The 115,101-nt window shown below is 60.9% G+C and carries 110 protein-coding genes, 1 tRNA gene and 1 other annotated feature (2 of these 112 cut by a window edge); of the genes, 43 read left to right on the top strand and 68 right to left on the bottom strand.

Annotated features, from left to right (window positions below; translation table 11 throughout):
* Positions 1-139, bottom strand: partial view of an exopolysaccharide biosynthesis protein gene (locus IP76_RS06200; RefSeq protein ID WP_054157286.1) — the 5' portion only. 500 nt of this gene lie to the left of the window's left edge; the window shows 139 of its 639 coding nt (coding positions 1-139); it begins with the start codon at positions 137-139; the stop codon falls past the left edge of the window.
* A gap of 140 nt (positions 140-279) precedes the next feature.
* On the opposite strand from IP76_RS06200, the gene IP76_RS06195 reads away from it, so the two are divergent.
* The gene (locus tag IP76_RS06195) at positions 280-1,221 is read left to right on the top strand and encodes a DMT family transporter (protein ID WP_054157285.1); all 942 of its coding nucleotides are present in this window, start codon (positions 280-282) and stop codon (positions 1,219-1,221) included.
* Here the strand turns inward: IP76_RS06195 and IP76_RS06190 are convergent.
* Positions 1,211-1,873, bottom strand: a complete 663-nt coding sequence (locus tag IP76_RS06190) for a TetR family transcriptional regulator C-terminal domain-containing protein (protein ID WP_054157284.1) — start codon at positions 1,871-1,873, stop codon at positions 1,211-1,213. The two genes, IP76_RS06195 and IP76_RS06190, sit on opposite strands and share 11 nt — an antisense overlap.
* Positions 1,874-2,157: 284 nt before the next feature.
* Between IP76_RS06190 and IP76_RS06185 the strand changes: the two genes are divergently transcribed.
* From IP76_RS06185 to IP76_RS06170, 4 genes are all read left to right on the top strand, one after another.
* A complete protein-coding gene (locus IP76_RS06185; RefSeq protein ID WP_054157283.1) occupies positions 2,158-3,411 on the top strand; it encodes a Zn-dependent hydrolase in 1,254 nt (417 codons plus the stop codon).
* 215 nt (positions 3,412-3,626) lie between these two features.
* Entirely contained in the window at positions 3,627-4,046 is a 420-nt protein-coding gene (locus IP76_RS23435; protein WP_245281398.1) for an endonuclease domain-containing protein, read from the top strand.
* 310 nt (positions 4,047-4,356) lie between these two features.
* Complete coding sequence (gene hydA / locus IP76_RS06175; RefSeq protein WP_054157281.1) at positions 4,357-5,814, top strand: dihydropyrimidinase; 1,458 nt, start codon at positions 4,357-4,359, stop codon at positions 5,812-5,814.
* Positions 5,815-5,816: 2 nt separating this feature from the next.
* Entirely contained in the window at positions 5,817-6,281 is a 465-nt protein-coding gene (locus tag IP76_RS06170) for a hypothetical protein (RefSeq protein WP_156318482.1), read from the top strand.
* A gap of 11 nt (positions 6,282-6,292) precedes the next feature.
* Here the strand turns inward: IP76_RS06170 and IP76_RS06165 are convergent, their stop codons facing one another.
* Positions 6,293-6,706 (bottom strand): cupin domain-containing protein, encoded by a 414-nt coding sequence (locus IP76_RS06165; RefSeq protein WP_054157279.1) that lies wholly within the window; start codon positions 6,704-6,706, stop codon positions 6,293-6,295.
* Between the two features lie 124 nt (positions 6,707-6,830).
* Here IP76_RS06165 and IP76_RS06160 point away from each other — a divergent pair, with 124 nt between their 5' ends.
* From IP76_RS06160 to IP76_RS06115, 10 genes are all read left to right on the top strand, one after another.
* On the top strand, positions 6,831-7,619 hold the full coding sequence (locus IP76_RS06160; RefSeq protein WP_054157278.1) for an ABC transporter ATP-binding protein: 789 nt from the start codon (positions 6,831-6,833) through the stop codon (positions 7,617-7,619).
* Between the two features lie 286 nt (positions 7,620-7,905).
* Entirely contained in the window at positions 7,906-8,289 is a 384-nt protein-coding gene (locus IP76_RS06155; RefSeq protein ID WP_054157414.1) for an endonuclease domain-containing protein, read from the top strand.
* On the top strand, positions 8,286-8,621 hold the full coding sequence (locus IP76_RS06150; RefSeq protein ID WP_054157277.1) for a hypothetical protein: 336 nt from the start codon (positions 8,286-8,288) through the stop codon (positions 8,619-8,621). The genes IP76_RS06155 and IP76_RS06150 overlap by 4 nt, the downstream gene beginning before the upstream one ends.
* A 3-nt stretch (positions 8,622-8,624) precedes the next feature.
* The gene (locus IP76_RS06145) at positions 8,625-9,509 is read left to right on the top strand and encodes an ABC transporter permease (RefSeq protein WP_054157276.1); all 885 of its coding nucleotides are present in this window, start codon (positions 8,625-8,627) and stop codon (positions 9,507-9,509) included.
* Positions 9,506-10,372 (top strand): ABC transporter permease, encoded by an 867-nt coding sequence (locus IP76_RS06140; protein WP_054157275.1) that lies wholly within the window; start codon positions 9,506-9,508, stop codon positions 10,370-10,372. The genes IP76_RS06145 and IP76_RS06140 overlap by 4 nt, the downstream gene beginning before the upstream one ends.
* Before the next feature lie 33 nt (positions 10,373-10,405).
* A complete protein-coding gene (locus IP76_RS06135) occupies positions 10,406-11,395 on the top strand; it encodes an ABC transporter substrate-binding protein (protein WP_054157274.1) in 990 nt (329 codons plus the stop codon).
* Between the two features lie 331 nt (positions 11,396-11,726).
* The gene (locus IP76_RS06130; protein WP_054157273.1) at positions 11,727-12,914 is read left to right on the top strand and encodes an efflux RND transporter periplasmic adaptor subunit; all 1,188 of its coding nucleotides are present in this window, start codon (positions 11,727-11,729) and stop codon (positions 12,912-12,914) included.
* A gap of 15 nt (positions 12,915-12,929) precedes the next feature.
* A complete protein-coding gene (locus tag IP76_RS06125) occupies positions 12,930-16,253 on the top strand; it encodes an efflux RND transporter permease subunit (protein ID WP_054157272.1) in 3,324 nt (1,107 codons plus the stop codon).
* 178 nt (positions 16,254-16,431) lie between these two features.
* On the top strand, positions 16,432-17,094 hold the full coding sequence (locus tag IP76_RS06120) for an outer membrane protein (RefSeq protein WP_054157413.1): 663 nt from the start codon (positions 16,432-16,434) through the stop codon (positions 17,092-17,094).
* A 212-nt stretch (positions 17,095-17,306) separates the two neighbouring features.
* Positions 17,307-18,008 (top strand): Crp/Fnr family transcriptional regulator, encoded by a 702-nt coding sequence (locus IP76_RS06115; RefSeq protein WP_054157412.1) that lies wholly within the window; start codon positions 17,307-17,309, stop codon positions 18,006-18,008.
* Between the two features lie 35 nt (positions 18,009-18,043).
* Here the strand turns inward: IP76_RS06115 and ureG are convergent, their stop codons facing one another.
* The 18 genes from ureG to urtA all read right to left on the bottom strand — a co-directional run bounded on the left by ureG (position 18,044) and on the right by urtA (position 33,352).
* Positions 18,044-18,655 carry an urease accessory protein UreG gene (gene ureG, locus IP76_RS06110; RefSeq protein ID WP_054157271.1) on the bottom strand — a complete coding sequence of 204 codons (612 nt, stop codon included), beginning with the start codon at positions 18,653-18,655 and terminating at the stop codon, positions 18,044-18,046.
* Positions 18,656-18,689: 34 nt separating this feature from the next.
* Positions 18,690-19,388: an urease accessory protein UreF gene (locus tag IP76_RS06105; protein ID WP_245281397.1), complete on the bottom strand. Its 699-nt coding sequence runs from the start codon at positions 19,386-19,388 to the stop codon at positions 18,690-18,692.
* Complete coding sequence (gene ureE / locus IP76_RS06100) at positions 19,369-19,836, bottom strand: urease accessory protein UreE (protein ID WP_054157270.1); 468 nt, start codon at positions 19,834-19,836, stop codon at positions 19,369-19,371. Before ureE ends, IP76_RS06105 begins: the two co-directional genes overlap by 20 nt.
* 78 nt (positions 19,837-19,914) lie before the next feature.
* Positions 19,915-20,757, bottom strand: coding sequence for a GGDEF domain-containing protein (locus IP76_RS06095; protein ID WP_245281396.1), 843 nt, complete (start codon positions 20,755-20,757; stop codon positions 19,915-19,917).
* A gap of 219 nt (positions 20,758-20,976) precedes the next feature.
* Positions 20,977-21,627 (bottom strand): TIGR02117 family protein, encoded by a 651-nt coding sequence (locus IP76_RS06090; RefSeq protein WP_054157268.1) that lies wholly within the window; start codon positions 21,625-21,627, stop codon positions 20,977-20,979.
* Positions 21,628-21,653: 26 nt separating this feature from the next.
* A complete protein-coding gene (ureC, locus tag IP76_RS06085; protein ID WP_054157267.1) occupies positions 21,654-23,366 on the bottom strand; it encodes an urease subunit alpha in 1,713 nt (570 codons plus the stop codon).
* A 4-nt stretch (positions 23,367-23,370) separates the two neighbouring features.
* On the bottom strand, positions 23,371-24,021 hold the full coding sequence (locus tag IP76_RS06080; RefSeq protein WP_054157266.1) for a hypothetical protein: 651 nt from the start codon (positions 24,019-24,021) through the stop codon (positions 23,371-23,373).
* An 8-nt stretch (positions 24,022-24,029) separates the two neighbouring features.
* Positions 24,030-24,464 carry a lysozyme inhibitor LprI family protein gene (locus IP76_RS06075; RefSeq protein ID WP_054157265.1) on the bottom strand — a complete coding sequence of 145 codons (435 nt, stop codon included), beginning with the start codon at positions 24,462-24,464 and terminating at the stop codon, positions 24,030-24,032.
* A gap of 19 nt (positions 24,465-24,483) precedes the next feature.
* Positions 24,484-24,789 carry an urease subunit beta gene (locus IP76_RS06070; protein ID WP_054157264.1) on the bottom strand — a complete coding sequence of 102 codons (306 nt, stop codon included), beginning with the start codon at positions 24,787-24,789 and terminating at the stop codon, positions 24,484-24,486.
* A gap of 16 nt (positions 24,790-24,805) precedes the next feature.
* Positions 24,806-25,060 carry a DUF1272 domain-containing protein gene (locus IP76_RS06065; RefSeq protein WP_054157263.1) on the bottom strand — a complete coding sequence of 85 codons (255 nt, stop codon included), beginning with the start codon at positions 25,058-25,060 and terminating at the stop codon, positions 24,806-24,808.
* A 10-nt stretch (positions 25,061-25,070) separates the two neighbouring features.
* Complete coding sequence (locus IP76_RS06060; protein WP_054157262.1) at positions 25,071-25,373, bottom strand: urease subunit gamma; 303 nt, start codon at positions 25,371-25,373, stop codon at positions 25,071-25,073.
* 22 nt (positions 25,374-25,395) lie between these two features.
* Positions 25,396-26,214, bottom strand: coding sequence for an urease accessory protein UreD (locus IP76_RS06055; RefSeq protein ID WP_054157261.1), 819 nt, complete (start codon positions 26,212-26,214; stop codon positions 25,396-25,398).
* On the bottom strand, positions 26,157-27,290 hold the full coding sequence (locus IP76_RS06050) for a PHB depolymerase family esterase (RefSeq protein ID WP_054157410.1): 1,134 nt from the start codon (positions 27,288-27,290) through the stop codon (positions 26,157-26,159). Before IP76_RS06050 ends, IP76_RS06055 begins: the two co-directional genes overlap by 58 nt.
* Positions 27,291-27,390: 100 nt before the next feature.
* Positions 27,391-28,086 (bottom strand): urea ABC transporter ATP-binding subunit UrtE, encoded by a 696-nt coding sequence (gene urtE, locus IP76_RS06045; protein WP_054157260.1) that lies wholly within the window; start codon positions 28,084-28,086, stop codon positions 27,391-27,393.
* A 253-nt stretch (positions 28,087-28,339) separates the two neighbouring features.
* Positions 28,340-29,095 (bottom strand): urea ABC transporter ATP-binding protein UrtD, encoded by a 756-nt coding sequence (gene urtD / locus IP76_RS06040; RefSeq protein ID WP_054157259.1) that lies wholly within the window; start codon positions 29,093-29,095, stop codon positions 28,340-28,342.
* A gap of 4 nt (positions 29,096-29,099) precedes the next feature.
* Positions 29,100-30,266: an urea ABC transporter permease subunit UrtC gene (gene urtC / locus IP76_RS06035; RefSeq protein ID WP_054157258.1), complete on the bottom strand. Its 1,167-nt coding sequence runs from the start codon at positions 30,264-30,266 to the stop codon at positions 29,100-29,102.
* Entirely contained in the window at positions 30,263-31,867 is a 1,605-nt protein-coding gene (gene urtB, locus IP76_RS06030; protein WP_054157257.1) for an urea ABC transporter permease subunit UrtB, read from the bottom strand. The genes urtC and urtB overlap by 4 nt, the downstream gene beginning before the upstream one ends.
* A 195-nt stretch (positions 31,868-32,062) precedes the next feature.
* Positions 32,063-33,352: an urea ABC transporter substrate-binding protein gene (gene urtA, locus IP76_RS06025; RefSeq protein ID WP_054157256.1), complete on the bottom strand. Its 1,290-nt coding sequence runs from the start codon at positions 33,350-33,352 to the stop codon at positions 32,063-32,065.
* 225 nt (positions 33,353-33,577) lie between these two features.
* On the opposite strand from urtA, the gene IP76_RS06020 reads away from it, so the two are divergent.
* Positions 33,578-34,144: a biliverdin-producing heme oxygenase gene (locus IP76_RS06020; RefSeq protein WP_054157255.1), complete on the top strand. Its 567-nt coding sequence runs from the start codon at positions 33,578-33,580 to the stop codon at positions 34,142-34,144.
* Complete coding sequence (locus IP76_RS06015; protein ID WP_054157254.1) at positions 34,122-36,665, top strand: HWE histidine kinase domain-containing protein; 2,544 nt, start codon at positions 34,122-34,124, stop codon at positions 36,663-36,665. Before IP76_RS06020 ends, IP76_RS06015 begins: the two co-directional genes overlap by 23 nt.
* 23 nt (positions 36,666-36,688) lie before the next feature.
* Here IP76_RS06015 and IP76_RS06010 read toward each other — a convergent pair whose 3' ends face one another.
* Positions 36,689-38,227 (bottom strand): winged helix-turn-helix domain-containing protein, encoded by a 1,539-nt coding sequence (locus tag IP76_RS06010; RefSeq protein WP_054157253.1) that lies wholly within the window; start codon positions 38,225-38,227, stop codon positions 36,689-36,691.
* A gap of 152 nt (positions 38,228-38,379) precedes the next feature.
* Between IP76_RS06010 and IP76_RS22740 the strand changes: the two genes are divergently transcribed.
* The 4 genes from IP76_RS22740 (at position 38,380) to IP76_RS05990 (ending at position 44,016) form a co-directional block, all read left to right on the top strand.
* A complete protein-coding gene (locus IP76_RS22740) occupies positions 38,380-39,144 on the top strand; it encodes a DUF1194 domain-containing protein (protein ID WP_082352421.1) in 765 nt (254 codons plus the stop codon).
* A gap of 236 nt (positions 39,145-39,380) precedes the next feature.
* Positions 39,381-39,476: a hypothetical protein gene (locus tag IP76_RS23675; RefSeq protein WP_368845744.1), complete on the top strand. Its 96-nt coding sequence runs from the start codon at positions 39,381-39,383 to the stop codon at positions 39,474-39,476.
* Positions 39,477-39,713: 237 nt separating this feature from the next.
* Positions 39,714-43,097: an ATP-binding protein gene (locus IP76_RS05995; protein WP_054157250.1), complete on the top strand. Its 3,384-nt coding sequence runs from the start codon at positions 39,714-39,716 to the stop codon at positions 43,095-43,097.
* Complete coding sequence (locus IP76_RS05990; RefSeq protein WP_054157249.1) at positions 43,090-44,016, top strand: response regulator; 927 nt, start codon at positions 43,090-43,092, stop codon at positions 44,014-44,016. Before IP76_RS05995 ends, IP76_RS05990 begins: the two co-directional genes overlap by 8 nt.
* Before the next feature lie 207 nt (positions 44,017-44,223).
* On the opposite strand, the gene IP76_RS05985 is transcribed toward IP76_RS05990, so the two are convergent.
* The 13 genes from IP76_RS05985 to IP76_RS05925 all read right to left on the bottom strand — a co-directional run bounded on the left by IP76_RS05985 (position 44,224) and on the right by IP76_RS05925 (position 60,365).
* Positions 44,224-45,342: a branched-chain amino acid ABC transporter substrate-binding protein gene (locus tag IP76_RS05985; protein WP_054157248.1), complete on the bottom strand. Its 1,119-nt coding sequence runs from the start codon at positions 45,340-45,342 to the stop codon at positions 44,224-44,226.
* A gap of 185 nt (positions 45,343-45,527) precedes the next feature.
* Positions 45,528-45,881 carry a DUF6867 family protein gene (locus IP76_RS05980; protein WP_054157247.1) on the bottom strand — a complete coding sequence of 118 codons (354 nt, stop codon included), beginning with the start codon at positions 45,879-45,881 and terminating at the stop codon, positions 45,528-45,530.
* 18 nt (positions 45,882-45,899) lie between these two features.
* Complete coding sequence (locus tag IP76_RS05975; RefSeq protein ID WP_054157246.1) at positions 45,900-46,628, bottom strand: ABC transporter ATP-binding protein; 729 nt, start codon at positions 46,626-46,628, stop codon at positions 45,900-45,902.
* Positions 46,628-47,479 carry an ABC transporter ATP-binding protein gene (locus IP76_RS05970; RefSeq protein WP_197278309.1) on the bottom strand — a complete coding sequence of 284 codons (852 nt, stop codon included), beginning with the start codon at positions 47,477-47,479 and terminating at the stop codon, positions 46,628-46,630. The genes IP76_RS05975 and IP76_RS05970 overlap by 1 nt, the downstream gene beginning before the upstream one ends.
* Before the next feature lie 20 nt (positions 47,480-47,499).
* Positions 47,500-48,894 carry a high-affinity branched-chain amino acid ABC transporter permease LivM gene (gene livM / locus IP76_RS05965; protein WP_054157244.1) on the bottom strand — a complete coding sequence of 465 codons (1,395 nt, stop codon included), beginning with the start codon at positions 48,892-48,894 and terminating at the stop codon, positions 47,500-47,502.
* A 4-nt stretch (positions 48,895-48,898) separates the two neighbouring features.
* Positions 48,899-49,801 carry a branched-chain amino acid ABC transporter permease gene (locus tag IP76_RS05960; protein WP_054157243.1) on the bottom strand — a complete coding sequence of 301 codons (903 nt, stop codon included), beginning with the start codon at positions 49,799-49,801 and terminating at the stop codon, positions 48,899-48,901.
* A gap of 277 nt (positions 49,802-50,078) precedes the next feature.
* The gene (locus IP76_RS05955; RefSeq protein WP_054157242.1) at positions 50,079-52,505 is read right to left on the bottom strand and encodes an FAD-dependent oxidoreductase; all 2,427 of its coding nucleotides are present in this window, start codon (positions 52,503-52,505) and stop codon (positions 50,079-50,081) included.
* A 169-nt stretch (positions 52,506-52,674) separates the two neighbouring features.
* Positions 52,675-53,790, bottom strand: a complete 1,116-nt coding sequence (locus tag IP76_RS05950) for a metallophosphoesterase (protein WP_054157241.1) — start codon at positions 53,788-53,790, stop codon at positions 52,675-52,677.
* Positions 53,791-53,955: 165 nt separating this feature from the next.
* Complete coding sequence (locus tag IP76_RS05945) at positions 53,956-55,218, bottom strand: hypothetical protein (RefSeq protein ID WP_054157240.1); 1,263 nt, start codon at positions 55,216-55,218, stop codon at positions 53,956-53,958.
* A gap of 86 nt (positions 55,219-55,304) precedes the next feature.
* Positions 55,305-55,856 (bottom strand): sarcosine oxidase subunit gamma, encoded by a 552-nt coding sequence (locus tag IP76_RS05940; RefSeq protein WP_054157239.1) that lies wholly within the window; start codon positions 55,854-55,856, stop codon positions 55,305-55,307.
* A 10-nt stretch (positions 55,857-55,866) separates the two neighbouring features.
* The gene (locus IP76_RS05935; protein WP_054157238.1) at positions 55,867-58,824 is read right to left on the bottom strand and encodes a sarcosine oxidase subunit alpha family protein; all 2,958 of its coding nucleotides are present in this window, start codon (positions 58,822-58,824) and stop codon (positions 55,867-55,869) included.
* Entirely contained in the window at positions 58,821-59,102 is a 282-nt protein-coding gene (locus IP76_RS05930; protein ID WP_054157237.1) for a sarcosine oxidase subunit delta, read from the bottom strand. The genes IP76_RS05935 and IP76_RS05930 overlap by 4 nt, the downstream gene beginning before the upstream one ends.
* A gap of 9 nt (positions 59,103-59,111) precedes the next feature.
* The gene (locus IP76_RS05925; protein ID WP_054157236.1) at positions 59,112-60,365 is read right to left on the bottom strand and encodes a sarcosine oxidase subunit beta family protein; all 1,254 of its coding nucleotides are present in this window, start codon (positions 60,363-60,365) and stop codon (positions 59,112-59,114) included.
* Positions 60,366-60,600: 235 nt separating this feature from the next.
* Between IP76_RS05925 and cysQ the strand changes: the two genes are divergently transcribed.
* Both cysQ and IP76_RS05915 read left to right on the top strand, forming a co-directional pair.
* Positions 60,601-61,401, top strand: coding sequence for a 3'(2'),5'-bisphosphate nucleotidase CysQ (cysQ, locus tag IP76_RS05920; protein ID WP_054157409.1), 801 nt, complete (start codon positions 60,601-60,603; stop codon positions 61,399-61,401).
* Between the two features lie 112 nt (positions 61,402-61,513).
* The gene (locus IP76_RS05915) at positions 61,514-62,542 is read left to right on the top strand and encodes a DUF2793 domain-containing protein (RefSeq protein WP_054157235.1); all 1,029 of its coding nucleotides are present in this window, start codon (positions 61,514-61,516) and stop codon (positions 62,540-62,542) included.
* Between the two features lie 42 nt (positions 62,543-62,584).
* Here IP76_RS05915 and IP76_RS05910 read toward each other — a convergent pair whose 3' ends face one another.
* On the bottom strand, positions 62,585-63,328 hold the full coding sequence (locus IP76_RS05910) for a LuxR family transcriptional regulator (protein WP_054157234.1): 744 nt from the start codon (positions 63,326-63,328) through the stop codon (positions 62,585-62,587).
* Positions 63,329-63,737: 409 nt separating this feature from the next.
* On the opposite strand from IP76_RS05910, the gene IP76_RS05905 reads away from it, so the two are divergent.
* Positions 63,738-64,013 (top strand): DUF1153 domain-containing protein, encoded by a 276-nt coding sequence (locus IP76_RS05905; protein WP_006725852.1) that lies wholly within the window; start codon positions 63,738-63,740, stop codon positions 64,011-64,013.
* Between the two features lie 128 nt (positions 64,014-64,141).
* On the opposite strand, the gene IP76_RS05900 is transcribed toward IP76_RS05905, so the two are convergent.
* Positions 64,142-64,591 carry a paraquat-inducible protein A gene (locus tag IP76_RS05900; protein WP_082352420.1) on the bottom strand — a complete coding sequence of 150 codons (450 nt, stop codon included), beginning with the start codon at positions 64,589-64,591 and terminating at the stop codon, positions 64,142-64,144.
* A 122-nt stretch (positions 64,592-64,713) separates the two neighbouring features.
* Between IP76_RS05900 and IP76_RS05895 the strand changes: the two genes are divergently transcribed.
* Entirely contained in the window at positions 64,714-65,001 is a 288-nt protein-coding gene (locus tag IP76_RS05895; protein ID WP_054157233.1) for a GNAT family N-acetyltransferase, read from the top strand.
* Between the two features lie 97 nt (positions 65,002-65,098).
* On the opposite strand, the gene IP76_RS05890 is transcribed toward IP76_RS05895, so the two are convergent.
* Positions 65,099-65,449, bottom strand: coding sequence for a flagellar export protein FliJ (locus IP76_RS05890; RefSeq protein WP_054157232.1), 351 nt, complete (start codon positions 65,447-65,449; stop codon positions 65,099-65,101).
* A gap of 436 nt (positions 65,450-65,885) precedes the next feature.
* Between IP76_RS05890 and ctrA the strand changes: the two genes are divergently transcribed.
* On the top strand, positions 65,886-66,587 hold the full coding sequence (gene ctrA / locus IP76_RS05885; RefSeq protein ID WP_054157231.1) for a response regulator transcription factor CtrA: 702 nt from the start codon (positions 65,886-65,888) through the stop codon (positions 66,585-66,587).
* Between the two features lie 166 nt (positions 66,588-66,753).
* On the opposite strand, the gene IP76_RS05880 is transcribed toward ctrA, so the two are convergent.
* A complete protein-coding gene (locus IP76_RS05880; RefSeq protein ID WP_054157230.1) occupies positions 66,754-67,116 on the bottom strand; it encodes a PleD family two-component system response regulator in 363 nt (120 codons plus the stop codon).
* Positions 67,117-67,232: 116 nt separating this feature from the next.
* Complete coding sequence (gene chpT / locus IP76_RS05875) at positions 67,233-67,874, bottom strand: histidine phosphotransferase ChpT (RefSeq protein ID WP_054157229.1); 642 nt, start codon at positions 67,872-67,874, stop codon at positions 67,233-67,235.
* A 229-nt stretch (positions 67,875-68,103) separates the two neighbouring features.
* Between chpT and IP76_RS05870 the strand changes: the two genes are divergently transcribed.
* Entirely contained in the window at positions 68,104-68,652 is a 549-nt protein-coding gene (locus tag IP76_RS05870; protein ID WP_054157407.1) for a DUF1134 domain-containing protein, read from the top strand.
* A gap of 209 nt (positions 68,653-68,861) precedes the next feature.
* Entirely contained in the window at positions 68,862-69,998 is a 1,137-nt protein-coding gene (locus IP76_RS05865) for a hypothetical protein (RefSeq protein WP_054157228.1), read from the top strand.
* Between the two features lie 71 nt (positions 69,999-70,069).
* Here the strand turns inward: IP76_RS05865 and IP76_RS05860 are convergent, their stop codons facing one another.
* Together IP76_RS05860 and IP76_RS05855 are read right to left on the bottom strand one after the other, a co-directional pair.
* The gene (locus tag IP76_RS05860) at positions 70,070-70,918 is read right to left on the bottom strand and encodes an RNA methyltransferase (RefSeq protein ID WP_054157227.1); all 849 of its coding nucleotides are present in this window, start codon (positions 70,916-70,918) and stop codon (positions 70,070-70,072) included.
* Positions 70,919-70,922: 4 nt separating this feature from the next.
* Entirely contained in the window at positions 70,923-71,315 is a 393-nt protein-coding gene (locus IP76_RS05855) for a hypothetical protein (RefSeq protein WP_054157406.1), read from the bottom strand.
* A gap of 175 nt (positions 71,316-71,490) precedes the next feature.
* On the opposite strand from IP76_RS05855, the gene IP76_RS05850 reads away from it, so the two are divergent.
* Entirely contained in the window at positions 71,491-72,519 is a 1,029-nt protein-coding gene (locus tag IP76_RS05850) for an RluA family pseudouridine synthase (RefSeq protein ID WP_054157405.1), read from the top strand.
* Positions 72,520-72,534: 15 nt separating this feature from the next.
* Here the strand turns inward: IP76_RS05850 and IP76_RS05845 are convergent, their stop codons facing one another.
* Positions 72,535-73,410, bottom strand: a complete 876-nt coding sequence (locus IP76_RS05845) for a DMT family transporter (RefSeq protein ID WP_197278308.1) — start codon at positions 73,408-73,410, stop codon at positions 72,535-72,537.
* A 257-nt stretch (positions 73,411-73,667) separates the two neighbouring features.
* Here IP76_RS05845 and rpoH point away from each other — a divergent pair, with 257 nt between their 5' ends.
* Positions 73,668-74,570 carry an RNA polymerase sigma factor RpoH gene (rpoH, locus tag IP76_RS05840; RefSeq protein WP_054157225.1) on the top strand — a complete coding sequence of 301 codons (903 nt, stop codon included), beginning with the start codon at positions 73,668-73,670 and terminating at the stop codon, positions 74,568-74,570.
* Positions 74,571-74,636: 66 nt separating this feature from the next.
* Here the strand turns inward: rpoH and IP76_RS05835 are convergent, their stop codons facing one another.
* The 4 genes from IP76_RS05835 to IP76_RS05820 all read right to left on the bottom strand — a co-directional run bounded on the left by IP76_RS05835 (position 74,637) and on the right by IP76_RS05820 (position 80,089).
* Complete coding sequence (locus tag IP76_RS05835) at positions 74,637-75,431, bottom strand: hypothetical protein (RefSeq protein ID WP_054157224.1); 795 nt, start codon at positions 75,429-75,431, stop codon at positions 74,637-74,639.
* A complete protein-coding gene (locus IP76_RS05830) occupies positions 75,428-76,360 on the bottom strand; it encodes an ABC transporter ATP-binding protein (protein WP_245281395.1) in 933 nt (310 codons plus the stop codon). The genes IP76_RS05835 and IP76_RS05830 overlap by 4 nt, the downstream gene beginning before the upstream one ends.
* Positions 76,361-76,502: 142 nt before the next feature.
* Complete coding sequence (locus IP76_RS05825) at positions 76,503-78,728, bottom strand: hypothetical protein (protein WP_054157223.1); 2,226 nt, start codon at positions 78,726-78,728, stop codon at positions 76,503-76,505.
* Positions 78,729-78,790: 62 nt separating this feature from the next.
* Complete coding sequence (locus IP76_RS05820; RefSeq protein ID WP_054157222.1) at positions 78,791-80,089, bottom strand: adenylosuccinate synthase; 1,299 nt, start codon at positions 80,087-80,089, stop codon at positions 78,791-78,793.
* A 213-nt stretch (positions 80,090-80,302) separates the two neighbouring features.
* Here IP76_RS05820 and IP76_RS05815 point away from each other — a divergent pair, with 213 nt between their 5' ends.
* Positions 80,303-81,211, top strand: coding sequence for a DMT family transporter (locus IP76_RS05815; protein ID WP_156318497.1), 909 nt, complete (start codon positions 80,303-80,305; stop codon positions 81,209-81,211).
* A gap of 23 nt (positions 81,212-81,234) precedes the next feature.
* Here IP76_RS05815 and IP76_RS05810 read toward each other — a convergent pair whose 3' ends face one another.
* The 5 genes from IP76_RS05810 to ung all read right to left on the bottom strand — a co-directional run bounded on the left by IP76_RS05810 (position 81,235) and on the right by ung (position 85,542).
* Positions 81,235-81,990: a metallophosphoesterase family protein gene (locus IP76_RS05810; RefSeq protein ID WP_054157220.1), complete on the bottom strand. Its 756-nt coding sequence runs from the start codon at positions 81,988-81,990 to the stop codon at positions 81,235-81,237.
* A gap of 151 nt (positions 81,991-82,141) precedes the next feature.
* Positions 82,142-82,510 carry a hypothetical protein gene (locus IP76_RS23075; protein ID WP_054157219.1) on the bottom strand — a complete coding sequence of 123 codons (369 nt, stop codon included), beginning with the start codon at positions 82,508-82,510 and terminating at the stop codon, positions 82,142-82,144.
* A 75-nt stretch (positions 82,511-82,585) separates the two neighbouring features.
* Positions 82,586-82,984 (bottom strand): DUF1236 domain-containing protein, encoded by a 399-nt coding sequence (locus IP76_RS05800; protein ID WP_054157403.1) that lies wholly within the window; start codon positions 82,982-82,984, stop codon positions 82,586-82,588.
* 308 nt (positions 82,985-83,292) lie between these two features.
* On the bottom strand, positions 83,293-84,735 hold the full coding sequence (locus IP76_RS05795) for an aldehyde dehydrogenase family protein (RefSeq protein ID WP_054157218.1): 1,443 nt from the start codon (positions 84,733-84,735) through the stop codon (positions 83,293-83,295).
* Between the two features lie 108 nt (positions 84,736-84,843).
* Positions 84,844-85,542, bottom strand: a complete 699-nt coding sequence (gene ung, locus IP76_RS05790; protein ID WP_054157217.1) for a uracil-DNA glycosylase — start codon at positions 85,540-85,542, stop codon at positions 84,844-84,846.
* A gap of 92 nt (positions 85,543-85,634) precedes the next feature.
* Between ung and IP76_RS05785 the strand changes: the two genes are divergently transcribed.
* Genes IP76_RS05785 through IP76_RS05775 form a run of 3 tightly spaced genes read left to right on the top strand, consistent with a single transcriptional unit; the run spans position 85,635 to position 87,843 of the window.
* The gene (locus tag IP76_RS05785) at positions 85,635-85,994 is read left to right on the top strand and encodes a hypothetical protein (RefSeq protein ID WP_156318480.1); all 360 of its coding nucleotides are present in this window, start codon (positions 85,635-85,637) and stop codon (positions 85,992-85,994) included.
* Positions 85,991-86,590, top strand: coding sequence for a DedA family protein (locus IP76_RS05780; protein ID WP_054157215.1), 600 nt, complete (start codon positions 85,991-85,993; stop codon positions 86,588-86,590). Before IP76_RS05785 ends, IP76_RS05780 begins: the two co-directional genes overlap by 4 nt.
* Positions 86,591-86,649: 59 nt before the next feature.
* Positions 86,650-87,843, top strand: coding sequence for a ceramide glucosyltransferase (locus IP76_RS05775; protein ID WP_054157214.1), 1,194 nt, complete (start codon positions 86,650-86,652; stop codon positions 87,841-87,843).
* A 74-nt stretch (positions 87,844-87,917) separates the two neighbouring features.
* Here IP76_RS05775 and IP76_RS05770 read toward each other — a convergent pair whose 3' ends face one another.
* The 3 genes from IP76_RS05770 to IP76_RS05760 form a co-directional block, all read right to left on the bottom strand.
* Positions 87,918-89,489, bottom strand: coding sequence for a GMC family oxidoreductase (locus IP76_RS05770; protein WP_054157213.1), 1,572 nt, complete (start codon positions 89,487-89,489; stop codon positions 87,918-87,920).
* A 101-nt stretch (positions 89,490-89,590) separates the two neighbouring features.
* Positions 89,591-90,121 (bottom strand): twin-arginine translocation pathway signal, encoded by a 531-nt coding sequence (locus tag IP76_RS05765; RefSeq protein ID WP_054157212.1) that lies wholly within the window; start codon positions 90,119-90,121, stop codon positions 89,591-89,593.
* Positions 90,122-90,247: 126 nt separating this feature from the next.
* Complete coding sequence (locus tag IP76_RS05760) at positions 90,248-90,643, bottom strand: VOC family protein (protein WP_054157211.1); 396 nt, start codon at positions 90,641-90,643, stop codon at positions 90,248-90,250.
* A gap of 219 nt (positions 90,644-90,862) precedes the next feature.
* Between IP76_RS05760 and IP76_RS05755 the strand changes: the two genes are divergently transcribed.
* Positions 90,863-91,171, top strand: a complete 309-nt coding sequence (locus tag IP76_RS05755) for a ribbon-helix-helix domain-containing protein (protein ID WP_054157210.1) — start codon at positions 90,863-90,865, stop codon at positions 91,169-91,171.
* A 100-nt stretch (positions 91,172-91,271) separates the two neighbouring features.
* On the opposite strand, the gene IP76_RS05750 is transcribed toward IP76_RS05755, so the two are convergent.
* A complete protein-coding gene (locus tag IP76_RS05750; RefSeq protein ID WP_054157209.1) occupies positions 91,272-92,603 on the bottom strand; it encodes a dicarboxylate/amino acid:cation symporter in 1,332 nt (443 codons plus the stop codon).
* A gap of 246 nt (positions 92,604-92,849) precedes the next feature.
* Between IP76_RS05750 and IP76_RS05745 the strand changes: the two genes are divergently transcribed.
* Positions 92,850-94,718 (top strand): ATP-binding protein, encoded by a 1,869-nt coding sequence (locus tag IP76_RS05745; RefSeq protein ID WP_054157208.1) that lies wholly within the window; start codon positions 92,850-92,852, stop codon positions 94,716-94,718.
* Positions 94,715-96,067 carry a sigma-54 dependent transcriptional regulator gene (locus IP76_RS05740; RefSeq protein ID WP_054157207.1) on the top strand — a complete coding sequence of 451 codons (1,353 nt, stop codon included), beginning with the start codon at positions 94,715-94,717 and terminating at the stop codon, positions 96,065-96,067. The genes IP76_RS05745 and IP76_RS05740 overlap by 4 nt, the downstream gene beginning before the upstream one ends.
* 48 nt (positions 96,068-96,115) lie before the next feature.
* On the opposite strand, the gene IP76_RS05735 is transcribed toward IP76_RS05740, so the two are convergent.
* Positions 96,116-97,108 carry an Ldh family oxidoreductase gene (locus IP76_RS05735; RefSeq protein WP_054157206.1) on the bottom strand — a complete coding sequence of 331 codons (993 nt, stop codon included), beginning with the start codon at positions 97,106-97,108 and terminating at the stop codon, positions 96,116-96,118.
* Between the two features lie 45 nt (positions 97,109-97,153).
* Complete coding sequence (locus tag IP76_RS05730) at positions 97,154-97,924, bottom strand: HpcH/HpaI aldolase/citrate lyase family protein (RefSeq protein ID WP_054157205.1); 771 nt, start codon at positions 97,922-97,924, stop codon at positions 97,154-97,156.
* A 182-nt stretch (positions 97,925-98,106) separates the two neighbouring features.
* Between IP76_RS05730 and IP76_RS05725 the strand changes: the two genes are divergently transcribed.
* On the top strand, positions 98,107-98,775 hold the full coding sequence (locus IP76_RS05725; protein WP_054157204.1) for a hypothetical protein: 669 nt from the start codon (positions 98,107-98,109) through the stop codon (positions 98,773-98,775).
* 328 nt (positions 98,776-99,103) lie between these two features.
* Here IP76_RS05725 and dgcA read toward each other — a convergent pair whose 3' ends face one another.
* The gene (dgcA, locus tag IP76_RS05720; protein ID WP_054157203.1) at positions 99,104-100,087 is read right to left on the bottom strand and encodes an N-acetyl-D-Glu racemase DgcA; all 984 of its coding nucleotides are present in this window, start codon (positions 100,085-100,087) and stop codon (positions 99,104-99,106) included.
* A 185-nt stretch (positions 100,088-100,272) separates the two neighbouring features.
* On the opposite strand from dgcA, the gene mnmA reads away from it, so the two are divergent.
* Both mnmA and IP76_RS05710 read left to right on the top strand, forming a co-directional pair.
* Positions 100,273-101,469, top strand: coding sequence for a tRNA 2-thiouridine(34) synthase MnmA (gene mnmA / locus IP76_RS05715; RefSeq protein ID WP_054157202.1), 1,197 nt, complete (start codon positions 100,273-100,275; stop codon positions 101,467-101,469).
* 161 nt (positions 101,470-101,630) lie between these two features.
* A tRNA-Met gene (locus IP76_RS05710) sits at positions 101,631-101,707 on the top strand.
* Between the two features lie 110 nt (positions 101,708-101,817).
* Here the strand turns inward: IP76_RS05710 and IP76_RS05705 are convergent.
* Positions 101,818-103,046, bottom strand: a protein-coding gene (locus IP76_RS05705) for an IS3 family transposase (RefSeq protein WP_156318479.1) whose coding sequence is annotated in 2 segments (ribosomal slippage) — positions 101,818-102,752 and positions 102,752-103,046 — 1,230 coding nt in all. Because the reading frame shifts where the segments join, the coding sequence is not laid out codon by codon here.
* Positions 102,649-102,765, bottom strand: a sequence feature (AL1L pseudoknot). Its footprint overlaps the gene before it by 117 nt.
* Before the next feature lie 279 nt (positions 103,047-103,325).
* A complete protein-coding gene (locus IP76_RS05695) occupies positions 103,326-104,108 on the bottom strand; it encodes an FkbM family methyltransferase (protein WP_054157199.1) in 783 nt (260 codons plus the stop codon).
* Between the two features lie 267 nt (positions 104,109-104,375).
* On the opposite strand from IP76_RS05695, the gene IP76_RS05690 reads away from it, so the two are divergent.
* Positions 104,376-105,044, top strand: coding sequence for a CatB-related O-acetyltransferase (locus IP76_RS05690; RefSeq protein ID WP_054157198.1), 669 nt, complete (start codon positions 104,376-104,378; stop codon positions 105,042-105,044).
* Positions 105,045-105,320: 276 nt separating this feature from the next.
* On the opposite strand, the gene IP76_RS05685 is transcribed toward IP76_RS05690, so the two are convergent.
* Both IP76_RS05685 and IP76_RS05680 read right to left on the bottom strand, forming a co-directional pair.
* Entirely contained in the window at positions 105,321-105,962 is a 642-nt protein-coding gene (locus IP76_RS05685; protein ID WP_054157197.1) for a ThuA domain-containing protein, read from the bottom strand.
* 26 nt (positions 105,963-105,988) lie between these two features.
* Positions 105,989-107,089 (bottom strand): Gfo/Idh/MocA family protein, encoded by a 1,101-nt coding sequence (locus tag IP76_RS05680; RefSeq protein WP_054157196.1) that lies wholly within the window; start codon positions 107,087-107,089, stop codon positions 105,989-105,991.
* Between the two features lie 260 nt (positions 107,090-107,349).
* Between IP76_RS05680 and IP76_RS05675 the strand changes: the two genes are divergently transcribed.
* Complete coding sequence (locus IP76_RS05675) at positions 107,350-107,934, top strand: transglycosylase SLT domain-containing protein (RefSeq protein WP_054157195.1); 585 nt, start codon at positions 107,350-107,352, stop codon at positions 107,932-107,934.
* A 101-nt stretch (positions 107,935-108,035) separates the two neighbouring features.
* Here the strand turns inward: IP76_RS05675 and IP76_RS05670 are convergent, their stop codons facing one another.
* The 5 genes from IP76_RS05670 to IP76_RS05650 form a co-directional block, all read right to left on the bottom strand.
* Positions 108,036-109,055 (bottom strand): TIM44-like domain-containing protein, encoded by a 1,020-nt coding sequence (locus IP76_RS05670; RefSeq protein ID WP_054157194.1) that lies wholly within the window; start codon positions 109,053-109,055, stop codon positions 108,036-108,038.
* Positions 109,056-109,305: 250 nt separating this feature from the next.
* Positions 109,306-110,310 (bottom strand): cytochrome d ubiquinol oxidase subunit II, encoded by a 1,005-nt coding sequence (gene cydB / locus IP76_RS05665; RefSeq protein WP_054157402.1) that lies wholly within the window; start codon positions 110,308-110,310, stop codon positions 109,306-109,308.
* Positions 110,300-111,712, bottom strand: coding sequence for a cytochrome ubiquinol oxidase subunit I (locus IP76_RS05660; RefSeq protein ID WP_054157193.1), 1,413 nt, complete (start codon positions 111,710-111,712; stop codon positions 110,300-110,302). Before IP76_RS05660 ends, cydB begins: the two co-directional genes overlap by 11 nt.
* Positions 111,713-111,934: 222 nt before the next feature.
* Positions 111,935-113,530: a phosphoglycerate dehydrogenase gene (gene serA, locus IP76_RS05655; RefSeq protein ID WP_054157192.1), complete on the bottom strand. Its 1,596-nt coding sequence runs from the start codon at positions 113,528-113,530 to the stop codon at positions 111,935-111,937.
* Positions 113,531-113,617: 87 nt separating this feature from the next.
* On the bottom strand, positions 113,618-114,796 hold the full coding sequence (locus IP76_RS05650) for a phosphoserine transaminase (RefSeq protein WP_054157191.1): 1,179 nt from the start codon (positions 114,794-114,796) through the stop codon (positions 113,618-113,620).
* A gap of 253 nt (positions 114,797-115,049) precedes the next feature.
* Between IP76_RS05650 and IP76_RS05645 the strand changes: the two genes are divergently transcribed.
* Positions 115,050-115,101 carry the start of a transporter gene (locus tag IP76_RS05645; protein WP_054157190.1) on the top strand. Its footprint extends 941 nt past the window's final position, so the window shows 52 of its 993 coding nt (coding positions 1-52); it begins with the start codon at positions 115,050-115,052; the stop codon falls past the right edge of the window.

The raw sequence follows: 115,101 nt of genomic DNA, 5'->3' as shown, positions 1-115,101 counted from the left end.
GCAGCAGCAGGCCACTTTCGCCCATGCGCTCCAGGATCTGCCGCAAGGTCACGTGATCGTCTCCCATCGAATCGATGGCGTCCTGGAGCACAGCACTGGTGCTCTTCTCGGTGTCATTGAAGCCGATCATCGTTGTCATCAAGCCCGCTTTCGATTAACTGCCGGAGTGTCGTCGACACACTACCATCGTCGCGACCCGTCGCAGATGAATGAGAATGCAGGCCCGGTCAAGTCAAAGCCTCGGCGCAAACCCGCCTCCGGAAGCCTGCGGGAAAGTCCATGACAGAACACCGCCCCTCGCCCGCCCCGTCCGCCAATCGCCACAGCCAGCATGCCACCGGACGGGAAAAGCTTCTCGCCCATGCCGCCATGCTTCTGTTTGCGGCGCTGATTGCGGGCTCCTTCTCCTTCGGCGGCATGGCGGCGCGGCACCTGGACGCCGGACCGCTGACACTCTGGCGCTATCTCATGACCATGGCCGTCATGGGCGTACTCTCCTTCGGCATCCTGCGCGTGCCCTTCAGTCGGCCAAGGCGCATCTGGCGTTATGCCCTGCTCGGCGGACTGATCGCAATCTACATGCTGACCATGTTTGCGGCGCTGAAGTTCACCAGCCCCGTACAGACGGGTGCAGTTTTCACACTGATGCCGCTGATCAGCGCCGGCTTCGCCCTGATCTTCATCGGCCAGCGCACGCGTCCCGACGTTCTCGTCGCACTCGTCATTGCCGCATCCGGGGCGATCTGGGTGATTTTCCGTGCCGATCTGGACGCCATCCTGTCCTTTGATGTCGGACGCGGCGAGTTGATCTTCTTCATCGGCGTCATCTGCCACGGCGCCTATGTGCCGCTGATCCGCAAGTATAATCAGGGCGAAAACCCAGTCGCCTTCGGTTTCTGGATTATCGTCTTCACCATCCCGTGGCTGCTGCCCACTGGCGCCGTGCCACTTGCGACCACGGATTTTGCCAGCCTGCCGGCAAGCGTCTGGGCAACCATCGCCTATCTCTCGGTGATCACCACGGCGCTCACCTTCATGCTGCTGCAATATGCCTCGATGCGCCTGCCTGCCCCGAAAGTGCTCGGTTACGGCTACCTGACGCCGACCTTCATCATCCTGCTCGAAGGCCTGCTTGGCCATGGCTGGGCAAGCCCCGCCGTCTTTCTGGGCGCCCTCGTGACAGCCGCCGGCCTTTTGGTCATGGGCCTGCTCAGGGACTGACTGCGGACCCGGCAGGTCGCAAGATCAGGCCACTGACGAACAGCCCCTCGAGGAAAACCGCCGCGGCCTCGAAACGGTCAGCACCGTCGCGCTGGGGCCCGAGCACGGCCTTCACCTGCACGTCGAAGTCCGCATAGTGCTGAGTCGTCGACCAGATCGAGAAGATCATGTGATGCGGATCGCAGTCCCGCACTTTGCCTGCCGAAATCCAGACCCGGATGACCTCAGCCTTCTCGTCGACCAGTTCCTTCAGCGGGCCTTCCAGCACCGCCATGATATGCGGCGCGCCCTGCAGGATCTCATTGGCGAAGAGCCGGCTTTCACGCGGAAAGTCCCGCGCCATTTCGAGTTTGCGGCGAATATAGGAGCGGATCTCTTCTTCCGGATCCCCCTCGGCGTCGAAGGCCTGCAGCGGTTCGAGCCAGTTCTCCAGCACCCGGTCGATCAGCGCCCGATGCATCGCCTCCTTGGTGCGGAAATAGTAAAGGAGATTGGGTTTGGACATGCCGGCGACCTCGGCGATCTGATCGATCGTCGATCCGTGAAAGCCACGCTGGGAAAAGACTTCAAGCGCCGCCTCAAGGATCTGCTCCTCTTTCTCTTCCTGGATGCGGGTTCGCCTCTGAGTCTGCGCCGCTCTTGGTATTGCCATGTCTCGGCTCTCTCCCTAAGCCATTGAAGTCTATCGCAAATAACGCCGCACAATTTATGGGCATTTGCCCGGTTTTTTGTCGCGGATTTTTGCCTTTTACGTCTTGAGTGTGCCGTTGGAAGCTGTAATGTTTTACCAGTCGGTCAAATTATTGGATAGATGCCAAATAAAGGCAACTACCGATCGGCAGCGGAAAAAAGCAACAAGCAACCGCTGACGTTGACCCGGGGAACGGGAAGCCAGTCACAGAGGATCTGGCTTCCAAAACAGGTGAGGATTTCGAAATGACGGCTCAACCCGGCACGAACCTGCGCGTGAACGGCGATCGGCTGTGGGACATGCTGATGGACATGGCGAAGATTGGCCCCGGCATTGCCGGCGGCAACAATCGCCAGACCCTGACGGACGAGGATGCCGAAGGCCGTCGCCTCTTCCAGCGCTGGTGCGAGGATGCAGGCCTGACCATGGGTGTCGACACCATGGGCAACATGTTCATGACCCGCGCCGGCACCGATCCCGATGCCCTGCCCGTCTATATCGGCAGCCATCTCGACACCCAGCCCACCGGCGGCAAGTATGACGGGGTGCTCGGCGTGCTCGCCGGCCTCGAAGTTGTCAGGTCGATGAACGATCTCAACATCAAGACCAAACACCCCATTGTCGTCACCAATTGGACCAACGAGGAAGGCGCACGCTTTGCGCCTGCCATGCTCGCCTCCGGCGTCTTCGCCGGCGTGCTGACCCAGGATTACGCCTATGCCCGCAAGGACATGGAAGGCAAGAGTTTCGGCGAGGAACTGAAGCGCATCGGCTGGGTGGGTGACGAAAAGGTCGGCGACCGCAAGATGCACGCCTATTTCGAATATCACATCGAGCAGGGGCCGATCCTTGAGGCCGAAGAGAAGCAGATCGGAGTGGTCACCCACTGTCAGGGCCTGTGGTGGCTGGAATTCACACTGACCGGCAAGGAAGCCCATACCGGCTCCACCCCGATGAACCACCGCGTCAATGCCGGCCTTGCCATGGCCCGTATCATGGAAATGGTTCAAGCCGTCGCCATGGACAACCAGCCGGGCTGCGTCGGCGGCGTCGGCCAGGTGAAGTTCTCGCCCAATTCCCGCAACGTCCTACCCGGCACGGTGATCTTCACCGTCGACATTCGCTCGCCGGAACAGGCCAAGCTCGACGGCATGCGCGCCCGCATCGAAAAGGAAGCCGGCGAAATCTGTGCAGCCCTCGGTGTCGGCTGTTCGATCGAGGCCGTCGGCCATTTCGATCCGGTCACTTTCGACCCGACGCTCGTCGCCTCCGTCCGCAAGGCGGCGGAAGACCTCGGCTACAGCCACATGAACATCATCTCCGGCGCCGGCCATGATGCCTGCTGGACAGCCAAGGTCGCACCCTCGACCATGATCATGTGCCCCTGCGTCGGCGGCCTCAGCCACAACGAAGCGGAGGAGATTTCCAAGGAATGGGCCAGCGCCGGTTGCGACGTGCTGCTGAGGGCAGTTCTGGAGACGGCGGAGATTGTCGGGTGACACGCTCGCTCCGCGCCCCCTCATCCGGCGCTACGCGCCACCTTCTCCCCGCTGGGGAGAAGAGGGAGCTCGACGCGACCGCACAGCACAAGGTTGACATCACCATTTGCCGAACCGCAGCATTCGCTGGATGGAGCACACGACGTCAGCGTGACCTCTTCTCCCCAGCGGGGAGAAGGTGGCGCGTAGCGCCGGATGAGGGGGGCCGGACGGCCATGACACACCCACACGATCCGACAAAACGGCTGCCCGGAAAAACGGTCCAGGCCCGCAGCCTGCGCACCAACGACACCGACGCCGAATATCGTCTGTGGGGCGACATCCGCAATCGCCAACTGAACGGCTTCAAGTTCAGCCGCCAGATCCCGCTGGGTCCCTACATCGTTGATTTTCTTTGCCGCGAACAGCGGCTTGTGGTCGAGCTCGATGGCAGCCAGCATGTGGAGAGCGCGCATGATGACCGTAGAACCGAATGGCTCAATCAACAGGCTTATTCGGTCCTGCGGTTCTGGAACGCCGAGGTCCTGCAGGAGCGCAGCGCCGTCCTCGACACGATTCTGGCCGTTCTTCAGGGCCAGATCGTCGAGCGTTGCGACGCGATCCGGTTTTCGCCAGCAATTCGAGAGGGCCTGTAACCGCCATGCTGATACGGCTTTCGCTCCGCGCCCCCTCATCCGGCGCTACGCGCCACCTTCTCCCCGCTGGGGAGAAGAGGGAGCGCGCCGCGACCGCGCCGTACCACAGGAAGAACTCTGGTTGCAGCAACGTAGCAGCAGGGAATCGGGGCGCACAACGCGGGCGTCACCTCTTCTCCCCGGCGGGGAGAAGGTGGCGCGCAGCGCCGGATGAGGGGGCGCCGCGGGCGAACGCAGCGCACTACATGGCGAGCCATAGTGCGCGGATCGGGACACAAACCATCAAGAACAAGGCACGGGGAGAGAGCAAATGACCACCACAGTCATCAAGGGCGGAACCATCGTCACCGCCGATCTGACCTACAAGGCTGACGTCAAGATCGAGGGCGGTGTGATCGTCGAGATCGGGCCCAACCTCTCCGGCGACACCGTGCTGGATGCGGCGGGCTGTTATGTCATGCCGGGCGGTATCGATCCGCATGTGCATCTCGAAATGCCCTTCATGGGCACCTATTCCGCCGACGACTTTGAAAGCGGCACACGCGCCGGCCTCTCCGGCGGCACGACCATGGTGGTCGATTTCTGCCTGCCCAGCCCCGACCAGTCGCTACTCGAAGCCCTGCAGATGTGGGACAACAAGACCTCGCGCGCCACGGCCGACTACTCCTTCCACATGGCGATCACCGGCTGGAACGAACGCGTCTTTGACGAGATGAAAACGGTCGTCCAGGATCGCGGCATCAACACCTTCAAGCACTTCATGGCCTACAAGGGCGCCCTGATGGTGAACGACGACGAGATGTTCGCCTCCTTCCAGCGCTGCGCCGAACTCGGCGCGCTGCCAATGGTGCATGCCGAAAACGGCGACGTCGTTGCCTCGATGACGGCCAAGCTGCTGGCCGAAGGCAATAACGGTCCGGAAGGCCATGCCTATTCCAGACCCCCGGAAGTCGAGGGCGAGGCCACAAACCGCGCGATCATGCTGGCCGACATGGCAGGCGTTCCGCTTTATGTCGTGCACACTTCCTGCGAACAGGCGCATGAAGCCATCCGCCGCGCCCGCCAGAAGGGCATGCGCGTCTATGGCGAGCCGCTGATCCAGCACCTGACGCTCGACGAGAGCGAATATTTCAACAAGGACTGGGACCATGCCGCCCGCCGCGTCATGTCGCCCCCCTTCCGCAACAAGCAGCACCAGGACTCGCTCTGGGCGGGGCTGCAGTCGGGCTCGCTCTCGGTCGTCGCCACCGACCACTGCGCCTTCACCAGCGAACAGAAGCGTTTTGGCGTCGGCAACTTCGCCAAGATCCCGAACGGCACCGGCGGACTTGAAGACCGGATGCCGATGCTCTGGACCTATGGTGTCGCGACCGGTCGCCTGACGATGAACGAGTTCGTTGCGGTGACCTCGACCAACATCGCCAAGATCCTCAACATCTACCCCAAGAAGGGCGCAGTCCTCGTCGGCGCCGATGCTGACCTCGTGGTCTGGGATCCCAAGCGCTCCAAGACCATCTCCGCCAAGACCCAGCAGTCGTCGATCGACTACAATGTCTTCGAGGGCAAGGAAGTCACCGGTCTGCCGCGTTACACGCTCACCCGCGGATACGTCGCGATCGAAGAAAACGCGGTCAAGACCCGCGAGGGTCACGGCAAGTTTGTGAAGCGCGAGCCCTTCCCGGCCGTCTCCAAGGCGCTGTCGACCTGGAAGGAACTGGTCGCCCCGCGCAAGGTGGAACGCTCGGGCATTCCGGCGACGGGAGTATAAGCGTGAGACTGGCAAAGGCGACAGCACTGTTGAAGATAGCCCGCTTCGGCGTGGGCTATGCAGCTGCCGTGTTTGCCGGTGTCATGGGCATCTGGGCGACCATGGAGATCTCGGATGCCCTGACCTATGGTCGCTTGCCGCTGTTTATCCTGGTCTTCCCGGAGTCCATCCTGACGACACTGCGATTGACGCTGGATGTCCTGCCGGCAACTCTTCTGCTTGCGGCACCGTTTACTCTGCTTGCAACCTGGATCCTGGTCCGACAGCACTGGAACCGCTGGTGGCATTTCGCAATCGCTGGCGCCGCCTGTCCCCTCACCGGCATCGTCCTGCTGCAATTGGCAACATGGGGGCGCTTCTTCCACCACAACGAGGCCGCAATCGCGCTGTTGCTGATGCCGACGGGCATGATCTCCGCCCTCGTCTATTGGCTGATCGCCTTTCGCTCAAGCGAGGTGGCCGCCTGATGCGCTCGATATTAGACCGCGACCAACCCATCCAGCTCCGGCAGCAAGACCACGCTTTCCTGTTCGTTCGGATCGGTGCGGGCAATAATCGCCGAACACGGCGCGTTCGACAGATTGGCCGGCAGATGCGGCACGCCCGCCGGAATGTACATCATCTCGCCGGCATGCAGGATGACGTGATGCTCCAGCCTGTCGCCGTACCACGTATGCGCCTGGCCCGAGAGGCAGTAGATAGCCGTCTCATGGTTTTCATGCAGATGGGCCTTGGCCTCTGCGCCGGGCGGCATGGTCAGAAGATGCATGCAAATGCCCTTCGCCCCGACTGTTTCGGCAGAAATGCCCTGGAAGTAGCTCAGCCCCTGCTTGCCATCATAGGCATGCCCCGGCTTGACGATGTGGCAGGTGGGCTTCGATGATGCATCCATGGTCTGATCCTCATCCGTGTGGCGGCAAACGCGCCTTTCCCGGTCCGCTGCTCCCGAGCGGCCGTATGTCAAGAGAGTGCAAGAGGCAAACTGTCTTTGCAACTAACCCGATTGGTCCTAACGCATGAATGCACCCTACTCCGTCGTCTCGGCCAGGGACTTGAGCCTCACCTTCGAGACAGGTGATGGCCCAGTCCATGCCCTGTCCAACGTGAACCTCGAGGTGAAGAAAGGCGACTTCGTCTCCTTCATCGGCCCCTCCGGCTGCGGCAAGACCACCTTTCTGCGCGTCATCGCAGATCTTGAGAAGCACACGGGCGGCGAGATCACCGTGAACGGCATGACGCCGGAAGAGGCGCGAAAGGCGCGCTCCTATGGCTATGTCTTCCAGGCGGCGGCTCTTTATCCCTGGCGCACGATCGAAAACAACATCGCGCTTCCGCTCGAAATTATGGGTTACAGCGCGGCGGAAAAGAAGAGGCGGATCGAGCAGACTCTGGAGCTGGTCAACCTCTCGGGCTTTGCCAAGAAATATCCCTGGCAACTCTCCGGCGGCATGCAGCAACGCGCCTCGATCGCCCGCGCGCTCGCCTTCGACGCCGACCTGCTGCTGATGGACGAACCTTTCGGCGCGCTCGACGAAATCGTCCGCGACCACCTGAACTCAGAACTGCTGAAGCTCTGGGCCCGCACCAACAAGACCATCTGCTTCGTCACCCATTCGATCCCCGAAGCCGTCTATCTCTCGACCAAGATCGTTGTCATGAGCCCTAGGCCTGGCCGGGTGACGGATATCATCGAGTCGACACTGCCGAAGGAGCGCCCGCTCGACATTCGCGAAACGCCGGAGTTTCTCGAGATTGCGCACCGGGTCCGTGAGGGTCTGAAGGCGGGGCATTCATATGAGGAATAGTGGTTCGTTGAAGGAAAAGACCCCTCCCCAACCCCTCCCCACAAGGGTGAGGGGCTTTGGTGCCAGCAGCGTCTCACTCCCCCAGCCAACGGCCAGGTGCGATTTGGCAACCCCATCGGTGGTACGCGCAATCGAGCATGAGCCGACAGCGCTACACCAGACACACGAACGCCGGCAGCGGAGGATCTCCTTGAACACGAGGGCGGCGGGAAAGCCCCTCCCCCTTGTGGGGAGGGGTTGGGGAGGGGAAATTGCTCGCTCCATGATCGATGGAAGGCACAACCAAATGCCGCATTCCAACATCGACCCGAAGACGCGCAAACGCGCCCGAACTCTGCGCAGCGAACTCACGAAGGCGGAACGCGAAATGTGGGATATACTCCGCGACTTCCGTCCGCGGGGCGCGCGCTTCCGCCGGGAAACGCCGATTGGCCCTTACATCGCTGATTTTGCCTGGCTCGCAGCGAGCATCGTCGTTGAAGTCGATGGCGACAGCCATGAAACCGATGCTGGACGCAAGCACGATATCCGTCGGGACGCCTTCATGACGTCACAGGGCTTCAAGGTGCTTCGCTTCGACAACGATTTGGTGATCGATAATCCTGATCATGTTTTCCTGACGATCGAAGCCTCCATCGCCCAGCTTCTGAAGGAGGCATCCACCCCATGAACCCCACCTTTCTCCTCTGGCTGGGTGCAGCCATGGCGACCTTCCTTGGTGCCGCAACTGTCTCCCGCGCTTATGTCGACAATGGCAAGCTCTGGGTGCTCGCAGCCTCGCTCGCCCTCTACTGCCTCGGCAATCTGATGATGGTGAAGCTGATGCGCGAAGGTGGGCTTGGCCTGGCGATCTCGGCCTCCGCTATCGCCCAACTGCTCCTGATCAACGTCATCGCCTTTTTCCTTTTCGGCGAAAGGCTGAGCTCGATCCAGATGGCTGGTGTGGCGCTCGGTGTGGTCTCCATGGCTCTCATGCTCTATCCGGCAAAGGGAGGCGTCTGAGCCATGAATCAGCCCTCTGTCTTCCGCGACCGAATTCTCCCCGTACTGACCGTCATCCTGGCGATCCTGGTCATCTGGCACGTCTTCGTCGTCTATCTGAATGCGCCCTTCGTCCGCGATCAGGCCGCACGCGCCAATGAAGACATCACCTTCTCTCAGGTGGTCGAACGCACGTTCGCCCAGGAACGCCCGATCCTGCCCGCACCGCACCAGATCGTCGTAGAGCTATGGGACACCACGATCAACAAGGCCGTCACCTCCAAGCGCAGCCTTGTCTACCATGCCTGGATCACGCTCTCCGCAACGCTTATGGGCTTTGGCATGGGCACGGTCCTTGGCGTGGTGCTCGCCATCGCGATTGTCCATAATCGCGCCATGGACAAGTCGCTGATGCCATGGGTGATCGCCTCCCAGACGATCCCGATCCTTGCCATTGCGCCTATGATCATCGTGGTCTTGAATTCGATCGGCATCTCCGGATTGATGCCCAAGGCACTGATTTCGACTTATCTATCGTTCTTCCCGATCGTCGTCGGCATGGTGAAGGGCCTGCGCAGCCCTGACATCCTGCTGCTCGACCTGATGCACACCTACAATGCCAGCCCGTCCCAGACATTCTGGAAACTGCGCTGGCCGGCATCGATGCCCTATCTCTTCACCTCGCTGAAGGTGGCAATCGCGATCTCGCTCGTCGGCGCAATCGTCGGTGAACTGCCGACCGGGGCCGTCGCCGGTCTCGGCGCCCGCCTGCTCTCGGGCTCCTACTACGGCCAGACCATCCAGATCTGGGCCGCCCTCTTCATGGCGGCAGGCCTCGCCGCTCTCCTCGTGACCATCGTGGGCATGGCGCACACACGGGTCCTCGCACGCATGGGGGTGAAGCCATGACCGGTTACCTCGTCTTCGCCTTTGTCTTCTGGCTTGGTGCCTGGGCTCTCAACGAATGGCTTGTCCGCCGTCGTCCGAAGGATCCATCCACCCGCCGCGCCATCGGCATCGCAGTCCCCCTGATCTTCGGCGTAACCCTGCTGGTGATCTGGGAATGCATGGTGCGCGGCTTCCAGATCCCCTCGATCCTCTTGCCCGCCCCGTCGATGATCTGGGCCCGCATCCTGTCCTCCACCCATGTCCTCTGGGCGGATTTCCAGCAGACCTTCCTCAAGTCGGTGATTACAGGTTATGTGGCCGGCTGCGGTCTGGGCTTCATCGCCGCCATCCTCATTGACCGCTCACCCTTTCTGCAAAAAGGCCTGCTGCCGATCGGCAATTTTGTCTCCGCCCTACCTGTCGTGGGCGTGGCTCCGATCATGGTCATGTGGTTCGGCTTCGACTGGCAGTCCAAAGTGGCCGTGGTCGTCATCATGACCTTCTTCCCCATGCTGGTGAACACGGTGCAGGGACTGGCCGCTGCAAGCCACATGGAACGCGACCTGATGCACACCTATGCCGCCTCCTGGTGGCAGACGCTGGTCCGCTTGCGGCTGCCCGCCGCATGGCCTTTCATCTTCAATGCGCTGAAGATCAACTCCACGCTCGCGCTCATCGGTGCGATCGTGGCAGAGTTCTTCGGCACCCCGATTGTCGGCATGGGCTTCCGCATTTCAACCGAAGTGGGGCGCTCGAATGTCGACATGGTCTGGGCCGAGATTGCGGTTGCCGCACTCGCCGGCTCGGTCTTCTACGGCTTGGTGGCACTGGCAGAACGCCGGGTCACCTTCTGGCATCCGTCCGTCCGTGGTGGACGGGCGTAAACGCAAGACCATAACAAAAAAGAGGGAACTGACATGACTATCAAAATCGCATCCCTGTTGCTCGCTGCTGCTGTATCGCTGACTGCGATGCAGGCTGCCGCCGCCGAAAAGGTGACGCTGCAGCTGAAATGGGTAACCCAGGCCCAGTTCGCCGGCTATTACGTCGCCAAGGACAAGGGCTTTTACGAAGAAGAAGGCCTCGACGTCGAAATCAAGCCGGGCGGCCCTGACATTGCACCGCCGCAGGTGCTCGCCGGCGGTGGCGCTGACGTGATCGTCGACTGGATGCCGTCGGCCCTCGCCACCCGCGAAAAGGGCGTGCCACTCGTCAACATCGCCCAGCCCTTCAAGTCGTCTGGCATGATGCTGACCTGCCTCAAGGAAACCGGCATCACCAAGCCTGAGGATTTCAAGGGCAAGACCCTCGGCGTCTGGTTCTTCGGCAATGAATATCCGTTCCTCTCCTGGATGGCGACGCTCGGCATCAAGACCGATGGTTCGGAAGGCGGCGTGACGGTCCTGAAGCAGGGCTTCAACGTCGATCCGCTCCTCCAGAAGCAGGCCGCCTGCATCTCGACCATGACCTACAACGAATACTGGCAGGTCATCGACGCCGGCATCAAGGCGGAAGATCTGGTCACCTTCAAATATGAAGATGAAGGCGTGGCCACCCTCGAAGACGGCCTCTACGTCCTGGAAGACAAGCTCAAGGACGCAGCCTTCAAGGACAAGATGGTCAAGTTCGTCCGCGCGTCGATGAAGGGCTGGAAATATGCCGAACAGAATTCGGATGAAGCCGCCGACATCGTGCTCGAAAATGATGCCTCCGGCGCCCAGACCGAAGCCCATCAGAAGCGTATGATGAGCGAAGTCGCCAAGCTGACCGCCGGCTCAAACGGCGCACTCGACAAGGCCGACTACGAGCGCACAGTGAAGACGCTGCTTGGCGGTGGTTCCGATCCTGTGATCACTAAGGAGCCGACTGGCGCCTTCACGACAGAGATCACCGACGCCGCTCTCTGAAGAACATTAGAAACAAAAAACAGAAGCGCGGAGGTTTCCTCCGCGCTTTTTATTTGCAACACCTTCAATTTCGAGGGGTAAGACTGGCAATCTGGCAACAGTTTGCCGCAGTGCACTTTGTTTTTGGTCAATGCGCCGATGAATCCGGAGCCAGGGCCCTTGCAAGCCATTTTATTATCCCCCACCTCTAGCCACGCAACTTCCAGCACATGCGCAGAGGGCGTCGCGAGACGAAGCATGACGGGCAAAACAGGCGCCGGGCACGGTGAGCCAAAGCGCCTCCAGTTGCGTAGTGTTGATGACGTACGAACAGTCGATCGGGGAACAATACATGCCTGGCTTTCATCGCAACAAAACCATGCTCCTGGCAGCAGCCGTAGCGCTCGCCGCAACGACAGCCCTGGCGCAGGATGCAGCAAAGCCGGTGGCCGAACCGCGACTTCCGACCATCGTCGTCACCCCAGCCAAAACCAGAACCATCGTCGACCGAATTCTCGCAACCGGCACCATCCGCCCGGTCGAGGAAGTCTATGTCCAGCCGCTCGTGGACGGGCTTCAGGTGAAGTCACTGGAAGCCGATGTCGGCGATACGGTTGCCGCTGACGCCGTCATGGCGCGTCTTAACGACGATACCCTTCTTCTGCAGCGCAGCCAGCTCGTGGCAAACCTTGCCAAGGCGGAAGCCGCATTGGCCCAGTATGAAGCACAGGTAACCGAAGCCGAGGCAGGACAGAACGAGGCGAAACGCCAGTTCGACCGCTCCACCCGCCTTGCCGAGGCGGGCACGGTCTCCACCGCCCAGCGTGAGCAGGCCGAAAGCGCGCTTGCAAGTGCCGATGCGCGGCTGATCACCGCCCGCCAGGCCATTGCGGTGGCCCAGTCAGACATCAAGGTCGTCGAGAGCCAGATTGCCGATGTCGATCTGCGCCTCGCCCGCACCGAAATCAAATCGCCGGTATCCGGCACGGTTTCGGCCCGCAGCGCCCGCATTGGCGCCATCGGTTCCGGTGCAGGAACACCGCTTTTCACGATCATTCGTGACGGACAGATCGAATTGGTGGCGGATGTACCGGAAGGCGCTATACTGCGTCTCAAGGAAGGCCAGAAAGCCACGATTACAGTCGCCGGCAGCAGCACCACGCTCTCCGGTTCCATCCGTCTGGTTTCCCCGGTGATTGACGCCGAGACCCGCCTGGGCTCGGTCCACATTGCCATCGATGACGATAAAGCGGCACGCGCCGGCATGTTCGGCAGCGCGTCGATCACGATCTCTGAGGAGGAAGCCATCGCCCTGCCGCTTTCGGCGGTGACGAGCGAAGGCAACAGCTCCACCGTGCGCCTGGTCGACAAGGATGTCGTCAAGGTGGTCACGATCGAAATGGGCATTCAGGACGGTGCCTATGTGCAGGTGACAAAAGGCCTGGAAGACGGCGCCCTCGTGGTGGCCAAGGCCGGTGTCTTCGTGCGCGACGGTGACAAGATCAATCCGGTGGAAGACACCGGCAGCGTGTCGAACTGAGGAAAGACAAGCGCCATGAATTTCTCCGCATGGTCCATTCGCAATCCGATTGCGCCGATCCTGGCCTTTTTCCTGCTGCTCGTGATGGGCATCCAGTCGTTCAACGCGCTGCCGATCACCCGATTCCCCAATATCGATGTTCCGCTCGTGGCGGTCACGGTTGGCCAGAGCGGCGCCTCCCCGGCGGAACTGGAAAGCCAGGTCACCAAGGAAGTCGAAGACGCGGTCGCCTCGATCACCGGCGTCGATGAAATCAACTCGACGGTCACGGATGGCCAGTCCCAGACCGTCATCATGTTCCGCATGGAAGTGCCGACCGAACAGGCGGTGCAGGACGTCAAGGACGCGATCGACCAGATCCGCGGCGATCTTCCGGCCTCTGTCGAAGAGCCGATCGTCACGAAGATCGATGTCGAGGGTCAGGCCATCCAGAGCTTTGCTGTCTCCGCGCCCAACATGAACCTGGCCGAACTGTCCTGGTTCGTCGATGACACGATCAAGCGCGCGCTTCAGGGCCAGCCGGGGATTGGCCGAGTCGACCGATACGGCGGCTCGGACCGCGAAGTCCGGGTCGAGCTCGACCCGAACCGCCTCGACGCGCTGGGCGTCACCGCCTCCGATATTTCGAGCCAGCTGAAGGGCACCAATGTCGATCTCGGTTCAGGCCGCGGCCAGGTGGCCGGAGCCGAACAGTCGATCCGCACACTCGGTGACAACAGAGACGTCACGGACCTTGCCAATACCTCGATTGCGCTGAATGGTGGACGCTTCGTCAAGCTCTCCGACCTCGGCACTGTCGTCGACACCTATGAGGAGCCGAAGTCTTTCGCCCGCCACGACGGCAAGCCGGTTGTCTCCTTCGCGGTCTTCCGCGCCAAGGGGGCAAGCGAAGTGACGGTGGCCGAAACCGTTGCCACCTCTTTGGAAGAAGTGCGCGCGGCCAATCCCGACGTCGATATCGAGATGATCGACGACTCCGTCTACTTTACCTACGGCAATTACGAAGCGGCCATGCACACGCTGATCGAAGGCGCTTTGCTGGCCGTCGTCGTGGTTTTCCTCTTCCTGCGCAACTGGCGCGCCACGCTGATCTCGGCGGTTGCCCTGCCGCTCTCGGCCATCCCGACCTTCCTCGTCATGGACCTGATGGGCTTCTCGCTCAATCTGGTCAGCTTCCTTGCGCTGACGCTGGCAACAGGCATCCTCGTCGATGACGCGATCGTCGAGGTGGAAAACATTGCCCGCCACATCAAGATGGGCAAGACGCCTTACCGCGCCGCCATCGAGGCCGCCGACGAAATCGGCCTTGCCGTCATTGCAACGACCTTCACCATCATCGCGGTCTTTGTACCGGTGTCGTTCATGCCCGGCATTCCGGGTCAGTACTTCATCCAGTTCGGGCTCACGGTTGCCTTCTCCGTCTTCTTCTCCCTTCTGGTCGCTCGCCTCATCACCCCGATGATGGCCGCCTACCTGATGCGCGCCGAAGACGCGATGGACGACCATCACGACAATGACAGCCTTTTCCTCAAGGGCTATACGCGGATCGTGCGCTTCACCACGCGCCGCTGGTATTCCCGTATCGGGACGATGGTTGCGGCTATCGCTTTCCTCATCGGTTCGCTTGCGCTCCTCGCGCAGGTTCCCGGCAGCTTCCTGCCGCCGGAAGATGCCGGTCGTATCGTGCTGTCCGTCGAGCTGCCGCCCAATGCCACACTGGCGGAGACCCAACGCAAAACCGATGAAATCTATGCCGCGATTTCGGATGTGCCCGATGTCGCCAGCATCTTTATTCTCGGCGGCGCATCTCCCAAGGGTGATCTCGAGCTTCGTCGCGCCAGCGTAACGATGAACCTCGACCGCATTGAGCACTCGCTGACCAAGACCCTGATCAACAAGGGGCTCGGCGGCATCCCGCTGATCGGCCAGTATCTGCCGAAGATGCCGGAAAACGGCCGTACACGGCCGCAATGGGATATCGAAGAGGAAGTCTTCGCCAAGCTGGCGCCAATCGCCGATATCCGCGTTCTGAAACTGAATGACCGCGGCGAACGCGACATTTCCTTCAACTTCCTCTCGGCAAACGAGGCGGAGCTGAACACGGCTGTCGGCATGCTGGAAGCCAAGCTCAGAACCGTACCGGAACTGGCCAATGTCAGCTCGGAGGGCGCCCTGCCCCGGCCCGAACTGCAGATCCGGCCGCGCGCTGATGAAGCTGCTCGTCTTGGCATCACTGCACAGCAGATCGCCCAGACGATCCGTGTCGCCACCATCGGCGATGTCGACGCGGCCCTGCCGAAAATCTCGCTCGACAATCGCCAGATCCCGATCCGGGTTCAGGCCTCGCTTGATCTGCGCCGTGACTTTGCCGCCCTCGGGGCGCTGAAAATCCGGACAGCAAGCGGCGCAACCGTGCCTTTGTCGAGCGTGGCCGAGATCAGCTATTCGGAAGGTGTGTCGTCGATCAAGCGCAACGACCGCAACCGTGTTGTCACCATCGGTGCCGGTCTGCCACAAGGCGTCGCACTCGATACGGCGACCAGCGCATTCCGCGCGGCTGTCGCTGAGGTCGATATGCCCGCAAGCGTTCGCCTCGCCGAAAGCGGTGACGCCAAGGTCCAGGCGGAGATGCAGCAGGGTTTTGTCAACGCGATGATCCTCGGCCTTCTCCTCGTGCTGACGGTTCTCATCCTGCTGTTCAAGGATGTGATCCAGCCCTTCACGATCCTGCTGTCGCTGCCGCTCGCCATCGGCGGTGTAGCGGTCGGCCTGATCGTGACGAACAATGCACTGTCCATGCCTGTCCTGATCGGCATCCTGATGCTGATGGGCATTGTCACCAAGAACGCCATCCTGCTCGTCGATTTCGCCATCGAAATGCGCCGCCAAGGCATGCACCGCCTTGAGGCAATGGTAGAAGCCGGACGCAAACGCGCCCGCCCGATCATCATGACCTCGATCGCCATGTCCGCCGGCATGCTGCCATCCGCACTTGGCGTTGGCGAAGGCGGCTCGTTCCGCTCGCCGATGGCGGTTGCAGTGATCGGCGGCATCATCGTCTCCACCGTGCTCAGCCTCATCGTGGTCCCGGCCTTCTTCCTCATCCTGGATGATATCTCCCGATTGCTCGGTTGGATCTTCAGCCGTTTCGTCGGCAAGAAGGAAGAGGAGCCAGAGGCAATGTCTCCCGAGGATCTCTCCTATCTCGCCCGACAGAGCGTGGAAGCGCTGCAATCGATGGAAAAACGCGTATCCGCCGTGGAGCGCGGGCAGCCGGGAAACCGCAAGAATGAGGCGAATGGCAATGTGATCAACCTGCCGCCGCTGGCGGCGGAGTGACGTTCAGAACGCGTCGCGAAACGAGCGACCAGCGTGCCTGAAGGAACCAAACTTGGGCGGATCGGCACCAGCGGCCGATCCGCCCAGTTTTAGCAGATTGCGCGCACTGGTTGGGTGCGATGAAGATTGCTAGCCCCGATCCCTATAGCAGAATTAAACTGTTCAAAGGGATTCGATGATGAAAACTCTTCTGACCGCCGTCGCCGCGCTTCTGTTCGCCGGCACGGCCATGGCCGCTGACGCGGTCACCGCAGATCCCGCTCCGCCCGTCGCGGCAGACACGGCCGCTGCCGGATTCGACTGGACCGGCGGCTACGTTGGCGTCCAGGCTGGTCATAGCTGGCTTGACGGGCATTTCGAAACGACTGGCCTCGACCCTCTCGACGCAAACTTCGATGGCCCTGCCCTCGGTCTGTTCGTTGGCTACAACAAGCAGTTCTCCAACAATGTCGTGCTCGGCCTCGACGGCGACCTCGATTACAACTGGAATGACGAGCAACTGACGTCAGCCATGGGTGCCGTCGAAGGCAAAACCGACTGGCAAGGCTCCGTTCGCGGACGCCTCGGCTATGCAGCCGACCGCGCTCTGATTTACGTTGCCGCCGGTTATGCGGCGGCCCATGCCGAGGCCAGCATCGCGGGCGTCGGCAGCGCGACCGAAACCTTCCACGGTTACACCGTCGGCGCCGGCGTCGACTATGCGGTCACCGACCGGATCTTCGGGCGCCTCGACTATCGCTACAACGACTTTGGCAGCAAGGATCTCAATTTCGGCGGTGCAGTTGCCGATGCGGATCTGACCCAGCACGCGATCAAGGTCGGCCTGGGCGTCAAGTTCTGATCACACGCATAATCTGCGACCTTAAACGGGCACATCGGACGCGATGTGCCCGTTGTCATGTGTGCCTGGCCATTTCAGCAAATGCTGACAAACATTTGAGCGTCGATTGATTTCGATCAAACATGCATTGCCTGACCCATCTTATGCTTCAAGAGCTGAAAGGATCGAACCGACTGGTGACACAGCTCAATCGCATCACTCAGCGTCCATGGATGGGGAGCCGGGAAACCGTGAACAAGATCTTGAGACTGAACACGCGAGACAAGACCACACTGCTGCGTTCGTCGTTTCTGGCCCAGATGGGCCCGACGGCCATGCCCGCAATGATGGAGATCGTCACCGTCGCCAATTTCGAGGCGCGGGACGTGCTGTTTCGCGAGGGTGAACACGCGGAGTTTTTCTACAGTGTGCTCGTTGGCTATGTGAGGCTATACCGCCTGAACAAGGACGGTCGCGAAGCCGACATCCGCATTTGCGGTCCGGGAGACACCTTTGCAGAATGCCTGCTCGCCCTCGGCGATACCTATCTCTACAACGCACAGGCGGCCGAGCCGGTAACGCTGGCGCGTTTCGACCTTCAGCGCGTACGCCAACTGGCGGAAGTGCAGCCTGATGTCGCCAAAGCTGTCATCCGCTGCTTGTCCAATCATCTGCTGGACACGATGGACTGCATCGCCAACGATCGCCTGCAGACCGCACCACAAAGGGTTGCAAGCTATCTGCTCGCTGCCTGCAATGTGCAGGACGGCCCTGCCTCGATCCGGCTGCCTTTCCAGAAAAGCCTGCTGGCCGGAAAACTTGGCCTTGCACCGGAAGCACTGTCGCGCGCCTTTTCATCGTTGAAACGTATCGGCGTCAGCGTCCGCGGCCGCAGCATCCATGTCACCGATGTCAGCGCACTGAAACAGATCTAGGTATCGGCGAGCGGTTTGAGCCACTCGCCATGTCCTCAGAGCCCGCCGCTCTCCTGGAGATAGGCGACAATCTCTGCCACGCCATCGCCGCGCTTCAGATCGGTGAAGACAAAGGGGCGCGTCTGGCGCATCCGATCCGCATCCCGCTCCATGACGGTAAGATCGACACCGACATGCGGCGCAAGATCCTTCTTGTTGATCACCAGCAAGTCGGAGCGCGTAATGCCAGGCCCACCCTTACGCGGGATTTCCTCGCCCTGGCAGACCGAGATAACATAGAGCGTGATATCGGCGAGATCAGGCGAGAAGGTCGCCGCGAGATTGTCTCCACCCGATTCGATGAAGACAATGTCGAGATCCGGAATGCGCTGATTGAGATCGGCAATGGCCCTCAGATTGATCGAGGCGTCTTCCCGAATGGCCGTATGGGGGCAGCCGCCGGTTTCAACGCCGACAACCCGGTCCGACGACAGCGCCTGCATGCGAATGAGCGCGTCGGCATCCTCCCGTGTGTAGATGTCGTTGGTGACGACGGCGATCGAGTAGTCGTCGCGCATCGCCTTGCAGAGCTTTTCCGTCAACGCCGTCTTGCCGGAGCCCACCGGCCCGCCGATGCCGACCCGCAAGGGCCCGTTCTGAGATCTCATCAGGTGTTTCCTCTTATCGAACCAGGCAAATGCCTCAGGATTGGAACAAGCGCGAATACTGCGCCTCGTGACGCATGGAGAGCGTTTCGGCAATGATCGAGGCAGAGCCCAGATCGTCTAGGCCTAGGCTCTGCATCTCCAACGCGATATCAAGCACCTCGCCTTCGAGCCCCGCCAGAAGCTCGAGGCCCGCCGTCTGGCCGATCAAGCCAAGACGGATGCCAACAGAGATCGCCTGCTGCACCTGCGCATGGAGGAAGGCCGAAACTGTATCGCCCGCATCGACCCCATGGGCGGCCGCGATAGCGCCGACCACCACGCTATAGGCAACGGGGCCATTCAGTCTTTGCAGCACCGGATGCGGCCAGGCGGATGCCGCCTTGACGAAAGCCTCGCCAAGCCGGGTGCTTTCCTGATAGCGCTCCATGGAACCGGCAAGGGCAGACGCCATTTCCAGCAAGTCGGTCAGCTCACCACCGGCGCTTTGCCGCCGATGAGCCTCGATGAGCAGGATGGCGTCATTGCGCAAGCCCCCGTCACGCAAGAGCAGACGCATCCAGGCCGAAAGCCCACTGCCATCGGCGATGTGCCCCTCGACAACAGCACTTTCGAGCCCGGCCGAATAGCTGAAGGCGCCAATCGGGAAGGCCGGCGACAGCCAGGCCAGCAGTCGCAGGAGCGCCTGCCTCTGGCCGGACGAAGGCATCACACTCTCAGCCATGGCCGTGGGCATGCCCGCTTCCATTGCCATGGGCGTGATAGGCCCCGCGCACAGGCTGGAAGGGCTCGATCACCTCGTTCACGTCTGCACCGAGGCCGGTGAGCATGTCGCGGATGACGTGGTCCCGAAGGATCAGGATGCGAGTCTCTTCGATCTGCGCCGGCAGATGGCGGTTGCCGAGATGCCAGGCTAGCTCGATCAGATGCAGGCCGTTCTTCGCCAACACTTCGAACAGGCGCTCCTCGGCCGCACGGATTTCGATCGTATCCCCGTCTTCGAGCAGCAGCCGATCACCGTGGGAAAACAGGACTGGTTCCTTGAGATCCAGCATGACCATTTCGCCATCATCGAGATGAAGCAGCTTGCGGCGCAAATGCCGCGCATCATGCGCAAGGACAACAGTGCCACGCGGCGGGTCGCTGAACGACCCGGCAGGATGAAAGGCAGTGGCACGCAGCATGATCTCTCCGGCAATGGCTGTTTTTTAAACCATGCATAAGGATGAGGCAGGTCGCAAGGTCGTTCTTGCTCCGGCTGGCTACATCCCACCGAAAACGAGATCGTCTCCCTGTGGAGACCGGGCAAGATCGCGCTCCGAAAGCGGAAGGCTTTGCTCATGCACCACCCGGTTCCGCCCTTCGTCCTTGGCCTGGTACAGCGCCCTGTCGGCACGTGCATAGACAAGTTCCGATCGCTGACCCGGATAGAATTCCGCAACACCCGCCGAGACGGTGACCGTCAGGCCGACACCGGCCGCCCGCAGGTTCTGCGCCGAGACCATGTTACGGGCGCGCTCGACAAGGGCGAGTCGCTGCGCAAGACCACCACCTGTGAGGATGAGACCAAATTCTTCACCGCCGAGCCGGGCCACAAGTCCCCGGTCGCCCACGACGCCGCGCAAAATACCGGCAACGTCTCGGATAACCTCGTCTCCGGCCTGATGTCCGAAGCGATCATTAATCGCCTTGAAGCGGTCCACATCCAGGATCGCCAGCGACGCATCTTCATAGGCCTCGGCCAGCGCTTCGTTAAAGGCACGCCGATTCGCCAGCCCCGACAGCGTATCCGTTCGGCTAAGGCGTTCGAATTCAGCGCGCGACTGGGCAAGATCGCGGATCATCTCGCCCATCGACAGCGCGCAGGCGCCCGACATGACGCCGGCAAACAGCCAGGAAAGCACGACTGTCAACGTAACCACTTCCACGAGCGGGGATTGCAGGAGGCCGACCCAATAGAGCGCCGGCAAGATGACCAGCGCCGAAAGACAGCCGAGGATGACCGCACGGAAACCAACTTTAAGGGCGACGCGCCAGATCGCCGCCGGGCTGTCAAAGGCCCGTGGCTCGACTTTCAGCGCCATCCAAATCCGTCCGAACGCCACGAAATTTCTCCTGAGTGCGCTTCCGGCTTAAGGGTCAAGCCTTCGCCAATCCTTAACGCATTCGTTAAACTGAGGTCGGAATCACAGATGATTTGAAGCCACCCGAAATTGGTCCAAAACCACCTCACCTGACTTGATAAAATGCAACAACGTACAGGCTGGTCGGCACAGAAACCGGACATGCCGTGAGGGTTGGACCGCAGGAGCGATCGGGTTGATCTATTGATCGTGCAGGTCGAGCGAGAGGTCGAGCAGTTGCGGCATAGGCGTCCAGAATCCGGTGGTGACGCCTGCAACGCGTAACATGGCCGCCGTCCACGTGTTGCAGCCGATCAGCGCATTGAAGGCCCCTTCCGCCTCATAAAATCGATCAACGGCCCCGTAGCCCGCACCTTCGATCACCAGCGGCAGTCCTTCCTTTCGGGTGAAACTCTCCCGGATCGCGGCCAGCAGGCGCCGATGCCCGTCTTCGCTGATCTCCAAGGCCCGCACCTGCGGGTGATCGAGCGAGATCGCCGCCGCGATATCGACATGCATGACAGCCCAGTCGACGGTGAGCGAGCGAAACACCGGCAGCGGCTTCAGATCCGCCCATTGCGGCGTTTCCAGATAGAAGGACCGCCCGCCCCAGCCGATCACGAGATAAGCGGCATCGGGCGCATCCAGCGGAAGACCATCACCGGCAAGATCGGCAAAGGCGGCACGCACCTCTGCATCAAGCGGAAGCGCGATATCGGTATGGATCGGATTGGAAAGAATGAGGATCTTGCGCGAAAGGGGGGCTGTATCATCAACCGGCACAAAGACTGGGCGCGGCAGGAGCACGCCGAGGCAAACCAGAACCATGAGGCCGGCGACACCGCCGGCCATCCAACGCAGAACGCGCCCCAACCCGTTCAGAACAGGAAGTAGCGCTGCGCCATCGGCAGCTTTGTCGCCGGTTCGCAGGTCAGCAGTTCACCATCTGCGCGAACTTCATAGGTTTCCGGATCAACTTCAATATGCGGCGTCAAGTCATTGTGGATCATCGACTTCTTCGAAATTCCGCCACGCGTGTTCTTGACCGCAACCATCTGCTTTGCGGTGCCCAAGCGACTGGAAAGCCCCGCATCAAGTGCGGCTTGGCTGACAAAGGTAACGGAGGTATTGGTGCGGGCCTTGCCGAAGGATCCGAACATCGGGCGGTAATGCACCGGCTGCGGCGTCGGGATCGAGGCATTCGGATCACCCATCGGGGCCGCTGCAATCATGCCGCCGAGCAGCACCATATCCGGCTTCACGCCGAAGAAGGCCGGGTTCCAGATGACGAGGTCGGCACGTTTGCCGATTTCGACGGAGCCGATCTCATGGGACAGACCATGGGCAATCGCCGGGTTGATCGTGTATTTGGCGATATAGCGCTTGACGCGGAAATTGTCGTTATTGCCGGTTTCCTGCGGCAAGGCCCCGCGCTGACGCTTCATCTTGTCCGCCGTCTGCCAGGTACGGATCGCCACTTCGCCAACGCGGCCCATGGCCTGGCTGTCGGACGAAATGATCGAGAAGGCACCGATATCATGCAGGATGTCTTCCGCCGCAATCGTTTCCTTGCGAATGCGGCTTTCGGCAAAGGCAATGTCTTCCGGGATCGACGAGGACAGGTGATGGCAGACCATCAACATGTCCAGATGCTCCGCAATCGTATTGACCGTGTAAGGCCGTGTCGGATTGGTCGAGGACGGGATGACATTGAGTTGGCCGCAGATCTTGATGATGTCAGGCGCGTGACCACCGCCCGCCCCTTCCGTGTGGAAGGCGTGGATAGTCCGGCCCCTGATGGCGCCGATTGTATCCTCGACAAAGCCGCTCTCGTTCAGCGTATCCGTATGGATCATGACCTGCACGTCGTATTGATCGGCAACCGACAGGCAGCAGTCGATGGCGCCTGGTGTCGTACCCCAGTCTTCATGCAGCTTGAGGGAGGTCGCTCCGCCAAGCACCATTTCCTCAAGCGCTCCCGGCAGCGAGGCATTGCCCTTGCCTGCAAAGGCAAGGTTCATCGGGAAGGCATCTGCCGCTTCGATCATTCGGGCAATGTGCCAGGGGCCGGGTGTGCAGGTGGTGGCGAGTGTGCCATGCGCCGGTCCTGTGCCGCCGCCAAGCATGGTGGTGAGGCCGGACATCAGCGCTTCTTCGATCTGCTGCGGGCAGATGAAATGGATATGCGCATCCATGCCGCCGGCAGTGACGATCTTGCCTTCGCCCGCAATCGCTTCCGTGCCGGGACCGACGATGATGTTGACGCCCGGCTGCGTATCCGGATTGCCGGCCTTGCCGATGGCAACGATGCGGCCGTCCTTGAGGCCGATATCGGCCTTGACGATACCCCAGTGATCGATGATCAGCGCGTTGGTGATGACGGTGTCAACAGCGCCATTGGCCCGCGTGACCTGGCTCTGCCCCATGCCGTCTCGGATGACCTTGCCGCCGCCGAACTTCACCTCTTCGCCATAGGTGGTGAAATCCTTCTCCACCTCGACAAAAAGCTCCGTATCGGCAAGTCGCACCTTGTCGCCGGTGGTCGGGCCGAACATCGAGGCATAGGCCGCGCGGGACATCTTGTAGGACATGGGATCAGGCTCCTTGGGAAAGGGAGGATTGAAGCAGAGTGTCGAGCCGGACCAACCGGCCGCTCTGAACGAGATGGTCTGCGAACTGGCGTTCTGCATCGAAGGGATGCCATTCCCAGCCGCCATGGCCGAAACCGGCAAGCACCAACAGGGCGTCATCAAACTTGGGATCGCTGAGCAGCGCCTGGATCACCAGCATGCCACTGGACGGCACGACATAGGGGGCGGGCCGATACGTGGACAACGTCGCATCCAGTGCCTCGTGAACAGCACCGGGAATGACCCGATGCTGCTTGTCACGAGCCGCCGCAAACTGCGCAAATCCGATTGTGTAGTCATCGCAAAAGTCATCCAGCTCGGGATGCGACACAGCAAGAACCGGTTGGAGCCGGGCGAATTTTTCAGGGTCGCGGATCGACCAGATTTCCCTGGCGGCACTGACCGCTTCGCTGTCGCGCCACAAGGGATCGGCCAGCATCTGCGCGCCGGGCCGTCCCGTGTTGCAAACGGCCACAACATCGGTGCGCTTGCCCGCAGCGCCGAAATTGCGGCTGCCGTTGAACCGGATCACCAGATCGCCAGCATCGATGACAGCGGCAGCCTCGGCCCCGACGTCACCATTACCCACGATCATGATCCGGCGAGCGCTTGCCATTCAGCGCCTCAATTCGCGAAGAATTCGGCGAGGGACTTCAATTCCTCGACGCGTTTTTCGGTCATCTCCTGCATGCAGGACATGTTCAGCAATGGCTCCATGCTGCCGCCATGCGCCGAATAGGCTTCGAGTTCGCAGCTGGCATCCCGATAGGCAAGCCAGGCGCGCTGGGAATCGAGAATGCGCTTGGCCGCACCATTCTTGTCTGCAGGTGGCACGCTCTTGTCCCAGCCCAGCATGACCGCACGGGTCTTGCTCCACTGGGCATTCAACGCCGCATCGGCCTTCTGATAGCTTTCGGCAGCACACTGGTTCATGTCCGCCTGCGTGACCGGGTTCTTGCAGTCGACATCAGCAACATCCTCACTGAAAGCCGGCGCATCCTTGAGGAGCACGCAGCCGCACAGAAAGAGGATCGCGCCCCAGGTCATCGGCTTGGCCATCCTGCCACCTCTCGCATGTTCAAAGACCACCCATGACCTGCTGACGGAAGCCATAGACTTCGCGCTTGCCGGACAGGGGAATGAGCGTCACCTGTCGCGTCTGCCCCGGCTCGAAACGGACCGCCGTTCCCGCGGGAATATCAAGCCGCATGCCGCGCGCCTGCGCGCGATCAAAGACCAGACCACCATTCGATTCATAGAAATGATAGTGGCTGCCGACCTGTACCGGTCGGTCGCCACTGTTCGAGACCTCAAGCGTCACGGTCGGCAGACCGGCATTGAGTTCTATATCGCCACTGGCGGCAATGATTTCACCGGGGATCATGGACCTCTCCCTTTTCTCAGGCGGCGCGCGAAGGCGGGCAGCCTTCCGCCTTCAGCACACGTTTGGTGGATGGCGGATTGTTCGCAAGCTTGGCAGCAGGGCGCACCGGCCGGCGCACCAGTTCACCACCGCAATTGGGGCAGATGCCGGCAAGCGTTGCCGAGGCGCAATCGGCGCAATAGGTGCATTCGAAGCTGCAGATCATCGCCACGCTATCCGGCGGCAGATCGGTATCGCAGCATTCGCAATTCGGTCGAAGCTCCAGCGCCATGATTGGCTCCTCAGCGGATCGGTTCGTGGACGGTTACGAGCTTGGTGCCATCGGGGAAGGTCGCCTCAACCTGCACGTCGTGGATCATTTCGGCGATCCCCTCCATCACCTGATCGCGCGTGATGACCGCCGCACCGGCCGACATCAACTCGGCAACCGAGCGACCGTCGCGTGCGCCCTCGACGACGAAATCGGAGATCAGCGCGATCGCTTCGGGATAGTTGAGCTTCACGCCCCGCTCCAGCCGGCGCCGGGCCACCATGGCAGCCATGGCGATCAGCAGTTTGTCCTTTTCCCGCGGGGTGAGATTCATGTTCGCTCCAATGGACGTGACGTCAGAGATTCCAGACTTTTGGCACAGACGCGCCTCCGCGCAAGACCGAAATGATCGGGATCAGGATTTTTCGCAATGCAAAGCCGTCATCGGCGCTCAACCTTGCAACAAGCTTGCCATTCCAATGGCTTACGCCGCCCAAATTTTCACCGATCAGATCACGGATTGGGCAGAGCATCGCTTCGGCCCGAGGACCCGCATAAAAGACCGTGGCGAAGGCGACGCGACCCGCGAGCACACCCGCCTCAGCCGTGAGTGCGGCCACGTCCCCAGACAGCTTCAGATCTTCGGCATGGAGCAGGCGGCCATCGCGGCGAATGCGCCAGCGGTCACCGACAAACCCTTCCACCATCGCCTCGCCCATCGCCTTGCGGCCAAGCAGGATCGCCTCGACGGCGAGGAACTCGGCATCGGCCGCAAGGTCCACCTCGAGTCGACGGGTGAGTGATGCCTTGTCGAAGAGAATGCTTTCCTGCGGCAGCCAATGGAACTTGGCACCGGCTCCGACTTCGATCCGGGTGGTGATGGCGCCGGTGCCGGCGGATGCCTTGTAGATTTTCTCGCAGGCTTGGGTCGTTGCGGTCATGAAACAGCCGGGGCCGGCGCGAAAGCTCCAGTCGAAGCGGTCACCGCCGGTGATACCGCCAGCGGTGTTGATCGTCACCGCCTCAAGTTCATCGGTAAAGCTCTCAGGCAAGCGGATCTTTGCCGCCCCTTCCTGATAGAGCTCGGCGATGCGCGTGCGCCCGCCGAGCGATTTTGTCACAAGGCGCCCGATACCGTGGGCACGCTGTTGTCTGGTTTGATGGACTGGCTGCACGCATTCCCCTGTCCGGCTTCAAGCGTCGAAGCCGTGTTCTTGTCATTGCCGCAAGCGGTCGGCTTGGCCTTGCCGGCCATCAGCTCGCCACCCGAACCATGGAAGAAGTCCCACATCAGGTCGGTCGCATCAACCTCGCGAATGGTTTCCGTACCACTGGCCGCCGCGAGCCGGAAGAGCACCGAGCGTGCCGGCCAGGCATGATCCGCATTGGCGATCTCATAGGACACAACACTCGTTCCGGCGCGGCAACCGACATAACTCGACACATTCACCTGCTCGCCCTCGTCCGCGACCGGACGGCGGTCACAGCCGTTGAGTTCCGCCCATCGGGCCAGCGCCACTTCGCCGCCATAGCGCCAATAGTCCTTGCCACCACCATCAAACGGATTGACGTGATCCTTCATGCCGGAAAAGGCGATGATCGACACCGGCTTTGCCGGCTTGCAGCTTTCGCGCCGTGGCCGCCAGACCCCGTTTTCCTGCTCCGGCGTGCCGGCGCGAAGCCCCATGACGAAACCGGCAGCGGCGAAATCGGCAAATCCGTTGCAGATATACTGCGACAGCATCCGCCCGCCGCCCGAATAACCCGAGGCAAAGACCTTGGCATTGTCGACGCAAAAGCGCTCCTTGGCGAGCGTCACCGCATCGCGAATAAAGGCGATGTCGTCGGCTCCCTCGATCTTGGTCACACCGGGCACGTTCCAGGCATACGTGTTTGGCAATTCGCCTTTGAGGCTGCCGGCCAGCGCCATGACGATAAAACCTTCGCGCTCGGCCACCTCATCCCAATGGCTGCGCTTCAGTTGCACATCCGGATTGCTGTTTGAGCCGTGAAAATCAAAGACCAGCGGAAGCTTCTTCTTCCCCGTATAGCTCGACGGGATGACATAGACGGCCTGCCGCTCGCGCCCGCCGGACTGGAAAGTGAGCGCGTGGCGACCGGGTTCGATCGCGACACCACAGCCGGTCGACGCCTGTGCTGCGACAGAGGACAAGCCGAAAAGAAAGAGACCCGCGACCACGCGAACGACGCCGCGTGCCCGCACGTTGGGAGAGACCGCGCTGGTTGTCATGGATGTGCCTTCGGTTAGCAGATGCGCGAAAACTATCACGCCCTCCTTCAGCTTCAACCCGTCAGGCTTAACAAATGGTCAACACAGCCTTGCACTGTGATCACACTGTGAGGTGCCGCCGCGCTTCCGGCGTATCCAGTGTTTCGGCCGCCCCCTGATGCACGATTTCGCCGCGATCCATGATGTAGACGTGATCGGCAAGCTCCCGGCAGAAATCGAGATATTGCTCGACCAGCAGGATCGCCATGCCGGTGGTGTCGCGCAAGTAACGGATCGCCCGGCCGATATCCTTGATGATCGATGGCTGGATACCCTCGGTCGGTTCGTCGAGCACCAGGATCTTCGGCCGCGTGACCATGGCACGACCGATGGCGAGCTGTTGCTGCTGGCCGCCAGAGAGGTCCCCGCCGCGCCGCGACAGCATCGAATCCAGCACCGGAAACAGGCTGAAGATGTCGTCGGGGATATAGCGGTCCTTGCGGTCAAGCGGCGCATAACCAGTCTCGAGGTTTTCCTTTACCGTCAACAGCGGAAAGATTTCTCGACCCTGCGGCACGTAACCCACGCCGTTGCGCGCCCGGTTGAACGGCGCCATGCCATTGAGCTTCGTGCCGTTGAAGGTGATGGTGCCCGCCGACACCGCATGCTGGCCGGTGATGGCGCGGAGCAGCGACGACTTGCCGACGCCGTTTCGACCGAGCACGCAGGTGATCTTGCCCATTTCGGCATTGATCGAAACCCCGCGGAGAGCTTGCGCTGCGCCGTAATGGAGGTTGATGGTGTCGACTGTCAGCATGGTGCGGGCTCCTCGGTATGTTTGCGCGAGGGGTTACCCCCCTCTGCCCTGCCGGGCATCTCCCCCACACGGGGGGAGAATGGATCGCAGCTTTCGCCCCGCCCCGAAGTCCAAGCTGCATCCTGCGGTCCGCCAAGGATTATGGATGCAAGCAAGGCCTCGGATTGAAGCACCGGCCCCGCGCCGCTCTCCCCCCTTGTGGGGGAGATGCCCGGCAGGGCAGAGGGGGGTATGCTTGGCAAAACACCCATCATCACCGCCCGAGATAGTTCTCGATGACCTTCTGGTCATTCGAGACGAAATCGATTGACCCTTCGGCCAGCACCGAGCCTTCGGCCAGGCACGTGACCTTGACGCCAAGTTCGCGGATGAAGCCCATGTCGTGTTCGACAACGACCACCGAGCGGGTCTTGGCGATTTCCTTGAGCAGAATGGCCGTCTCGGCCGTCTCCGCATCCGTCATGCCGGCGACCGGCTCGTCGACAAGCAGAAGCTTCGGCTCCTGGGCGAGCAGCATGCCGATCTCCAGCCACTGCTTCTGGCCATGGCTGAGATTGGCAGCGAGATCCTGGGCGCGAGAGGTCAGCCGTATCGTATCGAGGATCTCCTCTATCCGGGCCTTGTCGGCAGCGGTCAGGCTGTAGAACAGGGTGGCGAAGACGCCGCGCTTGCGATTGAGCGCGAGTTCGAGATTGTCCCAGACAGTGTGGCTCTCAAACACGGTCGGCTTCTGGAACTTCCGGCCAATGCCGAGTTGGGCAATCTCCGCCTCGTCTTTGCTTGTGAGATCGATCTTGCCGCCGTCGAAGAACACCTCGCCGCTGTCGGGTCGGGTCTTGCCGGTGATGATGTCCATCATCGTCGTCTTGCCGGCCCCGTTCGGGCCGATGATGGCACGCAGTTCGCCGGGCTCGACGATGAAGGACAGAGAATTCAGCGCCTTGAAGCCGTCGAAGGAGACGGAGACACCGTTGAGATAGAGCAGGCTTGTGGTGGTCCGGTCGCTCATCTGATCACTCCGCCGCTACCGGGGTTGCCTTTGGGTCGGCGTCATTGGCGGCATCCGCCTTTGCGGCAGCCGCATAATCCTTCCGACGGGCGAGATATTGCTGCACCGTGCCGACAATGCCCTTGGGCAGGAAGAGCGTGACGCCGATGAAGAGGGCGCCGAGCGCAAACAGCCAAAGATCCGGAAAGGCGCCGGTGAAATAGCTTTTGCCGACATTCACCAGGATCGCGCCGATGATCGGCCCGATCAGCGTGCCGCGCCCGCCGACGGCCGTCCACACGACGACTTCGATGGAATTGGCCGGCGCAAATTCGCCGGGATTGATGATGCCAACCTGCGGCACGAACAGCGCACCGGCAATGCCCGCCATCATCGCCGAGACGACGAAGGTGAAGAGCTTGATGTTCTCGACCCGGTAGCCGAGGAAGCGCACGCGGCTTTCGGCATCGCGCACCCCGACCAGCACCTTGCCGAACTTGGACCGGGTGATGGCCGAGGCGATGACCAGGCAAAGCGCGAGGAAGATCGCCGAGAGGGCAAAGAGCACTGCGCGCGTGCCATCCGCCTGAACGGAGAAACCGAGGATTTCCTTATAGTCTGTCAGACCGTTGTTGCCGCCAAAACCCATGTCATTGCGGAAGAAGGCAAGAAGCAGCGCATAGGTCATCGCCTGGGTGATGATCGACAGATAGACGCCGTTGACGCGAGAGCGAAAGGCGAACCAGCCGAAGACGAAGGCGAGCAGCCCCGGCACGATCAGGACCATGGCCATGGCGACGGGAAAGGAATCCATGCCGTACCAGAACCACGGCAATTCCTTCCAGTTCAGGAAGACCATGAAGTCGGGCAGAATGGGATCGCCATAGACGCCGCGCGAACCGATCTGGCGCATGAGATACATGCCCATGGCATAACCGCCGAGCGCGAAGAAGGCGCCGTGGCCGAGCGAGAGAATGCCGCAATAGCCCCAGACCAGATCGAGGGCGAGCGCGAGCAGCGCATAGCAAAGATACTTGCCAAGCAGCGACATGATGTAGGTCGGCACATGCAGCGGGCTGTCGACCGGCGTGAGCAGGTTGAGCGCTGGAACAAGCAGCGCAAAGGCGAGGAGAAGACCGGCAGCGATGAGGATCTTGCCTTCGAGTGCACGCAGGATGAAGCCGCTAATCATGCTTCCACCGCCCTTCCCTTGAGCGCGAACAGGCCGCGCGGACGTTTCTGGATGAAGAGAATGATCAGGACGAGCACGAGGATCTTGCCAAGCACGGCCCCGACCGAGGGTTCGAGGAACTTGTTGAGGATGCCGAGCGACAGCGCGCCGACAAAGGTACCCCAGAGATTGCCAACCCCGCCAAAGACCACGACCATGAAACTGTCGATGATGTAGGACTGACCAAGGTTCGGGCTGACATTATCGATCTGGCTGAGCGCCACACCGGCAATGCCGGCGATGCCTGAGCCGAGCGCGAAGGTGAAGGCATCGACCCAGGGCGTGCGGATGCCCATCGAGGAAGCCATCCGCCGGTTCTGGGTGACGGCCCGCATCTGCAGGCCGAAGGATGACTTTTTCATCAGGGCAAGAAGCGCAAAGAAGATGGTGAGCGAGAACAGCACGATCCACATGCGGTTCCAGGTGATGGTGAGGCCACCAAGCGCAAAGGAACCGGACATCCAGGAGGGATTGCCGACTTCCTGGTTGGTTGGACCGAAGATCGAGCGGATCGTCTGCTGCAGGATGAGCGAAATCCCCCAGGTGGCGAGCAGGGTTTCGAGCGGCCGGCCATAGAGGAAACGGATGACGCCGCGTTCGATCACGAGGCCGACGGCTGCAGTGACCAGAAAGGCGACCGGCAGCGCAATCGCCAGCGACCAGTCGAACAGGCCGGGATAGTTCGTGCGGATCACCTGCTGCACCATGAAGGTGGAATAGGCCCCGATCATCACCATCTCGCCATGCGCCATGTTGATGATGCCCATCACGCCAAATGTGATGGCAAGACCGATGGCGGCGAGCAGAAGGACGGAACCAAGCGAGACGCCATACCAGACATTCTGGCCCATATCCCAAAACAGCAGACTGCTTTCGATGCCCTCGATGGCCGCATCGAGATCGGGCTTCAGGCTCTCATCGATGGTCGCAGATACCGACATCAGGATGCCGATCGCTTCCCGACCGCCAAGCGAAGCAACCGTCTCGATCGCCGCGCGCTTCTCGTCTGCCGAACGATCCGAAGCAAGCACCGAGACGGCCCGCGCCTCTTCCATGCGTGCCTTGACTTCCTTGTCTGTTTCCTTGGCAAGGGCTGCCTCGACCAGGTCGAGATTTTCCGCGCTTGGCGACTGCAGGACCGACTGGGCCGCCGTCAAGCGGACGGTGCGGTCAGGGCTGAGCAATGTCAGACCGCCGAGCGCAGAACGGATGGCCCGGCGCAGGGTGTTGTTGACCTTGACCTTGGTGAGAGCGCCCTTCGCCTCCTCGCCCACCACCTCGCCCGAGAGCGGATCGATGACCGAAAGGTTGCGACCGGCAGCCTTGGTGATGAAAACGGCGCCGTCGGATTTGCGGGCGTAGAGATCGCCCTCGGCAAAGGCCTCAAGGGCTGGCGCGACGCGCGGATCGGCGGTTGCCGCGATCTGCCCGAGCAGCTCTTCGGCCTGCTTGAAATTAGCCTTGCCGAGCGCGTTGAGAAGTTCGCGCGGATCGCTCTGCGCCATGGACGGCGCGGCGAAGGCAAGGAGGATGAAAAGCAGTGTGAGAATTCGATGTATCATGATGGCAGTCCCCCGTCGCCCACCAGAAAATCGGTGATTGCGGCTTGCTCCCTCTTCTCCCTCGCGGGGAGAAGTGTCGAGCGGATGCAAGGCGATGAGGGGGAGCCGTAAGGCTTCGCCTCCCCCTCATCACGAGCGCAACGTGTTGCACTGTGTCCTTCGGACCACCTTCTCCCTGAAGGGAGAAGGGGATTATCAGCTACCCTTGCCGCCGCACTTGCCGGTGGCAACGTTGAAGTTGCCGCATTCCATCGGCTTGCGCCAATCGGAGATCAGGTCCTTCGAGTCCGGCAGGTAATCCGACCATTCGTCACCGACGACAGCCGGAGTCTGCTGGACGATTTCGAACTGGCCGTCGGCCTGGATTTCACCGATCAGCACCGGCTTGGTGATGTGGTGGTTCGGCATGACGGTGGAGGTGCCGCCCGACAGGTTCGGAACGGAAACGCCGATAATCGAGTCGAGAACGGCGTCGGTGTCGGTGGTGCCGGCAGCCTCGACAGCCTTAACCCAGGCGTTGAAGCCGATATAGGCGGCTTCCATCGGGTCGTTGGTCACGCGCTTGTCGTTCTTGGTGAAGGCGTGCCAGGTTTCGATGAACTCGGCATTGACGTCGGCATCGACGGACTGGAAGTAGTTCCAGGCGGCGAGATGGCCGACCAGCGGTGCCGTGTCGAGACCGGCGAGTTCTTCTTCCCCGACGGAGAAGGCGACGACCGGAATGTCTTCAGCCTTGATGCCCTGGTTGCCGAGTTCCTTGTAGAACGGCACGTTCGCGTCACCATTGATCGTCGAGACGACGGCTGTCTTCTTGCCTGCCGAGCCGAACTTCTTGATGTCAGAAACGATGGTCTGCCAGTCGGAATGACCGAACGGCGTGTAGTTGATCATGATGTCTTCTTCGGCAACGCCCTTGGACATCAGATAGGCTTTGAGGATCTTGTTCGTGGTCTGCGGGTAGACATAGTCGGTACCGGCGAGAACCCAGCGCTCGACGCCTTCGTTTTCAGCCAGGTAGTCGACGGCCGGGATCGCCTGCTGGTTCGGAGCGGCACCCGTGTAGAAGATGTTGCGCGAGGATTCTTCACCCTCGTACTGGACGGGATAGAAGAGGATCGAATTCAGCTCTTCGAAAACCGGCAGAACGGATTTGCGCGAAGACGAGGTCCAGCAACCGAAAACGGCAGCAACCTTGTCCTTTTCGATCAGCTCGCGCGCCTTTTCGGCAAACAGCGGCCAGTCGGAAGCCGGGTCGACGACGACCGCTTCAAGCTTCTTGCCAAGAACGCCACCCTTCTTGTTCTGCTCTTCAATGAGCATCAGCATGGCGTCTTTAAGCGTCGTCTCGGAAATCGCCATCGTGCCGGACAGCGAGTGGAGAACGCCGATCTTGATCGTGTCATCAGCGGCAAGCGCGCCGTGGAAGGCTGTCGTCGACAGCATGGCGCCCAGCAGCGCGCCTGTGAGCTTCATCTTCAAAGTCATTGTCGTGAACCCCTCTTCTTGTTTGCAACCGGTCGGTTAATGAGAGTTAACCGTTGCTGAAGGGGACTATCGGATGCTGCGTCGCAAAACCGTATACGTCGTTTGACGTAGGCGGCAGGGGTAAAAGCGACCCGGCGCACCAGGGTTCGGATCTCCCCTCTTTTTGAGACGGTTGTATTGCAGGCACGATAGCGCGTAACATGGCGCCCCAAAGCAAGGACGCCCATGGACCTCCCTTCCCGTCGCAACCAGTTGAAACAGGCCACCGCCGCAGCGCACCAATCGCTTGACGATCTCATCGGCGATTTCGATAGCGAGCAGGCCTATCGCCGCTATCTCGTCGGCATGGCCCGTTTTCGCCTGCCAATCGATGCCTGGCTCGGCACCCAGGCAATGCCGGTTGAACTGGAAGACTGGCGCCCCGGGATCTATGACCGGGAAATGCGCCAGGACCTCACCGATCTCGACCTGGACATTCCGGAACCGATGCATCCATTTGCACCGCCGCCCGGCAACGGCCTGCTCGGACTGCTCTATGTTCTGGAAGGCTCGGCGCTTGGCGCCCGCCTGCTTGCCAAACGGGCGGAAAAACTCGGCTACACCGACTGCTTCGCAGCCAGACATCTTTTTTCCCAGGCACGGAACCTTTCGAACTGGCCCGCGTTTTCGTCGCGTATGGAGAGAGTGTGCGTATATGACCAGCAGGCAGCTGCGGCATGGGCCAACACCGCCTTCGACTATGCCAGCCGAGCCTTCGAAAGTGCCCTAGATGCAACCCTCCGAAACCGTTGATCTGTCCAATTGTGACCGTGAACCCATTCATATTCCAGGCGCGATCCAACCGCATGGCTGTCTGATCGCGTCAGATCCGGGCATCACCAGGGTGAGACGCCACTCGGCCAATGCGGCAGGAATGCTTCGGATCGATAGCGATATTGAAGGCTCTCTCCTCGTCGACCTGATCGGGGAAGAAGCTGTTCACGATCTGCGCAACGCGATCGCCATGGCGCCCGATGCCAGCCGACCTGCGGTGATTGCGCATCTGCGCCTGCCGAACGGCGACTATTTTGACGTTGCTGTCCATCGGCAAAAGGCCGAGGCTATCCTCGAATTCGAGCCTTCCCTCCGCAGAACCCAGCCGCTCCAGCTCGCGCGCGAAATGATCGGCAGGGTCAAGGACATCGCCGATATCGAAGCCTTGATCCACGCATCGGCGCGTCTGGTGCGCAGCGTGCTCGGCTATGACCGCGTAATGATTTACCGCTTTGAGGATGATGGCTCGGGCAAGGTTGCCTCTGAAGCCAAGCGCCCCGATCTTGAAAGCTTCCTCGGCCAGTATTTCCCCGCAACCGACATTCCGCGTCAGGCCCGCACGCTTTACATGCAAAATCCGATCCGGGTGATCGCAGACGCAAGCGGCGCCCGTGTGCCGCTCTTGCCGACCGAGGCAGAGCAGCGCGAGCCGCTGGACCTCTCCTTCGCCCATCTGCGCAGCGTCTCGCCCATCCACTGCGAATATCTCCGGAATATGGGGGTCTCCGCCTCCATGTCGATCTCGATCATTCTGAATGACCGTCTTTGGGGATTGATCGCCTGCCATCACTATGCGTCCAAGACCCTGACCATGTCGGAGCGGATCGCCGCCGAAATGTTCGGCGAGTTCTTCTCCCTGCATCTTCTGGCACTGAAACAGAAGCGCAAGCTCGACATCGCGACCGAAGCCCGCCGCTCACTTGATCGCTTCCTGCAGGCCGCATCGAGCCGCATCGACATCGAGGAGATCCTCACCGAGGCCCTGCCCGAATTCCAGAAGCTGTTTGCCTGTGATGGTGTCGGACTGCGGATGAACGGCAACTGGAAGACCTACGGCACGACACCGCCACTTGGCCAGGAAGCTGATCTGGTAAAGTTCATCGGCAGCGTGGCGTCCGGCCAGATCTGGGCCACGGACACCTTGTCGAAACTCTACCTTCCGGCCGAGGCCTACTACGAGGATGTCTCCGGGGTCATGGCCGTGCCGCTGTCACAATTGCCGCGGGACTACCTGCTGTTCTTCCGCAAGGAACGCCTGCAGACACTGAACTGGGCAGGAAATCCGGAAAAGTCATACGAAACAGGCCCTTTGGGCGACCGGCTGACACCGCGCAAGAGTTTCGCGATCTGGAAGGAAACCGTGCAGCGGCAGGCCGAACCCTGGCGCGAGACCGATCTGGAGATTGCCGAGGCGATCCGGGCCGCGACCGTCGAAATCGTCCTCCGCCACAACGAGGTGATGGAGAAGGAGCGCAGCAAGGCTGATGTCCGCCAGCGCATGCTGAACGAGGAACTGAACCACCGCGTCAAGAATATCCTCGCCGTAATCAAATCGCTGGTCGCGGCCCCCAGCACGGACGAGATCGGGATCAATGACTATATCGGCTCCCTCAGGGGCCGCATACACGCACTGTCGCACGCCCATGACCAGGTGACGCGCGGCGGTGGCGGCGGAACGCTGGCCGATCTGATCGAAGCAGAGCTTTTGCCCTACCGCGCCGGAGCGACACGGTTTTCGCTGAATGGCCCGGCCGTGACACTGGACGCGCGCGCACATGCGGTCGCAGCACTGGTGATCCATGAGCTTTGCACCAATGCCGCAAAATATGGGGCGCTCTCGCGCCCCGGCGGCAGCCTGACGATCTCCTGGACCGTCGGTGACGAGGGCGAATGCCGGATACACTGGCAGGAAAATGGCGGCCCGAGGCTCGGCGACATCGGCCGCAAGGGTTTCGGAACCGCCCTTATTGAGCGTAGTATCCCCTACGACCTCGGCGGAACGAGCCACCTGGACTATCGACCCGAGGGTCTGACGGCTACATTCAGCCTGCCGGGCCGCTTCCTCAATTGGGACACGGAAGGACAACCGGTGGAACAGAGAGAAATGGACATCGAGGGTCCCACAGACATGACGCTGCGCGACGTCAACGTACCGGTCCTCCTCGTCGAGGATCAGGTTCTGATCGCCATGGATGCGGAAATGATGCTGGCAGATGCCGGCATCGACACCGTGGTCACGGCAAGCTCCAGCACCGACGCGCTCAATCGGCTGAAGACATTCCGGCCGGCGATCGCCATCCTCGACATCAATCTCGGCCGCGACACCTCGGTCCCGGTCGCCATCGAACTCGCCCGGCTCGGCATCCCCTTCCTCTTCGCCACCGGCTATGACGACCGCTCGATCGTGCCCGAGGAATTTCTCGACGTGCCGGTCGTGCGCAAACCCTATGACGCGGCAGCACTTGTCCGGGCTCTGTCTGAACGTCTGCAAGATCGCTAAAAGGGGCCCGACCGGTGCGCCGCTTAGCGCCCGCACGTTCCGGGGGGAATGAACCGCACCCCGAACTTGCGCTCGACTTGCGACGCAAAGCCGGCATAGACCCGCTCTCTGTGAACCGGCGAGGCAAATTGCCGTGCCGAGGTATTGTAGAGATATTTCAACATCTCAAGCGCCCCCTTCGGCCCGCGTGCGGTAAGGACGGCGTCATGCTCGGGCCTGAGCGGGTCATCGGGGCCGCCGAGAAAGATGCCGACCGTATAGAACGTCTGGGGCGAAAGCCGATACAACGCTTCGGCTTCACGCTCGAGTTGCTCGCGTTGCCCCGATGCCAGAAACATGGAGAGCCTGAGGACGGCAATGTAGATGTGATACTGCGAGCCTATCTCGGCCGTGCGCAGCGCATGGTCAAAGTAGCGCAGCGCATCCGTGAACTCACCGCGCAGGGCCCGCAATTGGCCCAAAAGCGGATAAACGACCGAGAGTTCGAGATCCGGGCTTTCCAGAATCTCGCGCACCAGGCTCTCGGATAAGTCGAGATGGCGACGGTCCACAAAAAACAGCAGCTTTGCGATACAGGCCCGTAAAACTGGATTGTTCTGGACGTCAGGCAGGCAGGCCAGACACGTCTCCTCGATTTCCCGCTCGATTTCGTCCCGCCGTTCATCGGTGAGCCCGAAGGTTAACGGTCCGATGACAAGGATCGCATAGAGATGGGACGCCCACATCACCGCCACTTTCGCGTCGGCAGGGTCTTCAGCCCGCTTTCGGGCGAGCATCTCGCCGCTATCCAACCATCCCTGATCGGGCATCCCGAACATGCGGGCGGCCTGATGCATGCTGAGCTCCAGCGGTATCGCGCTCGCTTGCGTACCCCGGTCTGAGGCATGGAAGACCATCTCGTCGATTACTTCACTCGCGAGCGCCGCGATCCCCTGCTCGTTTTCACCTGCAAGCATCCAGTCGATCAGCAGCTTCGACACCTTGACCGTCTGCCAACTGCGCGCCGACCTCAGCACGGCCCGAGCGTGGAGCTTGTCTCCATCCCGGAGGAATGCCAGCTCCAGGCAGTACTCGGCGCCGCGCGCCTGTTGCCGCGGATCGAGACCAGCTGAAAAGATAACCTTGCGCGGCGGCCCGAGACGTTCCGACAGCAAGCGGCAAAGATGGTGGATCACCTCACGAACCTGAGGCTCAAAAGCCTCCCCCTCCAGACCATAGACCGGGCCGACTATCAGGAAGACATCGCTCAAATCGACCTCTTCGGGCTGCGCTATCCAGACATAGCCTTCGCCGTAACGCGTGGCGAGAAAACGGGGCTGCTTGACACTGTCTCCGAGCTTGGCGCGCAACCTCGTGATGACATAGTCTATATTTCGGTCAGATCGATCGGAGCCGGTGCCTGAAATAGCATCCAACAACGCATCCCGCGTCAGCACGCGCCCGGCCTTTCGGGTGAAGGCCTCAAGCAGCAAACGCTCATTCTTGGTGAAACGGATCAATTCCCCATTTCGTAGAGCCGAAGTCATGTCTTGATCGAAAAGCAGATCGATATAGCGCTTCATTGCTCCCACCAAAGATGAAATCAAATAATTCTGCAACAAATGCATTGCATGAACAGACCCTCGGAATGAAGGGCCGCAACGTTCAAAGACGGCTCGCCAATAGCAGTAGATAGGGATCGGCATCCAATTGAAATTGGCGGAGGGCCATAAACATGAAATTGCGAACAAAAATATTAGTATCGCTCGCAACGACAGTCATTGCGGTGGTTGCTTCAGATGAAGCGGAGGCGAAGCAGCGGTCAACCGTGGATACTGCGATAGTTCTGGCTGTTGAAAATTCTATATATGTAACAGCTGTAGAACGAGCAGCGCAGATCAGTGCCCATGTCGCGGCACTTAAGTCACCGGCATTTGTCGATCGGGCTCTTTCTAACGATCGGTGCCTGGGTCTTCACTACCTAGAATGGTCGGGCGATGGACGCGTACAAACCATCCTCCCGTGGATGGTGATCTGCTCTGCGGACAAGGCGCGCGAAGCCGCCGGAATGATCGAAGCAGCAACGGCAAAGACCGAAATCCCGGTGCAAAACGCATCAGCCTCGCCGGTTGACGCCATCGAGCTCGCCCATGAAGCGATGCGGACGATGCCCTTCGCCGCAAGGAACAAGATCATCAACGTCTCGACTGTTTACGCCGATGAAGGCAGGCAACTGCCGACCGGGACGCGGAACCGGTATGAGCGGGAGGACTATACGATCAACGCTGTGGCATTTGCCCCTGACAGCGGAGACATGACGGACGCTGCGACCGACTATCTGAAACAGCACATCGTTGCGGGCAAGGGCGCCTTTGCGGGCGCCTCGCCCGGCATCAGCACCTATCCCAGGCTTGTGCTGCAAAGCATGCTGCTGGCCGCGGGAGAACGCGGCGGCAGACGATCGACGTTTCAAAGCAATGCCGGTGTGAACCCGCTGTAAGACTTGCCCGTTCGGACACCCAGATGAGCCTGCCACCCTGTCGAGGCAGGCTGGTCAACGGCAACCTCAGACCGCGAGTTCTCTCCTTGCTCCAAGGGCAGAGAGAGAACCGATGCGCAACCAGCAACGACATCGCCGATCTTCGCGATCACTGACGCTATTTCGACAGTGATCTCGATGGAACCAACTTCATCGGCCAGGAACTGATCTGTATCGACACCGCGCCGGTCTGGGCGATGAACTGTTGTGGTCGCATCGTCGAACCGGCAGGCCTGCATGCTGACAGGACAGGCACGATCTTCAAGGCAGCGTTGGCTACGCTTTACGCCTAAGGTCGCCTCCTCGGCGGCTGTAGCGATCCACATCCGCATGGCGACGATACCGACGAGACAGTCGGGGACCACCGAAGCCTCCTCGCTGTCGAGCGCATCCTCGTTGATGGCGTTCTCGCGCATCAACTGGACGACCACGACGGCAGCATCAAACCCTGATCACCCCTTGCTATTCGGGGCAATCCCATGACAATGCCTAAATCACCATCACTCCACAGAGAGCGCCAGATTTTAGGCATGCCGGCCCGCCAACGCATCATCCCTGTCCGCCGTGACTACAATCGCTGGGTCGCGAACCAGACGCTTGAAGACTATGCGCTGCGCTTCACGGCAAAGAGTGCGCGCCAGTTTTCGTCGAGCCGGATTTCCCAGACAGCCATCGGCGCGATTTCCTTCCTGGCACTGGAGGCGATCGGCGGCACGATCACCATTGCCTATGGCACAACCAACGCCTTCTTCGCCATTATCGTCGCTGCCATCCTGATGCTGCTGGTGGGCATCCCGATCAGCAAATATGCGATCCGCCACGGGGTCGACATCGATCTTTTGACCCGAGGAGCCGGCTTCGGCTATATCGGCTCGACCATCACCTCGCTGATCTATGCCAGCTTCACTTTCATGCTCTTCGCCATCGAGGCCTCGATCATGACCAAGGCGCTGGAACTGGCCTTCGGCGTCCAGCTCTGGTTGGGCTACATCATCTCCGCCGTCGTCGTTCTGCCGCTCGTCACCTATGGCGTGCGGATGATCTCGAAGTTCCAGCTCATCACGCAACCCGTCTGGATCATCCTCAATATCCTGCCCTTCATCTTCATCGCCTTCCTCGACTGGGAAAAGATCGACCTCTGGCGCGCCTTTGCCGGCGTCAATCATTCCAATGCCGGCCTCGGCCAGGCGGCCCCCTTCGATCTTCTGGAGTTCGGTGCGGCGTCAGCGGTGATCCTGGCTTTGATGCCGCAGATCGGCGAACAAGTCGACTTCCTCCGCTTCCTGCCGCCGGAAGGCGCACGCCGCCTGCATCACCGCATTGCGATCTTTCTTGCCGGCGCCGGCTGGGTGGTGCTTGGCGTACCAAAGCTGCTCGCTGGCTCTTTTCTCGCGGTGCTGACACTGTCAACCGGCGTACCGATCGGGGAAGCCGCAGACCCGGCACACATGTATGTGGCGGCCTTCGGCTACATGCTGCCGAACGAGACGGCAGCGCTTCTGCTGATGGCCGGTTTCGTGGTGATCTCGCAGCTGAAGATCAACGTGATGAACGCCTATGCCGGTTCGCTCGCCTGGTCGAACTTCTTCTCGCGCCTCACCCACAGCCATCCGGGCCGCGTCGTCTGGCTGGTGTTCAACGTTGCCATCGCGCTCCTGCTGATGGAACTTGGCATCTACCGCCTGCTGGAGCAGACACTCGGCATCTTCTCGATCATCGCCATGAGCTGGCTCTGCGCCATCTCCGCCGACCTCTTCATCAACAAGAAGCTCGGCCTCTCGCCGCCAGGTATCGAGTTCAAGCGCGCCCATCTCTACGACATCAATCCGGTCGGCTGTGGCACCATGGCACTGTCGGCAACACTGTCGCTCGCCGCCCATTTCGGCGCCTTCGGGCCCCTCGCCGCCTCTCTTTCGACCTATGTCACCCTCGTCGCCTTCGTGATATCGCCCCTGATCGCCTGGAGCACGGGCGGCAAATTCTACCTTGCCCGCAAGCCGCGCCAGAGCTGGAAGAACCTGACCGAGATCACATGTTCGATCTGTGAACATCCGTTCGAGCCAGAAGACATGGCCTGGTGTCCCGCCTATGCCGCGCCGATCTGCTCGCTATGCTGCACACTGGACAGCCGCTGCCACGACATGTGCAAGCCCAAGGCCAAGATCAACGCCCAGGCCGGCGCGGTGGCCCGCACCTTCCTTTCCGAAACGATCCTGGCAAAGCTCTCGACACGTCTCGGGCGCTACGCCTTCACGGCCATGCTGTCGATTTCCGTGATCGGCGGCATCCTCGCCTTGATTGCTCATCAGGTGAATGCGGCAACACCACAAATGGCAACGGTGGTGAACCAGACGGTGACGGTCGTCTTCTTCATCTTCGCCATCATTGCCGGCATCGTCTCCTGGTTCTATGTACTCGCCCATGACAGCCGGGTCGTGGCGGAGGAAGAATCCTCGCGCCAGAACACGCTGCTGCTGAAGGAGATCGCCGCTCACCGCAAGACCGATGCCGCCCTGCAGAATGCAAAGGAAACGGCCGAATCTGCCAACCGCGCCAAGAGCCGCTATGTCGTCGGCCTCTCCCACGAACTGCGCACGCCGCTCAATGCCGTGCTCGGCTATGCCCAGATCCTCGAACGCGACGAGACCATCCCTGCACCGCGGCAGTCGGCGATCAAGGTCATCCGGCGCTCGGCCGATCACCTGTCCGGCCTGATCGACGGACTGCTCGACATTTCGAAGATCGAGGCGGGCCGCCTGCAGGTCTTCTCCAACGAGGTCAACATCCAGGATTTCCTCGGCCAGCTGACCGACATGTTCGCGCCGCAAGCAGCTGCCAAAGGTCTGCTCTTCGAGCATCAGCGGTCGAAGAACCTGCCGCTCTACGTTCGCACCGACGAGCGCCGCCTGCGACAGATCCTGGTCAACCTTTTGTCCAACGCGATTAAGTTCACCGACAAGGGCACGATCCGTTTTGACGTTGCCTATCGCAGCCAGGTGGCAACCTTCACCGTGACAGACACCGGCCGTGGGATTGCGGAAAAGGACATCAACCGGATCTTCGAACCCTTCCAGCGCGGGGAGGCCGAGAGTGTGCGCCCCCTGCCCGGCCTCGGCCTTGGTTTGACGATCACCAAACTCTTGACCAACACGCTGGGCGGCGAAATCGCCGTCACCAGCGAGCACGACAAGGGATCGAGTTTCAAGGTCCGGCTGATGCTGTCGGCAATCGACCGACCGAACACAGCCCCCGCGCCGGAGCGGAAGATCGTTTCCTATACCGGCCCGCAACGCACCATCGTCGTGGTCGATGACAATGAGGACCACCGCGAACTGATGCGGGAGGTCCTGGCACCGCTTGACTTTGTCGTTCTGACGGCCGCCGGCGGACCGGAATGCCTGACCCTGATCGATGGCGTGCGCCCAGATCTCTTCCTCGTCGACATTTCAATGCCCGGCATGAATGGCTGGCAACTGGTGGAGAAACTCCGCGATGCCGGCCAGAAGGCGCCGATTCTCATGCTCTCCGCCAATGTCGGCGACGCCCCCGCCCCCGGCGGCGAGGGCCATGACGATGCGATCACCAAGCCGGTCGACATCACGCGTCTGCGCGACAAGCTTGCCCGCTTCCTCGGCCTCGACTGGATCTATGCTGACGACCAACGACCAGTTCAGCGGATAAACCAGCGGGAAAAACCGATCTCTCCGGGGCCTGCCCATATCGAGGAGTTGCTCAGCCTCTGCGACATCGGCTATGTCCGCGGCATCGAGGCCAAGCTCGCAGAACTCGGCGAGGCCGGCAGCAACCCAGCCTTCTTAGAGACGGCCCGCACATATCTGCAGGCCTTCGATCTCGCCGGCCTGCGCGGTTTCCTGACCTCATTCGAAACTGGCAAGGAGACGATCAATGGCTGAAGCAGCCCGCCGCGACATCGTTCTCTTGATCGATGACAGCCCCGACACACTCGGCTTCCTCACGGAAGCGCTGGAGGCGGCAGGCTATTCCGTGCTGATCGCCACCTCCGGCCATGCTGCCCTTTCGATCGTCAACCGCATCAGCCCCGACCTTGTTCTGCTTGACGCCATGATGCCGGGTATGGATGGTTTTGAGACCTGCAGCGCGCTGAAAGCCGATCCGGCGGCGGCGCAAGTGCCGGTGATTTTCATGACCGGCCTGACCGAGACCGAACACGTGGTGAAGGCGCTCGAATCCGGCGGCGTTGACTACCTGACCAAGCCGATCAACATCGACGAATTACGCGCCCGCATCCGTGTCCACCTGTCAAATGCCCGCTCCGCCCAGAGCGCCCGCGTGGCACTCGATGCGGCAGGCCGCCATCTTCTGGCCATCCGCGGCAACGGGCAGGTCCACTGGACGACACCCCAGGCGAACCGACTGATTGAAACCGCCACCACGACAGCCGATGGGATCGGCGAAGTGGCAAAAGCCGCTGCTGCCTGGCTTGCGAAAGGACGCTCGACGCCATCGTCTGCGCTCTCATCTGAAAACGGCTTCACCTTCCAGGCAGACAGCCTGCCGCTCGCGCTCTCCCTCCTCGGCACGATTGGCGCCGACGAATATCTCTTCCGCCTGACCTCGGCCAATCGCCAGAGCGAAGACGAATTGCTGCGCGAACATTTCGGCCTCACACAGCGCGAGAGCGAAGTGCTGCTCTGGATCGCGAAAGGCAAGGCAAATCGCGATATCGGCGAAATCCTCGGACTGTCGTCCCGCACGGTGAACAAGCATCTGGAACAGATCTACGCCAAGCTCGGCGTTGAAAACCGTGCCTCCGCCGCCGTGAAGGCTGCGCATGCGCTGCGGGAGCCGTAAGCCCGTCGACCGTCGACCGTCGACCGTCGACCGCAAAAAATCGCCAGCCCATACGAGCCGGCAAGGTGGAATTTACAGGCCCGCCATCACGCGCGCCGACGAAACTCTATGGCAGCTGCCATGGGTGAAATCCAAAATCCCTCATCCCCGCAACGCAGAAAGCCCGGCACGAGGCCGGGCTTTCCGTCAAACCGCGATGCGGATCGATTACTTGTTCTGGAAGTACGAGTACTTGCCGTCGTCACCCTTCTTCCAGGTGTACATGACGTAGTCCGGACGGGTGATGTCGCCCTTGGCGTCGAAGCCGAGTTCGCCGATAACGGTCGTGTACGGACCCTTTTCCTTGAGCGCGGTCGCGACAGCTTCCGACTCGTTGGTTGCAGCAGCCTTGGCAGCTTCTGCGATAACCTGCAGGGCAGCGTAGGAGTACAGCGTGTAGGCTTCCGGTTCGAAGCCAGCATCGCGGAACTTCTTCACGGCGTCAGCAGCGTTCGGGTTCTGGCGCGGATCCGGCGGGAAGGTCATCAGCGTGCCGTTGACTGCGTCGCCAGCGATCGAAGCCAGTTCGTTCGAGGTGATACCGTCGCCCGACATCATGGTTGCGGTCAGGCCCTGCGACGCCATCTGGCGCAGGATGAGGCCGGCTTCGGTGTGCAGACCGCCGAAGTAGACGACCGAGACGCCGGCTTCCTTCATCTTGGCGATCAGGGCCGAGTAGTCCTTTTCACCGGGGGTGATGCCTTCGTAGATCACTTCGGTAACGCCGAGGCCATTCATGGCCTTCTTCGTTTCGTCAGCGAGGCCCTGGCCGTAAGGCGTCTTGTCGTGAACGACAGCAACCTTTGCATCCTTGAAGTTGTCGGCAATGTACTTGCCGGCGACTTCGCCCTGCTGGTCGTCACGGCCGCAGGTGCGGAAGGTGTTCCACAGGCCGCGCTCGGTGAAGTTCGGGTTGGTCGAAGCAGGCGTGATCTGCAGGATGCCGTTTTCGGCATAAACTTCAGAAGCCGGGATCGAGACGCCAGAGTTGAAGTGACCGACGACGAACTTGACGCCATCAGCAACGAACTTGTTGGCAACCGAAACACCCTGCTTGGCGTCGGAAACGTCATCGCCGAGAACGATCTTGATCTGTTCGCCGTTGATGCCGCCAGCTGCGTTGATGTCGGCGGCTGCCTGCTCGGCACCCTTCTGGAGCTGCGCGCCGAAAGCGGCGTTCGGACCGGTCAGCGGGCCGGCAACGCCGACCAGGATTTCGGCATAGGCATTGCCGCTGAAGGCAACCAGGGCCGTCAGCGCAACCGCCGAAAGAAGAGACTTCTTCATAGTGTAACTCCCAAGTTTTTATTGCGGGTCCGTTTTTAAACCCTGCGCAATCCCCGCTCAGACTGCGCCGGAAAGCTGTTCCACTTTTTGTTTCAGGCCGAGGCCTTGCTTAGTTGAGGCCGGAGCCCTGAAAGTCTCAAGCTGGAGCCTTCTGTCGCCAATCTGTGACAGAAAACAACAGCTTGTCAATCTTTGTTCTTCCACGAGAAATACGAGGTTCTCTCATAGAGCCAGTAGTAGTTGTCGACCATCTGGGTCGTTCTGCGGGACTGGAAACCGGCAATTGCCCAGGCCAGCAACAGCACCACGTCGATGACGTAGTAGAAGGGGCTGATGAACGGGCCGGCGAACAGCGAGTAATGCAGAAACCGCATCGCCACCGCCAACCCGAGGATGTAGAGAAACACGGTACCGTAGCTCTGCCAGCTCTCGGCAACAGCCTTGCCGCTGCGCCAGGCCGTCCAGAAACCCAGGATCAGCACGAGGAAGCGCAGAACTACGCGCACGGTCGTATCAGATTCGAAAAACAGTCCTTGCATGTCAGTACTCCCCCGCGCTCAATGATGGCCGCCTTCGAGATAGGCCGCCCGGACGGACGGATCGGCGAGCAGTTCCTTGCCCGTGCCGCTCATGGTGACGCGGCCATTGACCATGACATAGGCGCGGTCAGACAGTTTCAATGCGGCAAAGGCATTCTGCTCGACGAGGAAAACGGTCAGACCTTCTTCCTTGTTGAGGCGCTTGATCTGCTCGAAAATGCCCTTGACGATCAGCGGTGCGAGACCCAGTGAGGGCTCATCGAGCAGGAGGAGCTTCGGCCGCGACATCAGCGCACGGCCGATCGACAGCATCTGCTGCTCACCACCGGACAGCGTGCCGCCGCGCTGGGTCTGACGCTCCTTCAGGCGCGGGAACATGTCGAACACCTTCTCCACGTCTTCCTTGAAGTATTTCAGGTTGTCGAGCCCTGCCCCCATCTGCAGGTTTTCAAGCACCGTCATGCGCGGGAAGATCCGGCGCCCTTCCGGCGACTGCGCGATGCGCTTGCGCGCGATCAGATGCGTCGGCACGCTGGTGATGTCTTCGCCGTCGAAGATCACCTTACCGGAGCGCGCCTGCGGGCTGCCGCAGATCGTCATCATCAGCGTCGACTTGCCGGCGCCATTGGCACCGATCAGCGACACGATCTCACCCTTGTGGACTTCGACGTCGACGCCCGAGAGCGCACGGATATTGCCGTAATAGGTTTCGACGGCTTCGACTTTCAGAAGCGGTTCAGAGGACATCAGGCTTCTCCCCCGGCAACTGCTTCGACTTCCTGGATAGCTTCATCCAATTCTTCATCCTCGACGCCCAGATAGGCCGCGATGACCTTCGGGTCGTTCTTCACGTGATCCGGCGTACCATCGGAAATCTTCTGCCCATATTCCAGAACGACGACATGGTCGGAAATCTCCATGACCACCGACATGTCATGCTCGATCAGAAGCAGCGACGCGCCTTCGTCGCGGATGCCGCGCAGAAGCGCGTTGAGCACCAGCGATTCCTTCGGATTGAGACCGGCAGCCGGTTCATCCAGGCAGAGCAGTTCCGGTCCGGTGCACATGGCACGGCAGATTTCCAGGCGCCGCTGAGCACCATAGGAAAGGTCGCCGGCCGGGTCGTCGGCGCGATCGATCAGATCGGCCTTTTCGAGCCAGTAACGTGCCTTTTCGATCGCCTCGGCAGCGGCCTTCTTGTAGGCCGGCAGTCCGAGCAGGCCGAGCACGGTATAACCCGAGGCCCGCATCAGCGCATTGTGCTGGGCAACCAGCAGGTTTTCGAGAACCGTCAGGCCGGAGAACAGCCGAATATTCTGGAAAGTACGCGCGACCTTCGCCTTCTTGGTGATCTCGAAATCCGGAAGGCGCTCCAGCAGATGCTGCTGGCCCGACCTCTGGTTCATCGTGATCATGCCCATCGTCGGCTTGTAGAAGCCGGTGATGCAGTTGAAGACCGTGGTCTTGCCGGCACCATTCGGCCCGATCAGCGCGGTGATTTCGCCGCGCTTGGCTTCGAAGGAGAAGTCGTTGATGGCCATGAGGCCACCAAAACGCATCGACAGATGCTCGACCTTCAGGATCGTGTCTTGGTTCATTGTCGTGTTCCCGGAGATCATCAGCCGTGACCTTCCTTGGTAAAGCTGCCCGAGACGGCCTTGCGCTCCTTGAGGAAGGCCGTCGGCTCTCTGCTGCCCACGAAACCACGCGGCTTGAACAGCATGACCACAACCATGGCCAAGCCGAAGAGCAGCATGCGGTAGAGTTCCGGCGTGAAATCGTCACCGAAGATGTGCTTCAGGAACTCCATCTCGCGTAGCGCTTCCGTGCCGCCAATCATCACGATCGCCGCAATCGCAATACCGGTCAGCGACCCCATGCCGCCCAGAACGACGATGGCAAGGATCACAGCCGACTCGAGGAAGACGAAGCTTTCCGGCGAGACGAAGCCCTGACGAGCGGCGAAGAAGGAGCCCGCGAAACCGCCGAACATCGCACCGATCGAAAACGCGGTCAGCTTTGTCGTGACGGTATTGATGCCGAGCGAACGGCAGGCGATTTCATCCTCACGCAAGGCTTCCCAGGCACGGCCGATCGGCATGCTCCGCAAGCGGATTGTGACATAGGCCGTCAGGCAGCAGAGCGCCAGGATGACGTAGAACAGGTAGATCTTGTAGTATGCCGAGGACATCGGCAGACCAAAGGTCTTGGCAAAACCGTCAGCCGAGGCATTGAACTCGATGCCGAAGAAAGTGGCCTTCGGAATGCTCGAGATGCCGAACGTGCCCTTGGTGACGTCCTGCCAGTTGATCAGCACCAGTCGGATGATTTCACCGAAGGCGAGCGTCACGATGGCAAGATAGTCGCCTCTCAGGCGCAGGACCGGGAAGCCGAGGATGATGCCCCAGAAGGCAGCCAGAATGCCGGCAAGCGGTAGCAGCAGCCAGAAGGACAGGCCGAAATTCTGGGCGAGCAGCGCGTAGGAATAGGCGCCGACCGCATAGAAGGCGACATAACCGAGATCGAGCAGACCAGCGAGGCCAACGACGATGTTCAGCCCCCAGGCCAGCATGACGTAGATCAGGATCTGAATGCCGAAGTTGTCGACATACTTCAGCGATCCCTGCACACCCGTCAGCGCGAGGATGACCGGCGGATAGAGGATGAGCGCAAGCAGTGCGATCTTCAGAAAATGCGTCTTGAAGAAGCTCGGCTTGGCATCGATGTCGTGAACCGGCATCGCGGCGGAGTTCTTCTCCTTACGGGCCTGGAACCAGGGCGCAACGAAGGCAACCATGGCAAAGCGGCCGACAGCGGCGATGGCGACGAAGGATGCCAGAAGGCCCCAGCGCGTATACCAGATCAGTTCGTTCGACATGTTCTGATCGGTCTTGATGCCGATGTAGAGCGCGAACAGGCCGAGAGAGAGGATGCCGGCGAACAGGCCTTCCTTGAGGGCGCGCGTGAGCGTGCCGGACGAAGCGGCACCGGTGACGTTTGCAGATGTGGTCATGGGATCAAACCTTCTCGACTTCCGGACGTCCGAGGATGCCGGTGGGCTTGAAGATCAGCACGAAAGCCAGGATGCCGAAAGTGGCGACATCCTTGTAAGCGATGCTGAAATAAGCCGACCAGAGCGACTCGATGAGGCCGATCAGCAGGCCACCGAGAACGGCACCCGGCAGCGAGCCGATGCCACCCAGAACCGCAGCCGTGAAGGCCTTCACGCCGGGAATGAAGCCGTCGTTGAATGAGGCAACGCCGTAATACATCAGGTACATGGTGCCGGCCACCGATGCGAGGGCAGCCCCCATGACGAAGGTGACCGAGATCGTGCGGTCGACATCGACGCCGAGCAACGCGGCCATCTTGCGATCCTGCTCGGTCGCGCGCTGCGCCCGTCCAAGCGGAGTCTTATTGACGATGTACCAGAAAGCGGCGAGCAGGACTGCAGTGATGACGACGATGATCACCTGCTTGAGCGCAATGGTGACATTGCCGATATGCAAGACATCACTGACCAGCGGCGGGATCGGCTTGTTGCGCGGCCCTTGAGAGATCTGGATGAAGTTCGACAAAACGATCGACATGCCGATCGCAGTGATCAGCGGCGCAAGGCGGAACGAGCCGCGCAGCGGACGATATGCAACGCGTTCGATCGTCCAGTTCCACAAACCTGTCATCAGCATCGCGATGACCAACATGATCAGAAGCGCGAGTGCCACCGGGATACCGGCAAAGAAAGAGGTCAGGATGAGGAAGACGATCAGAGCAGCAAAGCCGCCAAGCATGAATATATCGCCATGGGCGAAGTTGATCATGCCGATGATACCGTAAACCATCGTATAGCCGATAGCCACGAGGCCATAGATGGATCCAAGAGTCAGCCCGTTGATGAGCTGCTGGATAAAGTACTCCATATATTATCCCCCGGACGCTCCTGTATGTCGCGTCTCATTTTTTGTTGTCCCTTGCGGGCGTAGGCGTTGGGGGATTCCATATCGTTTTGTCCGAAAATGTGAAGCCAAAAAGGCATTAGCGAGACAAAATGTTACTGTTAACCAACAGTTTGACGCAAATCCGGTCAACCATGGCGAGAACGAGGCAGAAAAAGCTTATGAAATCAGCAGGCCACCAGGGGTGCCCCGCCAGAATACTTAATGGAATGAATGCAAGGCCACTTTTGCCGAAATCAGTTCAGTTTCTCATTCGCGACCCGTTCGCGTCGAAAAGCGACTGCGGCTGCAATCTTGCGGAGAGGGTTTCCCCGAGGATTTCCACAGACCAGCCCTCGATCTCGTCCGCGATTTCCTTCGGCACATAGCCGAGCGCAACCGAAACGCCACTCGCATGCGCATAGCCACCTGACGTTACCCAGCCGCGCACTTCGCCATTGTAGGAAATCGGCTCGTCGCCCAGTACGTCTGCATCCTTGGCATCGACGACGAAGGTCCGCAGGCGAAGCGTACCGCCCGCCAGTTTCTCCTCCATCGCCGCCTTCTTGCCGATGAAGTCAGCCGGCTTCTTCAAGGCCACGAAACGCGACAGCCCCGCTTCGAGCGGCCCGTAGAGCGGCCGGTACTCGCGCGACCAGCTGCCAAAACCCTTTTCCAGCCGGAGTGCATTCAAGGCCCTGAGGCCGAAAAGCGCGATGCCAAACTCAGCGCCCGCCTCCATCAGCGCCTCGAAAACATGACGCTGATATTCCGGCCGCATCCAGATCTCGTAGCCGAGATCGCCTGTATAACTGACGCGTCCGACGAAGACGGGCGCCATGCCGAGATCCATCTCGCGCATGGTCATGAACGGCATCGCCTCGTCAGAGACATCAAGATGCGTCAGCTTGGCCAGCACGTCGCGCGCCTTCGGTCCGGCAATGGCGAGGCCGAGAAGGCTGAGACCTAGCGCCTCGACATCGACAGAACCGTCCTCCGGCAGATGTTCCTCGAACCAGCGCATGTGATAGTCCTCGGCAATGCCGGAACCGATCACCAGAAAGTCCTCGTCGTCGAGATTGGCGACCGTGAAGTCGCCGATCAACTTGCCGGCGTCGTTCAGCATCGGGGCAAGGGCCATGCGGCCCACTTCCGGCAGCTTGCAGGCGAGCATCCGATCAAGCCAGGCGCGAGATCCCTCCCCGCTCACCATGTATTTGGCAAAGCCCGAGGTTTCCATCAGGCCGACGCTCTCGCGCACGGCCTTGGCTTCACGACCCACGGCTTCGAAATCGGTCGAGCGGCGCCACGAAAACGCGTCCTCCACGCCATCTGGCGCAAACCACAGCGCCGTCTCAAGCCCATAGGAAGCCCCGAAGACGGCACCCGCCGATTTCAGCTTGTCGTAGATCGGCGTGGTCAGCAGCGGCCGACCAGCCGGCAGCTCCTCATTGGGATAGCGGATCGAGAAGCGACGGGAATAGTTCTCGCGCACTTTGGCATTGGTATAGGCAAGTGTCGCGTAATCGCCGTAGCGGCAGACATCCATGGCAAAGACATCAAAGCCAGGATCGCCCTCGATGATCCAGTTGGCAAGCGTCAGACCAACGCCACCGCCTTGGCTGAAGCCCGCCATGACCGCGCAGGCCGACCAGAAATTCGTCATGCCACGCACAGGCCCGACCAGCGGATTTCCATCCGGCGAGAAGGTGAAGGGGCCGTTGATGATCTTCTTGATTCCGGCATTGTTGAAGGCCGGGAAATGGCGGAAGCCGACTTCGAGCTCGCCGGTGATGCGCTCCAGATCCTCCGCCAGAAGTTCGTGGCCAAAGGTCCAGGGCGTCTCGATTGGCGACCAGGGCCGGCAATCCTTTTCATAGGTGCCCATCAGCATGCCATTGCGCTCCTGGCGGATATAGATCTCGCCATCGAAATCGACGCAGTGCATCAGTTCCTTGCCAGTCGTCTTGTTGAAGTCGATGACCTCCGGCATGTCCTCGGTAATGAGATACATATGCTCCATGGCGAGCACCGGCAGTTCCAGCCCGACCATGCGGCCGACTTCGCGCGCCCAGAGACCGGCGGCGTTGACGACGTGCTCGCAGCGGATCTCGCCCTTATTCGTGATCACCCGCCAGGTGCCGTCTTCCAGCTGCACCAGATCCTCGACCTTGGTGTGCAGATAGATCTCCGCACCATTTTTCTTGGCCGACTTCGCATAGGCATGCGTGGTGCCATATGGGTCGAGATGGCCCTCATGCGGATCGAAAACGGCACCGACGAACTGCTTGGGATCAAGCAGCGGCATCATCTCATAGGCTTCCTGCGCGGAAATGAGCGTCGCCTCGCCGCCCGCATATTTGCCCTTGGCGAGCAGCGACTTCATCCAGTCGAAGCGTTCCTTGGTCGCGGCCAGCATCAGGCCGGAGGTCATGTGCAGACCGATATCCTGGCCGGAATAGTCCTCGATCTCCTTGTAGAGTTCGACCGTGTACTTCTGCAGCTTGGCGACGTTTGGGTCGCCATTGATCGTGTGCATCCCGCCTGCCGCATGCCAGGTGGAGCCGGAGGTCAGCTCGGAACGTTCGATGAGCACGACATCGGTCCAGCCGAACTTGGTCAGGTGATAGAGCACCGAACACCCGACGACACCCCCGCCGATCACGACGACACGCGCATGGCTTTTCATGGAAAGACGCTCCTTGGCAGCAAATGAATTTCTGCCAAAGCTAGATCGCGCACGTGAAAGCCAGAAGACCATGCTGCGACGAAACATGTCGCATCAGCCTAAGTCAGTGTTCTCTGGACGCCGTCCACAACACCGGCGTCGGAACACAGAGCTTGAGCCGGGTGCCCCCTTACCCCCGCCGGAGTGTAAATTCCGTGAGCTCCGCCGGAACGCCAAGCCGCAGCGCAAAGCCGGGCCACAGGCCGGTACCATTGTTGACATAGAGCTGCATGGCGCCGATCCGGTAGAAGCCCGAGACATAGCCGTTATTGGCGTTCGCCACGATCCGGTCGAGACCGCGCACCATGCCGCCATGCGTATGGCCGGAAAGCTGCAGGGCGACACCAAGCTTTGCCGCGCCATCGGCCATCATCGGCTGATGATCGAGGAGGATGATCGGCGCACCATCGGGTGCATTGCGGATGGCACCGGCGACGTCAGGTGCCGGCGCCCCGCTCTGCGACGCTGAAAGATCCGTGACGCCGGCAATTACCAACCGGCCCTCACCGCGGGTGATCACCTGATGCGCATTGGAGAGCACCTGCATGTTCTGGCCAGCGAAATGGCTCATCCAGCGGTCGACATCGAAGAAACATTCGTGATTTCCCGGAACGGTGAGCACCCCGTCCCTCGCTCGCAATCCGGCAAGCGGCAGCACGTCGTTTCGCCGCATCTCGATATCACCGTCGATCAGGTCGCCGGTGATCACCACCAGATCTGCATCAAGCGCATTGGTTCGCGCCACGACGGCCTCGGTCCACTTGGCCGGAAATAGCCGGCTGATATGCATATCGGTGAGCTGTACCATACGGTAGCCGTCGAATTCCGCGGCAAGGCCCGGGATTGAAACCTCGATCCGCTTGACCGGCGGCACGATGATCGCCTGTGCGACACCAAGGCCAGCAAGCCCGAGAGCCGCCACACCCATGGCATAGCGCAAGCCACTTGGCAGCACCGGAAAGCCACCCTTCACGGCAAACAGCAAAAGACTGACGAGATCCGCCACCAGTTGGATGACCGCGAGGAATACCAGAGCACCGAACAGCAAGTTAAAGGCGATCACCAGTTCGCGCGGAAACTCCGGCGCAAAGACCGAGCCCGAGGAAAGGCGGCTGAAGAAGTGATATTGCGAGGCGACCAGCAGGATAAGCGCCAGCGCCAGCTTCGCCGGCCAAGGCCATTGCAATGGCAGAATAAAGCGGGTCGCAACGACCAGCCAGGGCAGCGTCAATATGAGATGAAACATCAGGGAGACCGGAGATTGGAGCGATTGATCAGAAGGACCGGGAGGCCCGGATACTGTTGGTCACAGGGAGGCAGGCTTTCGCATATGGGAGCCTGGGCGCCCACGACAAGAGCAGATGCCGTTTTGACGTCGCCTGTCCACTCCGCGCTGCGGGGGTACCTGGCCCTATTTGCCACCGCAGAGCGCGCTATAGGTCCGCTCCAGCGCCGCGAACCGATTATTAACCGGCAGTAGGCTGATCCTCAGTCGATCACGGCCGGCCAGCGGAAGATGGTCGAGCAGCCAATCGGCAAAGAATGCGGGCTCGTCTGATGCGGCAAGCCGCAGAGCCTCATAGCCCGCAAGCCCGCCAAGCCGCGCACAGAGAACGCCGCCACCATGAAGGTCTGCCAGGATCTCCGCCTTGAAAACGGGAAGATCGACGCATGCCGGGCCATCCTTCGCCGTTACAAGTGGCGCAATCCTCACAGCCGCCAGGGAATTCTCCAGCATCGGCTGCGGAAGATGCGCGTGGGAATCTTGCGTCTGCGCGCACATGAACGCCCCATCCCGGCAAAAGCCCTCGACTGCCGCGATTTCAACTGCGTGCTCGGCCTTGAGACTGTAGAGTTTTTGCTCCTGCGGACGTCCACGCACCCCATGGCAGGCGGCGATGACCGCAGCCGCACCGGGCACAAGATCGGCGGCAATGACGAAGGGAATGTCGAAGATCGCGAAATCGTCACCACCCGGCGGAACGGCGGCCATGATCGGCGCTTCGCCGCAACTGTCGAATGAACGACCAACGGGGGCGATATCGACGGCAACAAAAGCCGGATAGAGCCTGCCAAAATCGATCGGATCAGGCGGATAGGGTCGAGAGACGAAGGGCTGATCGTTGGCCACTGCACTGCGCGATCCGATCAGATCTGGCGGTCGTCGTGCCGGATCGATCAAGCGACCATCAAGCGGCGAGAACGCGACCACATAATTGGGCAAGGTCTCGTGCCCCTCTTCACGGGCTCCCGGCTCTGCCTCCCACTCCACGGCCGTCACTGTCACGGCATAGTCACCATCGGCAAGCTCGAACCAGAGATCAGAGCGCTCCGACGGTTCCGTCATCTGCTCGACGCCCGGCAAAGCATCAGAATTGTCGACAAGGACGCGGCCATGACGAACGCGATAGGCAAAGACCCAACTCGGCCCGGAAAACGCTTGCTCCTGGGCTGTGATCTCACCCGTGGTCAGGCGCAGCTTGAAGACACCGTCAAATCCAGTGGACCAGGCGATCAGCCGCTGGGCAGCGCTCTCCGCTGGATAGATGAAGGTCTCGGCATACCAAGCAATCGGCCAATGCTCGGCATGAACGAGATCGTCAGGGTGAAAGAGCACAAGATGGGCGACATCGGTCTCGAGCACGATTATTTTCGAAACCTGCTGCAAAACCATTCCCTCCACGTCCCGGCATTTCACCGGTCCGAGGTGTAGTGTCGCCGCCAGCACCTCTCAAGGTCAGGCGTCACAGGCGAGCCCCTTTAGGCAAACCCCGCGGTCAGCGCGAATTCACGGCCCATTTCGGAAATCGCATCGAAGACGTAACCGGCAAACGAACGCATCACGACGATCTCGAAGACATCCTCGCCGGTGCGCGCCAGATTGCCGGCAACATGGCAGATTTGGCAATTGCTAGACTGGCCGATCTCGAACAGATCAGGATGGAGATCAACCGCCGTGCATTTGGCCAGGATCGAGCGCACCCTCGGGCCACGGATCGAAAGCACCACCCGTCCATCGCTCTGATCGACGAAGGATACGCGAGCTTGGCCGAGATCAAGCAGTTGCCGCTCGATCGTATCCGCTGCCACGGTCTCGCTGACCACCAGCCATTCGCCGGGGCCGCAAAGGCGGACATGCACATCCTCGAAATTGGTCAGCGCCTCATCGATATCGGCCTCATGTCCGGCATGGGCCAGCACAGAAAAGACGACGGGCGAACGCAGAATGGACAGATGGTGCGGATTGGGAGCCGCCTCGAAACCGGAAATGTGGTCTTCGAGCACGTGACGGGCAGCATAGGTCACCGGCATAGCAGGGTCCTCACAGCTTCAGCTTCTTGTTATCGGGATCGTAGAAGACGGGGCTCACCACTTCGGCCAGGGTCTCCTCGCCGCGCAAACCGTCCCAGACCAGGATCTTCTCGCCCAGCCGCTCACGGCCGGATTTCAGGAAGCCAAGCCCGATCGTATGCCCAAGCGTCGGCGAGTGGCAGACGGAGGACACCCAGCCCTGATCGTTCAGCGTCGACGGCTTGATGCCCTCGCGCAGCAGATGCGCGCCCGCCTTGAAGCTCTTGTCCCGCTCGACGGGCCTGAGGCCAACGAGCTGCGGCCGGTCCGCAGCGGTCAGGCCGAAACGCGTCGAGAGCCGCTTGCCGATGAAATCTGCCTTCTGCGTCGAGAACATTTTGCCCAGGCCCACATCGTCAGGCGTCGTGCGGCCGTCGATCTCGCTATGGGTGATGAAGCCCTTCTCGATGCGCAAGACGTTGAGCGCCTCGACGCCATAGGCGCAGATGCCGTGCGGCTTGCCCGCCGCCATGATCGCATCTGCAACCGCCTCGCCGAGGTTCGCCGGCACCGCCACTTCGAAGGCCAGTTCGCCCGAGAAGGAAATGCGGAACAGCCGGGCCTTCAACCCGCCCTTCAACAGCACTTCGCGGGCAGACAGATAGGGCAGCGCCTCGTCAGAAATATCCTCGTCGACGATCTGCTCGAGAATGATGCGCGCCTTCGGGCCGGCCAGCGACATCTGCGCCCACTGGTCGGAGGAAGAGACAAAACGCACGTCGAGATCGGGCCAGAGAACCTGGGAACAGAACTCCATATGGGTCATCACCTCGGCCGCATAGGCGGTGGTGGTGGTGACGAAGAAATGCTCGTCCGAAAGCCGGCTTGTCGTGCCGTCGTCGAAGATCATCCCGTCCTCGCGCAGCATCAGGCCATAGCGCGCCTTGCCAACGGGGAGCTTGAGGAAGGCGTTGGAATAGATCCGGTTGAGAAACTCCGCCGCATCCGGACCGAAAACCTCGATTTTGCCCAGGGTCGAGACATCGCAAAGGCCGGCATTGGCCCGGACATTCAAGACCTCGCGATCGACAGCCTCGCGCCAGGTCTTTTCGCCGTCGCGCGGAAACCAGGAGGACCGATACCAAGCCCCGGATTCCACAAAGACGGCGCCGTTTCTCTTTGCCCAACCATGCAGCGGCGAGGTGCGGACGGGGCGGGAATGCTCATCCCGCGCCGTGCCTGCGAGAGCACCGAAGGATACAGGCGTGTAGAAGGGTCGGAAGGTCGTAGTGCCGATCTCGCCCGGCGAGACGCCACGCATGCCGGCCATGATGCCGATCGTAGCTATATTGCCGAGCTTGCCCTGATCGGTCGCCATGCCGCCGGTCGTGTAGCGCTTGGTGTGCTCGACATGACCCATGGCCTCGCGCTGGGCAAGGCTCAGGTCCTTCACATGCACGTCGTTCTGGAAATCGACAAAGGCCTTGGATTTGGCACCCGGCACATACCAGAGCGGCGCGAAGGACGCGTCATGTTCACCCTCGACCTCGGGCACCTCGACAGTGCCGACGAGACGGCCCAGATCGCCGATCGCCTCATGTGCCTTTTCTGCCCCATCGCGCAGGGCAGCAACAAGCGAGGAGAGACCGGCAGCGGAACCGGCGATGCGCAGACCCGCGCCCACATCAGGCGCCAGAAAGGCCTGATGCTCTTCCGACCAGTAAGGCTTGGCGCCCCGCTGGCAGGCCAGATGCACGATCGGGCTATAGCCGCCGCTCATCGCCAGCGCATCGCAGGCGATCTCCTCCTGATGGCCGACGCGCTCTGCAATCAGACCCTTAATGCGATGATAGCCCTTGGTATCAACGACGGAACCACCGCGAATGACACGAATGCCGGCGGGCGCAACATCAGAAGACTGTGTCCGCCCGTCAATGATGGCGGCAACGCCCACACCAGCGGCCACGAGATCGGCTGCCGTGCGATAGCCAGCTCCACCATTGGTGAAGATGGCAATGCTCTGACCTACGCCCACGCCGTAGCGATTGAGATAGGTGCTCACCGCGCCAGACGTCATGACACCCGGCCTGTCATTGCCGCCGAAAACCAGCGGCCGCTCTTCCGCGCCCGAGGCAAGGATCGCCCGCTTGGCGATAATGCGCCAGACGCGCTCGACGGGGAGTTCAGATGTCGGCTGGGCGACGTGCTTCTGCACCTTTTCGACGGCACCGAAGACATTGTCGTCATACCAGCCGAAAACGGTGGTTCGGGCCATCAGAGTCACATTCGGGTTGCCCTTAAGCTCCTCGACCACCGAGGCCGCATAATCCGCAGCCGGCATGTCGCCGACCGTCACGCGCTCGCTGAGCAGCGAACCGCCCATGCGGAAGCCTTCATCGGCGAGGATCACCCGGAGGCCTGCGCGGGCCGCCGCACGCGCTGCCATCAAGCCTGCGGGACCAGCCCCGATGACCAGCAGATCGCAATGCGCCCAGGCCTTCTCATAGCGATCAGGATCCGGCAGGAACGGCGTCTTTCCGAGCCCTGCCGCATGGCGAATGATGGGCTCGTAAAGCTTTTCCCAGAACGCTTTCGGCCACATGAAAGTCTTGTAGTAGAAACCGGCCGAGAGAAAGGGCGACAAGAGACTGTTGACCGAACCGATATCGTATTTCAGCGATGGCCAGCGGTTCTGGCTGACGGCTTCCAGCCCGTGATAAAGTTCGGCCACGGTTGCCCGGGTGTTTGGCTCTGTACGGCCTTCGGTGCCGATGGTCACCAGCGCATTCGGCTCGGCGGAACCCGCCGTGACGATGCCGCGCGGACGGTGATATTTGAACGAACGACCAACCAGCATCTGGTCATTGGCGATCAGCGCCGAGGCCAGCGTATCGCCTTCGAAGCCCGAAAAGGTCTGGCCGTCAAAGGTGAAGGACAGCGTGCGGGCCCGGTTGATCAGGCCCCCGGAGGACAGGCGATAACCGGTCATCGGCTCGTCTCCCTCACAAAGTCCTGGGCATCAGTCACGCTATAGACCTCATGGCTTGCCGCATTGTCACGCTCGACCACGAGAAAACGGCGACAGCCGGACGTGTGGTGCCAGTGCTCGAAAATGCGCCCCTTTGGATTATCGCGCAGAAAGACATAGGCATGCCACGCCTCATCGGAAGCACCGGCGGCCGGTCGCACCGGGCTTGCGCTGCCGCGAATGCTGAACTCTTCCTTGGGGCGAACGCCGCAATGCGGACATGTAATCAGACTGGCCATGGCGATGTCTCAATGCAGGTTCGGTTGTGGGCCCTTGCCGCCTTCGTCGACGGCAAAGCCGCGCTCGAAACGGTCGAGGCGCAAGAGGCGGGCCACGGGATGAGGTTCGTTCTTGGCAATCAGATGGGCAAAGCAGAAACCGGAGGCCGGCGTCGCCTTGAAGCCGCCATAGCACCAACCGCAATTGAGGTAGAGATTATCGATTGTGGTCCGGTCGATGATCGGCGAACCATCCATCGACATGTCCATCGCCCCACCCCAGGCACGCAGGACGCGCACACGCGAAAGGCCCGGAATAAGCGAGACGCCCTCCTCGATCGTATGCTCGACAGTGGCCAGATTGCCGCGCTGGGCATAAGACGAGTAGTAATCGATATCGGCGCCGAAAACCAAGCCGCCCTTGTCCGACTGCGAAATGTAGAAGTGTCCCGCACCATAGGTGATGACATTGTCAATCACCGGCTTGATGCCTTCCGACACGAAGGCCTGCAGCACATGCGTTTCGATCGGCAGGTCGAGCCCGGCCATCTTGCCGGTAACTGAGGTGTGGCCTGCCGTCGCCAGCGCCAGCTTGTTGCAGCCGATGAACCCCTTGGTCGTCTCGACGCCTGTGATCTGTCCGAGCTCGTCGCGGCGGATACCGGTGACTTCGCAGTGCTGGATGAGATCAACGCCGCGCTCATCGGCCCCGCGACCATAACCCCAGGCCACAGCGTCATGACGAGCCGTGCCGCCGCGCCTTTGCAGCAAGCCGCCCATGATCGGGAAGCGGGCATGATCGAAGTTGAGGCAGGGCATCATCGCGCGAACCTGCTCGCGGTCGAGCAGTTCAGCCGCAACGCCATGCATCATCATGGCATTCCCGCGCCGCGCATAGGCATCGCGCTGACCATCGGAATGGAAGAGATTAAGAACGCCGCGCTGCGACATCATCGCATTGTAGTTGAAGTCCTGCTCAAGCCCTTCCCAGAGCTTCATCGAGAACTCATAGAAAGGCTCATTGCCCTCGAGCATGTAGTTAGAGCGCACGATCGTCGTGTTGCGCCCGACATTGCCCGAGCCGAGATAGCCCTTTTCCAGAACCGCGACATTGGTGATGCCGAATTCCTTGGCGAGGTAATAGGCCGTTGAAAGCCCATGCCCACCGCCACCGACGATGATCACATCGTAATGGGGCTTGGGCTCCGGCTCACGCCACATCGGCGTCCAGTTCCGGTTTCCGGAAAGCGCTTGCCGGAAGATCGAAAGGGCGGAATAACGCATCGAACATCCTCTGAAATATCCCCGCACATTCGCACAGGCGTCACAAAGAGCAAGCGCGATCAGGACAAAAACCATACTGTTCGCGACATGGAACACAGCTTTAAACGCGGTGCAGCACAGAAACATCAGGCCGCTTCGAGGCCTTACGGCAATCGGCGCTTCCCTAAGCCCGGCACGGCGGGTAAACCGAAAAGGCGAGGCTCGGGAGGCCGGTCAGGTGCATAAGTCGACAGATATTCTGAAACTCTTCGAGGAAAGCGCGATCGCGGCCGGCCGCGTCATATTGGACATCTACCGCGCCGGTGCGGCTGTGCGCCTGAAAGGCGACAAATCACCGGTCACGGAAGCGGACGAGGCAGCCGAACGACTGATCCTTGAGGCACTGTCGCGCCATCTGCCGGACATTCCGGTCGTCGCAGAGGAAGAGGCAGCGGCTGGCCGCATTCCAGATGTTACCGGTCACCGTTTCATCCTGGTCGACCCGCTCGACGGCACGCGAGAATTCATCGGCGGCCACGACGATTTCACCGTCAACATCGCGCTGATTGAAAACGGTGCGCCCGTCCTCGGCGTTGTCCACGCCCCGGCCCTTGGCTATCTCTATCTGGGAGGCGGCGGCAAGGCCGAAAAGCTCGAGATCGATGATCTGGACCGCGTGCGCGCGCGTCACCCGATCGCCGTCCGAACGAAACACGCGACACCTTCGGCGCTCGTGTCCCGTTCGCACAATTGCGACGCCACAGACGCCTACATCAAGAAGTCGAAAATCTTGGAGCGCAAGGCGGTCGGATCTTCGCTGAAATTCTGCCTGGTCGCTGAAGGTGTGGCAGACGTCTATCCGCGGTTCAGCCCCACCATGGAATGGGACACCGCGGCAGGAGACGCCGTCCTGCGGGCCGCAGGTGGCATGGTGACGACCGAAGACGGCGCGCCGCTGACCTATGGAAAGCACCTGCCCGGTCTGCGTGCCTTTGAAAATCCTGACTTCATTGCCTGGGGAGACCGCCAGAAGGCGGGGATGAAAACGGAAAAATAGCTCGGTTTTTCAACGGATCCCCCTTCGAATCCTCCCCGCTCTGAAATGCTGAAGCAGACTCTTCCGCAACTGGCCTGCATGGCGCGGGCCAATAAGCGCGAGGAGATCACATATGCCCGACAGCACCACTGCCCATCTTGAACTCCCCTTCATCCTGCCAGCCCAGGCGCAGAAACACGTAACCCATAACGAGGCCTTGCAGCGTCTCGATGCGGTGGTTCAACTCGTGATCATTGCGGATCAGCCAAGTCCACCCGAGACGCCATCGGAAAGTGATGTCTATGCCGTATCCGCAGGCGCATCAGGCGTCTGGGCCAATCGCTCGGGCAAACTGGCCGTCTGGCAAGACGGCGCCTGGATCTACATCTCACCAAGGACAGGTTGGCGCGCCTATGCACTCTCGACCGGTAGCATAATGGTCTTCGACGGTACGGCCTGGGTCATCCCTCACCTTCCGCCCGACGCAAGCGTCGAAACGCTCGGCATTTCGACCTCAGCCGACGCGACGAACCGCCTCGCGCTTGCCTCTCCCGCCAGCCTGTTCAACCATGCGGGGAGCGGTCATCGGCTGACAATCAACAAAGCGGGCACACCTGAAACCGCAAGCCTGATCTTCCAGTCCAACTGGCAGGGCCTGGCCGAATTCGGCCTTGCCGGCGAGGACCAGTTTTCGATCAAGGTTTATGGGAACACGACCGGCTGGCGCCAGGCATTGACGATTGCGCCGCAAGGCTATGTTCGGGAAAACCATCGGCCCCTTGTCCGCGCAGCGCGCACCGACGTCACCCTGACCCCTGGCAGTGGAAGCTTCAGCGGATTCGACCAGCTGCATCATGCGCAAGGAGACCTGTCGCTTGGTGCGACACTCGCCTCCGGCTACGGGAAACCGGTCATCGTGCCGGCCTCAGGTTTCTATTGGATTTCGTTGGGCGCGGCCGCTGTGAGCACCGCGACCCATACGCTGCATGTCAGCCGCAATCAGACCACCGATATCATCAGCCATGTCGGAGGTGCCGGCACGTCGAGCGCTTGCGGGATCGCCTGGCTCGACGCTGGTGACAGCCTGTCGCTAAGGCATGCAAGCGCCACACAGTATCAGTTCGGCTATGGCAAAACGGAGCTCGCCATCGTCATGCTGTGACACGATCGGAGCCCGTCCAGCAAAACGGGCTCCACGCTCCCATTAGAGCAGATTGTAACGGCAGGCACGCGCGACGGCCTGCATGCGGTTGACTGCTTCCAGCTTGCGCATCGCGCTCTTCAGATAGCTGATCACGGTATGGCTCGAAATATCGAGGATAATGGCAATTTCATCGCTGCTTTTGCCGGCAGCCGACCAGCGCAGACATTCCAGTTCGCGTGCAGACAGTTTTTCCTTCGGCCCGAGCTGAGGCACAAGCAATTCGGCCCGTGCTTCAATCAGCTCCATTGCCGACAACTGCAGCAGCGCGATATCGTCGCGCGCTGGCGCCGTCACCCGACCAGAAAGGAGAAGGATATACTGCGTCAGATGACGATCGCGCAGCAAAAGCCCGAAACTCTCGGCAATGCCGTTTTCGATAAACAGCGACAGCAATTGACCACGCGTTTCTGCATTGGCAGAGCCGAAAAGAGGATTGGCTGCGAAAAAGACGGGCAGAATCGTCTGCCGAAACGTCGTTACCAGATGCGAAACGGCAAAAACCTCGGCTTCGGCATAGGCGAGCTTTAACGCTTCAGGCCAAGTGGTCGCGATCAGATTTGCCGAGAACTCCGGTCCATCACCCTGCGGAAACTGCGTCAGAAGACAGTGATCGAAGCCAAAACGGCGTCCGAGCGCTGCCAACTCGCCTTCGAGCCACTCGGCAGTGGCCGCCCGCTCTGGCAGCGAAGCCTCGTCGATATCCGAATGAATGCGCTGACGAATGATGTCTGTCGGCCTGAACATGGGACTCCTTTCGACCGGGTTAACACCCGGGCGGACAATGCTTCGCGTGAATACGGTATCGTTCCACATCGGGACAGATAACAACCGGGCCTGTCGCCGATCTTGCGACACGACCAAGTTAACGCCACTGCCCGGATAAAAAATCGGCGCTTGCTTCAGCAACTCCGAAAATGCTGGGCGCCAAATCGCACAAAACCAAAGGCGCGAGTAGCCTGCAACCGAGCATAACTCCTATGCAAATGCCGCAACTTTACGCAAAGGAAGGCAGCCGTGTCATGGGCTGAGGGCGAATATGCGTATGTGCTAGAACGGAAAAGTATTATCAAATGCTTACAATGGGCTTAGGCAAATTTTAAAGCATCGGGGGTAGCATGAGGGAGTGTGGTCTTGAGTATGTATAGAGAGTCCAATGACCGAAATGATCCGACCCCGAGTAAAATATGTCATCGGCCCCGATGGCAGCCCCCTTACGATTGCCGATCTTCCGCCGGCCAATACGCGCCGCTGGGTGATCCGCCGGAAGGCTGAGGTTGTCGCGGCTGTGCGCGGTGGCCTTTTGAGCTTGGAAGAAGCCTGCGAACGCTACACGTTGACGGTCGAAGAGTTCCTCTCCTGGCAGTCCTCCATCAACGATCACGGCCTGCCCGGCCTGCGCACCACCAGAATTCAGCAATACCGCCATTAATTGATAGACGGCCGCCCTCGGGCACCGGCAAATTATTTCAGCAAGACCCACAGTTTTTGAGGGATCGGCAGACCTTTGTCCGCCGGTCTCTTTTGGCTATGCCGTTCCAGGTGAACCAGCTCCGACGATTAGCGCGGCATGTGATGAAGCCACACGACGATCAGGCTTGAAGCGGCATAGAACCACAAGCCGGGCTGGGTGAATGCCTCGGCGAAACCACCGGTCTTCGCCGCAAAGATAACGATCGCCACCAGCAGCACATCCATCATCGACCATCGCGACAGGATCGGCACAATCCGTGCCAACCCCGCGCTATGCACCCTCCCCGGCTCCGGCCCGGCGAGATGCTCTGCCGAGACGAGCAGCAGTTTCATCAGGGGAAAAACGACCGAAACCAGCCCGACAACCAAAGCCAGAACCGGATCCCCGTCGCGCCAAAGACTGCTGATGATCTCGGCCAGCGACGCATCTGTGGAAAACACATAAAAACTTTGAAAACGCATCAGCGGCAGAACGATCCCGAGAGCCAGAAACATGCTCGCGAGAACGAGAAGGATTGCCTTCAGCCAGATATTCAAACCGGATCTCCGTGGGATTACCGCCTCCGGCGTTGACGCATTGTCATGCGATCGCGGAATTGTTGTCGGCGTTCGGGCAATGCTAAGCACAGCAAGGCCCGCGGACAACAGGAGAACGTCACATGCAGATCACCGAAGAAACCGGCCCATCCGGCGGCCGTTATCTGGCCAGCGTCGACGGCAAGGATGGGATCGCTGAAATGACCTATTCCCGCGCCTCTGCCACTCTGATCATCATCGACCACACCGGCGTACCCGATACGTTGCGCGGTCTGGGTGTCGGCCAGGCCCTGGCCCGGCACGCGGTGGACAAGGCACGTGAAGGCGGCTGGAAGATCATTCCGCTCTGCCCCTTCATGAAGGCGCAGATGGCTCGCAATGCCGACTGGCAGGATGTGCTGAGCCAATAAATCGGAAAAGAGAGGCTGCCTCAAAACAAATCAAGGTGGTCGCAGGACCTCCGCGACCACCTTGTTCTATAGACTTTCAGTCTGCAGGTCCGGGCGATCAGGCCCGGGCGCGCATGTTTCCATCACGCTCTTCGAGCGCTGCTGCCTTCTGGTATTCGGATTCCGCCTCTTCCAGCGCAAGCTCGGCGGCTTCCTGCTGGACCTTCAATTCCCGGATCGAGACCTGGAGATTGTCTGCGCGCTGGCGTGCTGCCTTTGCGAAGGTCGGATAGGCGAAATGGTTCTGATCGGTAATGCCGGATTTTTTCTCCTCGATGCCGATCTGAGCTTCAAGCTCACCCGCCATCCGTTCGAATTCCGCCATCATAGACTGCAACTGCTGCAACTGCCGACGCTTTTCGGTTACCTGAAAACCCTTCAGGCGTACCAGGCTCTCACGCGACTTCATACGCAATACTCCCGTGATGCGAGACCCCCCGCCACACTTGCTACTCAACACACCCGCCAACCGATTCGTCCAAAAAAAGTCCGCGGCGTTAACGAAAACCTACCTTTGGTAACCTTTCGTTTACGGGCATCGTTAATGATAAAGCCGATCACTTAAGGGTCAGTAAATGCCAGAGCCCCAAAAGAGCTCATGACAATGACGAGTCAAATGAATCGGTTACGGGGTTTCCCTGAGACACTGATTCAGCTGTGGCGATGACCAAAAGACATTGAGAATCAGGAGGCTAAAATCTTTGCTTAATAAGTTCAGTGCCCTTGCCAGAGGGAATTAGAATTTGTTAACCAATTGATGGCAGCCTTCAAATCAGGCAACGACTGGATCCGTATCGCGTAGGGGGCCAACTCGACCTTTTTTGGCGGCGGTAAAGGGGATAAATATGCGGGTTCTACTCATTGAAGACGATAGCGCGACGGCTCAGAGCATCGAATTGATGCTGAAGTCGGAGAGCTTCAACGTCTATACGACCGACCTTGGTGAAGAAGGCGTCGATCTCGGAAAGCTCTACGACTACGATATTATTCTGCTCGATCTGAACCTGCCCGACATGTCCGGCTACGAGGTGCTGCGCACACTCCGCCTGTCGAAGGTAAAGACACCGATCCTCATCCTCTCCGGCATGGCCGGCATCGAGGACAAGGTTCGCGGCCTGGGCTTCGGCGCTGACGACTACATGACCAAGCCGTTCCACAAGGACGAGCTCGTAGCCCGCATTCATGCGATCGTGCGCCGCTCCAAGGGCCATGCCCAGTCGATCATCATCACCGGTGAACTGATCGTCAACCTCGACGCCAAGACCGTCGAAGTGGGGGGCCAGCGGGTCCATCTGACCGGCAAGGAATACCAGATGCTCGAGCTGCTTTCGCTGCGCAAGGGCACGACACTGACCAAGGAAATGTTCCTGAACCATCTTTACGGTGGCATGGACGAGCCTGAACTCAAGATCATCGACGTCTTCATCTGTAAGCTTCGCAAGAAGCTCGCAAACGCAGCCGGCGGCGCAAACTACATCGAAACGGTCTGGGGCAGAGGTTACGTGCTGCGCGAGCCCGATAGCTCGGAATATATGGAAACGGCCTGACCGCATTTTCCCCTGCCGATCTGGATAGCCCGCGCCCTGCGCGGGTTTTTCCGTTTCAGGAGACGAGAAAGACCGCCCAAGCCGGAGACATGCGTCGCTCACAATGAAAAAGGGCGATGCCGAAGCACCGCCCTTCTGAAACTGGGAACGTCTCGTCGCCTGTCGTTCAGGCCGCAATCGCCTTGTCGGCAAAGGTGCGGGTCAGGATGGCCCGGTCGAAGGGCTTGAGAAGGAAGTCGTTGGCGCCGGCACGCTTGCCCGCCATCATGATCTTCAGTTCGGCCTCAACCACGCAATAGTAGATCAGGACTTCCTTGCCGCCCGGCAGGGCGCGAACATTGCTGATCAAGTCCAGGGCATCGTCCATGCCGGCATCGACGATGATGATGTCTGGCAATTCGCGCTCGCAGCGCCCCAAAGCGTCACGGCCGGAGGAGGCTTCGGTCACGTCGAAACCGAGTTCAGTCAGGATCTTGCGACCGACCTTGCGGACGATGTCGGAACCATCGGCGATCATCAAGCGCTTCATGATCTGCTCCTCCTGGAAAAATTCTCAAATATAACTTCGCGCCCCAAGTGTAAGGGACCGCAACTAAGGAAAAGTTACCTGCGTCGCGCTCTTACAGTCCCGGAATGGCACGATGATCAAACGACATCCGCCGTGAAGGCGATTTCACCTTCGCCTTGGACGCATTTGAGCTCCATGCCGCATTCATCGGCCAAGAGAACCGTATAATAGGGCTGGATCGAATGCGCATCGACCGCCTCTTCCAGATGGCCGTTCAGAATTTCCTGATATTTCGGCGGGACACGCAGCATGCGCCCCTTGGCGACGATCTTGAACTTCGCCTCTGTCTCAGGGTTTTCCAGCGTGATATCGAGCGAACCGCCGCGCGGAATGGCGCCGTAGGCGACAAGGAAGAGATTGAGGAGCAACTTCACCCGGTTCTTCGGGATGATGGCCCTCGGCCCTTCCCAGGTGACCTCGGTCTTCTTCTCTGCTGCGGCAAAGTCCTTGGCGGCCTTCTCGGCTTCGCCCGTATCAATCGACGCGCCGACGGAGCCAGAAGCGCCAAATGCCAGGCGGGCAAATTTCAGCCGGACCGAGGCATTCATCGCACTGGTGCGGATAAGGTCCATGGCGTCGCTGTCGGCGCCGCCCTCATCCAGCAGTTCGAGACCGTTGTTGATAGCGCCGACCGGCGAGATCACATCATGGCAGACGCGGCTGCACAACAGGGCTGCAAGGTCGGGACCCGCGAGTGTGAGAGTGGGATTCTTCGCCATAGGCTTCTCCAGAAGTTTACCCGGCAACGCGGAGCGGCGGCTTTGTCGCGCATGATCGTGGCCGGAGCGAGTTCGCTTCGGCCATAATGACACCATATTTGGTAAACCGATTATTAAGATGATCTTCGCTAGGGTCGATTACCCCCAAACGAGATGCCGAACGTCTTCGGCTGCGCCAAAAGGAGGCACCATGCGCCAGAAGCCACGCCGCTCTTACCGGGTCCCGCATATGTTGATCGCGGCCGCCCTGCTCGTCACCGGCCTCTTCATGTCCGAGCGTCCGGCCGAAGCAGCCGGTGAATACACCGTCCAGGAAGTCGTCGATGCCGGACACGGTTTCTTCGGCGAAACGAGTGGCGCACTCGCCAAGGTCCTGGAGCAGGCTTTTGAACGCTACGGCCTGCCCAATGGCTACATTCTCGGCCAGGAAGGCTCCGGCGCCCTGATCGCGGGCCTCACCTATGGCGAAGGCATGCTCTATACCAAGAATGTCGGCCAGCACGATGTCTTCTGGCAGGGCCCGTCTCTCGGCATTGACTATGGCGGCAACGGAACCCGCGCCATGATGCTGGTCTACGACCTGCCAAATGTCGAAACGCTCTATGCCCGCTACGGCGGCGTCAGCGGCTCGGCCTATATCGTCGCCGGCGTCGGAATGACCGTGCTGAAAAGCCGCGACGTCCTCCTCGTGCCGATCCGCACGGGTGTCGGTGCCCGCCTTGGGGTCAATGTAGGCTACCTCAAGCTCACCCGGACACCGACCTGGAACCCCTTCTGATCCTCTGGGGCCTGCATGCGCCAATGAGTTGCAGGCCTCGCGCAAGTTCGCTCTGCTCTGTCGTTAGGCATAATATGTGAATCAGGGTTGGGTGTGATGGTCGACCTTGCGACCAGCCCCGCCGCATGATTAAATAATCGCTAATACCTGAACGCGAACGCCGTGGCCCTGTCGTGATTGAATATGCCCTTATTTTTGCAATGGGATTTATGGCAGCGGCACTTCTGGTGATGTTGCTTGCGCCGGCGATTCATAATCGCGTCGTCGCCTACACCGAGAACCGTCTGAAGGCGACGATGCCGCTGAGCCCGCAGGAAATCCGGGCGCAGAAGGATATGGTTCGTGCGCTTTACGCCGCTGAAAACGCCCGCACTCTGCATGATCTAACCCGCGAGCGGGAAAAGACTGTGGCGCTCACCTTGCAGACCGCGTCCACCGGTCGCGAAGCAGGCCGCCTTCTCTCCGAAAACAAGGAACTGAAGGCACAGATCGAGGACATGAGCACCGAGGCCGCCGACGTGCGCTCTCGCCTGCGCCGGGCCGATGTGGACGTCACCACGGCACGCGAAACGATCAAGCGCCTGGAAGTGGCCATCGTAGAAAAGGACGTCGAGCTGGATGAGCGCTCGTCCCGCATTGGTCGCCTGATCACCGAAATCGACCACATGCGCATCGAGGCAAGCAACCGCGAGACCGAGATCGAATCCCTCAAGAGCCGTCTCTATGCACTGCGCGACGAGCGCGAGGACCTGCGCCGCGAGCACAAGCTGCTTGCCAAGCGGGCGAAGGACGCAGAGTTCCGCCTCACGCAGGAAGAACACAAAGTGCTTCGGCTTGAGGATCACATTGCCCGTGATGCTGCGGAGAAGGCCGATTTGGCCTCCGCACTGGAACGCCGTCTGCGCGAGATCACCGATACAAAGGCCAAGCTGAAGCGCAACAGCACTGAGCTTCGCCACGCCCATCGGGCCTTGCGCGAGGCGAATATTGCACTGCCGTCCATCAAGGAGGTCGCCATGGCTACCGACGACCACGAGGAAGCTTCCGCGCTGACCGCAACCGAGATGGAACAGACGATCCGCCATCGCCAGTCGACGCTCACTGAACGTCTGCTCAATACCACGTCTTCAGCAGATGATGGGGTCCTGCGCGATGCTTTGGGAGATGTTGCAGCGCGCATGGTTGTGCTGACGGCGCTTCGGGAAGGTAACAATTCACCAATTCCGTCACTCCTCTCCGCACCGACCCGCCAAGCCGCACCTTCGCTGAGCCTGGTCGACCGCGTTGTCGAGCTACAGCCGAGCCTCGAGCGCTCGCGCGAGGGTCTGCAGACAGCTGCTGAATAAGCTTGCGTCGTCAACCACAGGCTTGCCCTGCTTGCAGCGCTTTCCTGTCCAGGCCTTAGAGCTTCGGAGCCTTAACCGAGACGACCCATGCCGCGCGCAATGGCGTGAAGCGCAATCCCGCTCGCTGTCCCAACATTCAGGCTGTCCAATTCGGGCGCCTGGGCAATCCGCGCCGTGTTGAACCGATTGAGGATATCAGCCGGCAGCCCCTCCCCCTCGGTGCCCATCACCAGCGCGACACGGCGACCGGGTTTCACCTCACCGATCTCGACCGTTCCGGCCGGCGACAGCGCCCAGATTTCGAAACCCTGATCGGCAAGCGACGAGAGCAGCCCATCTGGTGCCCCGCCCCGCGCATAGGGTGTGGTCAGCACAGCACCGACCGAGACCCGGAGCGCCTTGCGGTAAAGCGGATCGCAGCAGGTTTCATCGAGCAGCACGGCATCGGCACGGAAGCCGGCCGCGTTGCGAAACAGCGAACCGACATTGTCATGGTTGGAAATGCCGCAAGCGACCAGGACCAGCGAGGTTTCCGGCAGGGCTCCGATGAGGTCCAGGGCATCCGGCGGCGCACGGCGCGAGCCGAGCGCCAGGACACCACGATGCAGGTGAAAGCCCGCAATCTGATCGAGAACCGGCCCCTCTGCCACATAGAGCGGAACTTCGTCGGGAAACTGGGCGACGATATCGTCAAGCCCGGCCTGCCGGTTCTTGAGGATCAGAAGCTTTTCCGCCCGGACCGGTCCACCTGCACGATGCGCCTTTGCCAGCATCGAGATCACCACCGTGCCTTCCGCAATGAACTGGCCATGCCGGCCAGTGAGATCGCGTTCGCGAATACCGGTGAACTCGGCAATGCGCGGATCGCCGGGATCGGTGATCTCGATCGCAGGCGTGGACCGGGAGACAGGCGGGCTCACCCTATCAGTTTCCGCTGAAGCCGACCTCGGCGATGAAGCGTCCGAGCCCGAGATCATAGACCAGCGCCGTGCGGCGTCCGGCTGCATTCTCGCCGTCCACCAGGATCTGGCTGCCGGAGAGCGACATCGACAGGATACGGAAACCGGCCGGCAGGTTGGCCGTCAGTGCGAGCGGCTGGTCCGACGGCACGACGAAGGGCTGCTGACCGGTTGCGGCCACAGGCGGTGCCTTGCCGTCGCTGCGGGTAAGTTTGTAGACGATCGCAACGAGCACGGCGAGAAACAGGATCGCCATGATACCGCCCGAGATCAGCTGCAGCTTGATCATCTTGCGGCGAACGCCTTCCATCACCGGATCAAGCGGCTTGTCTTCCTGGTCGTCATCGATATGCGTCATGGCAGCAGTTTCACCTTCACTCGTCCGCCAGGCTTTGAAAGACCCTTTCTCCGAAGCGAACGATCGGAGAAAATCGGCCGGCAGACCCGGCTGTCGATTGTCGAAATCCCCGGTCTGTGCGACATGGCTGCAGAACGAGGCCGCGCCGCCGGTCGTTTTCAGACGGGATGACATGATGACCGACCCCTTTAACGAAGCCGCTGCGTCAAGGAAAGAGCTGATTGCCGGCGACGATGCCGAAGGCCGCATCGATGCCTGGCTGACGGCCGCCCTCGGCAAGGAGTTCTCGCGCAACCGCGTCAAGGCGCTGATCGAACAGGGCGCCGTGCAGTTGAATGGGGTTCTGCTCGACAGTCCCAATCGCAAAATCAAGCTCGGCGATAACGTCGTCATCGACCTGCCCGCGCCCGAAGACCCCCAGCCCAAGGGCGAAAACATTCCACTCGAGATCCTCTACGAGGATTCCGACTTGATCGTCATTGCCAAGCCGCCGGGCCTCGTTGTGCATCCAGGTGCCGGCAACTGGCATGGAACGCTGGTCAACGCCCTCATCTACCATTGCGGCGACAGCCTGTCGGGCATTGGCGGCGTCAAGCGGCCCGGCATCGTACACCGTCTCGACAAGGACACATCCGGTGTCATGGTCGTCGCGAAGAACGACATTGCCCACCGCCACCTCTCCGACCAGTTCGCCGACCATGGCCGCACCGGCCCGCTGGAACGCGCTTACCGCGCCGTCGTGTGGGGCCGCCCGCGGACCCTTGCTGGCACGATCGACGCGGCCCTTGGCCGCTCCGGCGCCGATCGCACCAAGCGCACCGTCAAGCGCGAGGATACCGACGACGCCCGCGAGGCGATCACCCACTATACCGTGCTCGAACGTTACGGCGAAAAGCCGGACGCCACGTGCCTCGCCTCGCTGGTCGAATGCCGCCTGGAAACGGGCCGCACCCACCAGATCCGCGTTCACATGGCCCATATCGGCAATCCGCTGATTGGCGACCAGGAATATGGCGCCGCCTTCAAGACCAAGTCGAACCTGTTGCCGGAAGACGCCAAGCGCGCCGTCAACAAGTTCCACCGCCAGGCGCTGCACGCCTATCTCTTGGCCTTCGAGCACCCGACGACCGGCAAGACACTGCGCTTCGAAGCGCCGATCCCGGCCGACCTGCAAACGGTGATCGACGCGCTAAAAGCCATGTAGGAGGCCGCAGCCTCATCAGCTCTTTGCTGCAGACGTCGTCGCCGTGCGATGAGCCGACAGAATATGGAGGCACACGGCGACAAGCACGATTGTGCCGCCAATCACCGTTGAGCCAGACGGCCGATCGCCGAGAAAGATCAGCACCCATAAGGGCGCAAGCGGGGCATCCAGTGCGCCGATCAGGGCCGCCTCCACCGGCGGCACATCCCGCGCGCCGATGGTCAGAAGCAGGAAGCCCACTGAGAAGACAAGAACGCCAAAGCCAAGCACCACCAGCAGGTCATGTGTGGATGCCACGAGCGGGCTGGCAAAGGGCAAGGCGATCAAGGCGCTCAGCAAGCAGGACGCCACGGTGCAGGGTAGCGCCGGCTTATCCGGGAAGCGGCGTAAAAGCACAGTCCAGAAGGCCACCATTACCGTCATGGCAAAGGCGAGCGCATCGCCGAACAAGCTGCCCTCTTCACCGCTGCCGATCATCAGCAACACTCCCCCCATCGCAACGCCACTGGCAACAAGTGCCGAGCGTGTCGGCTTCTCGCCGAGAAGAAGACGTCCCAGTCCCGCCGCAACAAATGGACATGTCGCAAAGATGATCGCCACATGCGCAACCGACGTTGTGTAGAGCGCGCCGATGAAGAGAACCGCACAGACGGCCGATGTCGCACAGATCAGCAGACCAGCGCGACCAAGCCGCGCGAAATCGGGACCGACCCGCCCCCGGTTGACCGCGAACAGGCAAACGAAGAGGAAGCTTCCCGCAATCGTCCCACGCAGGAAGAGAAGCGTTGGAGCATCAATGCTGACAAGGCGCGTCATCAGGCCGGCCGTACTCAATGCAACAGTTGCAACGGTAACGGCTGCAAGACCGCGGAAGTAGGGTGATAGGCTCATGTGACCCTCGATCGGAACACGCCAGGATTGTTCCATGAACAGACATCAATTCCCATCAGAGTGGCAAGCCCCTTAGATCTTGCTCGCAATTCAATTGCGCGCAAATTATTTTGGCTCTCACAGCCTCGTGACGGAACGCAACTCTTGTATCGGCGTTTTGCCATACTTATCTGCTAATCGGATTTCTGTGGGATAGAGAGATCCACGGACATCGGGCTCGCCGTCCTATGGGAGCCCAGGAAGAAGAGGGGTGCATCATGGCCCGCAACAGTTTGCCTAGTATTACAGCCGGCGAGGCCGGTCTCAATCGTTATCTGGACGAAATCCGCAAGTTCCCCATGCTGGAACCGCAGGAAGAATACATGCTTGCCAAGCGTTACGCCGAGCACGGCGACCGCGACGCGGCCCACCGCATGGTAACGAGCCATCTGCGGCTCGTGGCCAAGATTGCCATGGGCTATCGCGGCTACGGCCTGCCGATCGGCGAAGTCGTGTCTGAGGGCAATGTCGGCCTGATGCAAGCGGTCAAGAAATTCGATCCGGAACGCGGCTTCCGTCTGGCAACCTATGCCATGTGGTGGATCAAGGCCTCGATCCAGGAATACATCCTGCGCTCTTGGTCGCTGGTCAAGATGGGCACGACGGCCAACCAGAAGCGTCTGTTCTTCAACCTGCGCCGCCTCAAGGGCAAGATCCAGGCGATCGAGGAAGGCGACCTTAAGCCCGACCAGGTCACGGAAATCGCGACCAAGCTGAAGGTCTCCGAGGAAGAAGTCATATCGATGAACCGCCGCCTCTCCGGCGACGCCTCGCTGAACGCACCGCTGCGCGCCAGCGAAGGCGAAGGTGGACAGTGGCAGGACTGGCTTGTTGATGACCATGACAGTCAGGAAGCCGTTCTCATCGAGCAGGACGAGCTGGAAACGCGCCGCAGCATGCTGAAGCGCGCCATGGCTGTCCTCAATGATCGCGAGCGTCGCATCTTTGAAGCCCGCCGTCTGGCCGACGATCCGATCACGCTGGAGGACCTCTCTGCCGAGTTCGACATCAGCCGCGAACGCGTCCGCCAGATCGAGGTCCGCGCCTTCGAAAAGGTTCAGGAAGCCGTTCAAAAGGATGCGCTTGAGCGCGCGCGCGCCCTGCGGGTGGTTGAAGCTTGATCTGAAAGCCCGTTCAAACAAGTCGAAAGCCGCCCGGATCCCGGGCGGCTTTTCTGTTTGCGAGCCCTATTCCGTGGCCAGCTGCTGACGCGAAAGGATCGCCATGCCAAGGGCCGGCAAGACGGCAAGCCAAAGCATCAGAACAATCACACCCAATCCACCTGCCATCGTCGATCCGCCCGAAAGCAGCCAGTCTCGCGCCGCTTGTGCCGCATAGCTCGGTAGCGGCAGACTGTCAGCGTCTCGGCCCAAGTAGATCTGCAGGATCGACGACCCGATGGCGAGCAAAAAGGCGGAGATGGCCGCCGTTATCATGGTTCGGGTGATGACCACGACCACCGCCACGAACGCCGTCAGCACGGCCAGTTCCAGAAGCGCGACCGACAAAGCAGTTAGAAGAACCAGGAAAGACGATGCAGAGACGGTAAGCCCGCTCATGCCAGCCTCGCTGGCAAGGGCGCGGATCACGGTCAGGACCAGATCCCCGGCAACCGCGAGAAGCAGGCCGGCTGCCAGAAACCCGATGCAGACGAAGAACTTCGCCGCATAGAGCTCAGCGCGTGAATGACGTGGCACAAGCAGCCGCCAGGTCTGATAGCGATAGTCGAGATAGAAAATGGACCCGATGCCGATCGCATGCAGCAGGTGACCCATCGAATTTCCAGAAATGCCAAGACTGTTGGCGGCCGACAGAAAGATGTCGAGATCACCCGCCGACCGACGCCCGGTGCGAAGATAGACGAAGCCTTCCATGCCGAACTTGAACAGGATCGACAGAAAGGCAACCGACAGGAAACCGAAGAACAGAAGCGCCGGCTGACGGACAAGCTTGACGATCTCGGCTGTGACAAGCGCCTTCATGCGCGGCCCTCCCGCGTTTCCGAGAGAAAGACAGATTCGAGATCCGCCTTGATCCGTTTTGCCTCGTGGATACGCGCACCGGACAGGACGAGAGACCGGATCAACTCGGGAACTTCAGCCTCCCCGATCCGCAGACTGACGCCACCATCGACCAGTTCAGCCTCATGGCAAAGCCCCATCAGCACATCCGCCGGCGCGTCCACCCTGAGGAAGAACCGCCCCTCGCCCCCGATCAGGTCGGCAACCACACCTTCGGCAGCCAGACGCCCCCGATTGATGATCGCCACGCGGCTGCATACCCGCTCGACCTCGACGAGCAGATGGCTCGACAGCAGTACGGCGAGACCGTCGCGATGGGCAAGCTCCTGGATCAGAGATCGAATTTCCAAAATCCCGTCCGGGTCGAGCCCATTGGTGGGCTCATCAAGGATCACCGCCTCTGGCTGCCCCACCAGTGCGCAGCCGATTCCGAGCCTTTGCTTCATGCCGAGTGAAAAACCGGAAACCGCCTTGTCGGCGGCGCCGACCAGGCCAACGCGGCGCAGCACGGGTTCAACCAGCGCCATGGTGCCGGACGAACGGGCCAGCATTTCAAGATGCTCACGTGCGGTGAGAAACGGATAGAGACCGGGCGCCTCGACCAGCATGCCGAGACGCTGCCGGGACTGAGGCCTGGCCGGCGCACCGAAGATGCGCACCTCGCCGGCATCGGGCGTGATCAGGCCGGCGACGATCCGCAGCAATGTACTCTTGCCGGCGCCATTCGGGCCGAGAAGGCCGAAAACCTCGCCTCTGGGAACAGCAAGTGACAGGCCATCAAGTGCCTGAACGGCGCGCGGTCCGCGCCCATAGCGCTTGTGCACCGATACGATCTCGATGGCATCACCCGAACGGTCATCAGCCGCCTCGGCTCTTTTCGTGTTCGCCAATCCCATCTCTGATCCCCGATCGTTCATCTTGTCGTGTGGCATTGGCACCGGAAATGAAAAATCCGCAGGACGCAAGTCCTGCGGATCTCAAGAATGCAACCAAGCGTGGCGGTTGTCACAACGCGCCAGGAGACTTGTCCGGTCAGTTGCCCGGACCCAGCGCCTTCCACTCGTTGATCACCTGTTCGAAGACGCGTGCGCCATCAGTGCCCTTGTCCATGGTGATCAGCGCGCGGCGACCATTGCGATAAATGACCGGAATGTCGATCCAACCGCGTGTCGACAGGAGTTCGAGATTGCGGGCAATCACATCCTCGAAGTCGTTGAGCGCCACCAGATAGGTGTCATCGGTCACCTTGGCGGTGACGGCAACCAGCGGATCACCGCGATCCTGTTCCGTCCGCTTCATCGCGATCCGCTGCAGGTTCTCGATTGCACCACCTTCAAAGGTGGCCGGAACCGAGAACACGACCTCGATGATATGGCTGGCAGGCAGCGAGTCATCGGTGTTGCGCTTGATCGTCAGCAGCGCGGTCAGACCGCGATCCGGAACCGACAGGCGACCCTGGATCTGGGGATCGGGACGACCATCCGGTCCGTTTTCGCGCAGCGCGGTCCATGTCACGCCACCGGGAACGGCAACCGGCGTTGCCTGGCCAATCTGCTCTTCATAGAGGAACAGCTTGTCGCCACCGGCTGCGGCCGCGGCTGCGGCTGGTGCCGACGTCTGGGCCGGTGGTGTTGCACCATCCGTGGGTTCGATGTTGGACGCAACGGTCTGCGCCGAGACCGAGCGGCCTTCGGGTGGCGTTCCGATGCTCGGGGCCGCAGCAGCACCGTCGTCAACCTCGGATCCGTCGGCGCGCAAGCGCTGTGTGAACTTCTCGGACCCTGCCGCCTCGGCCGGAGCACCGCCATTTGCCGCTTCCGCCGTTTGGTCTTCAGCCGGATTGGCTGGCGGCGTGGTCGCAGCAGGCGTCTGTGTCGCTGTTTCGTCCGCCGGCACCGGTGCGCCGGCAACATTGGCCACCAGCGAACTGATGTCGTCGCGATAGATCCAACCGGCAAGGCCAGCACCAGCCGCAATGGTAAAGCCGACAACGGCCAGGATAACCGGCGCGTAGTTGCGACGCCTTTGCGGTTCCAGACGATAGGCCGGCTGGTCATAGCCGCCCATCAGCGCGTCCATGGCCTCGTTCTTCTTCGGCGAAACAGCAACCGCGTCGCTCGGAACGGCGTCAAACGGGTCCGGCACCATCGCACCGGACACGCCGGTCACGTATGGATCGACACCAACCTGCCCCACGGGCTGATCGGGCTGCGGACTGACATCACCGGCATGTTCCTGGAACCAGCGGCTGAAATCATCCGGTTCGGTCGGCAACTGGCCCGGATTCGGGGCAAGACCCGCGTAATCTGTAGCCGTTTCGGCGGGCAGCCGGTAACCGTCCTGAACCTCGAACTGTGCCGAGGTATCAATCCGGGCTGGCTCGGAAAACGCCGGGAACTCGTCGGTCGGCGTATGGGAAACCTGTGTGGTTTCATAGCCGATTTCCGGCAGTTCTGGCACGCGGTTCGCAGCAGGCTCAGTCGCCGCCGGCACATCCCACGTCGCTTCGGGCAAGGATGCCGGAGCAGCATCGGCCTGACGCTCCTGCAGCCAGTCATCGACAAGGTCCATGCGCGCGGCAGCCGCCGGCTCGACCGGCTTGTTCACCGCTTCGCGATGCTCCCAGAGCGGCACCGCCGGCGTCGTCACGGGAGGCCACGTCTCGGCAGGCGCAACAGGCTCAGGCGCGGCATAGTGCTCGGGCAGGTCCGGCTCGGCCGGATGGCGGCCCTCATCGAAATCGGTCCCGACGGGAACCGGTGACGTGTATTCCGGTTCGGCGGGTGGGACCTCAGCCGCAGCAGGCGTTTCCCAGGGAGCGAACTGTTCGACGGGTGCCTGATGCTCTGGTACAGCCGCTTCGACCGGCGCGCGCGGCTCGTTTTCCGCCATATACGCATCGGCCCAGTCATCACCGGTCACCGCCGGTGCGGGCGCTGCCTGGACAGGCTCGACATAGGCTTCGACAGGCGCCGGTTCTGGCGCCATGGGTTCCGGCTCGGACGCCCATTCCTGGGCTGGCGCTTCTTCCTCATAAGCCGGCAGAGCCGCGGCGTGTTCTGCCTCCACCTCGCGGATCGCAGCGTCGAGCTTTTCCAACTGCCGCTGCAACATGTGCTCGGGCGGCCTTGGCTGCATGTTCTCAAGCTGCCGCACGACGGCAGCGCGGGCCTTTTCATAGACCCGCACACGCATTTCCGGAGTGTTGTTCGACAGCCCGTCCACGGCCCGTCGAATGACGGCGATAAAGTCAGCCATACGCACTTTCTCTTCGTTGCCGATTCGATATGGAATCGGCAAAACTCTGGTAAATGGTTAACTTAATCCTCGAAAGGGTCCGTCACAAGTATCGTGTCGTCCCGCTCCGGGCTCGTCGACAACAGGGCAACCGGTGCGCCGATCAGCTCTTCGACCTGACGGACATACTTGATGGCCTGCGCCGGAAGATCTGCCCATTTGCGGGCACCAACAGTCGATTCCTTCCAGCCTTCCAGCGTAATATAGATGGGCTCAACCCGCGCCTGGGCGGCCTGAGCGGCGGGCAGATAGTCGATTTCCTGGCCGTCGAGCTTGTAGCCGACGCAGATCTTCAACTCTTCCAGGCCATCGAGAACGTCGAGCTTTGTCAGCGCGATACCGGTAATGCCGTTGGTCGCGACCGACTGGCGCACAAGCGCCGCGTCGAACCAGCCGCAGCGCCGCTTGCGTCCCGTGACGGTGCCGAATTCATGCCCCTTCTCGCCGAGGAACTGGCCGATTTCATCATGCAGTTCGGTCGGGAACGGACCTTCGCCAACGCGGGTCGTGTAGGCCTTGGTGATGCCGAGGATATAGCCGAGCGCACCCGGGCCCATGCCGGAACCGGCGGCAGCCTGACCGGCGACCGTGTTGGACGAGGTAACGAAAGGATAGGTGCCGTGGTCGATGTCGAGCAGCGAGCCCTGAGCGCCTTCAAACAGAATACGCGAGCCCTTGCGGCGCTCCTTGTCGAGCAGGCTCCAGACCGAATCCATGAAAGGCAGCACGCGATCCGCAACGGAGGTCAGTTCTTCCATGATCGCCTGATGCTCGACTTCCGGCGCGCCAAAACCGCGACGAAGCGCATTGTGATGCGTCAGGATGCGATCGACCTTGCCTTCAAGCGCATCGAGATCGGCAAGGTCCATGACGCGAATCGCACGGCGGCCGACCTTGTCTTCATAGGCCGGGCCGATACCGCGGCGCGTGGTGCCAATCTTGGTGCCGCTGTTGGAGGCAGCGTCTTCGCGCATGCCGTCCAGTTCGCGGTGCAGGGACAGGATCAGCGTTGCGTTTTCCGCAATCCGCAGATTGTCCGGCGTCACTTCGACGCCCTGATCCTTCAACCGGCCAATTTCAGCAATCAGCGCATGCGGATCGACAACGACGCCATTGCCAATGACGGCCCGCTTGCCCGGACGCACCACGCCCGATGGCAGAAGCGAGAGCTTATAGGAAACGCCGTCGATGACGAGCGTATGGCCGGCATTGTGCCCACCCTGGAAGCGCACGACGATATCGGCGCGCTCGGACAGCCAATCGACAATCTTGCCCTTGCCCTCATCACCCCATTGCGAACCGATCACCACGACATTCGTCATTTCGAAATCCTGTATATCGCGCAGTCGTTGCGCCTACTCAAACCCGCGCATCTATACTGTGTTGTTTTCGGGAAATCGACCCGTCTTGACCATTGAATCGGCTTTTTGCGTGACAAAGCGAGACCCCTGACCTATTTCCGGTGCAATCGCGCCCATCGGGACGGCAGGTTTTGCCGGTATGACCGGGGCCGACGCATGCAAGGAAGCCATACTTTGCCGGTTCGCGCCTATACTTTTCTCGTCATCACCACCTTGCTCTGGGGCGGCAACGCAGTCGCCGGCAAGCTGGCACTCGGCCACGTCAGCCCGATGATCCTGAGCTTTGGCCGCTGGGGCCTGGCGAGCCTGATCATCTTCGCAATCTCGGTGCCACAGATCCGCAAGGACTGGGATGTGCTGAAGGCCAACTGGAAGCTCCTCGCCTTCTACGGGGCCATAGGCTACGCAGCCTTCAACGGTTTTCTCTACACCGCACTCAAATACACCACCGCCGTCAATGCAACGATCGAACAGGGCGCCATCCCGGTTCTGATCTTCGTCATCAACTTCGCCATCTTCCGCATTCCGGTAGCACCGATCCAGATTCTCGGCTTCCTGATCAGCTTCGTTGGTGCGGCCGTCACCGCCTCGCATGGCGACATCCACCGGCTGCTATCGCTGACACTGAATGCTGGCGACCTGCTGATGGTCTTTGCCGGCCTCTCCTATGCGATCTACACGATCTCGCTGCGCTGGAAACCGCAGGTCCACTGGAAGAGCCTCATGGCGGTGCCGGCCCTCGCGGCCACGGTGACCTGTCTGCCGCTCGTCTGGTGGGAGGCGAGCAAAGGCCAGATGATTATGCCCGACACCACCGGCTGGCTGCTGATCCTCTATGCCGGACTGCTGCCCTCACTGATTTCGCAAGTGCTCTACATCAAGGGCGTGGAAGTCATCGGCGCCAACAGGGCCGGCCTGTTCATCAATCTCGTGCCCGTCTTCGGCACGCTGCTCTCCGTCACCCTGCTTGGCGAGACGCTTGAAAGCTTCCACATTCTGGCGCTCGCCCTCGTCCTTGGGGGCATAGCAATCGCCGAATGGGGCAAGCCTGTGCAGACAGCTTCGAAAAAAGCCCGGACCTGAGACTTCGGCAGTCGAACTGCTGATTAGCCGGCTGCCGTATCGAAGATGACAACGTCACCCTGATGAAACCGCGCCGCCGTCAGGCGCCCGGTCTTGTGACAATGCGTGTCCAGGCTGACGCGGTCAGCTCCGACATGTGCCTGCCGCATCGGCGAATGGCCGTGGACCACCCTGACCGGCAATCCGGGGCCAAGATCGAGGAAGGATCGCCGGATCCACATCAGGTCTTCGTCGGTCTGATCGACCAGCGGCCGCCCCGGCCGGATGCCGGCATGCACGAAGACATCGCCGCCAATTGTCAGCATGACCGGCAAAGCCCGCAGAAACTCGAGATGCGAGGACGGCACCGCCGACCGCACAAGTTCGCGCAGCTTGTGGTTGGAGCCCGTGACAGACCCCGCCGAGGCAAGTTCGACACCATAGGACGCCATGGTCTCCATGGCCCCGTGATCGAGGAACCAGTCGCCCGCCGGATCGCCCTCCAGATAATCGAGAAAGGCGTCGTCGTGATTGCCGCGCAGGCAGATACGATCAAAGCCCGCCGGTGGAGAGGCCGTCAGGTGATAAAGCACGGTCGCCGATCGGGGACCGCGATCAATATAATCCCCGAGCATGACAATCAGCTTGCGACCATCGAGAGCTTCGGCATCGAGCCGGATTTTCTCTTCAAGCGCGAGCAAGGCATCATGACAGCCATGCACGTCACCGATGGCGTATATGGCAGCGTAGCGATCCGTCGGCAGTTCAAGCCGTGGCATCCTGCCTTGTTCGAGGAACATGTGTTCTTCAGTCTCCGAATGGAATGCACAACCTTATGCACCAGATATCGTGCAGCCTCCAAGACACCAGACGCGAAAAGACCAGCCCTTTTCAAGGCTGGCCTTCTGTCTGTTGGTGGCGGGCTCTGACGCCCGCCCGGCCGGCTTTGCCTTACGGGGTGGTCGGAGCGCTACCGGGCGCGGCAGGAGCCGGAGCAGGTGCCGCCGGATCAGCCGGGGCCGGAGCGGCCGGAGCCGGGTCAGCAGGAGCGGCCGGGGCAGCATCCGATGCGGCCGGCGGCGTCGGTGCCGTGGCTGGCGGGGTCGCGGACTCCGTTGCAGTGGTGGCAGGTGCCGTCGTGTCCACTGTGCCGTTTCCGCCATAGAGGAAGAAGGCACCGGCGGCGATGACGACAACCAACAGGATGGCAACGGCCCAACCGGTGCCGCCCATGCTGGAATTCTGCTGCGTCACATGCGGCGCAAGCGGCGGGGCGACAGGCGGGCGCTGGTCGAGGCGCGGATCTGGTCTCTGGTCCATGGTGTAACCTCCAGGTTATCGGCCGGAACACTGTCGTTCCCGGCCATTGTTTATGGTGGATTCAAGCGCCGGGTCTTACTGAACGACACCGACGACGACATAGGTCTCAGGGTCGACGATGACGCGCTGGTCATTGACGATGGCATAGGCATAGGTCGGGTTCTCAGGCACAGGCGTCAGTACGACCTGCCGCGGCAGGGCTTCACCGACGACCACACGCTGCTCGATCACCACTGGCGCGGTGGCGACAGGCTGCTGGCGAACATAAGTCACCACCGTTTCCGGCGGCGGGGCAACGGCCGTACCGGCGATCGCACCAACGACGCCGCCGACTGCCGCGCCAACGGGACCACCGACGATGGCACCGGTGACGGCACCGCCGGCAGCGCCAGTGACAGTGCCTTCCTGAGCCATGACAGGTGCACAAGCGGCACCAAGAAGCAGGGAAGCAACAACAAATGTCTTCGTACGCATGGTTTCGTCCTTTCCGTCTTTGATACTGGGGATAAAAACACCAGAGAAACGGAATTGTTCCATGAGCAGGGTCGACCAGGAGATATCGACCGGGAAATATTCTAATAAGGAAAGAAATGAGCTCGAATAGGGCTGAACGATGCGCAAATTCTGGCGATATTGCGGATTCTATATTTCAGACGACAAAATTACTCCAGGAGACCCTGGCCGTCAGGTTCCGTTCGAGTCACCGTTGAGTAGAACCCGCAAAGAAGGAAAAAGGTCCGTGGCGATAGCCACAGACCCTGACAAAGCTTGCGATGCGGGGTTCAGGCGCTGGCGGGCGTACCCTGCCAGCCGACAATACCCTTGACCTCAAGGAAGTCGTGGATTCCCCAATCGGCATATTCGCGACCATTGCCGGATTGCTTGTATCCGCCAAAGGGGGCGGCGGTGTCCCATGCGGGATAGTTGAGATAGACGGAACCGGCCCGCATGCGCGATGCCACCCGACGGGCATGATTGATATCATTCGACTGGATATAGGCGGCGAGCCCGTAGACGGTATCGTTGGCGATGGCGATCGCCTCTTCTTCCGTCTGATACGGGATGATCGACAGCACCGGCCCGAAGATTTCTTCCCGCGCGATGGTCATATCGGGCGACACATGGCCGAACACGGTCGGGCGGACATAATACCCCCGCGTCAGCCCCTCCGGCCGCCCCGGGCCACCAGCAACCAGAAGCGCCCCTTCTTCGATCCCCATTTCGATCAGCTGCTGGATCTTGTTGAACTGGGTGAGGCTGACCACAGGCCCGAGATCGGTATCGGGATCGCGCGGATTGCCAACGGCAAGGCTCTCAGCTGCTTCGCGGGCAATGTGCAACGCCTCGTCATGCCATTCCGCCGGCACGAGCATACGCGTCGGTGCATCGCAGGACTGGCCGGAATTGCCGAAACAGGCCTCAACACCCTCGCGCACCGCGGATTCGAGATCGGCATCGGCCAGGATGATATTGGCTGACTTGCCGCCCAGCTCCTGCGCGACCCGCTTGACGGTGTCGGCAGCGACCTTGGCGACGATGACGCCGGCCCGGGTCGAACCGGTGAACGAGACCATGTCGACGTCAAGATGCGAGGCCATGACCTGGCCGACATCCGGGCCCCGCCCGTTGACCAGATTGAACACGCCCTTCGGCGTGCCCGCGGCCTCCATCACTTCAGCAAAGATGAGCCCGGAGATCGGCGCGATCTCCGAAGGTTTCAAAACCATGGTGCAACCGGCGGCAATCGCCGGTGCCACCTTGCAGACGATCTGGTTGAGCGGCCAGTTCCACGGCGTGATCAGCGCGCAGACACCGATCGCTTCCCGGACGATCATGGTAGAACCGCGCAATTCGCTGAAGGAAAACTGCTCCATCGCCGCAATCGTCGCTTCGAGATGAGCCCGGCCGGCTGCGGCCTGAGAATCGCGCGCAAAATGCAGCGGCGCCCCCATTTCGCGGCTCACAGCGTCGGCGATATCGTCGAACCGGGCGTTGTATGCGTCGAGGATTCGGCGCAGCAATGCCAGCCGTTCCGCAGGCTCAGTGACTGAAAAAGACGGAAACGCCACCTTTGCCGCCGCGACGGCACGATCCACATCCCCCTTGCTGCCGATCGCGATGGTGGCGAAAGGTTCTTCCTTCGACGGATCTTCGACATCGAGCAGGGCCGGAACCATGGGGTCGACCCAGGCGCCGTCGATGTAGAATTTCAGATGCTGGGACATTCAGGCTCCGGGAAGAGATTCGGTTGAGGGGCGTCTACTATCGATCAGCAAATTTTTGACTGCAAGACGCGTCAATGCAGGATGTCGGGCAAATCGGGCGTCCTGAGGTCAGACCTGCTCAAGCGACGGCAATTGCCAGTCAATCGGCGCCCGCCCCTTCTCCTCGAGATAGCGGTTGGCCTGCGAAAAATGCCGGCAGCCGAGAAATCCGGCATGGGCGGAGAGCGGCGACGGATGTGGTGCCTTCAACACCAGGTGCCGGCTACGATCCACGAAGGCTGCCTTCTTCTGCGCATAAGCCCCCCAGAGCAGAAAGACCACATGCTCGCATCGTTCGTTGACTGAGCGGATGACGGCATCCGTGAAGGTCTCCCAACCGCGTCCCTGATGCGAGGCAGCCCGAGCCTCCTCAACGGTCAGCACGCTGTTGAGCAGAAGAACGCCCTGCCGGGCCCAGTGCTCGAGAAATCCATGACCGGGTGGCTCGACGCCGAGATCGCTTTTCAGCTCCTTGTAGATATTGACGAGCGACGGCGGCACCCGGACACCCGGCCGCACGCTAAAGCAGAGGCCATGGGCCTGACCGGCTCCATGATAAGGGTCCTGCCCAAGGATGACGACCCGCACCTGATCGAGCGGCGTCAGATCCAGCGCCCGGAAATATTCGGATCCGGCCGGGAAGATATGCTTGCCCTCGGCTTTCTCCTGGCTGAGAAAGGCTTTCAGGTCACGCATGTAGGACTTTGAAAACTCGTCGCCCAGCACCGCTTTCCAGCTATCATCCAGTCGGATATCGCCCGCCGCCATTGCCGTCACTCTCCCGGTCGCGTTAGATGCCGGCACGGATTGAAGCGTGACGGCAACGTCTGTCAACCAAGATATGGGTCCGGGAGAACGACGTGAACAGATTGATCCGGTTGTGGCGGCAGAACCGACTGCTTGTCTCGGGCTTTGTGCTTGTTCTCGGGCTGGTCCTCTTCTTCGCCATCCGCACCGCCCTGTTCGTGAGTTATTGGAATGATCCTGCGCATCGAAATCAGCCGGTCGAAGCCTGGATGACGCTGGGTTACGTGGCCCATTCCTGGCATGTGCCGGTCGAACGCCTTGCGAGGGATCTGGATGTGGCACCGCCGCCGCGCAACGCACCGCGTCCCTCGCTCGAACGGCTTGCCAAAGAACGCGGACAGACATTCTCCGATTTCAGGACGGAGCTTGAGGCAGCCATCGCCCGGCTGCGCGCCGAAAAGGACAAGCGATGAGCTTGACGGAAACGCTTCTGGCGTCGCTTCCGATCTATGGCCTGCCTCTCCTGGCCGGCGTCATCTTCATCAGTTGCCTGGGTGCCCCCTTGCCCGGTTCCATTGTCATGATGCTGATGGGGGCCTTCGCCGCCGCGGGCGATTTCACGCTCTGGGCCGTTGTGGCCGTGGCCCTGGGTGCCGCCGTCGGCGGCGATCAGATAGGATATCTCATCGGCCAGACCGGCGGCCGCCGCCTGGTCGAGTGGCTGGCCGCAAACCCCGCGCGCAAGACCGCTCTCGACAGGGCCGAGCAGCAAATGGCGGCGCGGGGCGCCGCAGCCGTCTTCCTGACGCGCTGGCTTCTGTCACCACTTGGCCCCTATCTCAATCTGCTTGCAGGGGCTGCGCGGTTTTCCTGGCTGCGCTTTACCCTGGCCGGCATCGCCGGCGAAGGCGTGTGGGTTGGCGTCTATACCGGCCTCGGCGCCACCTTCAGCGACAATGTCACCCAGATCGCCGAAATCAGCGGCAATGTCAGCGGCCTGATCGTCACGGGCGGGCTCGCCGTCTATCTGGGCTTGAAGATTGTCACCATCCTCAGGCGCAGTCGCTGAACTGTCATGCAGCGGTGCTATCCGGTGGCCACCGTTGAATGATCCGCCCGAGGACTGGGATGAGTCTGTCGATATTGTTCGCCACCACTGCCCTTGCCGTCCAGACCGTAAGCGTCGGCTTGCTGCTGGCTCTGAGGCACCACCATGGTACCAATGCAGAGACTGGCAGACCTGCCTTTCGCCCGCCTGTCACGGTGCTGCGGCCTCTCTGCGGACTGGAGAACAATCTCGAGCGCTGCCTCACCACCACTTTCGAGCTCGACTGGCCGGATTATGAGGTCATCCTCTGCATTGCCGATCCAGACGATCCGGCCGCCGCCGTCGCCCGCAGGATCATCGCCGAAAATCCGGCTGTCCCGGCCCAGTTGCTGATCGGCGAGGACAGGCTCAGCGTCAATCCCAAGATGAACAACGTCATCAAGGGCTGGCGCTCGGCACGGCATGACTGGATCGTCATGGTCGACAGCAATGTCCTGATGCCACCAGATCTGATCACCCGAATGCTGGATCGCTGGGACGACGAAACCGGCCTCGTCTGCGCCCCGCCAATCGGCACGGAACCGGCCAACCTCGGCGCCTATGTCGAGAGCGCCTGGCTCAACAGTTTCCAGGCGCGCTTCCAGCTCCTGGCGGATGAAGCCGGTTTTGGCTTTGCTCAGGGCAAGGCCATGCTGTTCAACCGAAACCTGATGGCCGATATGGGCGGCTTCGAGCGCCTCGGCGAACAGGTGGCTGAAGACGCAGCCGCAACCCGCCTTGTCCGCGGCGCCGGCCTCAATGTTCACCTCGTCCACCAGCCCTTCGCCCAGCCACTCGGCAAACGCAGCCTTGCCGCCGTGTGGAAACGCCAGCTGCGCTGGGCCCGGTTGCGGCGCGTGTCCTTCCCGCTCTGCTTCCTGCCGGAAATCCTGGTCGGTGCCGCCCTGCCCACGATCACAGTCGCGGCTTTGGCCGCAACAGGCCATATCCATCCCGCAGCCCCCATGGCCTATCTCGGTCTGTGGTATGCAGCAGAAATGCTGCTTGCGCGCGCCTATGGCTGGCCTTCCGGCTGGCGCATGCTGCCAGCGATGGTGATGCGCGACCTCGCCTTGCCGGCCCTCTTCATTTCCGCCTGGTTCGGCAACGGCTTTGTCTGGCGCGGCAATGCGATGACCGTGGCCGAGGGCGAACCTCGCCCGGCCCGCCTGCGCCGCGCGGTGGCCCGCACCCGCGACAAGGCCCGTGCTCTGGTCGCGGCCCGCAGCCACTGACATCCGCCCACGAAAAGGCGGGCGGAGCTGCCTTTAGACAACGCCGCCCGCAAAGAGGGAGGTATGCTTGCCGGTCAGATCGTGCCTTGGCCCATCTGCTCGGCGATGTAATCCGCCTGTCGGATCGCGAGAGACACGATCGTCAAGGTCGGATTTTCCGCAGCACCCGTGGTGAACTGGCTGCCGTCTGAAACGAAGAGGTTCTGGATATCGTGGGTCTGACCCCACTTGTTGACGACACCGTCCTGCGCTTTCTCGCTCATGCGGTTGGTGCCGAGATTGTGGGTCGACGGATAGGGTGGTGTCGGGAAGGCCCTGTTGGCACCGACCGCCTCATAGAGCGCTACACCCTGCTTGTAGGCGTGATTGCGCATCGCCTCGTCGTTCGGGTGATCGGTGAACCAGACATCCGGGATCGGCATGCCGTATTTATCCTTGAGCTCGGCATGCAGCTTCACGGCATTCTGTTCCTGCGGCATGTCTTCGCCGACGATCCACAGCCCCGCCATATTCGCGTAGTTGTCGAGCGCCGAGGTGAACGAACGGCCCCAACCACCCGGATCGAGGAAGGCCGCCATGAAGGGCAGACCAAGTGCGAGCGTTTCAAGCTCGTAGCCACCGACGAAGCCGCGTGACGGATCGTGCCGGGCCTCGTCGCGTATGATCCCGGCCATGGTCGTGCCGCGATAGAAATGCACCGGCTTGTCGAACACGGCATAGACCGAGCCGGTCGTGTGGCGCATGTAGTTCTTGCCCACCTGGCCGGAGGAGTTGGCCAGACCATCCGGATACTTTGAGGAAGCGGAGTTCAACAGCAGGCGTGGGCTTTCGATGGAATTGCCGGCAACGCAGACGATGCGCGCCTTCTGGCTCTTCATGTTGCCGTCCTTGTCGGCATAGACGACGGCATTCACCTTGCCATTGGCATCATGCTCGATCTTGATGACATGCGACTGCGGCCGCACTTCAAGTTTGCCGGTCGCCTCGCCCTTCGGAATTTCCGTGTAGAGCGTCGACCACTTGGCACCCCATTTGCAACCCTGGAAACAGAAGCCGGTCTGCTGACAGCTCATCCGGTCATCGCGCTCGGCCGAGTTGATCGCCATGTTGCCGGTGTGACAGTCCTTGTAGCCCAGCTTGTCGGCACCGGCCTTCAGGATCTTGAAGTTGTTGTTGCCCGGCAGCCCCTCGATGCCATTAGTGCGGGTAACGCCCATCTTGTCTTCGGCCTTGGCATAGTAAGGCTCGAGATCGGCAAGCGTGATCGGCCAGTCGAGAAGATTGGCACCCTCAACCTTGCCGTAATTCGTCAGCGTCTTGAACTCGTGTTCCTGGAAGCGCAGCGAGGCGCCAGCCCAGTGGGTCGTCGTGCCGCCAACAGCCTTGACGATCCAGGCCGGCAGATTGGGGAAGTCCTTCGACACCCGCCAGCCGCCGCCGGTCGTTCGGTGGTCGAGCCAGGCGAGCTGGGCAAAACTGTCCCATTCGTCGTTGATGAATTCCTCGTGTTCGATGCGGGCACCGGCTTCGAGCACGACCACGTCGATGCCCTTCTGGGCAAGCTCGTTGGCAAGTGTACCACCGCCTGCACCGGAACCGATGATGACGACCACACTGTCGTCGTTGAGATCATAGGGCGCTGCCATGTTTTCCTCCCGGGAAATCGGTCAATTTGCGTAAGCGCCGCCGTCCCATCCGCGATGGGCCTCCTCCGGCGACGATGAATTGCGTGTCTGTGGGGTAAGGCTCAGAGCCAGGCGATGTCGTTGAACCCGCGCTCGATATAGCCGCCCTTGGAATAAGACTCGCCCTCGTAGCCGAAGATCGGCCAGATCTCTTTCTGGTTATAAAGGCTGACCACGAGGTCGCCGCGCACCGCCTGGAAAAAGGGGGTCGTCTCAATCTCCCGCAGGATTGCGAGCCGGTCATCCTCCCAGCCGAGACCGCGATAACCGCCGGCACCGGCGCGTTTGTCGAGATCGGCAATGCCGTCCTCGATCAGCGCCTTGTGCTTTTCGTCCTTGCCCGCCATCGTGTCCTGGCCCTTGACGGCCGCCGCATAGAAGCGGTCGGCGAGCTGGTCATGTGGATAGATGTCACGCGCAAGCTTGATCAGCGTTGCAAGGCTGTCCGGCTTGAGGGTCGTTGCTTCCAGCCCCCAGGCCTGCTCCGGACAGATCACCGCCGTGCCGGTAATGACCAGCACCGCACTGGCAGCACCTGTCTTCAGGAGCTGCCGACGAGACATCTTGCCCGTCTTGTCGAGTATCGTAACCACGTCAATCTCCTCCCGTGATGGTGCGGACGGCAATGCGCCGTCTGCGATGGCCGATGCTCAAACCGCATCTGCCGACTGCTGAAAGCAAATGGGGCCGGACGGTCCTCCAACCGTCCGGCCCCACGATCACTTGTAACGTCCGTGACGCTGCAGGACCTCGATCTTGTAGCCGTCCGGATCGGTGATGAAGAAGAACCGCGCAAGCAGATGGCCATCGCGGTTGAATTCGACGATCTTGTTCGGCGAGAGCCCAAGATCTGTCATGCGGCTGTGCTCGGCATCGAGATCAGACACGCTGAGCGCAAGATGGCCGTAGCCATCACCGAGAGTATAGGCCTCTTCCCGTCCCTTGTTGACGGTAAGTTCCAGCTCGAATTCGCACTCGGCATTGCTCATGTAGATCAGCGTGAAGGTCTCGAAATCCAGGCGCTCCGCAATCTCAAGGCCGAAAGCTTGGGAATAGAAAGAGACTGATTTTGCCTCGTCCAGCACCCGGATCATAGAATGGATCATCTTCGCCAATGTGTCGTCCTCGTCTTCAGGGCATGCATGATGCTGCGATCATGCTCCAGTTGTGAAAAGCAGGGTAGCAGCCGGCTACCGCATCGATTTTTTTGAACCGCGCACCGCCATCGAACCATGGCAGCAGAGGAGATGCACTTTAGCCAATACGGAAATTGACCTCCGATAAGTGCCGATCCATAGTGCAAAGAAAACAATAGAAATCGGGAGGAATATGCCATGTGTGAAGTCTTCGCAGGACAGGATCCGGCCCGCTACCGAGCGGTCAACCGCTCTGTCCGTATCGCCGGCCATTCAACCAGCATCCAGCTGGAAGCGGCCTTCTGGGTGCTGATCGACGAGATTGCCGCCAGCCAGAACTTTTCGACGTCCCGCTTCCTCTCCACGCTCTACGACGAGGCGCTGGAGATCAACGGATCGGTATCGAACTTCGCTTCACTGCTCAGAACGAGCTGTCTGATCTACCTGATGGGCAAGGCCCAAAATCCGAACGTCCCACAGGAGTTCCACATCATCGCCGCTGAGTGACGCGACCGGGCGCTCCTGCGGTGAGAATGCAAAAAGCGCGGCCCGAGGAGAACCGGGCCGCGCTTCTGTTCCGATCGCCGTCTTGGGTCGGCGCGGAAAATCACTCCGCCGGCTGAAGCTCCGGCTGGATATCGGTGTCCTCAAGCACCTTGCCGCCCAGCGCAGCGTGGAAGAGGCTCTCGTCGAGTTCGCCTTCCCAGCGCGCAACGACCACGGTCGCAACGGCATTGCCGATGAAGTTGGTGAGCGCCCGGCATTCCGACATGAAGCGGTCGATCCCGAGGATCAGCGCCATGCCGGCCACCGGCACCGAGGGCACGACCGAGAGCGTTGCGGCGAGCGTAATGAAGCCCGCACCGGTAATGCCGGCCGCCCCCTTCGAGCTCAGCATGGCAACGGCGAGCAGCAGGATCTGATCACCGAGCGACAGCGGAATGTCTGTCGCCTGGGCGATAAACAGCGCTGCCAGCGTCATGTAGATATTCGTGCCGTCGAGGTTGAAGGAATAGCCCGTCGGAATGACAAGACCGACGACCGAGCGCTTGCAGCCGGCCTTTTCCATCTTGTTCATCAGGCCCGGCAGGGCGGCTTCCGATGACGAGGTGCCCAGCACCAGCAGCAGCTCCTCCTTGATGTAGCGGATCAGCGCCAGGATCGAGAAGCCGTTGTAGCGAGCAACCGCGCCAAGCACGACGACAACGAACAGGAAGGAGGTCAGGTAGAACGTGCCGATCAGCATGGCGAGATTGGTCACCGAGCCGATGCCATATTTGCCGATGGTGAAGGCCATGGCGCCGAAGGCACCGATCGGTGCCGCCTTCATCAGGATGGCAACGAGCTTGAAAACCGGGGCAATGACCGCCTGCAGGAAGTCGGTGACCGGCTTGCCACGTTCACCGACCATCGCCAGCGAAATGCCGAACAGGATCGAGAAGAACAGAACCTGGAGGATATCACCATCTGCAAAGGCACCGACAATGGTCGTCGGGATGATGTTCATCAGGAAGCCGACAATGGTCGTGTCATGCGCCTTTTCGGTATAGGTCGCGACAGCCTTGGCATCGAGGGTAGCCGGGTCGATATGCATGCCGGCACCGGGCTGCACGACGTTTGCCACGATAAGGCCGACAACCAGGGCCAGCGTCGAGAAGGTCAGGAAGTAGAGCATCGCCTTGCCGGCAACCCGGCCGACCTTCTTCAGGTCGGTCATGCCGGCAATGCCGGTTGCGACCGTCAGGAAGATGACCGGTGCGATGATCATCTTGACGAGTTTGATGAAGGCATCACCGAGTGGCTTCAACTGCGCGCCGATTTCCGGATAGAAATGGCCAAGCAGGATGCCGGCGATGATCGCGGCCAGAACCTGGAAATAGAGATGCTTGTAGAAGGGCTGCTTGCCCTCGGGCGCGTGACCCGCGGTATCGATATGCATGATTTCCTCCGTTTTCGCCCTGACGGAACATGGTTCCGACCTCCCGGGCTGAAGCGCTTGTGAATGGAAACACGGAGCAAGCCCCGTCTCGTGCATATCAGCAAGCTGCGTGCCAAACGCAGGGAACTGGCACAAGCGATTGAACTTAATCAATAAAATCTTGCGCTCCAATTCACATCCATCATGAATGTGCGATTATCCGCACGCACCCCTTGGAACTTCGTGCGAAAAGACGCACAATAGGAAATGATCGCAACCTCGCCCTCTCCCGCCTTCGACCAGACTGCAAAACGCCGGACCGGCCTGGGCGTCTCCTGGCTGATCTATCTGGTCATCGCCCTCGCCACTTTGGCGGCCGGCCTGTTCCTTGCTGGCGAAGCGGGCATGCGCAACGCGCTGTCGACGCTGGCCGACGATCTCGACGAGGACGCAGCCCTCAAGCGCGCCCTGCTCCAGGCCACTCTGGAACGCCCGCGTGCCTTGCCGCTGGTGCTCGCTGCCGACCGGCAGGTGAGCGCAACGCTTGGCAATCCGACACCAGAAGCGCTTGATGGCTTGAACCGGAAACTTGAAGCACTGGTGCTCGGCACCAAGACATCCGTCATCTATGTCGTGGGCCGCAACGGCAGTGCGATTGCCGCCAGCAACTGGCGCGAAGCGGACAGCTTTGTTGGCAACGACTATACGTTCCGCGAATACTTCAAGCGTGGCATGGCGGTTGGAAGCGCCGAGCACTACGCACTGGGCAGCGTCAGCAAACGGCCCGGCCTCTATCTGTCGCAACGCGTTGTTGACGACAGCGGCGCGGCCCTTGGTGTCGTGGTCGTCAAGGTCGAGTTCGACGGGCTGGAGCGGGACTGGGGACGGTCTGACAGAACCACCTTCGTCACCGATCAGCGCGGCATCGTGCTGATCACCAGCCGTCCACCCTGGCGCTTTTTCAGCACCACGGACATTCCGCCGCCGGAGCGCGCCGCCCTCCGCGAAAGCCTGCAATTCGGCGAGGCCTCGCTGGAACGGCTTCCCATTCGCCCCCTGCCCGAGCGTGACGGCCGGTCCATGGCACTGGCGCAGGTCACGGATGACGTGCCGGCACAAGCCCATCTCGCCCTGGTGCTCGATGTGCCGGGAACACCCTGGCAGATGCATGTGCTGGCGCCAGCCGGCAGCTTTCTCGAAACAGGCATGTGGCAGGCCCGCCTGGCCGCACTCTTGGTCATGCTGCCGCTCTTCGCCCTGGCCGCCCTGCTGCTTTATCGCAGAAACCGCATGCTGCGCCGGCAGGCCGCCGATCAGGCCGCCCGCGACGAACTGGAGCGCGAGGTGACGGCCCGGACGCGCGAACTGACTATCGCCCGCGACCGGCTGCAAACGGAAATCGGCGAACACCGCGCCACGGAAACCCGGCTGCAGACCGTGCAGCATGATCTGGTCCAGGCCAATCGTCTGGCCATTCTCGGCCAGGTCGCGGCCGGCGTCGCGCATGAAATCAACCAACCTGTCGCCACCATCCGCGCCTATGCCGACAATGCCCGCACCTTCCTCGACCGGGGACAAAGCGCGCCAGCCGCCGAAAACCTTGGCTTGATCGGCGACCTCACCGATCGCATCGGCGCCATCACCAATGAGTTGCGCGGCTTTGCCCGCAAGGGCCGCGCCGCCGCTGAACCGGTAGACCTGAAGACCGCCGTCGACGGAGCGCTTCTCCTCCTGCGCAGCCGCTTTTCAGGCAGCCTCGACATGCTGGCGATCGATGCCATTGCCCCGGAGATCCGTGTCATGGCCAACCGGATCCGGCTGGAACAGGTGCTGATCAACCTCTTGCAGAATGCGCTGGAAGCGCTGGAGACACAGGCCGACGGCCGCATCACGGTCCAGGTCGGAACCGGTGGCCCGGACGAAGTGACGGTTATCGTCGCGGACAACGGCCCCGGCATCCCACCCACAATCCTCGACAACCTCTTCACCCCGTTCAACACATCGAAGGAAGCCGGCCTCGGCCTCGGCCTTGTCATCTGCAAGGACATTGTCAGTGATTATGGCGGCCGCATCGCGGTCGACAGCTCGCCCGCCGGCACAACCTTCACCGTTACCCTCAAGCGGGCCCTCTCATGAGCAATGCCATCGAAATCATCCTCGTCGACGATGATGCCGCCCTTCGCCGCGCCACGCGCCAGACACTGGAACTCGCCGGCTTTCCGGTGCGCGACTTTGCCTCCGCCGGCGAAGCGCTCGCAGTGCTCTCCGCCGACCTCGAAGCGGTCGTCATCAGCGATATCCGCATGGCCGGCATGGACGGGCTGGAACTCTTCGCCCGCATCCGCGCCCTCGACCCGGACTTACCCGTCCTGCTGATCACCGGCCATGGCGACATAACCATGGCGGTGCGCGCCATGCAGGACGGCGCCTATGACTTCATCGCCAAGCCCTTTGCCGCCGACCGGTTGGTGCAGAGCGTCGCCCGCGCCATAGAAAAGCGCCGGCTGGTGATCGAGAACCGCCGCCTGCGCCAGACGGCCGAGGCAAGCCGGGACGACCTGCCGCTGATTGGCCAGACGCCGGCCATGGAGCACCTGCGCCAGACGCTGCGTCAGATTGCTGACACCGATATCGACGTGCTGGTCGCGGGCGAGACCGGCAGCGGCAAGGAAGTCGTCGCCACGCTCCTGCATCGATGGAGCCGACGCCGAAGCGGCAACTTCGTGGCGCTCAATTGCGGGGCGCTGCCCGAGACAGTCATCGAGAGCGAACTCTTCGGCCATGAGGCCGGCGCCTTTACCGGCGCCCAGAAGAAGCGCATCGGCAGAATAGAACATGCAAGCGGCGGCACGCTCTTTCTTGATGAAATCGAGAGCATGCCGCTCGCCACCCAGGTGAAGATGCTGCGCGTTCTGGAAATGCGCGAAGTGAGCCCGCTCGGCACCAACGAGATCCGCCCGGTTGACCTGCGTGTCGTCGCAGCCGCCAAGATCGATCTCGGCAATCCGGCCGAACGCGGCGATTTCCGCGAGGATCTCTATTACCGCCTCAACGTGGTAACGGTCTCGATCCCACCGCTTCGCGAACGCCGCGCCGATATCCCGCTGCTCTTTGCCCATTTCGCCACCCGCGCCGCCGAACGCTTCAAGCGAGAGCCGCCGGCGCTGACCGATGCAATCCGGCGCCATCTCGACAGCCATGCCTGGCCGGGCAATGTCCGCGAGCTCGCCCATTATGCCGAACGCACCGTGCTTGGCATCACCCCGCCACCGCAGCCTGCCTCCGACACGCAAAGCCTGGATCAGCACGGCACCTTGCCGGAACGGGTGGAGCGCTTTGAAGGCACCGTCATCCGCAACGCCCTGCGCGACAATGACGGTGACGTGCGCCGGACGCTGGAGGCGTTGGGCATCCCGCGCAAGACCTTCTATGACAAGCTCCAGCGCCACGGCATTACCCGCAACGACTACGCCGATCAGGGCTGATGGCGGGCTCCCTGCCCGCGCCTTATGCGCAGGCGCCGAAACAATGGGTCAGCCGATCGCCTTGATCGCTGCGATCACATCGTCCTCGATCTCGAGGCCTGCGGCCTCAGCCGTTTTCGCCAGCCCCTGGCCGCGACGGCCCGGAATGCGCGCACCCTCCTGCGCACCGATTTCCTCGGCCAGCAGTGCGAGCCGGCCGAAGACACCAGAACCACCCGTCGCCACCGGATCAATCGCAATGATCGTCTGGCCGAGCCCGACCGGCGGCCCCTTGTCATCAAACAGCGACGAGGCCTCGAACGCGTAGTTGGCGCCAATCAGACCCGCCGAAAGGATCTCGACCATCATCGCAAGGGCTGCCCCCTTGGCGCCACCAAGCGGGGCCATGAAGCCATCCATCGCAAGGTTCGCATCCGTCGTCGGCTGACCATCGACATCGAAAGCCCAGTCATCCGGGATCGCCTCGCCCTTTTGCCGGGCGGCCATGATCTTGCCGCGCGCCACCTTGGAGAGCGCCAGATCGACCACGATTGGATCATCGCCTTCAACCGGCACCGCAAAGGCGATCGGGTTGGTGCCGTAAAGCGCCTTGTTGCCGCCCCAGGGCGCCATCGAGGCTGGCGCATTGGCAAACATAAGCGCGGCCAGTCCCTGTTCGGCAAAGCGTCCGACCGTCAGCCCCATAACGCCTGCATGGTGCGAGCGATGGATCGTGGCGATTGCAATACCCTGCGCTTTCGCCATGGCCGGAAGTTCCGCCACCGCCAGATCGAGCGCCGGATAGGCATAACCGTTCATCGCATCGATGGTCAGGACGCCAGACCTAGGACGCGCGGCCACCGGCATAGCGCGCCCATCGACCTTGCCGGCCCGCGCCTGGGCCGAGTAGGCCTCGACCCGCCGCAGACCATGGCCACCCTGGCCAGCCGCTTCAGCAGCAATCAGCGCACGGGCAACGGAGGCGGCATTGGTCTCGGTCACGCCGGAACGGCAAAGGGCGCCGAGAACCAAGGCCTCGGCTTCATCAAGTGTGAGCTTCATTGCAAATCCATTTGAAATATCGGGAAAAACGTCAATCGCGCCTAATCAATCGCGCATGGACTGCGCGAGCTGGGATGCGGCCTTGGCGAGCAGGCCGACATCGCTCGCCTGGGCAAAGAAACGGATACCGGCGCGGCGCGCCATGGCAAGCATGGCAGCATCGCCGGACATGATGCCGGCAGGCTTGCCTGCGGCCACGATCTTGCCGATCAGCGCTTCGACCGCTTCCATGACAACCGGATGCGTCGGGTTCCCGCGATAGCCCATGTCGGCGGCAAGATCGGCAGGGCCGATCAGCACAGCATCGACACCGGGCGTGGCCAGAATGGCATCGGCGTTTTCGATACCGAGTGCACTTTCGATCTGGGCGATCAGGCAGACTTCGGCATTGGCCGTCTCGGCATAGTCAGCAATGCGGCCGAAATCGGAGGCGCGCCCCAGGCTCGCACCCATGCCCCGCACACCCTCGGGCGGATAGCGCAGCGCGCGGACCAGTTGCTCGGCCTGATCCGCCGTCTCCACCATCGGGATCATCAGCGTCTGCGCGCCGATATCAAGCGCCTGCTTGATCAGCCAGGTTTCGCCAACGGCAAGCCGCACGACCGGATGGGCCGGATGGCGGGCGACGGCTGCGAGTTGTGCAGCAATCAGCGGAATGTCGTTCGGGCCGTGCTCGCCGTCGATCAGGATCCAGTCGAAACCTGCGCCGGCACAGACTTCCGCCACATGGGGGCTCGCCAGCGCCACCCATAACCCGACAAGCAGATCATCGGTTTCGTTCAGCGCGGACTTGAAGGTGTTTTTCGGGGCGGGCATCGGCACTCTCCTGCACGGACTTGGACTTGCATAGACTCGGTCGCCCGCAAGATGCGCCGCCGGTATCCTATCCCGCAAGGCCCGATCGTCACGCTTCGGTACGTGCTCCGCGTCGTCGCCGGTTGAAGCGGCATGAGGCCTCGTGATACGGGGACACGTCTTTCACCCCTCAGAGGTCTGCCATGCTTCCCTGGATCCAGCTCGACACGGCCGCCATTCCCGGCGGCGGCGAACTGCGCCTGAAAAGCCGCGGCACCGAGTTTTCCATCATGCTCGGTACCAACGAGCTGATGAACAGCCGCCTCAGCGGCTCGGAAGAGGCCTTGGCCACGCTGGCCTTCGAGCGGATCTCTACTCACAAGCGCCCGCACATCCTGATCGGTGGCCTCGGCATGGGCTTTACGCTCCGCGCCGCCCTCGCCATCCTGCCCGCTGACGGCAAGATCACCATTGCCGAACTCGTGCCCGCCGTCGTCGACTGGGCGCGCGGGCCGATGGCCGAAATCCATAAGGGCAGCCTCGACGATCCAAGGGTGACAGTCCATGTCGGCGATGTCGGCGCCCTGATCGCAACGTCAAAAGGCCAGTTCGACGCCATCCTGCTCGACGTCGACAATGGCCCTGATGGCCTCACCCGCGAAGAGAACGATAGCCTCTATTCCCATGACGGGATTCGCAAATCCAAGACAGCACTCACCCGTGGCGGCATACTCGGCATCTGGTCTTCCGGTCCCGATCCGCGCTTCACCCGACGCCTCAGGGACTGCGGATTGACGGCAGAGGAGATCCCGACCCGTGCGGGAAAAACCGGACGCGGCATGAAGCACATGATCTGGATGGCGAAGGCCTGAAGGGCAAGAGCTCTTTTCAGGTAGAAAGTCCCCTCCCAAACCCTCCCCACAAGGGGGAGGGCTTAACCCGGCACCACCCTTTTCACCTCGAATACATCAAAGCCTTTTTCACGTGCGGAAGGGCATCCGCGAGTCTTCTCCCCCCTTGTGGGGGAGATGGCCGCCCTTCGACAAACTCAGGAGGCCAGAGGGGGAGACGGCACGCGGATACCTTCCGCCAGCTTGAACACAGAGAGCCTCCCGCCGATGGCAAAGAAGACAATTTGAGCCTCAGGGGGCGAGGCTGGGTTAAGCCCTCCCCCTTGTGGGGAGGGGACTTCCTTCCGATTCACCCCCAAAGCGCCCGCGGCGGCACTGGCATGATGGCCCCGTCATAGGCAATCGCCGGCTCGCGGTCGCGCGCCAGAAGCAGCGGCCCGTCGAGATCAACGAAAACCGCCCCCTGGCCAATCAGGAAAGCCGGAGCCATGGCCAGCGATGTGCCGACCATGCAGCCAACCATGATCTCGAAGCCAGCCTCAACAGCCGCATCGCGCATGGCAAGCGCTTCCGTCAGCCCGCCGGTCTTGTCGAGCTTGATGTTGACGGCATCATACTTGCTCTTGAGGGCGGCGAGCGATGCCGTGTCGTGACAGCTCTCATCGGCACAGACAGGCAGCACGCGGTCCACCCCCAGAAGCGCGTCATCCGCGCCTGCCGGGAACGGCTGCTCGACCAGCTGCACGCCGAGATCGAGAAACACCGGGGCCAACGCCTTGTATTGATCAAGCGTCCAGCCCTCATTGGCATCGACAATGATCGCCGAGCGCGGCGCACCGGATCGTACAGCCTGGATGCGCTCAACGTCACCCTCGCCGCCGAGCTTCACCTTCAACAGCGGTCTATGAGCCTCCTTCTCCGCAGCGGCCTTCATACTGTCAGGCGTGCCGAGCGACAGCGTATAGGTGACCGAGAGCGGCTTCGGCTCTGGTAACTTCAAAAGTTGCCAGACCGGCATACCCGCCCGCTTGGCTTCGAGATCATGGAAAGCGCAGTCGAGCGCATTGCGCGCCGCCCCGGGTTTGAGCCGTGTCTGCAGCCCTGCCCGGTCCAGTCCTTGGCGCACCTCCTGCACGAGCGACCGAAGCACCTCGACGACGCTCTCTACTGTTTCTCCATAGCGCGCATAGGGCACGCATTCGCCCTGCCCCACATGCACCCCATCCGTCAGCCTGACCGTGACCACCTTCGCCTCGGTTTTCGAGCCGCGCGAGATGGTAAAGCTGCCGGCAATCGGAAAGCTCTCAGGCGTGACAATCATCTCAACCGGCATATCGAAACCTCCTTTGCTGCACGTGCCCGCGCGAATCGCTGCTCTTGCACGAACAAGCAATCCTTTCTATATCCGTCAACAACAGGACCAGTACCGGCAGCAGGCGGAAACGCCAGAAAACCTTGCCCAGATCCCTCAGATTCGGGGATCACGAAACGGTCACATGAAGTACAGAGACGAAGCCCTTGAACACGCTGGATTTTGACAAGAGACCGGAAGATACGCGCGTCGTCGTCGCCATGTCGGGCGGCGTGGATTCGTCTGTCGTGGCCGGCATCCTGAAGCGCGAGGGCTATGATGTCCTCGGCATCACCTTGCAGCTTTACGACCATGGCGCCGCCGTTCACCGCGCCGGTTCCTGCTGCGCCGGACAGGATATCGACGACGCCCGCCGCGTTTGCGAAACGCTCGGCATTCCCCATTACGTGCTGGATTACGAACAGCGCTTCCGCGACACCGTGATCAACCCGTTCATGGAAAGCTATGTGGCCGGCGAAACGCCAATCCCCTGCGTTGCCTGCAACCAGACGGTCAAGTTCGCCGATCTCCTGGCGACCGCACGAGAACTCGGCGCCGATGCGCTGGCAACCGGCCATTACATCCGCTCCAAGTCGGTGCCGCTCGCCAATGACCCAGGCCACCGCGCCCTCTTCCGCCCGATCGATAGCGAGCGCGACCAGAGCTACTTCCTCTTTGCCACCACGCAGGAGCAGATCGACTATCTGCGCTTCCCGCTCGGTGCCATGTCAAAGGCGGAAGTACGCGTGCTTGCCGAAGACATGGGCCTCGTCGTTGCCCAGAAGGCCGACAGCCAGGACATCTGTTTCGTGCCGCAGGGCAAATATGCCGACGTGATCAACAAGCTGAAGCCGAATGCGGCTTTGGCCGGTGACATCGTCCATCTCGACGGCCGGGTGCTGGGCAACCACGAAGGCATCCTGCATTACACGATCGGCCAGCGTAAGGGTCTGGGCGTCGCCACGGGCGAACCGCTCTACGTCATCTATCTCGACGCTCGCTCGCGCCGGGTCATCGTCGGCCCGAAGGAAGCGCTGGAGACCCACCGCGTCTATCTGCGCGACATCAACTGGCTGGGCGACCTGACGCTCGCCGAGGAAGCCGCCGAAGGCCTTGCCTGCTTCGCCAAGGTGCGCTCCACCCGCCCGCCGACACCTGCCGTGCTGCATGCCGACGAGCGCGGTGTCTATGTCGACCTCGAAATCGGCGAAGCCGGCGTCGCCCCCGGCCAGGCCTGCGTGCTCTATTCCGCAACCGGTGCCGACGCCCGCGTCTATGGCGGCGGCTTCATCGAGCGTTCCGAGCGCTCAAGCGAGGCCGAGGCCTCGCTGAAAGCCCTTCTCGCCAGCCCCGTGGCCGCCTGAAGACACACGCTTCTGGCCCCGCCTTCAGACTAGCGGGCAAACCAGCGAAAACCCACGTGGATTTTGACAGAACCGCGCTTGACTTTGATCGGACCCTCGCCTTATAAGCCGCCCATCGCTTCGGACGGCGACGGCCTCAGGGCCCAGAGGATCCGATGTGTGGCGGGATAGCTCAGGTGGTTAGAGCGTGGGATTCATAACCCCAAGGTCGGCGGTTCAAGTCCGCCTCCCGCTACCAAAACAATTCTCAATAGAGAACTGAAAGCAACTTTGATTTGAAGCGTCTGAATGGTCGCGGATAACTGGCATTGAACCGCGCCGGGTTTGCCGGAGGCTATCTCGTTTAAGTTATGCCGCCATAGCTGCTTCGTCCAGCATGGCGTAATACCTGTCCTCGGCTTCGGCTGGCGGTATATTCCCGATAGGCTCCAAAAGGCGTCGATGATTGAACCAATCGACCCATTCCAGGGTGGCGAGTTCCACCGCCTCGAAGCTGCGCCATGGTCCACGCCGATGAATGAGCTCGGCCTTGTAGAGACCGTTGATCGTTTCGGCGAGGGCATTATCATAACTGTCGCCGACGCTTCCGACAGACGGCTCGATGCCAGCTTCCGCCAATCGCTCGGAATACCGAATAGACACGTATTGAACGCCGCGATCCGAGTGATGCACGAGGCCGCCGCCATGAGCGGGACGCCGATTATGAAGTGCCTGCTCCAGCGCATCGAGGACGAAGCTCGCATGTGCTGTCCGGCTTGCCCGCCAGCCGACGATGCGACGAGCGAAGACGTCGATGACAAAGGCCACGTAGACGAAACCCTGCCAGGTGGCGACATAGGTAAAGTCCGAAACCCACAGCCTGTTTGGTGCTGGGGCTTTGAACTGGCGGTTCAACCGGTCGAGCGGGCTCGGAGCCGTTTTGTCCGGGAATGTCGTGCGGACCGGCTTTCCTCGAATGATCCCCTGCAGGCTCATCGACCTCATAAGCCTGGCGACAGTGCAGCGGGCGACGATAAAGCCTTCACGCTTCAGTTGCCGCCAGACCTTGCGAACGCCATAGACGCGGAAGTTCTGTTCGAAGACACGACGTATCTCGATCTTCAGGCCGATATCGCTGCGGGCGCGGATCGACAGGCGATCCACGTCCGTGCGCTTGGCAATGTTCTCGTAATAGGTTGATGGGGCAATCGGCAAAAGCCTGCAGATCGACTCGACCCCAAACACACCACGGTGTTCGTCAATGAACGAGATCATCGTTTGAAGGGGCGGTCGAGCTCCGCCATCGCGAAATAAGCAGACGCCTTGCGCAAAATCTCGTTGGCTTGACGAAGCTCGCGGTTCTCCCGCTCCAGAGCCTTCATCTTCTCGGCCACATCGCTCGGAAGACCTGCTCGTTTGCCGCTGTCGACCTCCGTCTTCTTCACCCAATCATGCAGCGTGGCTGGCGAGCAGCCGATCTTGGCCGCGATTGATGAAACGGCAGCCCACCTCGACGGATGTTCTGCTTCGTGATCCAGCACCATACGAATGGCACGTTGACGGAATTCAGGTGAAAACTTGTTCGTTGTCTTGCTCATGATGACTCCACTTTCTCAAAAGTTGGAGCCTCCGGCAAACCCGGCGCGGTTCACATTTTGACAGCGAAAACTGGGAAAAATCGTTTTCTCTGAGGTTGTGTCAGTATCGCTTCAGAGTGCTCTCAAACCACCGTTGAAGAGATCGCCTATCCGATATCAGTATTGACCGGACAGATCTGCGCTTTAGGTAGCCGACATGGGCAAACCTAAAAGCAACAAGGGCTGGAAACGACCGCACGGCCGGCACCAGCACTGCGGCTGGCGCGGAGCCCACTGCTTTTAAAATGTGAGCAGGACCTGTCTGCGATCCTTCCTCTTTACTTTTTTCGCCAAGCTGGCCAACCGTCTACCTGTACGGAGGTCAATCACCTTCGGATAGACAGCTAGGATGTCCAGCATTTCGTCAAGCTTCCGCTCTCCGTACTGCTCTCTGATCATCTCTGTATGTATCTCGATGACCATCGCCTTGATTTGCCTGATGACTGGAGCAAGGCCGACTATGGCCTCACACTCGTGTCCCTCAATATCCATCTTCAAGAGGTCGATTTGGGCGATCTTACACTGCTCCATGATGACAGGGAGAGAAGTCATATTCACTTGAGTGGTGTGGTCAGCCCGGGCATCAACAATTTTAGCAGATACCCCGACCTCGCTATACAGAGATGCAACTCCCTCTTGGGAAGACAGTCCTGCTTGAAACAGATGCACGTTCTTGAATGGACCGAAAGATTGCTGCAGCAACGAAAAGCGTTCCGGCTCTGGCTCGATCGCAATGACAGTGCCTATGGCGCCAACAGCACGCAACATTGATGCCGTGTGGTGACCACAATGCGCTCCGACGTCAACGGCCACTGCACCAGGTGTGAGATTGTCAACGATTACTTTCTTGACATCTCGCTCGTAGTCGCTCCCCTCGTAGAGCCTCATATCGATTGGGCTGGTCCTTGGCGAAACCTGTAGTCGGATTCCCTCATAAGTGACGGTCGCAGCTTCAGGCGCAGTTTGCATGCGCTCATAAATGTTATTCTTCTTTTTCAGTCCCAACCACGTTCGAATACCCATAGATGCCCTCACGCAACCGATAAACGCTCTCATCTAGTCGCACAACTTTACCGACAGGTGAAGCAATTTTGACAAACAAGACAGAAAACTCAGCTCAGAAACCGGTGCTCTTTGGCCTAAAATACACAACCACTTGCCGCTGGTCTGCCACGCTCGCTCCACAAGCACAGCTTGCAGTTGGGCCTACCATCCGGCATATGCGGAATGGGGCGGAAGGTAGGCGGTTCGGAACACAGTTCCGCGGTATTCCGATCATCAGCAGGGGGAATGTCAGTGCCGGCTTATGTGTTTGTTGAAGACGAGGTTTATCTTGATGGGTGCACAGTGGGTGGAAACATCAGGATCGGGTACGCAACATATGCAAACCAGAGCGTCATTCGTCCCAATACCAGCATTGGACGTTACTGCTCGATCGGCCGCCGCTGCACCATCGGAGCCTCGCTGCACCCCGCTGACTGGCTAACCGCGCATCCGGTAGGCTACCGCGACAAGGGGAAAAGCTATGGGCGCACAGAAAACAATCGAAGCCTTACCAAGATCGGCAATGATGTATGGATCGGAGACAATGTCGTAATCCTTGAAGGTGTCACTGTCGGCGATGGCGCTGTCATCGGTGCCGGTGCAGTCGTGACGAAGAATGTGCAGAGCTACGCTGTTGTGGGTGGCGTTCCCGCCCAAGCAATCAAACATCGGTTTCCTGCAGCTACCATAGCCAATCTCTTAGAACTTCAGTGGTGGCGTTATGCTCCGGAGATCCTCGATGACCTTCCCTTTTGGGATGTTGACACATGTGTCGACCACTTGCAGACAAAGCTGCGGGGCAATTTTCCAGCCATGCCAGAACATCACCGCAAGACTCTTGCGCGCTCACTTACCAAACCGCCTCGCGGCCTGAAACGGCTTCTTTTTAGACTTTTCGGCAAAAAAGCTCACTAGGTCAGCTAATTGTTGGCCGAGCACGTCATTTTCGATACCGCACGTCACCTTTTTCGTAAGCGGCGCGGCTAGAAGCCGGAGAAACTAACGAGTTGTGGGCAATTCCGAATGGAAGAATTGGTTCCTTCTTAAAATCAACGTCGGCGGCCCCACAATAGATGCACCCACCCGCCGGCGGGAACTTGACAGGGCGGGTTTTGATGCTGTCGAACCGCAAAGAAGTCATATGGCAGAATAGCACACTTTCTGGATGCGGCACGAATATAGGCGGCCCTCTCACCGAGCCGCCCACACCAACCCCCGCCTCACAATCTCCCGCATCTGCGGCACCTCGAACTCCGCTGCCTGATGGCCGAGTGAGGAGTAGAACACCCGCCCCTGCCCGTGACGGCGCTTCCACACCACCGGCATCGTGTGCCCGTCGATCCAGGCATCGTGTTCACCGGTAAAGGTGGTTGTGGCCAGCACCTCGTTGTTCGGGTCGACATGCATGTAATACTGCTCGGAGCGATAGGGAAAATCGCCGATGCCTGACACGAGCGGGTCGTCGGGCTTCGTGATGTTGACCGTGTAATCATAGATATTGCCGGGATGGGCGACCCATTGGCCGCCGATCATGTATTGGTATTGCACGCAGTCGCGAAAACTGTCGCCGGCCTGGCCGTGAAAGCCGGCGAGGCCGACGCCGCCGCGGATCGCCAGTTCGAGATTTTCGATCTCCGGCTTCTCGATCTTGGTCATCGTCAGCATCGGCACGATGAGGCTGTAATCGCGGATCTGAGGATCGGCAAAGGCCTCGGTGCCCGGCTCGACGCGCACGGAGAACCCCTCGACCTCCAGCATGGCGGCAACGAGTGTGGCGCATTCCAGCGGCTGGTGTCCGTCCCAGCCGCCCCAGCAAATCAAAGCCTGACGCATATGTGTATCCCTGTTCATGATGAGGATCAGCGGCCGAGGCTGCCGTCAATGAGCGATGCGGCAAGCGGCGCTGGCCGCTCGACGCGCGTCGTGATGGCAACCGTCTCGCCCCGGTCCGAGGCCGTCTGGAAGGCTTCCATGACTTCCAGCACATGCAGCGCCAGATCCCCATTGGCCCGGTGCGGGCGATTATTGGCGATGGCGAAGGCCATGTCGGCCACGCCGAGCGAGCGCCAGTTGCCCTCGGCATAGGGCAGCGCGACCGGTTTGCCCTGGGCCTCGCCAACCAACGGCAGTAGGAAGAGGTCACCACCAAAATGATTGGGATCGGGCACGATCAGCGTTGCATCCGTTCCATAGATTTCGAGCGGCGTGTGGCGATGGCCGGCAACATCGAAGCTCATCGTGATCTGCACGACGGCACCGTTGACGAAGGACATCAGGCCCGTGACATGGGTCGGCACATCAACAGGGATCACCTCGCCCCGGCGCGGCTCGCTGCCGATGCGCCTGACGTCGCGTACCTTCGTGGCAAAGCCCGCCACCTTTTCGACCGGACCGAGCAGGTTGACGAGGTCGGTGATGTAATAGGGGCCCATGTCGAGCATCGGCCCGCCGCCTGCCTCATAGTAGAAATCCGGATTGGGATGCCATCGCTCATGGCCCGGGCACATGAAGAAGGCCGTGCCGCCGATGGGCTGGCCGATGGCCCCTGCATCGACCACAGCGCGGGCCGTCTGGTGCGCCCCACCGAGAAATGTATCCGGCGCGGAACCAACGCGAAGCCCGCGTGCATTTGCCCGGTCAAGCAGGCGTTTTCCCTCCCCAAATGTGACGCCCAGCGGCTTTTCCGAATAAACGTGTTTGCCCGCGTCGAGCGCATTCAACCCCACTTCGACATGCGCTTTTGGGACCGTCAGGTTGACGATGATGGCGACGTCGGGATCGGCATGAAGCGCGTCGATCGAGCAGGCCGGGACCCCGAACTCGGCCGCACACGCCTGTGCCAGGTCTGAATTGAGATCGGCGATGCCGCAGATCTTCAGAATCGGAAAATGCGCGAGGCCTTTAAGATAAGTGCTTGAAATATTGCCGCATCCAATGATGCCGATGCCAATCCGCTGCATGAATGAAAAACCTCTCTCCCAGGCTTTGAGCCAGAATGACCGATGGGCAAAGGCGAAACCGCCCCTCCTCGCTGCTCATCGGTCGCGGGCAGACTGGGTGCAAATCGGTGCGAGGTCAACGCCTCATTGTGGAGGAGTGAAAGTCGAGGGGTCACCCCGTTCATAGGCCCCATTCATAGGGATGAAAGATCACCCCTGATCGGACAACCTTTCGTTAAATTTTAGTGAATAGGATGGCGGTCGAGAAGCGAGGTTTTGTTATGCGTACCGCTCTAGTTTCCACGCTCGGCGTCATGCTGATGCTGTCGGCCTGTGCCAAACCACCATCCCAGACCCGCAATGCCTGCGCGATCTTCGAGCAGCGTGACGGGTTCTTCGACAACTGGCGCAAAGCCGCCATTGCCGCCGAGCGCGAATATGGCGTGCCGGTACCGATCCTGATGGCGACGATCTATACGGAATCGAGTTTCCGCCACAACGCCAAGCCGCCGCGCAAGATGATCCTCGGCTTCATTCCCGGCAAGCGCCAGTCGTCGGCCTATGGCTACTCCCAGGCTCTCGATGGCACCTGGGATCGCTACCAGCGCGAGACCGGCCGCTGGAGCGCCCGCCGCACCGATTTTGCCGACGCCATCCGCTTCATCGGCTGGTATCACCGCGAGACGGCGGACAAGCTGAAGATCCCTCTGAACGACCCCTACAATCTCTATCTGGCCTATCATTCAGGCCTGACCGGATATCTGCGCGGCGCTTACAAGAACCGCCCGGAAGCATTGCGTGGCGCGAAGCGCTTCAACGAAATCACCTATACCTATGCCAAGCAATTGCAGCAGTGCCCGGGCTGATCGCCTCCTGTTCTGCCTGCTCTCTTGAGAAAATGGATGAAGCCGGCCCTTGCGGGCCGGCTTCTTCAATTCATGCCTGATATGCTTGCCTGAACAGTCGCTTATTCAGCGTCGTTCAAACCCTGGATTGCAGAAATCTGCCACTGCGTGCCCGGACGGCGAACAAAGGTCCAGAGTTCGACGGACTCGCCCGGCGTCTGGTCGCTCCCCTTGATCAGCGCATTGGTCTGCCGATCGACGAGGTAGTCCACCGCCTCGTAGCGCATGGCAACGGTCGCATAATCCGCCTTGTCCTCGCGCCAGCTTTCCGAAACGTCACCCTGTACGAGATGCACATCACGCACCACGTTCTTGACGCCCGTGGTGGCATTCTCGCTCAATTCCTCGGCAAGATAGGACATGGCTTCCGGCGTGGTGATCCGCCGCAAACCGGCATAATCTTCCGCCGCATAGGCCGCCTGCATCTCTTTCAGCAACTGCTCGAAACGCTCGAGATCCGGCTGGCCGATGCCGAGTTCGTCGGTCTGGCCAGCACGGGCAGCGGACGCGGATGCAGCGGACCCGCCGCCGATCCTGGGGATCTGGAAGCTTGGACGACCGGTGCCGCCCGCCTGATTGTCACGCGACAAACCGCCGAAACCACCAAAGCCGCCCATGCCGGGTGCATTGCCAGCACCGGAGGCGGCCGGCTGACGATTGGCAAACATGCGCATGGCAAAGCGAACCAGGAAGAAGATCAGCAATCCCTGCAGCAGCAGCCCCAGGAAGCCGAAGCCGCCGCCAAAACCGGTGCCCATCAGCATGCCGAAGAGGCCACCGACGAGAAGGCCGCCCATCAGGCCGCCAGCCAGACCACCGAAAAGGCCGCCGGGACGGCTTGCCTGGTTCGCTGCCGTCGAGGTGGCGCCTGGCTGATTGGTGTTGGTGCGCGGCGTCATGGTCCGCTCGATTGGTGCGGCCGGTGTCGGTGCCGTCCGCGTCACGGCCGGTTGGTTGAAGGTGCGCGTACCGCGGCTACCGAAACCGCCGCTGGCGCGCCGCGCTTCGGCGAAATCAACCGCCGTCAGCGTGACCATCATGCCGAGCGCGAGTGTCGCGAATATCTTGCCGTATTGCCGCATTGGGATCGTTGTCCTCCTCGAGACTTTGACTGTGCCTTTGAAAGGCAGATGGTATCCATATGGAAACCGCCCGGCCTCTTTTGAAGGCAGGGCGGTCACTTTTCCATTGAATTTCCGGTGACCGGTGGATTTACGGGTCAGGCGCCGAGCCAGAACTTGATGATCAGACCGACCACCGTGATCGTGGCGACACCGGCGACCCAGAGGCCGAAGAACCACAGGAGCCGGTTGGCGAGCGGCTTCTGGTCCATCAGTGATACCCCTCATCCGGGTTGAGCTTGCCGCGGAAAACCCAATAGGCATAGGCCGTGTAGCAGAGGATCATCGGCACCAGCACCACCGCGCCATAGAGCAGGAAGGACAGGCTCTCGTCAGGGGCCGCCGCCTCCCAGATCGTCAGCGATGTCGGGACGATATAGGGATAGAAGCTGATGCCAATGCCGAGATAGCCGAGCACGAACAGGCCGAGTGCGGCGAGGAACGGCTGGATGTCGCGCCCGCTCTTAAGGCCGGAGACGATGATCCAGAGGCAACCGAGGACCAGAACCGGCACGATGACCGAAAACACCATGGTCGGATAGCCGAACCAGCGCTCCAGATAGAGCGGCTCGAGGAAGGGCGTCCACAGGCTGAAGATCCCCATCGCGCCCACCGTGCCGAAGGCAAGCCAGTAGGCAAAGACCTTGGCCCGTTCCGCAAGCTCGCCACTGGTTTTCATCACCAGCCAGGTGGCACCAAGCAGGCCGTAACCGACGAGAAGGGCAGCGCCTGTCGCCAGCGAGAAAGGCGTCAGCCAGTCCCACCAGCCGCCGGAATAGGCACGGTCGGTGACCGGAATGCCCTGCACCAGGGCACCAAGCGCCACGCCTTGAAAGAACGCCGCGATCATGGAGCCGCCGGCAAAGGCCCAGTTCCACAAATATTCAGCCCTTTGCGTCCGCCAGCGGTATTCGAACGCGACGCCCCGGAAGATCAGCCCGAGCAGCATGAGGATCAGCGGTGCATAAAGCGCCGGCAGGATGGTCGCATAGGCAAGAGGAAAGACGGCAAGCAACCCGCCGCCCCCCAGCACCAGCCAGGTCTCGTTGCCGTCCCAGACCGGGGCGACCGAGTTCATCATCAGATCCTTGTCATGCTTCTCCGGGAAGAACGGAAAGAGAATGCCGACGCCGAGATCGAAGCCGTCAAGGATGACATAGGCGAGCACCGCAAAGGCAATGATGCCGGCCCAGACGAAGGGAAGATCAATGACCATGCTGGCCTCCATGATGTCCGGTCTGCGCTGCCGGCGTGATGCCGGATGTGCGGATCGGGCCGTCGTCGAGAACCGGCATCGGATCGCGCGGCAAACGTGCCATCAGCCGCAGGATGTAGAAGGTCCCTGCCCCGAAGACGATGAAATAGACGATGATAAAGGCAATCAGCGAAGCCGCGACGGCCGGTGCCGCAATCGGCGAGATCGAGTCCGCCGTCAGCAGGTGGCCATAGACCGTGTAGGGTTGGCGGCCGACCTCCGTGGTGATCCAGCCGGCAAGCACCGCAACAAAGCCTGAGGGCCCCATGATCAGCGCGACACGGTGCAGCCAGGGGTTCTCGTAGAGAGAGCCCTTCCAGCGACACCAGAGGCTGAACACACCAACCCCAAGCATGGCAAAGCCGATCGCCACCATGACGCGGAAGGACCAGAAGACGATGGCAACCGGTGGCTCCTTGTCGTCGGGAATGGTGTCGAGGCCGTCGAGCGGGGCATTGAGATCATGCTTCAGGATCAGGCTCGACAGCTTCGGGATCTGGATCGCATAGTCGATCCGCTTTTCCTCGGTGTTCGGAATGCCGAACAGGATGAGCGGGGCGCCTTCCGGATGACTATCGAAATGGCCTTCCATCGCCATGACCTTGACCGGCTGATACTCCAGAGTGTTGAGACCATGCGCATCGCCGGCTGCGATCTGGATCGGCGCAACAATCGCCGCCATCCACATGGCCATGGAGAACATGACGCCCGCACGACGGGGTGCCGTGCCGCGCAGCAGATGCCAGGCGCCGACCGCACCGACGACGAAGGCGGTGGTGAGATAGGCCGCGATCACCATATGCGTCAGGCGATAGGGGAAGGACGGATTGAAGACGATCTTCCACCAGTCGACCGGCACGAACTGGCCGACCTCGTTCATCGCAAAACCATCCGGTGTCTGCATCCACGAATTGACCGAAAGGATCCAGGTGGCCGAGATCAATGTGCCGATGGCGACCATGAGGGTCGAAAAGAAATGCAGCCCCGGCCCGACGCGGTGGCGGCCAAACAGCATGACGCCGAGGAAGCCGGCCTCCAGGAAGAAGGCGGTCAGCACTTCATACCCCATCAAGGGACCGATAACCGGGCCCGCCTTGTCGGAGAAGACCGACCAGTTGGTGCCGAATTGATAGGACATCACGATGCCGGAGACGACACCCATGCCGAAGGCCACGGCAAAGATCGTTTTCCAGAAATCGAAAAGCTCCAGATAGACCTTGTCCTTCTTCCACAGATAAAGGCCTTCGAGCACAGCCAGATAACTGGCAAGCCCGATGGAAAAGGCCGGAAAGATGATGTGGAAGGAGACGGTGAAGGCGAACTGAATGCGCGCCAGGAGTTGTGCATCGAAATTTTCGAACATGGTTCGAAGTCCCTTTCTTCCTCCCGAGATGACAAGGATCAATTATAGCGTGCTGGCGCCAAGACAATGCGACAACCCGCCATGCGTCAACCCGCCATGCGGCAAGTCAACGCATATGAGTTTTCTGATATGGCGATAGGCCGGTTTGCTCTCAGGCAGCCAAACGCAAACGGCGCGGGTTTGATCCCGCGCCGTTTGGAATTTCCCTGTCCTGAGACAAGATCAGTCGACGTTGAACACCAGCGGCTTCGCCTGCTTGATGGCAGGGTTTGCGGTCAGCTGGTCGAGCACGGCCTGTTCGACCGGGCCGTCGACGTAAAGAAGCGCGATGGCGTCGCCACCTTCCTGGTCGCGACCGAGCTGGAAGTTGGCAATGTTGACCTTGGCATTGCCGAGCGTCGTGCCCATGAAGCCGATCATGCCGGGAACGTCGGTGTTGGAGATGTAGATCATGTTGGCGCCGACATCGGCGTCCATGTTGATGCCCTTGATCTGGATAAAGCGCGGCTTGCCATCCGAGAAGACCGTACCGGCGACCGAACGCGTCTGCTTGTCGGTGGTGACGGTGAGCTTGATGTAGCCATCATAGACACCCGTCTTGTCGCGCTTGACCTCGGCAACGATGACGCCCTTTTCCTTCACCATGACCGGTGCCGAAACCATGTTGACGTCCGACACCTGCGGGCGGATGAGGCCGGCCAGCAGCGCCGACGTCAGTGCCTTGGTGTTCATGGTCGAGGTCACGCCGTCATAAAGGATCTCGATTTCCTTGATCGGGTCTTCGGTCATCTGGCCGGCAAACGAACCCAGCACGTCGGCGAGACGGATGAAGGGCTTCAGGATCGGGGCCTCTTCAGCCGTGATCGACGGCATGTTGATCGCGTTCGAAACGGCACCCTTGATCAGATAGTCCGACATCTGCTCGGCCACCTGCAGCGCGACATTCTCCTGAGCTTCCGTGGTGGAGGCGCCCAGATGCGGCGTGCAGACAACATTGTCGAGGCCGAACAGCGGGCTTTCCGTTGCTGGCTCGACTTCGAAGACGTCGAAGCCGGCACCGGCGACATGGCCGGACTTGATGGCGTCGGCAAGGGCTGCCTCATCGACGAGGCCGCCACGGGCGCAGTTGATGATGCGAACGCCCTTCTTGGTCTTGGCGATGTTGTCACGGCCAAGAATGCCGCGGGTCTTGTCGGTCATCGGCACATGCAGCGTGATGAAATCAGCGCGGGCGAGCAGGTCGTCGAGTTCGACCTTCTCAACGCCCATTTCCTGAGCGCGCTCAACCGACAGGAAGGGGTCGTAAGCGATGACATGCATGCCAAGGCCGATCGCCTTCTTGCAGACGATACCGCCGATATTGCCGGCACCGATGACGCCGAGCGTCTTGCCGGTGATTTCAACACCCATGAACTTCGACTTTTCCCACTTGCCGGCCTGTGTCGAGGCATCGGCCTGCGGCAGCTGGCGGGCAACGGCAAACATCAGGGCGATGGCGTGTTCAGCCGTCGTGATCGAGTTGCCGAACGGCGTGTTCATCACGATGATACCGCGCTTGGAGGCAGCCGGGATATCGACATTGTCGACGCCGATACCGGCGCGACCGATGACCTTGAGGTTGGTCGCAGCGGCGATCAGCTTTTCCGTCGCCTTGGTGGCTGAACGGATGGCCAGACCATCGTAATTGCCGATGATTTCGGCGAGCTTTTCCTTGTCCTTGCCGAGCTTCGGCTGGAAATCCACTTCAACGCCGCGATCACGGAAGATCTGGACGGCGGTTTCAGACAATTCGTCGGATACGAGAACGCGAGGTGCCATGACGAGGCCTCCTTCAGAGAGTTCGTTTGAATGAGATGAGGAAATTTCGGGGCTCCGCCGCTGTGGCGGAGCCGAATTGATCAAGGATCAGGCGGCAGCCTTGGCCAGAGACGCCTTCTGCGTCTCATAGGCGAAGGAGAGCCACGGCATCAGAGCCGCCATATCGGCAGTCTCGATCGTGGCACCTGCCCAGATGCGAAGGCCGGCCGGTGCATCACGGTAAGCGCCGATGTCGAAGGCGACACCCTGCTTTTCGAGGATGCTGGCAATGCCCTTGGCAAAGGCGGCCTGGGCATCGGCATCGAGTGCGGTGACTTCGGGATCAACGATCTTGACGCAGACGGAGGTGTTCGAGCGCGTCGCATCGTCAACCGCGAGATTGGCGATCCAGTCGTTCTTTTCGATGAAGTCGAAGATCACCTTGGCATTGGCGTCGGCGCGCGCGATCAGGGCCTTGAGGCCACCGATCGACTTTGCCCACTTCAAGGCATCGACATAGTCCTCGACGCAGAGCATCGACGGCGTGTTGATCGTCTCACCGACGAAGATGCCTTCGATCAGCTTGCCGCCCGAAGTCATGCGGAAGATCTTCGGCAGCGGCCAGGCCGGAACATAGGTCGTCAGACGCTCCACAGCCCGGGGGCTGAGGATGATCACGCCATGACCGCCCTCGCCGCCCAGAACCTTCTGCCAGGAGAAGGTCGTGACATCGAGCTTGGAGAAGTCGAGATCCTGCGCGAAAGCCGCCGACGTGGCGTCGCAGATGGTCAGACCCTTGCGGTCAGCCGGGATGAAGTCGGCGTTCGGAACGCGCACGCCCGAAGTCGTGCCGTTCCAGGTGAAGACGACGTCGCGGTCGAAATCGACGGCGGCGAGATCAGGAAGAAGACCGTATTCGGCGTTGAACTTGCGGACATCGGCAAGCTTCAGCTGCTTCACCACATCGGTGACCCAGCCGGCGCCGAAGCTTTCCCAGGAGAGCATGTCCACGCCACGTTCGCCGAGCAGCGACCACATGGCCATTTCAACGGCGCCCGTGTCGGAGGCCGGAACAATGCCGATGCGGTAGTCAGCGGGAACGTTCAGAATTTCGCGGGTAAGGTCGATGGCCAGTTTCAGCTTTTCCTTGCCAACCTTGGCGCGGTGCGAACGACCGAGCGGGGCATCGGAGAGAGCGTCGAGCGACCAACCGGGGCGCTTCGAGCAAGGGCCAGACGAAAAATGCGTGTTTGTCGGACGCGCGGCGGGGGCGACGATATCAGCCATATAGATACCCTTCCAGGTAATTAGCCTCTCGTTGGGGAGAGGTGTCCCGCCGTCGGAACTACTCTTGTCGCCGATCCCAGTCAAGCGGGGTTGCGTCGCGATAAGAAAAATTTTTATCCCGTCCGCGCCAGACACGACGCAGCATCCCAAGCGCGGCATCCGGCGTCATCAAGCCGTCATGTGGAAAGCGCATCTGCGATTTTCGACGCTTGTGCTGTTGAGGCGCGCGCACGGGTAGAAAGTTCATAGACCGATGTTTCCGTTGGGCAGCCCCATTCCCGGCCTCGTCTGGGCCTACCGCATCA

It is taken from the genome of Rhizobium sp. AAP43 (assembly GCF_001296045.1).
In the GTDB taxonomy this organism is placed as follows: domain Bacteria; phylum Pseudomonadota; class Alphaproteobacteria; order Rhizobiales; family Rhizobiaceae; genus Allorhizobium.
This window is presented reverse-complemented; position numbering and strand designations above follow the sequence as displayed.

Coding starts and splice junctions, on each gene's coding strand:
- IP76_RS06195 (WP_054157285.1), top strand. CDS start 280: ATGACAGAACACCGCCCCTCGCCCGCCCCGTCCGCCAATCGCCACAGC.
- IP76_RS06190 (WP_054157284.1), bottom strand. CDS start 1,873: ATGGCAATACCAAGAGCGGCGCAGACTCAGAGGCGAACCCGCATCCAG.
- IP76_RS06185 (WP_054157283.1), top strand. CDS start 2,158: ATGACGGCTCAACCCGGCACGAACCTGCGCGTGAACGGCGATCGGCTG.
- IP76_RS23435 (WP_245281398.1), top strand. CDS start 3,627: ATGACACACCCACACGATCCGACAAAACGGCTGCCCGGAAAAACGGTC.
- hydA (WP_054157281.1), top strand. CDS start 4,357: ATGACCACCACAGTCATCAAGGGCGGAACCATCGTCACCGCCGATCTG.
- IP76_RS06165 (WP_054157279.1), bottom strand. CDS start 6,706: ATGGATGCATCATCGAAGCCCACCTGCCACATCGTCAAGCCGGGGCAT.
- IP76_RS06160 (WP_054157278.1), top strand. CDS start 6,831: ATGAATGCACCCTACTCCGTCGTCTCGGCCAGGGACTTGAGCCTCACC.
- IP76_RS06155 (WP_054157414.1), top strand. CDS start 7,906: ATGCCGCATTCCAACATCGACCCGAAGACGCGCAAACGCGCCCGAACT.
- IP76_RS06150 (WP_054157277.1), top strand. CDS start 8,286: ATGAACCCCACCTTTCTCCTCTGGCTGGGTGCAGCCATGGCGACCTTC.
- IP76_RS06145 (WP_054157276.1), top strand. CDS start 8,625: ATGAATCAGCCCTCTGTCTTCCGCGACCGAATTCTCCCCGTACTGACC.
- IP76_RS06140 (WP_054157275.1), top strand. CDS start 9,506: ATGACCGGTTACCTCGTCTTCGCCTTTGTCTTCTGGCTTGGTGCCTGG.
- IP76_RS06135 (WP_054157274.1), top strand. CDS start 10,406: ATGACTATCAAAATCGCATCCCTGTTGCTCGCTGCTGCTGTATCGCTG.
- IP76_RS06130 (WP_054157273.1), top strand. CDS start 11,727: ATGCCTGGCTTTCATCGCAACAAAACCATGCTCCTGGCAGCAGCCGTA.
- IP76_RS06125 (WP_054157272.1), top strand. CDS start 12,930: ATGAATTTCTCCGCATGGTCCATTCGCAATCCGATTGCGCCGATCCTG.
- IP76_RS06120 (WP_054157413.1), top strand. CDS start 16,432: ATGAAAACTCTTCTGACCGCCGTCGCCGCGCTTCTGTTCGCCGGCACG.
- IP76_RS06115 (WP_054157412.1), top strand. CDS start 17,307: ATGGGGAGCCGGGAAACCGTGAACAAGATCTTGAGACTGAACACGCGA.
- ureG (WP_054157271.1), bottom strand. CDS start 18,655: ATGAGATCTCAGAACGGGCCCTTGCGGGTCGGCATCGGCGGGCCGGTG.
- IP76_RS06105 (WP_245281397.1), bottom strand. CDS start 19,388: ATGCCCACGGCCATGGCTGAGAGTGTGATGCCTTCGTCCGGCCAGAGG.
- ureE (WP_054157270.1), bottom strand. CDS start 19,836: ATGCTGCGTGCCACTGCCTTTCATCCTGCCGGGTCGTTCAGCGACCCG.
- IP76_RS06090 (WP_054157268.1), bottom strand. CDS start 21,627: ATGGCCGGCGGTGTCGCCGGCCTCATGGTTCTGGTTTGCCTCGGCGTG.
- ureC (WP_054157267.1), bottom strand. CDS start 23,366: ATGTCCTACAAGATGTCCCGCGCGGCCTATGCCTCGATGTTCGGCCCG.
- IP76_RS06080 (WP_054157266.1), bottom strand. CDS start 24,021: ATGGCAAGCGCTCGCCGGATCATGATCGTGGGTAATGGTGACGTCGGG.
- IP76_RS06075 (WP_054157265.1), bottom strand. CDS start 24,464: ATGGCCAAGCCGATGACCTGGGGCGCGATCCTCTTTCTGTGCGGCTGC.
- IP76_RS06070 (WP_054157264.1), bottom strand. CDS start 24,789: ATGATCCCCGGTGAAATCATTGCCGCCAGTGGCGATATAGAACTCAAT.
- IP76_RS06065 (WP_054157263.1), bottom strand. CDS start 25,060: ATGGCGCTGGAGCTTCGACCGAATTGCGAATGCTGCGATACCGATCTG.
- IP76_RS06060 (WP_054157262.1), bottom strand. CDS start 25,373: ATGAATCTCACCCCGCGGGAAAAGGACAAACTGCTGATCGCCATGGCT.
- IP76_RS06050 (WP_054157410.1), bottom strand. CDS start 27,290: ATGACAACCAGCGCGGTCTCTCCCAACGTGCGGGCACGCGGCGTCGTT.
- urtE (WP_054157260.1), bottom strand. CDS start 28,086: ATGCTGACAGTCGACACCATCAACCTCCATTACGGCGCAGCGCAAGCT.
- urtD (WP_054157259.1), bottom strand. CDS start 29,095: ATGAGCGACCGGACCACCACAAGCCTGCTCTATCTCAACGGTGTCTCC.
- urtC (WP_054157258.1), bottom strand. CDS start 30,266: ATGATTAGCGGCTTCATCCTGCGTGCACTCGAAGGCAAGATCCTCATC.
- urtB (WP_054157257.1), bottom strand. CDS start 31,867: ATGATACATCGAATTCTCACACTGCTTTTCATCCTCCTTGCCTTCGCC.
- urtA (WP_054157256.1), bottom strand. CDS start 33,352: ATGACTTTGAAGATGAAGCTCACAGGCGCGCTGCTGGGCGCCATGCTG.
- IP76_RS06020 (WP_054157255.1), top strand. CDS start 33,578: ATGGACCTCCCTTCCCGTCGCAACCAGTTGAAACAGGCCACCGCCGCA.
- IP76_RS06015 (WP_054157254.1), top strand. CDS start 34,122: ATGCAACCCTCCGAAACCGTTGATCTGTCCAATTGTGACCGTGAACCC.
- IP76_RS06010 (WP_054157253.1), bottom strand. CDS start 38,227: ATGAAGCGCTATATCGATCTGCTTTTCGATCAAGACATGACTTCGGCT.
- IP76_RS22740 (WP_082352421.1), top strand. CDS start 38,380: ATGAAATTGCGAACAAAAATATTAGTATCGCTCGCAACGACAGTCATT.
- IP76_RS23675 (WP_368845744.1), top strand. CDS start 39,381: ATGAACTGTTGTGGTCGCATCGTCGAACCGGCAGGCCTGCATGCTGAC.
- IP76_RS05995 (WP_054157250.1), top strand. CDS start 39,714: ATGCCGGCCCGCCAACGCATCATCCCTGTCCGCCGTGACTACAATCGC.
- IP76_RS05990 (WP_054157249.1), top strand. CDS start 43,090: ATGGCTGAAGCAGCCCGCCGCGACATCGTTCTCTTGATCGATGACAGC.
- IP76_RS05985 (WP_054157248.1), bottom strand. CDS start 45,342: ATGAAGAAGTCTCTTCTTTCGGCGGTTGCGCTGACGGCCCTGGTTGCC.
- IP76_RS05980 (WP_054157247.1), bottom strand. CDS start 45,881: ATGCAAGGACTGTTTTTCGAATCTGATACGACCGTGCGCGTAGTTCTG.
- IP76_RS05975 (WP_054157246.1), bottom strand. CDS start 46,628: ATGTCCTCTGAACCGCTTCTGAAAGTCGAAGCCGTCGAAACCTATTAC.
- IP76_RS05970 (WP_197278309.1), bottom strand. CDS start 47,479: ATGAACCAAGACACGATCCTGAAGGTCGAGCATCTGTCGATGCGTTTT.
- livM (WP_054157244.1), bottom strand. CDS start 48,894: ATGACCACATCTGCAAACGTCACCGGTGCCGCTTCGTCCGGCACGCTC.
- IP76_RS05960 (WP_054157243.1), bottom strand. CDS start 49,801: ATGGAGTACTTTATCCAGCAGCTCATCAACGGGCTGACTCTTGGATCC.
- IP76_RS05955 (WP_054157242.1), bottom strand. CDS start 52,505: ATGAAAAGCCATGCGCGTGTCGTCGTGATCGGCGGGGGTGTCGTCGGG.
- IP76_RS05950 (WP_054157241.1), bottom strand. CDS start 53,790: ATGTTTCATCTCATATTGACGCTGCCCTGGCTGGTCGTTGCGACCCGC.
- IP76_RS05945 (WP_054157240.1), bottom strand. CDS start 55,218: ATGGTTTTGCAGCAGGTTTCGAAAATAATCGTGCTCGAGACCGATGTC.
- IP76_RS05940 (WP_054157239.1), bottom strand. CDS start 55,856: ATGCCGGTGACCTATGCTGCCCGTCACGTGCTCGAAGACCACATTTCC.
- IP76_RS05935 (WP_054157238.1), bottom strand. CDS start 58,824: ATGACCGGTTATCGCCTGTCCTCCGGGGGCCTGATCAACCGGGCCCGC.
- IP76_RS05930 (WP_054157237.1), bottom strand. CDS start 59,102: ATGGCCAGTCTGATTACATGTCCGCATTGCGGCGTTCGCCCCAAGGAA.
- IP76_RS05925 (WP_054157236.1), bottom strand. CDS start 60,365: ATGCGTTATTCCGCCCTTTCGATCTTCCGGCAAGCGCTTTCCGGAAAC.
- IP76_RS05915 (WP_054157235.1), top strand. CDS start 61,514: ATGCCCGACAGCACCACTGCCCATCTTGAACTCCCCTTCATCCTGCCA.
- IP76_RS05910 (WP_054157234.1), bottom strand. CDS start 63,328: ATGTTCAGGCCGACAGACATCATTCGTCAGCGCATTCATTCGGATATC.
- IP76_RS05905 (WP_006725852.1), top strand. CDS start 63,738: ATGACCGAAATGATCCGACCCCGAGTAAAATATGTCATCGGCCCCGAT.
- IP76_RS05895 (WP_054157233.1), top strand. CDS start 64,714: ATGCAGATCACCGAAGAAACCGGCCCATCCGGCGGCCGTTATCTGGCC.
- IP76_RS05890 (WP_054157232.1), bottom strand. CDS start 65,449: ATGAAGTCGCGTGAGAGCCTGGTACGCCTGAAGGGTTTTCAGGTAACC.
- ctrA (WP_054157231.1), top strand. CDS start 65,886: ATGCGGGTTCTACTCATTGAAGACGATAGCGCGACGGCTCAGAGCATC.
- IP76_RS05880 (WP_054157230.1), bottom strand. CDS start 67,116: ATGAAGCGCTTGATGATCGCCGATGGTTCCGACATCGTCCGCAAGGTC.
- chpT (WP_054157229.1), bottom strand. CDS start 67,874: ATGGCGAAGAATCCCACTCTCACACTCGCGGGTCCCGACCTTGCAGCC.
- IP76_RS05870 (WP_054157407.1), top strand. CDS start 68,104: ATGTTGATCGCGGCCGCCCTGCTCGTCACCGGCCTCTTCATGTCCGAG.
- IP76_RS05865 (WP_054157228.1), top strand. CDS start 68,862: ATGGCAGCGGCACTTCTGGTGATGTTGCTTGCGCCGGCGATTCATAAT.
- IP76_RS05855 (WP_054157406.1), bottom strand. CDS start 71,315: ATGACGCATATCGATGACGACCAGGAAGACAAGCCGCTTGATCCGGTG.
- IP76_RS05850 (WP_054157405.1), top strand. CDS start 71,491: ATGACCGACCCCTTTAACGAAGCCGCTGCGTCAAGGAAAGAGCTGATT.
- IP76_RS05845 (WP_197278308.1), bottom strand. CDS start 73,410: ATGAGCCTATCACCCTACTTCCGCGGTCTTGCAGCCGTTACCGTTGCA.
- rpoH (WP_054157225.1), top strand. CDS start 73,668: ATGGCCCGCAACAGTTTGCCTAGTATTACAGCCGGCGAGGCCGGTCTC.
- IP76_RS05835 (WP_054157224.1), bottom strand. CDS start 75,431: ATGAAGGCGCTTGTCACAGCCGAGATCGTCAAGCTTGTCCGTCAGCCG.
- IP76_RS05825 (WP_054157223.1), bottom strand. CDS start 78,728: ATGGCTGACTTTATCGCCGTCATTCGACGGGCCGTGGACGGGCTGTCG.
- IP76_RS05820 (WP_054157222.1), bottom strand. CDS start 80,089: ATGACGAATGTCGTGGTGATCGGTTCGCAATGGGGTGATGAGGGCAAG.
- IP76_RS05810 (WP_054157220.1), bottom strand. CDS start 81,990: ATGTTCCTCGAACAAGGCAGGATGCCACGGCTTGAACTGCCGACGGAT.
- IP76_RS23075 (WP_054157219.1), bottom strand. CDS start 82,510: ATGGACCAGAGACCAGATCCGCGCCTCGACCAGCGCCCGCCTGTCGCC.
- IP76_RS05800 (WP_054157403.1), bottom strand. CDS start 82,984: ATGCGTACGAAGACATTTGTTGTTGCTTCCCTGCTTCTTGGTGCCGCT.
- IP76_RS05795 (WP_054157218.1), bottom strand. CDS start 84,735: ATGTCCCAGCATCTGAAATTCTACATCGACGGCGCCTGGGTCGACCCC.
- ung (WP_054157217.1), bottom strand. CDS start 85,542: ATGGCGGCGGGCGATATCCGACTGGATGATAGCTGGAAAGCGGTGCTG.
- IP76_RS05780 (WP_054157215.1), top strand. CDS start 85,991: ATGAGCTTGACGGAAACGCTTCTGGCGTCGCTTCCGATCTATGGCCTG.
- IP76_RS05775 (WP_054157214.1), top strand. CDS start 86,650: ATGAGTCTGTCGATATTGTTCGCCACCACTGCCCTTGCCGTCCAGACC.
- IP76_RS05770 (WP_054157213.1), bottom strand. CDS start 89,489: ATGGCAGCGCCCTATGATCTCAACGACGACAGTGTGGTCGTCATCATC.
- IP76_RS05755 (WP_054157210.1), top strand. CDS start 90,863: ATGTGTGAAGTCTTCGCAGGACAGGATCCGGCCCGCTACCGAGCGGTC.
- IP76_RS05750 (WP_054157209.1), bottom strand. CDS start 92,603: ATGCATATCGATACCGCGGGTCACGCGCCCGAGGGCAAGCAGCCCTTC.
- IP76_RS05745 (WP_054157208.1), top strand. CDS start 92,850: ATGATCGCAACCTCGCCCTCTCCCGCCTTCGACCAGACTGCAAAACGC.
- IP76_RS05740 (WP_054157207.1), top strand. CDS start 94,715: ATGAGCAATGCCATCGAAATCATCCTCGTCGACGATGATGCCGCCCTT.
- IP76_RS05735 (WP_054157206.1), bottom strand. CDS start 97,108: ATGAAGCTCACACTTGATGAAGCCGAGGCCTTGGTTCTCGGCGCCCTT.
- IP76_RS05730 (WP_054157205.1), bottom strand. CDS start 97,924: ATGCCCGCCCCGAAAAACACCTTCAAGTCCGCGCTGAACGAAACCGAT.
- IP76_RS05725 (WP_054157204.1), top strand. CDS start 98,107: ATGCTTCCCTGGATCCAGCTCGACACGGCCGCCATTCCCGGCGGCGGC.
- dgcA (WP_054157203.1), bottom strand. CDS start 100,087: ATGCCGGTTGAGATGATTGTCACGCCTGAGAGCTTTCCGATTGCCGGC.
- IP76_RS05695 (WP_054157199.1), bottom strand. CDS start 104,108: ATGGGTATTCGAACGTGGTTGGGACTGAAAAAGAAGAATAACATTTAT.
- IP76_RS05690 (WP_054157198.1), top strand. CDS start 104,376: ATGTCAGTGCCGGCTTATGTGTTTGTTGAAGACGAGGTTTATCTTGAT.
- IP76_RS05685 (WP_054157197.1), bottom strand. CDS start 105,962: ATGCGTCAGGCTTTGATTTGCTGGGGCGGCTGGGACGGACACCAGCCG.
- IP76_RS05680 (WP_054157196.1), bottom strand. CDS start 107,089: ATGCAGCGGATTGGCATCGGCATCATTGGATGCGGCAATATTTCAAGC.
- IP76_RS05675 (WP_054157195.1), top strand. CDS start 107,350: ATGCGTACCGCTCTAGTTTCCACGCTCGGCGTCATGCTGATGCTGTCG.
- IP76_RS05670 (WP_054157194.1), bottom strand. CDS start 109,055: ATGCGGCAATACGGCAAGATATTCGCGACACTCGCGCTCGGCATGATG.
- cydB (WP_054157402.1), bottom strand. CDS start 110,310: ATGGTCATTGATCTTCCCTTCGTCTGGGCCGGCATCATTGCCTTTGCG.
- IP76_RS05660 (WP_054157193.1), bottom strand. CDS start 111,712: ATGTTCGAAAATTTCGATGCACAACTCCTGGCGCGCATTCAGTTCGCC.
- serA (WP_054157192.1), bottom strand. CDS start 113,530: ATGGCACCTCGCGTTCTCGTATCCGACGAATTGTCTGAAACCGCCGTC.
- IP76_RS05650 (WP_054157191.1), bottom strand. CDS start 114,796: ATGGCTGATATCGTCGCCCCCGCCGCGCGTCCGACAAACACGCATTTT.